Annotated in this window: 120 protein-coding genes and 2 tRNA genes (2 of these 122 only partly in view); 47 read left to right on the forward strand and 75 right to left on the reverse strand. The window is 32.4% G+C overall.

What is annotated here, in order from left to right:
* On the forward strand, nt 1-789 hold the 3' portion of the coding sequence (gene rny / locus HX049_RS02425; RefSeq protein ID WP_286413750.1) for a ribonuclease Y. The gene continues 774 nt to the left of window position 1, outside the view; only the last 789 of its 1,563 coding nucleotides appear in the window; the start codon falls outside the window, past its left edge; the stop codon is at nt 787-789.
* Between the two features lie 50 nt (nt 790-839).
* On the opposite strand, the gene xerD is transcribed toward rny, so the two are convergent.
* Entirely contained in the window at nt 840-1,754 is a 915-nt protein-coding gene (gene xerD / locus HX049_RS02430) for a site-specific tyrosine recombinase XerD (protein ID WP_286413751.1), read from the reverse strand.
* A gap of 87 nt (nt 1,755-1,841) precedes the next feature.
* Nucleotides 1,842-2,456: an outer membrane beta-barrel protein gene (locus tag HX049_RS02435; RefSeq protein WP_286413753.1), complete on the reverse strand. Its 615-nt coding sequence runs from the start codon at nt 2,454-2,456 to the stop codon at nt 1,842-1,844.
* Between the two features lie 416 nt (nt 2,457-2,872).
* Between HX049_RS02435 and aroQ the strand changes: the two genes are divergently transcribed.
* The gene (aroQ, locus tag HX049_RS02440) at nt 2,873-3,289 is read left to right on the forward strand and encodes a type II 3-dehydroquinate dehydratase (protein WP_286413754.1); all 417 of its coding nucleotides are present in this window, start codon (nt 2,873-2,875) and stop codon (nt 3,287-3,289) included.
* A gap of 41 nt (nt 3,290-3,330) precedes the next feature.
* Nucleotides 3,331-5,781 (forward strand): DUF5686 family protein, encoded by a 2,451-nt coding sequence (locus tag HX049_RS02445; RefSeq protein ID WP_286413756.1) that lies wholly within the window; start codon nt 3,331-3,333, stop codon nt 5,779-5,781.
* Between the two features lie 575 nt (nt 5,782-6,356).
* Here the strand turns inward: HX049_RS02445 and murA are convergent.
* The 3 genes from murA to HX049_RS02460 all read right to left on the reverse strand — a co-directional run bounded on the left by murA (nt 6,357) and on the right by HX049_RS02460 (nt 8,766).
* Nucleotides 6,357-7,670, reverse strand: coding sequence for a UDP-N-acetylglucosamine 1-carboxyvinyltransferase (gene murA / locus HX049_RS02450; RefSeq protein ID WP_286413758.1), 1,314 nt, complete (start codon nt 7,668-7,670; stop codon nt 6,357-6,359).
* Nucleotides 7,670-8,386, reverse strand: coding sequence for a DUF4290 domain-containing protein (locus HX049_RS02455; protein WP_286413760.1), 717 nt, complete (start codon nt 8,384-8,386; stop codon nt 7,670-7,672). Before HX049_RS02455 ends, murA begins: the two co-directional genes overlap by 1 nt.
* 95 nt (nt 8,387-8,481) lie before the next feature.
* Entirely contained in the window at nt 8,482-8,766 is a 285-nt protein-coding gene (locus HX049_RS02460; protein ID WP_006260705.1) for a DUF493 family protein, read from the reverse strand.
* 119 nt (nt 8,767-8,885) lie between these two features.
* On the opposite strand from HX049_RS02460, the gene HX049_RS02465 reads away from it, so the two are divergent.
* The 5 genes from HX049_RS02465 to HX049_RS02485 all read left to right on the forward strand — a co-directional run bounded on the left by HX049_RS02465 (nt 8,886) and on the right by HX049_RS02485 (nt 13,487).
* Nucleotides 8,886-9,419 (forward strand): AAA family ATPase, encoded by a 534-nt coding sequence (locus tag HX049_RS02465; RefSeq protein WP_006257043.1) that lies wholly within the window; start codon nt 8,886-8,888, stop codon nt 9,417-9,419.
* Nucleotides 9,420-9,529: 110 nt separating this feature from the next.
* The gene (locus HX049_RS02470) at nt 9,530-11,422 is read left to right on the forward strand and encodes a RecQ family ATP-dependent DNA helicase (RefSeq protein ID WP_286413761.1); all 1,893 of its coding nucleotides are present in this window, start codon (nt 9,530-9,532) and stop codon (nt 11,420-11,422) included.
* The gene (gene fmt, locus HX049_RS02475; RefSeq protein ID WP_286413764.1) at nt 11,419-12,363 is read left to right on the forward strand and encodes a methionyl-tRNA formyltransferase; all 945 of its coding nucleotides are present in this window, start codon (nt 11,419-11,421) and stop codon (nt 12,361-12,363) included. Before HX049_RS02470 ends, fmt begins: the two co-directional genes overlap by 4 nt.
* A gap of 166 nt (nt 12,364-12,529) precedes the next feature.
* A complete protein-coding gene (locus tag HX049_RS02480) occupies nt 12,530-12,814 on the forward strand; it encodes an HU family DNA-binding protein (protein ID WP_006257046.1) in 285 nt (94 codons plus the stop codon).
* A gap of 106 nt (nt 12,815-12,920) precedes the next feature.
* A complete protein-coding gene (locus HX049_RS02485) occupies nt 12,921-13,487 on the forward strand; it encodes a YqgE/AlgH family protein (protein ID WP_286413765.1) in 567 nt (188 codons plus the stop codon).
* 18 nt (nt 13,488-13,505) lie between these two features.
* On the opposite strand, the gene HX049_RS02490 is transcribed toward HX049_RS02485, so the two are convergent.
* Both HX049_RS02490 and HX049_RS02495 read right to left on the reverse strand, forming a co-directional pair.
* Nucleotides 13,506-14,348, reverse strand: a complete 843-nt coding sequence (locus HX049_RS02490) for an aminotransferase class IV (RefSeq protein WP_286413766.1) — start codon at nt 14,346-14,348, stop codon at nt 13,506-13,508.
* A 55-nt stretch (nt 14,349-14,403) separates the two neighbouring features.
* On the reverse strand, nt 14,404-14,790 hold the full coding sequence (locus HX049_RS02495) for an START-like domain-containing protein (RefSeq protein WP_006257049.1): 387 nt from the start codon (nt 14,788-14,790) through the stop codon (nt 14,404-14,406).
* A gap of 145 nt (nt 14,791-14,935) precedes the next feature.
* On the opposite strand from HX049_RS02495, the gene HX049_RS02500 reads away from it, so the two are divergent.
* From HX049_RS02500 to HX049_RS02510, 3 genes are all read left to right on the forward strand, one after another.
* Nucleotides 14,936-15,009, forward strand: a tRNA-Met gene (locus HX049_RS02500).
* A gap of 112 nt (nt 15,010-15,121) precedes the next feature.
* Nucleotides 15,122-16,333, forward strand: a complete 1,212-nt coding sequence (locus HX049_RS02505; RefSeq protein ID WP_286413767.1) for a tyrosine-type recombinase/integrase — start codon at nt 15,122-15,124, stop codon at nt 16,331-16,333.
* 67 nt (nt 16,334-16,400) lie between these two features.
* Complete coding sequence (locus HX049_RS02510; RefSeq protein ID WP_039329560.1) at nt 16,401-17,624, forward strand: IS256 family transposase; 1,224 nt, start codon at nt 16,401-16,403, stop codon at nt 17,622-17,624.
* Between the two features lie 161 nt (nt 17,625-17,785).
* Here HX049_RS02510 and HX049_RS02515 read toward each other — a convergent pair whose 3' ends face one another.
* The 44 genes from HX049_RS02515 to HX049_RS02730 form a co-directional block, all read right to left on the reverse strand.
* A complete protein-coding gene (locus tag HX049_RS02515) occupies nt 17,786-18,505 on the reverse strand; it encodes a hypothetical protein (RefSeq protein ID WP_286413768.1) in 720 nt (239 codons plus the stop codon).
* Between the two features lie 6 nt (nt 18,506-18,511).
* Nucleotides 18,512-18,802 carry a hypothetical protein gene (locus tag HX049_RS02520; protein ID WP_286413769.1) on the reverse strand — a complete coding sequence of 97 codons (291 nt, stop codon included), beginning with the start codon at nt 18,800-18,802 and terminating at the stop codon, nt 18,512-18,514.
* A 15-nt stretch (nt 18,803-18,817) separates the two neighbouring features.
* Nucleotides 18,818-19,264: a hypothetical protein gene (locus HX049_RS02525; protein ID WP_286413771.1), complete on the reverse strand. Its 447-nt coding sequence runs from the start codon at nt 19,262-19,264 to the stop codon at nt 18,818-18,820.
* Nucleotides 19,264-19,782 carry a glycoside hydrolase family 108 protein gene (locus HX049_RS02530; protein ID WP_286413773.1) on the reverse strand — a complete coding sequence of 173 codons (519 nt, stop codon included), beginning with the start codon at nt 19,780-19,782 and terminating at the stop codon, nt 19,264-19,266. The genes HX049_RS02525 and HX049_RS02530 overlap by 1 nt, the downstream gene beginning before the upstream one ends.
* A gap of 2 nt (nt 19,783-19,784) precedes the next feature.
* Nucleotides 19,785-20,228, reverse strand: a complete 444-nt coding sequence (locus HX049_RS02535) for a hypothetical protein (RefSeq protein ID WP_286413775.1) — start codon at nt 20,226-20,228, stop codon at nt 19,785-19,787.
* 21 nt (nt 20,229-20,249) lie between these two features.
* Nucleotides 20,250-22,715 (reverse strand): YncE family protein, encoded by a 2,466-nt coding sequence (locus HX049_RS02540; protein WP_286413777.1) that lies wholly within the window; start codon nt 22,713-22,715, stop codon nt 20,250-20,252.
* 94 nt (nt 22,716-22,809) lie between these two features.
* Nucleotides 22,810-23,421 carry a hypothetical protein gene (locus HX049_RS02545; protein WP_286413779.1) on the reverse strand — a complete coding sequence of 204 codons (612 nt, stop codon included), beginning with the start codon at nt 23,419-23,421 and terminating at the stop codon, nt 22,810-22,812.
* A 143-nt stretch (nt 23,422-23,564) separates the two neighbouring features.
* Nucleotides 23,565-24,623, reverse strand: coding sequence for a fibronectin type III domain-containing protein (locus tag HX049_RS02550; RefSeq protein ID WP_286413781.1), 1,059 nt, complete (start codon nt 24,621-24,623; stop codon nt 23,565-23,567).
* On the reverse strand, nt 24,623-26,377 hold the full coding sequence (locus tag HX049_RS02555) for a hypothetical protein (protein ID WP_286413783.1): 1,755 nt from the start codon (nt 26,375-26,377) through the stop codon (nt 24,623-24,625). Before HX049_RS02555 ends, HX049_RS02550 begins: the two co-directional genes overlap by 1 nt.
* Nucleotides 26,374-30,330: a hypothetical protein gene (locus HX049_RS02560; RefSeq protein ID WP_286413784.1), complete on the reverse strand. Its 3,957-nt coding sequence runs from the start codon at nt 30,328-30,330 to the stop codon at nt 26,374-26,376. The genes HX049_RS02555 and HX049_RS02560 overlap by 4 nt, the downstream gene beginning before the upstream one ends.
* Nucleotides 30,331-30,466: 136 nt before the next feature.
* A complete protein-coding gene (locus tag HX049_RS02565; protein WP_286413786.1) occupies nt 30,467-31,387 on the reverse strand; it encodes an RNA helicase in 921 nt (306 codons plus the stop codon).
* A gap of 34 nt (nt 31,388-31,421) precedes the next feature.
* Nucleotides 31,422-31,550: a hypothetical protein gene (locus HX049_RS02570; RefSeq protein ID WP_286413788.1), complete on the reverse strand. Its 129-nt coding sequence runs from the start codon at nt 31,548-31,550 to the stop codon at nt 31,422-31,424.
* Between the two features lie 74 nt (nt 31,551-31,624).
* Nucleotides 31,625-32,128 carry a hypothetical protein gene (locus HX049_RS02575; RefSeq protein WP_286413790.1) on the reverse strand — a complete coding sequence of 168 codons (504 nt, stop codon included), beginning with the start codon at nt 32,126-32,128 and terminating at the stop codon, nt 31,625-31,627.
* Nucleotides 32,100-32,417, reverse strand: a complete 318-nt coding sequence (locus HX049_RS02580) for a hypothetical protein (RefSeq protein WP_286413793.1) — start codon at nt 32,415-32,417, stop codon at nt 32,100-32,102. The genes HX049_RS02575 and HX049_RS02580 overlap by 29 nt, the downstream gene beginning before the upstream one ends.
* The gene (locus HX049_RS02585) at nt 32,411-33,028 is read right to left on the reverse strand and encodes a hypothetical protein (RefSeq protein WP_286413795.1); all 618 of its coding nucleotides are present in this window, start codon (nt 33,026-33,028) and stop codon (nt 32,411-32,413) included. Before HX049_RS02585 ends, HX049_RS02580 begins: the two co-directional genes overlap by 7 nt.
* On the reverse strand, nt 33,025-33,474 hold the full coding sequence (locus HX049_RS02590; RefSeq protein ID WP_286413797.1) for a hypothetical protein: 450 nt from the start codon (nt 33,472-33,474) through the stop codon (nt 33,025-33,027). Before HX049_RS02590 ends, HX049_RS02585 begins: the two co-directional genes overlap by 4 nt.
* Nucleotides 33,475-33,476: 2 nt before the next feature.
* Nucleotides 33,477-34,520 carry a hypothetical protein gene (locus HX049_RS02595; RefSeq protein WP_286413798.1) on the reverse strand — a complete coding sequence of 348 codons (1,044 nt, stop codon included), beginning with the start codon at nt 34,518-34,520 and terminating at the stop codon, nt 33,477-33,479.
* Nucleotides 34,521-34,586: 66 nt separating this feature from the next.
* Nucleotides 34,587-35,636, reverse strand: coding sequence for a hypothetical protein (locus HX049_RS02600; RefSeq protein ID WP_025126205.1), 1,050 nt, complete (start codon nt 35,634-35,636; stop codon nt 34,587-34,589).
* 32 nt (nt 35,637-35,668) lie between these two features.
* Nucleotides 35,669-36,541, reverse strand: coding sequence for a hypothetical protein (locus tag HX049_RS02605; protein WP_286413800.1), 873 nt, complete (start codon nt 36,539-36,541; stop codon nt 35,669-35,671).
* Nucleotides 36,542-36,549: 8 nt separating this feature from the next.
* A complete protein-coding gene (locus HX049_RS02610) occupies nt 36,550-36,720 on the reverse strand; it encodes a hypothetical protein (RefSeq protein WP_286413802.1) in 171 nt (56 codons plus the stop codon).
* Nucleotides 36,710-37,000, reverse strand: a complete 291-nt coding sequence (locus HX049_RS02615) for a hypothetical protein (RefSeq protein ID WP_286413804.1) — start codon at nt 36,998-37,000, stop codon at nt 36,710-36,712. Before HX049_RS02615 ends, HX049_RS02610 begins: the two co-directional genes overlap by 11 nt.
* A 113-nt stretch (nt 37,001-37,113) precedes the next feature.
* Nucleotides 37,114-37,926 (reverse strand): hypothetical protein, encoded by an 813-nt coding sequence (locus tag HX049_RS02620; RefSeq protein ID WP_286413805.1) that lies wholly within the window; start codon nt 37,924-37,926, stop codon nt 37,114-37,116.
* A 73-nt stretch (nt 37,927-37,999) separates the two neighbouring features.
* Nucleotides 38,000-39,790, reverse strand: a complete 1,791-nt coding sequence (locus HX049_RS02625; RefSeq protein WP_286413807.1) for a hypothetical protein — start codon at nt 39,788-39,790, stop codon at nt 38,000-38,002.
* A 64-nt stretch (nt 39,791-39,854) separates the two neighbouring features.
* Nucleotides 39,855-41,354, reverse strand: a complete 1,500-nt coding sequence (locus tag HX049_RS02630; RefSeq protein ID WP_286413809.1) for a hypothetical protein — start codon at nt 41,352-41,354, stop codon at nt 39,855-39,857.
* Between the two features lie 38 nt (nt 41,355-41,392).
* Nucleotides 41,393-41,611, reverse strand: coding sequence for a hypothetical protein (locus HX049_RS02635; RefSeq protein ID WP_286413811.1), 219 nt, complete (start codon nt 41,609-41,611; stop codon nt 41,393-41,395).
* The gene (locus HX049_RS02640) at nt 41,592-42,092 is read right to left on the reverse strand and encodes a transposase (RefSeq protein ID WP_286413813.1); all 501 of its coding nucleotides are present in this window, start codon (nt 42,090-42,092) and stop codon (nt 41,592-41,594) included. The genes HX049_RS02635 and HX049_RS02640 overlap by 20 nt, the downstream gene beginning before the upstream one ends.
* A gap of 63 nt (nt 42,093-42,155) precedes the next feature.
* Nucleotides 42,156-42,881 carry a hypothetical protein gene (locus tag HX049_RS02645; protein WP_286413814.1) on the reverse strand — a complete coding sequence of 242 codons (726 nt, stop codon included), beginning with the start codon at nt 42,879-42,881 and terminating at the stop codon, nt 42,156-42,158.
* Nucleotides 42,878-43,213 carry a RusA family crossover junction endodeoxyribonuclease gene (locus HX049_RS02650; RefSeq protein ID WP_286413816.1) on the reverse strand — a complete coding sequence of 112 codons (336 nt, stop codon included), beginning with the start codon at nt 43,211-43,213 and terminating at the stop codon, nt 42,878-42,880. The genes HX049_RS02645 and HX049_RS02650 overlap by 4 nt, the downstream gene beginning before the upstream one ends.
* A 4-nt stretch (nt 43,214-43,217) precedes the next feature.
* A complete protein-coding gene (locus HX049_RS02655) occupies nt 43,218-43,616 on the reverse strand; it encodes a hypothetical protein (protein ID WP_286413818.1) in 399 nt (132 codons plus the stop codon).
* 18 nt (nt 43,617-43,634) lie between these two features.
* Nucleotides 43,635-45,602, reverse strand: coding sequence for a BbrUII/HgiDII family restriction enzyme (locus tag HX049_RS02660; protein ID WP_286413820.1), 1,968 nt, complete (start codon nt 45,600-45,602; stop codon nt 43,635-43,637).
* Nucleotides 45,595-46,653, reverse strand: a complete 1,059-nt coding sequence (locus tag HX049_RS02665; protein ID WP_286413822.1) for a DNA cytosine methyltransferase — start codon at nt 46,651-46,653, stop codon at nt 45,595-45,597. The genes HX049_RS02660 and HX049_RS02665 overlap by 8 nt, the downstream gene beginning before the upstream one ends.
* A gap of 117 nt (nt 46,654-46,770) precedes the next feature.
* Nucleotides 46,771-48,471: a DNA cytosine methyltransferase gene (dcm, locus tag HX049_RS02670; RefSeq protein ID WP_286413824.1), complete on the reverse strand. Its 1,701-nt coding sequence runs from the start codon at nt 48,469-48,471 to the stop codon at nt 46,771-46,773.
* Nucleotides 48,472-48,534: 63 nt separating this feature from the next.
* Complete coding sequence (locus HX049_RS02675) at nt 48,535-49,518, reverse strand: phosphoadenosine phosphosulfate reductase family protein (protein WP_286413826.1); 984 nt, start codon at nt 49,516-49,518, stop codon at nt 48,535-48,537.
* A 66-nt stretch (nt 49,519-49,584) separates the two neighbouring features.
* Nucleotides 49,585-50,457, reverse strand: a complete 873-nt coding sequence (locus HX049_RS02680) for a hypothetical protein (protein WP_286413828.1) — start codon at nt 50,455-50,457, stop codon at nt 49,585-49,587.
* On the reverse strand, nt 50,393-51,271 hold the full coding sequence (locus HX049_RS02685) for a Lin1244/Lin1753 domain-containing protein (protein WP_286413830.1): 879 nt from the start codon (nt 51,269-51,271) through the stop codon (nt 50,393-50,395). Before HX049_RS02685 ends, HX049_RS02680 begins: the two co-directional genes overlap by 65 nt.
* Nucleotides 51,268-51,528 carry a helix-turn-helix domain-containing protein gene (locus HX049_RS02690; protein WP_025124399.1) on the reverse strand — a complete coding sequence of 87 codons (261 nt, stop codon included), beginning with the start codon at nt 51,526-51,528 and terminating at the stop codon, nt 51,268-51,270. The genes HX049_RS02685 and HX049_RS02690 overlap by 4 nt, the downstream gene beginning before the upstream one ends.
* 118 nt (nt 51,529-51,646) lie before the next feature.
* Nucleotides 51,647-51,877, reverse strand: coding sequence for a hypothetical protein (locus HX049_RS02695; protein ID WP_286413833.1), 231 nt, complete (start codon nt 51,875-51,877; stop codon nt 51,647-51,649).
* 1 nt (nt 51,878) lies between these two features.
* Entirely contained in the window at nt 51,879-52,943 is a 1,065-nt protein-coding gene (locus tag HX049_RS02700) for a nucleoid-associated protein (protein WP_286413835.1), read from the reverse strand.
* A gap of 81 nt (nt 52,944-53,024) precedes the next feature.
* Nucleotides 53,025-53,414: a hypothetical protein gene (locus HX049_RS02705; RefSeq protein ID WP_029988596.1), complete on the reverse strand. Its 390-nt coding sequence runs from the start codon at nt 53,412-53,414 to the stop codon at nt 53,025-53,027.
* A gap of 103 nt (nt 53,415-53,517) precedes the next feature.
* On the reverse strand, nt 53,518-54,252 hold the full coding sequence (locus HX049_RS02710) for an MBL fold metallo-hydrolase (protein WP_286413837.1): 735 nt from the start codon (nt 54,250-54,252) through the stop codon (nt 53,518-53,520).
* Entirely contained in the window at nt 54,252-55,136 is an 885-nt protein-coding gene (locus HX049_RS02715; protein WP_286413838.1) for a RecT family recombinase, read from the reverse strand. The genes HX049_RS02710 and HX049_RS02715 overlap by 1 nt, the downstream gene beginning before the upstream one ends.
* A gap of 216 nt (nt 55,137-55,352) precedes the next feature.
* A complete protein-coding gene (locus HX049_RS02720) occupies nt 55,353-57,362 on the reverse strand; it encodes a DUF2813 domain-containing protein (protein WP_286413839.1) in 2,010 nt (669 codons plus the stop codon).
* Between the two features lie 302 nt (nt 57,363-57,664).
* Entirely contained in the window at nt 57,665-57,976 is a 312-nt protein-coding gene (locus tag HX049_RS02725) for a hypothetical protein (protein WP_025124409.1), read from the reverse strand.
* Nucleotides 57,966-58,250 (reverse strand): hypothetical protein, encoded by a 285-nt coding sequence (locus HX049_RS02730; protein ID WP_286413842.1) that lies wholly within the window; start codon nt 58,248-58,250, stop codon nt 57,966-57,968. Before HX049_RS02730 ends, HX049_RS02725 begins: the two co-directional genes overlap by 11 nt.
* Before the next feature lie 307 nt (nt 58,251-58,557).
* On the opposite strand from HX049_RS02730, the gene HX049_RS02735 reads away from it, so the two are divergent.
* The 9 genes from HX049_RS02735 (at nt 58,558) to HX049_RS02775 (ending at nt 63,888) form a co-directional block, all read left to right on the forward strand.
* Nucleotides 58,558-59,220, forward strand: coding sequence for an XRE family transcriptional regulator (locus tag HX049_RS02735; RefSeq protein ID WP_286413845.1), 663 nt, complete (start codon nt 58,558-58,560; stop codon nt 59,218-59,220).
* Between the two features lie 12 nt (nt 59,221-59,232).
* Nucleotides 59,233-59,628 carry a hypothetical protein gene (locus HX049_RS02740; protein WP_286413848.1) on the forward strand — a complete coding sequence of 132 codons (396 nt, stop codon included), beginning with the start codon at nt 59,233-59,235 and terminating at the stop codon, nt 59,626-59,628.
* A gap of 8 nt (nt 59,629-59,636) precedes the next feature.
* Entirely contained in the window at nt 59,637-60,425 is a 789-nt protein-coding gene (locus HX049_RS02745; protein ID WP_286413851.1) for a hypothetical protein, read from the forward strand.
* Between the two features lie 4 nt (nt 60,426-60,429).
* The gene (locus HX049_RS02750; protein ID WP_286413854.1) at nt 60,430-61,077 is read left to right on the forward strand and encodes a hypothetical protein; all 648 of its coding nucleotides are present in this window, start codon (nt 60,430-60,432) and stop codon (nt 61,075-61,077) included.
* 12 nt (nt 61,078-61,089) lie between these two features.
* Nucleotides 61,090-61,371, forward strand: coding sequence for a helix-turn-helix transcriptional regulator (locus HX049_RS02755; protein WP_025124414.1), 282 nt, complete (start codon nt 61,090-61,092; stop codon nt 61,369-61,371).
* A 244-nt stretch (nt 61,372-61,615) separates the two neighbouring features.
* Complete coding sequence (locus HX049_RS02760; RefSeq protein WP_286413857.1) at nt 61,616-62,236, forward strand: NAD(P)H-dependent oxidoreductase; 621 nt, start codon at nt 61,616-61,618, stop codon at nt 62,234-62,236.
* A 127-nt stretch (nt 62,237-62,363) separates the two neighbouring features.
* Nucleotides 62,364-62,436, forward strand: a tRNA-Met gene (locus HX049_RS02765).
* A gap of 98 nt (nt 62,437-62,534) precedes the next feature.
* Nucleotides 62,535-63,230, forward strand: a complete 696-nt coding sequence (locus HX049_RS02770; protein ID WP_286413858.1) for a hypothetical protein — start codon at nt 62,535-62,537, stop codon at nt 63,228-63,230.
* 169 nt (nt 63,231-63,399) lie between these two features.
* Nucleotides 63,400-63,888 carry a hypothetical protein gene (locus tag HX049_RS02775; RefSeq protein ID WP_286413861.1) on the forward strand — a complete coding sequence of 163 codons (489 nt, stop codon included), beginning with the start codon at nt 63,400-63,402 and terminating at the stop codon, nt 63,886-63,888.
* Between the two features lie 34 nt (nt 63,889-63,922).
* Here HX049_RS02775 and HX049_RS02780 read toward each other — a convergent pair whose 3' ends face one another.
* The 8 genes from HX049_RS02780 to HX049_RS02815 form a co-directional block, all read right to left on the reverse strand.
* On the reverse strand, nt 63,923-64,573 hold the full coding sequence (locus tag HX049_RS02780) for a DEAD/DEAH box helicase (RefSeq protein WP_286413863.1): 651 nt from the start codon (nt 64,571-64,573) through the stop codon (nt 63,923-63,925).
* A gap of 3 nt (nt 64,574-64,576) precedes the next feature.
* Nucleotides 64,577-65,749 (reverse strand): sigma-54-dependent transcriptional regulator, encoded by a 1,173-nt coding sequence (locus HX049_RS02785; RefSeq protein ID WP_286413865.1) that lies wholly within the window; start codon nt 65,747-65,749, stop codon nt 64,577-64,579.
* 28 nt (nt 65,750-65,777) lie between these two features.
* Entirely contained in the window at nt 65,778-67,091 is a 1,314-nt protein-coding gene (locus tag HX049_RS02790) for an ABC transporter permease (protein ID WP_286413866.1), read from the reverse strand.
* 1 nt (nt 67,092) lies between these two features.
* Nucleotides 67,093-68,013: an ABC transporter ATP-binding protein gene (locus HX049_RS02795; protein ID WP_286413868.1), complete on the reverse strand. Its 921-nt coding sequence runs from the start codon at nt 68,011-68,013 to the stop codon at nt 67,093-67,095.
* 186 nt (nt 68,014-68,199) lie between these two features.
* On the reverse strand, nt 68,200-69,324 hold the full coding sequence (dnaJ, locus tag HX049_RS02800; protein ID WP_006257057.1) for a molecular chaperone DnaJ: 1,125 nt from the start codon (nt 69,322-69,324) through the stop codon (nt 68,200-68,202).
* A 33-nt stretch (nt 69,325-69,357) separates the two neighbouring features.
* Nucleotides 69,358-69,948: a nucleotide exchange factor GrpE gene (locus HX049_RS02805; protein WP_286413870.1), complete on the reverse strand. Its 591-nt coding sequence runs from the start codon at nt 69,946-69,948 to the stop codon at nt 69,358-69,360.
* 177 nt (nt 69,949-70,125) lie between these two features.
* Nucleotides 70,126-71,028 carry a TIGR01777 family oxidoreductase gene (locus tag HX049_RS02810; RefSeq protein ID WP_286413871.1) on the reverse strand — a complete coding sequence of 301 codons (903 nt, stop codon included), beginning with the start codon at nt 71,026-71,028 and terminating at the stop codon, nt 70,126-70,128.
* Nucleotides 71,028-71,489: a DUF4442 domain-containing protein gene (locus HX049_RS02815; protein WP_286413872.1), complete on the reverse strand. Its 462-nt coding sequence runs from the start codon at nt 71,487-71,489 to the stop codon at nt 71,028-71,030. The genes HX049_RS02810 and HX049_RS02815 overlap by 1 nt, the downstream gene beginning before the upstream one ends.
* Nucleotides 71,490-71,641: 152 nt before the next feature.
* Between HX049_RS02815 and HX049_RS02820 the strand changes: the two genes are divergently transcribed.
* On the forward strand, nt 71,642-71,983 hold the full coding sequence (locus tag HX049_RS02820; RefSeq protein ID WP_006257061.1) for a PadR family transcriptional regulator: 342 nt from the start codon (nt 71,642-71,644) through the stop codon (nt 71,981-71,983).
* Nucleotides 71,976-73,496 (forward strand): PspC domain-containing protein, encoded by a 1,521-nt coding sequence (locus HX049_RS02825; protein WP_286413875.1) that lies wholly within the window; start codon nt 71,976-71,978, stop codon nt 73,494-73,496. Before HX049_RS02820 ends, HX049_RS02825 begins: the two co-directional genes overlap by 8 nt.
* Before the next feature lie 78 nt (nt 73,497-73,574).
* Here HX049_RS02825 and HX049_RS02830 read toward each other — a convergent pair whose 3' ends face one another.
* Both HX049_RS02830 and HX049_RS02835 read right to left on the reverse strand, forming a co-directional pair.
* Complete coding sequence (locus HX049_RS02830) at nt 73,575-74,282, reverse strand: OmpA family protein (protein WP_041889457.1); 708 nt, start codon at nt 74,280-74,282, stop codon at nt 73,575-73,577.
* A 29-nt stretch (nt 74,283-74,311) separates the two neighbouring features.
* Nucleotides 74,312-74,770 (reverse strand): lipocalin family protein, encoded by a 459-nt coding sequence (locus tag HX049_RS02835; protein ID WP_286413877.1) that lies wholly within the window; start codon nt 74,768-74,770, stop codon nt 74,312-74,314.
* Nucleotides 74,771-74,943: 173 nt separating this feature from the next.
* Between HX049_RS02835 and htpG the strand changes: the two genes are divergently transcribed.
* Together htpG and HX049_RS02845 are read left to right on the forward strand one after the other, a co-directional pair.
* Entirely contained in the window at nt 74,944-76,800 is a 1,857-nt protein-coding gene (htpG, locus tag HX049_RS02840) for a molecular chaperone HtpG (protein ID WP_286413880.1), read from the forward strand.
* A gap of 489 nt (nt 76,801-77,289) precedes the next feature.
* Nucleotides 77,290-78,267 (forward strand): EamA family transporter, encoded by a 978-nt coding sequence (locus HX049_RS02845; protein WP_286413883.1) that lies wholly within the window; start codon nt 77,290-77,292, stop codon nt 78,265-78,267.
* 80 nt (nt 78,268-78,347) lie between these two features.
* Here the strand turns inward: HX049_RS02845 and HX049_RS02850 are convergent, their stop codons facing one another.
* The gene (locus HX049_RS02850) at nt 78,348-79,088 is read right to left on the reverse strand and encodes a YggS family pyridoxal phosphate-dependent enzyme (RefSeq protein WP_286413886.1); all 741 of its coding nucleotides are present in this window, start codon (nt 79,086-79,088) and stop codon (nt 78,348-78,350) included.
* Nucleotides 79,089-79,395: 307 nt separating this feature from the next.
* On the opposite strand from HX049_RS02850, the gene HX049_RS02855 reads away from it, so the two are divergent.
* The 5 genes from HX049_RS02855 (at nt 79,396) to HX049_RS02875 (ending at nt 84,497) form a co-directional block, all read left to right on the forward strand.
* Nucleotides 79,396-82,122 (forward strand): toxin-antitoxin system YwqK family antitoxin, encoded by a 2,727-nt coding sequence (locus HX049_RS02855; protein ID WP_286413887.1) that lies wholly within the window; start codon nt 79,396-79,398, stop codon nt 82,120-82,122.
* 162 nt (nt 82,123-82,284) lie between these two features.
* Nucleotides 82,285-82,569, forward strand: coding sequence for a DUF2089 family protein (locus tag HX049_RS02860; protein ID WP_286413889.1), 285 nt, complete (start codon nt 82,285-82,287; stop codon nt 82,567-82,569).
* A 20-nt stretch (nt 82,570-82,589) separates the two neighbouring features.
* Complete coding sequence (locus HX049_RS02865) at nt 82,590-83,177, forward strand: hypothetical protein (protein WP_286413891.1); 588 nt, start codon at nt 82,590-82,592, stop codon at nt 83,175-83,177.
* 23 nt (nt 83,178-83,200) lie between these two features.
* Nucleotides 83,201-84,112, forward strand: coding sequence for an alpha/beta hydrolase (locus HX049_RS02870; RefSeq protein ID WP_286413894.1), 912 nt, complete (start codon nt 83,201-83,203; stop codon nt 84,110-84,112).
* A 1-nt stretch (nt 84,113) separates the two neighbouring features.
* Nucleotides 84,114-84,497 (forward strand): DUF3784 domain-containing protein, encoded by a 384-nt coding sequence (locus HX049_RS02875; protein ID WP_286413896.1) that lies wholly within the window; start codon nt 84,114-84,116, stop codon nt 84,495-84,497.
* Nucleotides 84,498-84,575: 78 nt separating this feature from the next.
* On the opposite strand, the gene HX049_RS02880 is transcribed toward HX049_RS02875, so the two are convergent.
* The 3 genes from HX049_RS02880 to HX049_RS02890 form a co-directional block, all read right to left on the reverse strand.
* Nucleotides 84,576-86,774: a B12-binding domain-containing radical SAM protein gene (locus HX049_RS02880; RefSeq protein WP_286413897.1), complete on the reverse strand. Its 2,199-nt coding sequence runs from the start codon at nt 86,772-86,774 to the stop codon at nt 84,576-84,578.
* A 190-nt stretch (nt 86,775-86,964) separates the two neighbouring features.
* Nucleotides 86,965-87,348 carry a GNAT family N-acetyltransferase gene (locus HX049_RS02885; protein ID WP_286413899.1) on the reverse strand — a complete coding sequence of 128 codons (384 nt, stop codon included), beginning with the start codon at nt 87,346-87,348 and terminating at the stop codon, nt 86,965-86,967.
* A 35-nt stretch (nt 87,349-87,383) separates the two neighbouring features.
* On the reverse strand, nt 87,384-88,103 hold the full coding sequence (locus tag HX049_RS02890) for a class I SAM-dependent methyltransferase (RefSeq protein ID WP_286413902.1): 720 nt from the start codon (nt 88,101-88,103) through the stop codon (nt 87,384-87,386).
* 152 nt (nt 88,104-88,255) lie between these two features.
* Here HX049_RS02890 and HX049_RS02895 point away from each other — a divergent pair, with 152 nt between their 5' ends.
* The 4 genes from HX049_RS02895 (at nt 88,256) to HX049_RS02910 (ending at nt 92,236) form a co-directional block, all read left to right on the forward strand.
* Nucleotides 88,256-89,143, forward strand: a complete 888-nt coding sequence (locus tag HX049_RS02895; protein ID WP_286413904.1) for an AraC family transcriptional regulator — start codon at nt 88,256-88,258, stop codon at nt 89,141-89,143.
* A gap of 127 nt (nt 89,144-89,270) precedes the next feature.
* A complete protein-coding gene (locus tag HX049_RS02900) occupies nt 89,271-90,731 on the forward strand; it encodes a c-type cytochrome (protein ID WP_286413906.1) in 1,461 nt (486 codons plus the stop codon).
* Complete coding sequence (locus HX049_RS02905) at nt 90,724-92,061, forward strand: c-type cytochrome (RefSeq protein ID WP_286413907.1); 1,338 nt, start codon at nt 90,724-90,726, stop codon at nt 92,059-92,061. The genes HX049_RS02900 and HX049_RS02905 overlap by 8 nt, the downstream gene beginning before the upstream one ends.
* A gap of 7 nt (nt 92,062-92,068) precedes the next feature.
* On the forward strand, nt 92,069-92,236 hold the full coding sequence (locus tag HX049_RS02910; RefSeq protein WP_286413910.1) for a hypothetical protein: 168 nt from the start codon (nt 92,069-92,071) through the stop codon (nt 92,234-92,236).
* Nucleotides 92,237-92,446: 210 nt separating this feature from the next.
* On the opposite strand, the gene HX049_RS02915 is transcribed toward HX049_RS02910, so the two are convergent.
* Nucleotides 92,447-92,884 (reverse strand): hypothetical protein, encoded by a 438-nt coding sequence (locus HX049_RS02915; RefSeq protein WP_286413913.1) that lies wholly within the window; start codon nt 92,882-92,884, stop codon nt 92,447-92,449.
* A 622-nt stretch (nt 92,885-93,506) separates the two neighbouring features.
* Between HX049_RS02915 and HX049_RS02920 the strand changes: the two genes are divergently transcribed.
* The 10 genes from HX049_RS02920 (at nt 93,507) to HX049_RS02965 (ending at nt 101,943) form a co-directional block, all read left to right on the forward strand.
* Nucleotides 93,507-93,809 carry a hypothetical protein gene (locus HX049_RS02920; protein WP_286413916.1) on the forward strand — a complete coding sequence of 101 codons (303 nt, stop codon included), beginning with the start codon at nt 93,507-93,509 and terminating at the stop codon, nt 93,807-93,809.
* A 254-nt stretch (nt 93,810-94,063) separates the two neighbouring features.
* Entirely contained in the window at nt 94,064-94,378 is a 315-nt protein-coding gene (locus HX049_RS02925) for a hypothetical protein (RefSeq protein ID WP_286413919.1), read from the forward strand.
* A gap of 56 nt (nt 94,379-94,434) precedes the next feature.
* Complete coding sequence (locus HX049_RS02930; protein WP_286413921.1) at nt 94,435-94,722, forward strand: hypothetical protein; 288 nt, start codon at nt 94,435-94,437, stop codon at nt 94,720-94,722.
* 154 nt (nt 94,723-94,876) lie between these two features.
* Complete coding sequence (gene bshC / locus HX049_RS02935) at nt 94,877-96,466, forward strand: bacillithiol biosynthesis cysteine-adding enzyme BshC (protein WP_286413922.1); 1,590 nt, start codon at nt 94,877-94,879, stop codon at nt 96,464-96,466.
* A gap of 212 nt (nt 96,467-96,678) precedes the next feature.
* Nucleotides 96,679-97,443, forward strand: coding sequence for a ParA family protein (locus HX049_RS02940; protein ID WP_006257090.1), 765 nt, complete (start codon nt 96,679-96,681; stop codon nt 97,441-97,443).
* Between the two features lie 29 nt (nt 97,444-97,472).
* Nucleotides 97,473-98,378: a ParB/RepB/Spo0J family partition protein gene (locus HX049_RS02945; RefSeq protein WP_286413923.1), complete on the forward strand. Its 906-nt coding sequence runs from the start codon at nt 97,473-97,475 to the stop codon at nt 98,376-98,378.
* Nucleotides 98,378-98,965: a DUF5683 domain-containing protein gene (locus HX049_RS02950; protein WP_286413924.1), complete on the forward strand. Its 588-nt coding sequence runs from the start codon at nt 98,378-98,380 to the stop codon at nt 98,963-98,965. The genes HX049_RS02945 and HX049_RS02950 overlap by 1 nt, the downstream gene beginning before the upstream one ends.
* A gap of 12 nt (nt 98,966-98,977) precedes the next feature.
* The gene (gene dapB / locus HX049_RS02955) at nt 98,978-99,682 is read left to right on the forward strand and encodes a 4-hydroxy-tetrahydrodipicolinate reductase (RefSeq protein WP_286413925.1); all 705 of its coding nucleotides are present in this window, start codon (nt 98,978-98,980) and stop codon (nt 99,680-99,682) included.
* 36 nt (nt 99,683-99,718) lie between these two features.
* Nucleotides 99,719-101,311, forward strand: coding sequence for a signal peptidase I (lepB, locus tag HX049_RS02960; protein WP_286413928.1), 1,593 nt, complete (start codon nt 99,719-99,721; stop codon nt 101,309-101,311).
* Nucleotides 101,312-101,319: 8 nt separating this feature from the next.
* A complete protein-coding gene (locus HX049_RS02965) occupies nt 101,320-101,943 on the forward strand; it encodes a WbqC family protein (RefSeq protein WP_286413930.1) in 624 nt (207 codons plus the stop codon).
* Nucleotides 101,944-102,165: 222 nt separating this feature from the next.
* On the opposite strand, the gene HX049_RS02970 is transcribed toward HX049_RS02965, so the two are convergent.
* The 8 genes from HX049_RS02970 to HX049_RS03005 form a co-directional block, all read right to left on the reverse strand.
* Nucleotides 102,166-102,861, reverse strand: coding sequence for a sulfite exporter TauE/SafE family protein (locus HX049_RS02970; RefSeq protein ID WP_286413932.1), 696 nt, complete (start codon nt 102,859-102,861; stop codon nt 102,166-102,168).
* Between the two features lie 3 nt (nt 102,862-102,864).
* Entirely contained in the window at nt 102,865-103,323 is a 459-nt protein-coding gene (locus HX049_RS02975) for a FixH family protein (protein ID WP_286413934.1), read from the reverse strand.
* 18 nt (nt 103,324-103,341) lie between these two features.
* Complete coding sequence (gene ccoG / locus HX049_RS02980; RefSeq protein ID WP_286413936.1) at nt 103,342-104,775, reverse strand: cytochrome c oxidase accessory protein CcoG; 1,434 nt, start codon at nt 104,773-104,775, stop codon at nt 103,342-103,344.
* A 604-nt stretch (nt 104,776-105,379) separates the two neighbouring features.
* Nucleotides 105,380-106,357 (reverse strand): cbb3-type cytochrome c oxidase N-terminal domain-containing protein, encoded by a 978-nt coding sequence (locus tag HX049_RS02985; RefSeq protein WP_286413938.1) that lies wholly within the window; start codon nt 106,355-106,357, stop codon nt 105,380-105,382.
* On the reverse strand, nt 106,354-106,560 hold the full coding sequence (locus HX049_RS02990) for a CcoQ/FixQ family Cbb3-type cytochrome c oxidase assembly chaperone (protein WP_006257102.1): 207 nt from the start codon (nt 106,558-106,560) through the stop codon (nt 106,354-106,356). Before HX049_RS02990 ends, HX049_RS02985 begins: the two co-directional genes overlap by 4 nt.
* 19 nt (nt 106,561-106,579) lie before the next feature.
* On the reverse strand, nt 106,580-108,760 hold the full coding sequence (gene ccoN / locus HX049_RS02995) for a cytochrome-c oxidase, cbb3-type subunit I (protein ID WP_286413941.1): 2,181 nt from the start codon (nt 108,758-108,760) through the stop codon (nt 106,580-106,582).
* A gap of 6 nt (nt 108,761-108,766) precedes the next feature.
* Complete coding sequence (gene ccoS, locus HX049_RS03000) at nt 108,767-108,973, reverse strand: cbb3-type cytochrome oxidase assembly protein CcoS (protein ID WP_286413943.1); 207 nt, start codon at nt 108,971-108,973, stop codon at nt 108,767-108,769.
* Between the two features lie 76 nt (nt 108,974-109,049).
* Nucleotides 109,050-111,440, reverse strand: coding sequence for a heavy metal translocating P-type ATPase (locus HX049_RS03005; RefSeq protein ID WP_286413947.1), 2,391 nt, complete (start codon nt 111,438-111,440; stop codon nt 109,050-109,052).
* Between the two features lie 116 nt (nt 111,441-111,556).
* Between HX049_RS03005 and HX049_RS03010 the strand changes: the two genes are divergently transcribed.
* From HX049_RS03010 to HX049_RS03025, 4 genes are all read left to right on the forward strand, one after another.
* Complete coding sequence (locus tag HX049_RS03010) at nt 111,557-112,240, forward strand: Crp/Fnr family transcriptional regulator (RefSeq protein WP_041889350.1); 684 nt, start codon at nt 111,557-111,559, stop codon at nt 112,238-112,240.
* An 85-nt stretch (nt 112,241-112,325) separates the two neighbouring features.
* On the forward strand, nt 112,326-113,348 hold the full coding sequence (locus tag HX049_RS03015) for a DHH family phosphoesterase (RefSeq protein WP_286413950.1): 1,023 nt from the start codon (nt 112,326-112,328) through the stop codon (nt 113,346-113,348).
* Nucleotides 113,341-113,892, forward strand: a complete 552-nt coding sequence (gene gldI, locus HX049_RS03020; protein ID WP_286413952.1) for a gliding motility-associated peptidyl-prolyl isomerase GldI — start codon at nt 113,341-113,343, stop codon at nt 113,890-113,892. Before HX049_RS03015 ends, gldI begins: the two co-directional genes overlap by 8 nt.
* A 6-nt stretch (nt 113,893-113,898) precedes the next feature.
* Complete coding sequence (locus HX049_RS03025) at nt 113,899-114,978, forward strand: peptidylprolyl isomerase (RefSeq protein WP_286413955.1); 1,080 nt, start codon at nt 113,899-113,901, stop codon at nt 114,976-114,978.
* Nucleotides 114,979-115,182: 204 nt separating this feature from the next.
* On the opposite strand, the gene secA is transcribed toward HX049_RS03025, so the two are convergent.
* Nucleotides 115,183-115,343: the 3' portion of a preprotein translocase subunit SecA gene (secA, locus tag HX049_RS03030; protein WP_286413956.1), read on the reverse strand. It continues 2,941 nt past the right edge of the window; the window shows 161 of its 3,102 coding nt (coding positions 2,942-3,102); its start codon lies off the right edge, out of view — the gene reads right to left on this strand; its stop codon occupies nt 115,183-115,185.

Genomic DNA, 115,343 nt, shown 5'->3' on the forward strand with positions numbered 1-115,343 from the left:
GACCCTGTTAGAAGAGAGATTGCTCGTCTATCTCTACATAGATTAGTAACAGATGGTCGTATCCACCCTGCTCGTATCGAAGAAGTAGTGGCTAAAACAACTAAACAAATCGATGAAGAAATTATCGAAATAGGTAAGAGAACTGTTATTGATTTAGGTATTCATGGTCTACACCCTGAACTAATCAAAATAGTAGGTAGAATGAAATACCGTTCTTCTTACGGACAAAATTTACTACAACACTCTCGTGAAGTAGCTAAATTATGTGGATTGATGGCTGCAGAACTAGGTCTAAATGTTAAGCTAGCTAAACGTGCTGGATTACTTCACGATATCGGTAAAGTTCCTGAAACAGAAAGCGAATTACCTCACGCTATCTTAGGTATGCAGTGGGCAGAAAAATATGGAGAGAAGCCTGAAGTATGTAATGCAATAGGTGCTCACCACGATGAGATAGAAATGACTACATTAATCGCTCCGATTATACAAGTATGTGATGCTATCTCAGGTGCTAGACCAGGTGCTAGACGTCAAGTATTAGATTCATACATTCAACGTCTTAAAGATTTAGAAAGTATAGCTAATGAATTCGGAGGAGTTAAAAATGCTTATGCTATTCAAGCAGGACGTGAATTGCGTGTTATCGTAGAAAGCGAAAAAGTAACTGATGAAATGGCTGCTACTCTTTCTTTCGATATCTCTCAAAAAATCCAAACAGAAATGACTTATCCAGGTCAAGTGAAGATTACAGTAATTAGAGAAACTAGAGCAATCAATATTGCTAAATAATAAAGACTACAAGTCACAAAAAAGAGCTATTCGTTTGAATAGCTCTTTTTTTACATCTTACCAGCACGTGGATGAAACTCTTCTAATACTGACCTCAAACGCTCTGTACTAATATGTGTATAAATCTCTGTTGTGGTAATAGACTCATGCCCTAACATTAGTTGAATGGCTCTTATATCTGCTCCATTCTCTAATAAATGTGTAGCAAAGGAGTGTCTAAAGGTATGTGGACTAATATTCTTTTCTAAACCTACTTCCACAGCTAAACGCTTAATAATAGTAAATATCATAGCACGAGTTAACTGTCCTCCCCTTCTATTTAAAAACAAGATATCAGAACTATCTTTCTTGACTACCTGATGAGACCGTATAGAATCATTATACAATACGATTAGCTCCATACTATTATGATCAATAGGTACAAAGCGATGCTTACTCCCCTTACCTATAACTCTAATAAATCCTTCTTCAAAAAAGAGATCTGATAGCCGAAGCCCTACTAATTCACTTACACGCAAACCACAACTGTACAAGACTTCTAACATCACTTTATTTCTAAAGCCTTCTGGAGTAGATTGATCAATTGACCCTATAAGCATGTCTATTTCTTCTACACTTAACACATCTGGTAATTTACGTCCTGTCTTAGGAGTTTCTATCAACTCTACGGGAGAAACCTTTAGATACCCTTCTAAGATAAAGTAGTTAAAAAAGTTCTTTAATCCTGATATTATACGTGCTTGTGTAGTAGGAGCAACTATATCAGCAATACTATACAAAAACTCCTGTACCACACTAACATCTATAGTCTCTAATAAGACTTGCTCATCATACCCTTCTATATACCCGATAAACTTACGAATATCTAACTCGTAACTCTCTATCGAATTAAGTGAGAGCCCTCTCTCTAACTTTAAATAAGTCGTAAACATCTTAATAAATCCTTCCCAATACCCAGAAGCCATAATACATTCTTTTATATCTCAAATATACAAACAAAAAAAGAGCCTCTAAAAAGAGGCTCTCTATATTCAAATAAGATTTTATTCTAATTAGAATTTGTAAGTTAAACCGAATGTAGCTGTATCAAAGAAGTTATTGAATACATTTAAGTCAGTATTAAACTCGTTAACTGATTTTCCACCATCAGCTTTAGCTGAAGAATAAGAAATCACATCACCTAAGTTAAAGCTGATTGCGATACTTTCAGTAACGAAATAGTTTAATCCAAGATTTAAACCTGCTCTCATTCCTTTAGTTTTTACTCCATCCATACCTTCTTTAATTTGGTTGTATCCAACACCAACTTCAGCATAAGTTTTGAAACGTTGTCCTAATTCTAAGAAATAATAACGACCAAATACACCTCCGTAGAAGTTATTATTTTTATCAACTTTAGTTCCATCTTTCTTTTTGTTATCAGAACCTACTTCAAAAGATGCTCCTACAGCAAATTTGTCAGATAACATATATCCTACTTTAGGATTGAAATTGAATACGTTACTTTTTGTATCGTCATTTTTATCATTCTTAGAATTGAATCCAAAATTTCCTTCAACAAATACGTTAGTTTCTTGGAATCCGAAAGTTGGTTTTTCTGTTTCTTGTGCGTTAGCAGTGAACCCGAAAGCTGCAACTGCAACTAATGAAAGTACTAGTTTTTTCATGTTTTTAAGCTATTTTTAATTAACAATTCAAATGTAGCGACTATCACCAAGAGCGATGTAATTTTTAATATTAAAATAACAATTACATAACACAAAAAACAATAAAACAACACTAAAACACTAATAAACAAGATAATAGTAAATTAAAATAAATTCATAAAAAATAGTTAAAAAACATATTTTTAAACACAAAAAAACATTTATTATCTTATTCTACACCATAATTAGCATTTATAAAATGTTTTTTAACATAAATAACAATATAAAATACATATAAAAACAAAAAACAGTATTCTTAAAGTCGTAAGAAACTATTTATAAAAACACTATATAACATATAGTAAGAAGTATAAATCATTTTTTAAGCGACTGATTAAGTATTAAATAATATATTTGTCAGAAGTAAAATGACCTTCATGAAAATATTAATTATAAATGGACCTAATCTGAATCTTTTAGGGAAAAGAGAACCTGAAGTATATGGTAACACTTCTTTTGAAGATTACTTTCAAGTTCTTAAAGCTAATTACCCTGAAATAGAGCTAGAATATTATCAATCTAATATAGAAGGAGAGCTTATTAATAAGATACATGAAGTTGGCTTTAGCTACGATGCTATTATCTTAAATGCAGGAGCGTATACACATACCTCTATCGCTATAGCTGATGCCATCTCTGGTATAACAACACCTGTTATCGAAGTACATATCTCTAATACACATAAGAGAGAAGATTTTAGAAAACATTCTTATATATCACCAGTATCACATGGAGTAATATTAGGTTTCGGACTAAAAAGTTATGACCTAGCTATTGCTTCTTTTCAGTTATAATGAAACATTCTTTGTTTAAGTATATTACTTTTATATGCTTTGTGCTCCTATCTATATATAGTAGTTACGCACAAGACACAACTGTATATGGAAAAGTCGTAGACTTAGAGGGTAATCCTATAGAGAATGCTTTAGTATTTATAAAAAGAACAGACAAGCAAACTATCACTAATAAAAATGGAGAATTTCAAATACAAATAACCTCAGGGCAATATATCTATGCCCAAAAGGAAGATTACACAATCAAAAGAACAGAGTACTCTCCTAACAAAAGTACTTATGATAAGTTACAATTAGTACTAACACCATTAAAACAAACAGATATTTTTTATGACAACCCTCAAGATGAATACGCTGTTTTCATTATGGATCTAGCTAGTACACATAAGAAAACTAACAACTTAAAGAAGTACACTCTTGACTATTATTCTAAGGGAAATTTACAGCTTGCATCTGGAAGGGAAACGTTCTTAGGTCAAAAACGAAAAGATTTAGACCCCTCACTAGATATAACAGATGTAAATAACTATATCTATCTAGGAGAATTATCTTCTCAACAAACTGTACTCAATGAAGATTATGGCAAAGAAAGGGTTATTGCCTTTAATGAAATAGGTAAGGCAAAAGATCTTTTCTTCTTAACAGCAACAGATAGTGATATTAATTTATACGATAAAATCGTTTCTAATCAGATCAATGTAATCTCTCCTTTGATGTCCTATGCTAAAACATATTACTATTTTAAATTACTGAAAAAAGAGACAGATTCTTTAGGAAATGATATATATACGATAAGCTTTACTCCAAAAAGAGATAGAGAACCTATCATGGAAGGTAAAATAAAAATCACTAGCGATAAATGGCAAATTACAGAACTCTATGCCGCTATGAATGGAGAAAATGTAGGATTAAAGAATGTGAAACAAGTAGTAATCACTCAACAATATAAACACAACGCTGCATTAAATCTATACCTTAAAGAGAGCCAGAACTTATATTTAAAAGGAAAGTTCTTGGTCTTTGACTATGTTGGTTCATTTAAAGCACATTATACAAATTACCAAACAGACAACTCTATTAATAAATCGCAATTCAGTAATGAATTAATCCAATATTCAAATAACTTTTTACATCAGCCAGAAAGTTATTGGGAAAAGAACAGACCATATCCATTATCTAAAAAAGAGATGGCAACTTTCAATGAACAAGAAATAAAAATTCAGGAAGCCACTAAAGCTACATTAGATTCAATAGATAATAGAACTAATAACTTCACTCTTTTTAAGCTAGTCAAAGGATATCAACATTTAAATTCTTATAAAAACTCAGCTATTACCTATCGTGGATTACTTTCTACCTTTGCATTTAATGCTGTTCAGGGATTTAACGTTACCACGGGCTTAGATTATGTAAAAGTAAAAGATGACTACTCTCAAACTAAACTAGGTACAATCGTCAACTATGGTATCTCTGAAAATAAATATAGAGTATCAGGATATGCATCTCACATATTTAATCAAATAGACTATAATACTATCACTATCTCTGGTGGTAGTACCATCTTACAGTTTAATCAAGATGATCCTATTAAAACTCCTATTAACTCTTTTGCAAGTGCTTATTTTGGTAAAAACTATGCTAAATACTTTCAAAAAAGTTATCTTCAAATCAAGTATGAACAATATGCATTTAATAGATTTAAGTTTAGTGGGTTATTAGAATATGCTCATAGAAAATCATTAAGCAATAGTCTTAACAGCCCACCATTTGCTCCACAAAAAGACTTTACATCTAACAACCCTTTAGATCCTACAGATTTTGATAATGCACCATTTAAAGATAATTCTATCTTTAAATTTAACTTAGGATTAAACATAATCTTTGACCAAAAAATAATCACTTATCCTGATTACAAACAATACTTACCTACTTCTAAGTATCCTATTATATCACTTACTTTAGATAAGACATTGAATGCTACAACCAGTAATTACAACTATACCTTTGTATCATTTGCAACGCAATACAATGATAATATCGGTAAAATAGGGAACTTATACATAGGGTTAGCAGCTGGAAAATACTTAGAGCAAAACGACATAGCCTTCACAGACTATAAACACTTTAATGGTAATAGAACCTTTATAGGATCAACCGCTGTTTATAACAAACAGTTTAATCTACTACCATACTATGAGTACAGTACAAATAAATCTTATATTGAGTTCCATTTAGAACATGACTTTAGAGGGTATATAATGAATAAAATTCCTCTATTAAATAAAACTCGATATTCTATAGTAGTGGGATACCATATGCTGAATGTTCCTGATAAAGATGTGTATGGAGAATACAGTATAGGCTTAAACAACTTTGGTTTTGGAAAGTTTAGACCATTTAGAATAGACTTCTTTAAAACTGTTTCGAATGGCCCTTATAAAAATTTTGGTTTTGTATTTGGTATTAAAGTACTCGATTTAATCCAAAAGTAATAACGCTGTATTATCATTTGATATTCAATAAGAATAGAAGTCGTTCTTATTATAGACTCTTACTTTACAAGCTTAGTTTAAAAGAGTGCTTAGCTGTCTACAATTACACAACAGATAGAATAACCACGACTTCAAAAACCTGAATCTTGAAATATCAAAAACTACATTCATAAATAAGTATATAAGAACCGGCATTCTTCTCAGTGTATATTTAGTAGTTAATGAAGTTTATACTGTTATACTAGCACATTTCTCGCACATTTCTCGCACATTTCTCGCACATTTCTCGCACATTTCTTCGACAAAAACACCTTCTAGGCAGGAAAACCCCTATAAAGTGCAAGCCTTACGCTTATATCTTAATACCAAATATTGAAATCACACCCCCTGTACTAATTTAAGATATTAACTACTGTTTACGTTTTAATCATTTCACACCTATTGGTATTACTTAAACAATACTTTTATAAAGTCTTTTTAATCAGAATTAGGTATACAACAAAGAACTCTATCTACAGACATTATTTACAAAAAAAGGATTAAGCTTGACTTAATCCTTTTAATATATTCTAGTACTATTCTTCTATTCTTTCTATATGAGCTCCTAAAGCACGTAATCTATCATCTATAGCTTCGTATCCTCTATCTATTTGCTCTATATTTTGAATTTCGCTTACTCCTTTAGCTGATAAAGCAGCTATCAATAAAGATATACCAGCACGAATATCTGGAGAAGACATCTTCGTTGCTTTTAACTGCGACTTAAAGTCATGTCCTATAATAACAGCTCTATGTGGATCACATAAGATGATCTTAGCTCCCATATCAATTAGTTTATCGACAAAGAACAATCTACTTTCAAACATCTTTTGGTGGATTAATACCTCTCCTCTAGCTTGTGTAGCAACTACCAAAATAACACTTAATAAGTCTGGTGTTAGACCTGGCCATGGTGCATCTGCTATAGTAAGTATAGAACCATCTATAAAGTTTTGAATCTCATATCCATCCGTGTGAGCTGGAATATAAATATCATCTCCCCTCTTCTCTAAAGTAATTCCTAGTCTTCTAAATGTATTTGGTATCACTCCTAAGTGCTCCCAACCTACATTCTTAATTGTAATTTCACTTTGTGTCATTGCTGCTAATCCTATCCATGACCCAATTTCTATCATGTCAGGTAGCATCGTATGTTCACAACCTTTTAATGCTGTAACTCCTTCGATAGTTAATAAATTAGACCCTACACCTTGAATCTTAGCCCCCATAGAATTCAGCATTTTACACAATTGCTGAATATATGGTTCACAGGCAGCATTATAGATAGTAGTAACACCTTCTGCTAACACAGAAGCCATCAATATATTAGCAGTACCTGTTACAGATGCTTCATCTAACAACATATCAGTACCTACTAACTTCTCCGCCTCTACTCCATAGAAATATTCTTCTCTATTATATCTAAATGTGGCACCTAATTTTATGAATCCATCGAAATGTGTATCTAGTCTTCTACGTCCTATCTTATCTCCTCCTGGTTTTGGGATATATCCTTTTCCAAAACGAGCTAATAAAGGACCAACCATCATAATAGACCCTCTTAAGGCTTTGCCATCTGTCTTAAAATCATCTGAGATAAGATAATCTAAATCTAAATCATCCGCTTGAAATGACATTTTATTAGGACCTAACTTTTCAATCTTAACTCCTAATTTGCCTAATAACTCTATTAATTTATTTATATCAATGATATCCGGTATATTAGAGAGTACAATTCTTTCTGGCGTTAACAAGACAGCACATAAAATCTGTAATGCCTCATTTTTAGCACCTTGAGCATATACCTCTCCTTTTAGCTTAAAACCTCCTTCAATCTTAAATGTACTCATTACTTCTTACCTTTTGAATGATAGTTATTACTTTTATATTTCTTATTGTTGTTATTGTTATTGTTGTTGTTAGAATTACTCTTTTGGTTATTTGAGTGATTCGTTTTATTAGATTGCTTTTTATTTACCTGCATTAGATTAGCAGTAGTAGATAATTCTTCTTCTTTTTTAAATAAATTTATCTTTCCATTAGACAATTCACATAGATGTTCAAAGATTACTTCATCCTTTACTGTCTCTTTATTCCAACTTAGATAACTCTTCTTCATATGATTAGCAATCACAAGTATCAATGCATCCTTCATCTCGCCATCTTCCCATGCTATGGCCTTATTAATCATATAAGTAATATTATTACCATAAAATCTATACTTAGGGTGATTCTGAGGATAAGCTAATTTCTCAGGTTTTGTAAATATAGTTTCTTGTGTTGCAATAGGGAAAGGACTATCAACATCTAATTTAAATTCAGACATCATGAATAATTGATCCCATAACTTATGTTGAAAATCTGGTACGTCACGCAAGTGCGGATTCATACTTCCCATCACACTAATAGCATATCTAGCGCCATTATTTCGCTCTTCTCTATCTTCGATTTTACAGATATGGTCAATCAAACTATGTAGATGACGTCCATATTCAGGTATTATCAATGGTTTTCTTAAGGAATTGTAATCTAAATGAGTTACTGCTTCTTTGGAATCAAATTTCATATTATCAATGCTGTTATATTGGGATAATTACTTCTTAGTTCTCGTATCACCTAATACTTGAAAAGTAATTTATTTAAAAATAGGTAAAAAAAGGATTATAAAGAAACTATTCCTTCAATAGTTGAAACTGCAATATACTTATCAATGATTTCTTGTGCATTTTTCACTGTAAGTTTTACAGAAACACTTGCAAATTTTCCAGTACTTGAATTCTTAATTTGAATATCAGCATTACAACCGTCAAAAGCCTCTTCTACTCTCGCAATTTTCTCTGGTTCACCAGGCACTATAAATTTATAAAGATAAGGTCTTGGCCACGTTTTATCGTCTTCTAATTGCTCTTTTAATCTTTTATAAAATTCTATTGTCTTATCGTCCATATCGTTTTTATTAGGCAAATATAATCAAATTAACCACTATAATTTTCAAAAGATGTAGTTAAAACTCTTTTGCAGACCACATTTTATTGTACTTTTGCACCTTTGATATTTACAGCAAAATGGACACAAAAATAATCTTAATCATTGGAGGGCCCGGATCTGGTAAAACTACGTTGATTAACGAACTTACTAACAAAGGATATGTTTGCTATCCAGAAATATCTCGTGCGGTAACCAAAAAAGCCCAAGAAAAAGGTATTGATCAATTGTTCTTAACAGAACCTCTATTATTCAGCCAATTACTTTTAGAAGGAAGAATCGAACAACATAAAGATGCTGTTAAAGAATCAGCGAATATTGTTTTTATAGACAGAGGAATTCCAGATGTACTAGCTTATATGCATTACACAGGAGATAAATACCCTGAGAGTTTTGATATAGCATGTAAACAACATCTTTATCACCAAATCTTTTTGTTACCTCCTTGGGAATCGATATACCAAAGTGATGAACAACGATATGAGAATTTTGAGCAAGCTAGCCAAATACACGAACATCTTATCTCAACATATAAGAACTATGGCTACGATCTAATCGAAGTTCCAAGAGATACAGTTGAGAATAGAATTGATTTTATATTAAGCAGAATTTAAGAAATCATCATATTTTAGTTAAAAGGGTTATAGTATTCAAACTATAACCCTTTTATTTACAACATTTTTTGTAAATTCGTTATCATATTTTCATTTATTCCTGCTAGAACATGACTACACCAATTGAAATTCTTCAAAAGTACTGGAATTACGACAGTTTTCGAGAGCCTCAGAAAGACATTATAGATTCTGTCCTAGCAAAGAATGATACTTTTGCATTGCTCCCTACAGGAGGAGGAAAAAGTATCTGTTTTCAGATTCCTGCACTTTTATTACCAGGAACATGCCTTGTAGTTTCTCCACTGATAGCGCTAATAGAAGACCAAGTAAACAATCTTAATAAACTTAATATAAAGGCTACTTCTATTATAGGTGGTACGCCAATGCATGAGATAGATGCAATATTTGACAATTGCTTGTATGGAAACTATAAATTTCTATACATATCACCTGAGCGATTAAAACAGACGTGGATACTTGAACGAATAGAAAAGCTTAAAATCAATATTATCGCCATAGATGAAGCACACTGTATATCTCAATGGGGACACGATTTTAGGCCGGCATATCTAGAATTAAGCAAACTACGCGATATTTTTGCAGAAGTACCTATTATTGCACTAACAGCATCAGCTAATAAAAAAGTAGTAGAAGACATTTGTACAAATCTTAAACTTAATTCTCCTAAGCTATTTACGAAAAGTTTTTTTCGAGAAAACCTTATTTACGGTGTTTATAAAGTAGAAAACCAACTGAGTATGGTTCTGCGCATATTACAAAAAAATCCTGCGCCAACAATAATCTATGTTCGCAATAGAAAAGAAGCTTTTTTCTTCTCCAACCAATTAAATCAAATGAACTATAAAACTACTTTTTTTCACGGTGGTTTATCTATCATTGAAAAAAAGAAAAGAATGCAAGATTGGATAGAAGAAAAAACACCTATTATAGTTGCTACTAATGCTTTCGGAATGGGGATTGATAAAAAGAATGTAAAAAATGTAATCCATATACAAATACCCGAAAACATAGAAAATTATTATCAAGAAGCAGGACGAGCAGGACGAGACGGTAATAAAGCATTTGCAACCATGCTAGTAACAGCACAAGAAATCAAGTATAATAATGAGATGTTTGAAACAAATCTCTTTGACAAAGAGTTTCTTAAACGCATATATCGAAAACTCAATAACTTTTTAAGTATTGCTTATGGAGAGGGATATAATTGTACTTACAGTTTAAATTTCAACAAATTCTGTAATCATAATAACTTTCCTCATAGAAAGGCTTACAACGCTCTACAATTCTTAGATAGACAAGGTATTATTCGATTATTAGAAAACAGTAAAAACAAGACTAAATTACTCTTTACTGCTCCTAGTAGTAAAATATTGGATATAACGTATGACAATGAGAGTTACGAAAATATTATTCACTTTATATTACGTACTTATACAGGAATACATGAATATGAACAAGACATAGATTTACATCTAATAGAACAACATACTGGCGAAAGTCAAGAGAGTATTATAGCCTGTTTAAAGGATTGTCATGATCAAAACTTATGCAACTACATTCCTGAAGAAAATGACCTCACAGTCATATTTAATGAGGCCTGGGAAGAAGACAGAGCACTATATCGTACATTCCCTTATTTAAAACAACAAAATGAACAAAAGATAAATCAATATAAATCACTCTTATTTTATATTGAAAATGAAGATATTTGTAAAAACAAAATACTTCTAAAGTATTTTGATGAAAATAAGGCAACTGATTGTGGTACTTGCTCTACATGTATTTCTAATAAAAAGAAATGTAATACTAATAGTGCTATTATTGACAATATATTCGAAATTCTATTACATAGCCCTAGTACTATTCAACAGTTAGAAATAGAACATGGCATCGACAAAGAGGACATTATATACTCATTACAAGTATTACAAGAACAAAATAAAGTTAAAATAAACCTAGAAAATCAATATTTAGTAATATGAAAGACTTACGTATCGTATTCATGGGAACTCCAGACTTCGCAGTTGGAATTCTAGATGCTATATATACAAATAATTATAATGTGGTAGCCGTAATAACTGCACCTGATAGACCTGCAGGTCGAGGTCAAAAGATAAAATACTCTGCAGTTAAAGAGTATGCTTTAGAAAAAAAACTTCCAATACTACAACCGACAAACTTAAAAGATGAAGAGTTTTTAAGTGAATTAAAAAGTTTTAATGCCAATCTTAATGTAGTAGTTGCTTTTAGAATGTTACCAGAAGCAGTATGGAGAATGCCAGAATTAGGTACCTTTAACTTACACGCATCACTTTTACCTGATTATAGAGGAGCTGCCCCTATTAATTGGGCTATTATAAATGGAGAGACAACAACTGGAGTATCTACATTCTTTATAGACGAAAAAATAGATACAGGAGCTATCATTCTTAAAAAGGAACTAAATATTGGGACAAATGAAAATGCAGGTGAATTACATGATAGGCTAATGATTTTAGGAGCTTCTACAGTACTAGATACATTAGAGTTAATAAAGCTAGACAAAGTTACCACAGTAACACAACCAAAAGAAGAAACCAAAACTGCTTATAAATTAAATAAAGACAATACTAAAATTAACTTCACACAAGCGGGTCATCAAATACACAATCTTATTAGAGGCCTTAGTCCATATCCTACAGCATGGTGTTTTTTTAAAGATAAAAGCAACGAATGGTCAGTTAAAATATATGAAGCTAATTATGAAGAAGATAGCCACAACCATCCTATTGGCAAAGTAGTTTCTAGTAAAAAAGAGCTTAAAATTGCTGTTGAGAAAGGTTTTATCAATATTTTAAGACTTCAATTTCCAGGTAAAAAACCCATGAAAGCCAACGAATTACTCAATGGAGTGACTTTTAGTGAAGATGCAATAGCATTATAAACAACTATAAATCAACACTTAACAAATTTATAGTTTATTTTAGCTTTTAAATCACTTTGATTTATCAAATTTTTATTTTTTTTTATGCAAAAGACTTGCTTTATTACAGAATTACCCTAAATTTGTATAAGGACGTTAATAAAGTTAACCTTTAAAAAAAATTATTATGAACAAAACTGAATTAATTGATGCAATTGCTAAAGATGCAGAAATCAGCAAAGTGGCTGCTAAAAAAGCATTAGAATCATTCTTATCAAATGTTGAAACAACTTTAGGTAAAGGTGGAAAAATTTCTTTAGTTGGTTTTGGATCTTGGTCAGTATCTGAAAGAGCTGCTAGAGAAGGAAGAAACCCTCAAACTGGGAAAACAATCAAAATTGCTGCTAAAAATGTAGTGAAATTTAAAGCTGGTTCTGAATTAGAAAACGCTGTAAACAAGAAGAAAAAATAATATTAATAATAATATTAACACTTTTTCGAAAATATAAAGCCTCGCTAATTTTAGTGAGGTTTTTTTATTATATTAGAAGATGAAATCCATCTGATAGTTTACACATATGATTCATTCACTTTCTATACAAAGAGGAGATCAATTAATCTCACTACCTAGTGCTCATAACGCAGATCTTATTTTCTCAAGATCCGTTATTCTATTAACAGAACACAGTCAGGATGGTTCTGTTGGCTTTATACTAAATAAACCATTAGATCTAACTTTATCAGATCTTTTACCAAATATAGAGGCTTCATTCACTATTTACGATGGAGGTCCGGTTCAAAAAAACAGAATATTTTACATACATACTAAACCAGAGTTAATCCCTGACAGCATTCATATCGTAGATGATTTATATTGGGGAGTAGACTTTGAGGAGCTTAATAATATCCTATCCCTAGGTATACTTACTAAGAATGATATTCGCTTTTTTTTAGGCTATTCGGGTTGGGACTGTGACCAATTAAAAAATGAGATTCAAGATAGCTTTTGGATAGCTTCTAATAAACTAGATACGAAGAATATTTTTTCCCAATCTCCTACAGAGCTATGGAAAAGCTCATTAGCTAAATTGGGAAACAAATACTCTCTATGGCTAAATGCACCTGAAAACCCTAACTTCAATTAGGATAGTTAGATAACATTCTTACATCAGTCTAATTTTTGCATTTAACTTATTTATCAAATCAGCAGCTAAAACATTAGTATAATTTTTCTTACGGTACTTTGTCACAGGTTGAACTCCCATAATGACATTCGTAATGAATAATTCATCAGCCTTTTGTAATTCAAATGGTGAGATTACTGCTTCTTCAAATTTGTAGTCAGTATTCTTTTGTAATAACTCTATGATCTGTTTTCTCATAATCCCCTTCACACATCCATCAGACAATGGAGGAGTTTTCACCACATTATCTTTTACGATAAAAATATTTCCATTTAATGCCTCTACAATATTCTTAGCATCATTCAGCAATAAACAGTTTTGATAACCATTCTCTTCAGCGAAGATACTACCTGTTACATTTATCAGTCTATTGTTTGTTTTTAAAGTTGATAATAAGTGTGAAGTCACATAGAAATCTTTATACAATTCGATTTCATAATCCTTTGTATTCAGACTATATATTCCATTGTTCAAAACCTCAGCCGAAATAATATAGCCTATTTTTCGAGTTAAAGGAAGGTATTTGCCCTCAGCATCTCTATATACTGTAAAACGCACTCTAAATGCATTTGTAACTGATTCAAGGCTATTGATTGTTTTAAGTATTGCTTCCTGAAAATACTCCATTGTAAACTCCATAGGAATTTCCATACGCAGAATACGCATAGAAGACATTAATCTAAAGTAGTGGTCTTCTAAGAATAAAACCTTCCCATCTAAAACCCTAACTGTTTCAAAAACAGCATCTCCATATAAAAAACCTCTATTGTGTTCTACTGACACATTACTATTAGAAACAATTTTGCCGTTAACATTAATCATATTCTATTTTCTTCTGATTACTATTAACGGCAAATATAAGTTATATTTTATGGAATTATGCAGAACCTAATACTTGTTTTAAGTCCATGATTTGATTTTCCCATAATTGTTTTGATTCATTGATTTCATCTGGCTCTGCGAAGTCAGTAACGATTATTGTTACATCTTTAGTTAATTCATCTTTATTAATTTTTAACTCAAAGAAATAATCTGTCTCTTTATCATTTTCATCTAACCATCTATATCTAACTCTCTCATCTGCTTTACGAGTAACAACACGAGCTTTCTCTTCAGAATCTCCCCAAATAAAAGAATATATTTCGCCACGTGAATTTACATTATCAGCGAACCACTCGCTTAGCCCTGAGGGATCCGAAATATACTGATACAATAATTGCGGAGATGAATTAATTGAGAATTCTAGTTCGTATTTTTCTTTCATAGCCTTTTTTCAAATTTTATAATTTTTTCGAATATAATCATATTTTGTAAATAAAAAAATATTTTTTTTCTCATTCTCTATTTGCATTATAAACTTTTTATTCTATATTTGCACCCGCATTACAGAAGTAACGCAGGCCAATAATGGCGAGGTAGCTCAGTCGGTTAGAGCGCAGGATTCATAACCCTGAGGTCACGGGTTCAACTCCCGTCTTCGCTACAGAGCTCCTAAAACCACTCCCAACAAGGTTTTAGGAGCTTTTTTATTATTCACTTTCCTATGTGTTTTTAGGTTAACGACAATGTAAACGTCAACCCAAAAAAGCACAAATATGATTACCATCACAAAAAATCAATGCTATTTTACTGAACTTTGGGTATCTCCTAAAGGTTTTAAAAAAGCAAAAAAAGCATCGCTGACTAAACAGTGGTATGTACAATGTTATTTTTATGATCCTAAATTCAAGGATAAATATCCTAAAGGATTTCCATATCGTAAAAAGATTAATAAGTTTCAAACATTAAAAGAACGAATAGAAGCTGCTGAATACTTGCTTCTAGAAATACCTGCTTTATTTAAACAAGGTTACAATCCTATAACTAAATTGTACATGATAGATAAAGAAGACCAGGAACTAGATCCAACTCATATAAGTGAAGAGTCTTCTTTCTTACATGCTCTTAATTGGGCATACAATAATGTTGAAGTAGCAAAATCAACAAAGAATGATTTAAAAAGTATTCTTAAGTATGTTACTGAAGCTATAGTTAGATTAGCTTTTGAAGAATTAGAGATTAAAGCAGTGAAGAAAAAACACATTCGTTTTATACTTGATAACATTCAAAAAGAAACAGGGCAATTCTCAGCACACAAATTCAATAAGTACAGATCTTATATTTCTATTCTATTTAAAGAACTAGAAGAATATGAAATTATAGAAAACAACTTTGTAAAATCTATTCGTAAGAAGACAGAATTCAGAGAGCCTAGAGAGATACTAAGTAAAGAACAAAGAACCTTAGTTAATAATCATCTTAGAGATAATTATGTATCTTTTTGGAGGTTTACTAATATCTTCTTTCACTCTGGAGCACGTATTAGTGAACTACTAGATCTTAAAGCAAAGGATGTTAACCTAGAAAATGGAACATTTAGAATACTTGTAAAAAAAGGAAAACAATTTATTTATACTAATAAAGTAATAAAGGATATCGCTTTACCTTTTTGGGAACGAGCTATTACAGGAGCGGATGATGACCATTATGTTTTCTCTAATGGATTGCTACCAGGTGATAATAGAATACGCAGAGAACAGATTCAACGTAGATGGAAAACACATGTAAAGGATAAACTAGGTATCACAGCTGACTTTTATGCACTGAAACACCTCAACCTTGATGATATTGCTGAGATATATTCTATAGAAGATGCTGCTTCTGCTGCAGGACATACTTCTACTAGAATGGTAATTACTCATTATGCAGTAGGAGAAAAAGAAAGAAGAAATAACAAGATTCGAATTTTAAATAATACCTTTGGGTAAAATTTGAGGGTGTCCCGTGAACTGTGTCATTAAAATAATTGTATAATAAAATATGTACATTAGTAAAATGAGCACAGAAAAGAAAGAATTTGATTTCGAGAGTTTTAAAGAACAGGCAATGGCTGATATTTATCAAGGAAAGAAAATGGGAGGTCCAGATGGTGTTTTTGGTCCCCTTTTAAAACATTTCCTTGAGACTATGTTAGAAAGTGAACTAGAGAATCATTTGGAAGAAGAAAAGGCTAAAGGGATTGCAAATCGTCGCAACGGCAAGACAACTAAAACTGTTCGAAGTATGCAGTCGGGTTCTATTGAATTAGAATCTAATCGCGATCGCAATGGAACCTTTGAACCAAAGGTGTTACCTAAACGTCAACTTATTATCACAGATCAATTAGAGGATAATGTAATTAGCCTATATGCTAAAGGCAGTAGTACTCGTGATATTGCGGGTTATATCATGGAAATGTATGGTATGGATATTTCAGCCACAGAAATATCGCGTATAACTGATAAAGTCATACCTGCAATGAAAGAGTGGCGTGATCGCCCTTTAGAAGCTATATACCCCTTTGTTTTCTTAGATTGTATGTTTTATAAAGTAAAAGAACAAGGTAGTGTTACATCTAAAGCAGTGTATAATATATTAGGGGTTAATCAAGAAGGAAAGAAAGAATTAATAGGAGTTTATCTTGGAGATACTGAAGGATCTAAGTTTTGGCTTTCAGTATTAACTAATCTTAAGGCGCGTGGTGTCCAAGATATCATTGTAGCTTGTGTGGATGGTTTAAAAGGCTTTCCTGAAGCTATACAAGCTGTATTTCCTAAGACACAAGTACAACTTTGTATTGTTCATCAAATAAGAACCAGTCTGCGTTTTGTTCCTCATAAAGATAAGAAAGCAGTTGCTGCTGATCTTAAACCTATATATACTGCTGTAAGTGAAGAACAAGGCTATGAAAGGTTATTGCAGTTTGAAGAAAAATGGGCAAAGAATTATCCATTAGCCGCTAAAGGGTGGTTGGACAATTGGGAACATTTGTCAACTTATTTTGATTTTGACCCTCATATCAGAAAAGCAATATATACCACTAATGCTATTGAAGCTATGCATCGACAGGTAAGAAAAGTAACCAAGACTAAGGGAGCCTTTACTACTGAACAATCTCTTTTGAAATTAATGTTTTTAGCTATTACAGAGGTCTCTAAAAAATGGACTATGCCTATTCATAATTGGGGGTTGACAATGTCACAATTGTATATTAAATTTGGGGATAGATTACAACCGTAAAAAAAAACTCCATTTCCTAGCTTTTGGGCTTAAGCCCAAAAGCTAGGAAATGGAGACTGACACAGTTTGTGTTACACTCCCTAAAATTTCAACTTTTTCTCTTCAATATGTATACAATGTATAAGAAAATGGCTGTCATATAAAAATGACAGCCATTTTTTCTATTTGATATATTTAATTCTCTCTGGAGCTCCAGGTTCCTTTTTAACATACCAATAACCAGTATCTTCATCAAAAAACAATCTATGTCTAAAAATATCATATAAAACAAAAGTAGAATCAATTTTAGGTGAAAAAACGCTCATCGTGTAACTATTTTTGTTTTTAGTAATACTATAATCAACCTCATAGTATCCTTTTATTAATTTTAAAACTATATCTTTATTTTCAAGTTCTTTTCTCAGTTTAGAGTTAGTTAATTTCAATGTATCAATTGAGGCTGTTAAATCACTTTTTATAGAATCTCTTTGATCAATTAAATCACTATATGTAACAATATTACCCTTTCTAGTTTCATAAGAAATAACCTGATATCCTTTTTTAGTTATACTATCTATTTCATTAGATATAGGGAGTATTGTCCTTTTAATAGAATCAAATTTTGTCAATCCATAACCATCACTTATTTTATCTATTTTCTTATCAAAAGTGTACTGAAAATAAACTGAAGCTACAGTAAAAACAATAATAACTGCTATGATAAAATTAACTAATTGATTATACTTTCTTTGTAAATTACTAAAATCATTATTAACTACTTCAATCTTGTCTTGTAATTCACAGACACTTTCATCTTTAATAGAATAGTCTTCTTTTAAGATTTGCACTTTAGATTCAATATCTTTAAATACCTCTTTTATATTTATCTTTTGATTCTTCATATTCTTTTAAGCATCCTTGTTTTTCAAAATCTTGTAATCCATTTTAAACTCTCTCAACTCTTCCTTAAGTTGTTCTATTAACTCATCTTTCTTAGTATTTGATTCTTTTAACTCCTTATCAAATTCCATTTTTAATTCTAATTTTTCAATCTTAGATTGTTGATTTGAGATAAACATTCCCATTGAAAAACCAATCCCCAAAAGAGAGATGAAAGTCAATAAATTAGTAGCTGTTTTTGGTAAAGCCTGTAACCAATTTGCTACAGGATTAATGTTATTTTCTATATTATCTTCCAAAGCACATATTTATTACTATTCTTTTTTGTAAAAATAGTACATTATTACAATAGCACCTAATAACAATAAAATTTCTAAATAACTAAACTGCTTCCTATCAACTTTCTTACCTCCCTCTTTACTTTCAATTTTAGATTGTTCTGACTTTACTTTACTAGATTCTGTTTCTTTGATCTTTAGCTTATCAATATCAGTATTAGTCTCTTGTTTATTGTTTTCAATAATAGGATTATAAAGAGTAGTATTACCTTTAGCATCTGTCTTGATTGAATCAGCACGAATTGAAGTTGAAGTTACTAAATTAGTGTACTGCTCTCTCGTTAATTCAAGCTCTGTAACTTGTACTTGTTCAAATTCATTAGTTATTACATCCTCTATAATACTCTTCGAATATTTTTCTACTTTACGAGATCCACAGCCAATAGTTATCCAACACACTAATAATAAAAGTACTGTTCTCATTACTCAATGAATTTAAAATCTCTAAGTCTATTCATCCAGCCATTTATAAAACGTTTCTGTGAAGGATTGTTTTTAACGATATTGTTTAGGAACTTCTCGCGTTCTTGATATATCTTACCAAACAATTCTTTTTGATTAGCAGAGTTCACAGCATTCAATGTAGCAGGCCCTACTATACCATCCTCTTTTAATCCAAGAATCCTTTGAGAAATTATTACTCCCCATTTACCAGACCCCCAAACCCAATCTACAAGAATATTAGCGATACTTTGATTATTAATTTGATCAGCCTTCCACACATCCCAATACTTTCTAAGAACATACTTAAAGTCATCATGAGTCAGCAACTTAATATCTTTCTCATTAATCACTCCATCATTATTTTTGTCATACCCCACCTGTTTCCATGTAGCAATTGTTACTCCCATATTCGTAGCACCGCCCCTATCTTTAGGATCATTCACATAACCTCCCTCCCATTTTGCTATCTTAGGAGCTAGTTTTTCTATATCTGCCATCTTTACTTCTCTTTTAATTTTTTAAACTCCTCAATTAACTCCTTATTCTCCTGTACAAACTTGATTAACTCAGTAGGATTACGCTTTAAAGCATATCTAAACTTCTCATCACTCTTTTCACGAACTGACTTCCACTCTGTATAAATCAAAACGATTGCTCCAAATACAGAAAGCAATGGCAACGCAGCAATATCAAAGTACGCAAATGCTGGATTTAGAAAATCCAAAAACAACATAAAGAACATAAATGCCAAATACTCCACCACCTTCTCTGATGTCTTTCTAAGCCCATAACTATGCGTAAATATCCCCTCCTTCTTTGACTTCCTTATCCCGAAATACAAATCAATCCCTATACTAAACATAACCATAATCCAAGCTGTAAACACAAGGAATAACTGTAACAATATTGAATCAAAATCCTTCTCTAATAAATAATGTATCATAATCTTATAATTTTATATATATCATACTCTGTCATGATTCTTTTTAATTATAACTCTTACATATCTATTATTGTAATTTTTTTCAGGTAGAATATTTCCCCAATTTTCATAATATTTTATACCATTATAGTGCTTTTCTTCAACTTCAGGTTTGTCATTACTTGATTCAAATTGTAAAATATAATCTCCAAATTGATTAATTATATTATCAATTACAGGATATTCACAATCAATAATAACCCCATAGTACTCATCATCAATCATCAAAGTATTATCAACTAATCTACTATTCATCGTGCTATTACTTATAAGTAGAGGGTACTTTATATTTATTCCTTTAGTTTTAGCAAAGTCATAGAAAAATAATGCATTCCCATTTTTTGTACCACCATGCAGAAAACAATCTGCAGAAAAAACAACTGTGTCATCATCTAAAAAAATAACTCCTTCAATATTTTGAGTGTTATTTTCATTTGGAAATGTTTTAAAAGAATAATTATCTAATACATTAAAGTCTTTATCAAACATCCTTACATCTCCTAAATCTCCAGCAAGAATAATATTTCCATTTTTTTGATTTACACCCATTCCTTCAAACATTTGATTTGTTTGAACTGTTTTAATTACATTTTTTGTATCTCGATCAATTAAAAATAACTCATATCCATTATTAATGGATAGGTAAATGTTATTTGTAATAGGATCAATAGCTAACATACCATTTTGTGCTTCTTCTGGAATTCCTTTTATTTCTGTAAACTCTAATAAATCACCTTCATAATTAACTCTAATAATACATCTTTTCCCTCCTGTTCCCTGTCCATTTCCGAGTACAAAATAACTATCTGTTAATTGATCATAACAGTTGCCTTGTATAGAGTTTAAATACTTTCTTAAATCAATTTTATGGTATGGAAGAGGCATTAATTCTGATGTAGAATTATAAGGCAATAAATCTTCTTTTCTATACAAATTTAAATACCATTGATTAGCATAGGAATATTGGCACACAACAAAAAGCCTTCTTTTAGAATCAAAACCTAAACCAGTACATCCTGCTGTTTTCCCTTCTATTAAATCAGGTATAACAGTATAAATATCTGTCAATCTGTTTTCATCTAATACAGGGCTATTGGAATTATTATTAACTAATGTAATATCTATAACACCTCTTTTCTCAATTGGAGGCAGGACGTTATTCCTCATCTTAAAATTTAGAAAGATATTTTCTGAAAAACCACAAGAATTGTAATTGTTAGATGCACTAGACTTTAAAAATGAATAATCAATAAAAGCCTCAATTCGTACACCATTTTTTTCTCCTTCAACTTTATATATCTTATTCAAATCACTATATGTAGTACTTATACTTAATAATTCTACTTTATCTCGACCACTACCATCTCCAGTATCTAAATAAAATACTAATCTTTGTTTATTAGTAGTAATTTCTATTACATACAGAGATACTTTACTATTATAATCAAGTCCCTCAATTATTATTTTTTTTATAGCCTTTTTTATATAATAATTATATTGATAGTCTGTTTGCCAGGTCTTCAAAAAGTTAGCTTTCTGATGAAATACTGGATCTATAAAATTAATTTTGCCATTTTTAAATTCAACTAACTCAGACTCCATAGATGGTTCATCTTTTGTCCACGAAATACGTATATCTCTATAATCTTCAAGTTTTACCCCATTTGGGAAATTTTCTGATCTACAAACCCAAGCGTATAAATATCTAGTGTTTTCATCAATTAACAAAGCATTAAACCCTCCTGTTGTACTTGTAGTAAAAATTTCAATCTGACCATCATAGGTTTCTCGAAGATATCTATAAGTACTTGGTAAATGATTGCTAATAAATACTCTGTCACTTGTTTTTAAAATATTTTCAAAAGATAGTTTGAATAAGATATTATTCTTTTGTGGGAAAAATCCTTCAGCACTAATTCTTACATCTTTGATAATATCAAATGTTAGAATGTCATTGTAATATTTTGTTTTACTTTTAAGTGAGAAATAAACTTCATTACCATTCACCCCCCTCATATCCCCTTCACGTACTTCTCCATTATTAGTAATTGGAGTAACACTTTTAAAACAATAGATCCCATTATAAACTACATACACTAACCCTGTATCATAATCCTCTTGTGTAACAATAATAGGTTCACCTTTCTCATCTAAGAAATGTAAATATATACCAGGTTCCTGAGCTGTATACATACCATTATTCTTAGGACCTATAGAATTAGGAAAAGCTTCTCCCTGAATACCTACTGCCATAGTATTAATCTTAGTAGTAAGCTCGTCTCGTAACTTAGTATTTTCTTTATTGAACTCTGTTTGTAAACTTGCTGTTTCATCATTAGCATAATCCAATACAGCTTTGTGAACCTCTCTATGTCGGTTAGGTTTAATATTTGATTTATCAGCTAGATTAGTATCAATAAGTTTCTCAATGTCATTTTTCTTTGCCATGGTTAGAAGCGTAAATTAAAAAATAAGGCTCCAATTAAGGAGCCATTAAAACTCTGTGCTATAATGTTCCCCATCATAGTATAATGGGGAATAATCAGGGATTGGTGTCCGATGGTGTTGGGAATTTAGTCATACCTGCCAATGGCCATGTAGCACGTGGAGGATCAAACTTATCTTTCCAACGAAGTGAACCAGTATATTTCTCGATAGCTCCATCACCTCGCTCTTGAACTAATCTAGCCTTCATCTGTCCCTTAAGACCACAATTACCACCATAGATTAAACCAGCAATTGTGATATACCAAAATCGATAAGTACCTCCACAATTAGTACGTCTAACGAACTCATAGTTAACTTTGTTAGTTTCATCGATATCATAGTTAAGAGTATGAGTACCATCTGTAACCACTTCACGCTGTCCACTAATAACCATAGTAGCATCTTCAGCAGCAGGTTTATCTCCAGATACACGTAATACTCGTAAAGAATCAGTATCCTTTAATGGTAGTGCTAATCTAGTATTCCATTCTTCGATATCTTCAATATCCTTAAATGCTTTAGAATTTGACTTACCAACGACAACCCATTCAATCTCAGACTTGTTTGTTTCAGGACTACAATCATCAAAAAGAATTTCTGGTAACTGTTGCTCATCACAATTCTCAGGACATAATTTATCTATGTCATTACATTGAGTATATGCCATTATTTAATAAAATTAAGTTTATGAATAAGCTATTTGAGCGCAACCTCCTGTAGTAAATTAGAACCCGTCTGAGTGGGTGATTCTCCCGAAGTCATACACATGACAAATATAAAAAATTAAACATTATATTTAACTTTTTAATATTAAAAAGGTTTTGTTTTTAATGTTAAATGCTGATATACTGATTCATTATCCATTGTATCAACTGCTTTTACTCTTATCTCATATATTTGGTTCTTTGCTAATTCAGTAAAATCATATTCATACATATCATTATCCTTAATAGCCTCTAACCATTTATCACTCCACTGCTCTTCACTGTTCTTCTTAATTCCGATGAAATATCCTTTCATACCTAAAGCAGCTTTACTCTCATTGAATATTACTTGAATAGAGTTATCCTGTATATTATTAGAAAACACAAAAGGAGATTTCACAAGTACAGTTGTTACATCATCATTACAACCAGCTTCAATGTTTCTGTTTACTTCAAATGCAAACATCACAAGTGAATTAAATCCTAACTGATCACTTTCAAAACCAACCTCAACATTACTAGCTTGTATTACTTCATCATTAATATAAAATACTATACTCTCATGCATAGGTATAATACTCATTGCCTCAGCGATATGATTTGGCATAAAACAAGAGAATGTATATTTCTGAATTAGTTTCTTTTGGATAGCCTTCTCTTCTCCATATCCATCTTCTACTGTTTCTTGTTCCATATTAGACTCTCCTAATAAAATAACCACATCTGCAGGTATATTAACCTCATTGAAGCTTCCTTTTATATACACTAAGTCTCCTGCACTGCCTTTAGATGAGTAAACGATTTTATTTTGATGATCATATTTACTAATAAAACAAAAAGGATCTGATACTAAATAAAAATCATCACTACCTTTTACCTCAACATAACACAATCCTTTATAGAAAGCTTCATTCAGTAACTCTATTACTAAAAAAAGCTTTTCATTATGAGATACTACCTGGTGACTTGTTTGTAAAGAATCTATAATTACATTCTTATTATCATATACTTTGATATCAAACTGTAAGTTACCTGCAGGCACTTCTACCTGCAAGTAAATTTTATCAGTATTATATTTAAGAGTATTTGTCTTTGGCCAAGACTCCTTAGACTTGTGAAATCTAATAGGAGTCTTTGCAAAGTTGTGATTATATACAGCTGCCATTACTCGAATTTTAAACTTAATTTCATTGAATTTCTCAATAAGTCATACTCAGCTGACTTAACTATCCCCCATCCCAACTGGGTTCTCATTCTATCAAAAGGATTCCATTTTGAAAACTCTTCTGGAGTTAGAATAATTGGAAATTCGTCTTGTTCTTTTGTTGCTTCTATTGATATGAATTTCGTCAATTGATTATTCATATAACCGTCTTTCTGCTTACGTCTATGTTTCCATAACTTGTCATGTAAATAAGCTAAAGACAATACACTATTTGTTGTAACCTCATCTGAAAAGTAACTTTTAGCACTAAAAAGAGTTTTAAGTTTTTCTCTCTCTTCATCAATAGCAAATAAGATTAGCTTAGGCTCTTGGAAACTCTCACGATGTCTATTAACTACTATAGAAAAGAAATCAGTACACAATGTCTTAACTTCATATTTCACAGTAGAATCTTCTCTGTAGTTAGTACACAATCCTTTGTATTCAATAGGAAACCCCTCGAAGTCTTTACTATAGTTATTGTACTTCATTTTCCAAATCTCTTCTATAGGTAACTTTGAAGTATTATACTTATATGATGTACGTCCTCGCATTAAATCTTTGTGTTCTACATGAAGTAAATCAATACCATCTTCTTGTGTGAAATAAGAAACATGCTCTAATCGAAGAGAGTTATCTTCGATATACCATTTTAAATTAAACAGGTTACATAAATCTTCTAATAGCTCACGTAAACTAATCTCATGTACTGTATTCTTCTGATATCCAAAATAATCAATATAGAAATAGTTCACCACATTGTTAACTGAATCAACCTGTATATTGTTCCAAACGTTCTTTTCTTTAGTAACATAATTTATATCACTTACCACATCAGGATTCCATTGAAAGAAATCCGATTTTAATGTTAATCCCAATTTATCATTATTGATTAACAACTGAAGAACATCAGATAACTTTCTTCCTTCAGCTTTAGCGATACGGACTGATTTAAATTCAACTCCACCACTATCTAGCTCTGGAAATATAGGTTCATTATGAATATATTGTGAACCATAATTACCTGTATTTGCTCCATAGCCAATGCCATTTGTAGACTTGTCCAGAGTCCTAAAAAATTTCACTTTACCTTCTACCTGATAAGCATCTTTTATAGTATCAATATTCCAACCTTCTGTTGGAGGAATGTCTCCTGGTTCACAAAAACATATCTCTCTACCAAAAATAAACTTTGTTTTATTTTCTCTTTGAAACATTCCTCTATATCCTCTAAGATCTAATTCACTTGGTCTTAAATATTGGTTAGTTCTTAACTCCAAATAGTGATCAGGATTAGTAGATAAAATAGGATTGTCCCTATCTTCAACTACATCTATAAATACATTATATTTCTCATTATCATTGATAATTTCATAAAGCCTTGCTTTTGTATCTAGTTCATCAATCTGAAAAGTAACCATACACTTGTCCATATTCCACTTACCATCACTCATAGAAAATGGATTTTCAAACAGCACCTTCTCAGTTCCATCAGTGCTTACATCAACTATCTGAAGAATACACTGCTCACATCGTCTATCAGATAATTCTATTCTTCTAAAGAACTCGAAGTCCTTTCCAAGTAAAACAATGTCTGGATACTTCTTTTTGTACTCATAGTTATTCTTATCCTCTAGATCCCATTTAATATCTAGTCTGTTTGTGAAGTCTAAAAACTTCGGCCCATGTGGTGTAATCGCTCTAACTTTTATCATAATTTCTTGTACTTTTTAGTTATTTTACCTTGTTTTACAAAATAGAATTCTGGCGTTTCCCAAAACTCTACTCTCTCGCTTCTATCGCGTTCTTGAAGCCTAATCATTTCGCGTAATACAGATGCTGATTCATCTTTAGATTCTTTAGCTCTATTTTCTTTAGATTCCTTGGTTAATACATTTATACTATTTATTACTCTTATTCTATCTTTAGATCCTTCAGACATATCTTCTATTCCATACATACTATGTAATACATCATCTAATCTTCCTTTGCCTTGAGCATCATCAATAAGTGCTTTCATTATATGTCCATAGTTGCGTTTCTGCTCTCTATTTAATACATACACATCTTCTCCTCCTTCAAACTCAGCTACAGCTCTTCCTGTTCTTGAATTAACTACTTGGAATCCTCCATTCTCATGTGAAGGACCATTTAATTCTACAGCCCCTTTCTTTAAACCTGTACGATATTTTGAACCTGAAGTCATTTCAAATGATTTAGCTTTAGCTGCTGCAAATGTTGTCCACATAGCTGCAATAAGTGCTATACCTAGAGCTTGTCCTACAAATGGAATTCCAGAAGTCCATTCTAAGATATTAGCAGAAGCAGTAACTAATGAGGTAGCTTGATTAACTGTTTGAAGAGCCATTTCTACCTTAGCCATCGCTTCTTTCTTTGCCATTGCCCTTTCTAACTCTTCCTCTTCTTTTGCTTTCTGCTCTTGAAGTTGTTCTAACTCTTTCTGTCTAATATCATAGTTGTTTACTAGACCTTGCTCTTGAAGTTCCTTTTCTTCATCTACTTTCTTCTGTTGCTCATTAATGGACTCGTCTATTCTTCTAACTCTATCCTCATGCTCTTTTACTTGAGCATCAAATATTGTAGACATTGAACTCCAAATAGTATTGATTGCAGTTGAAATAGATTTGGCAAACTCATCTGCCTTTGCTCCTGTTAGATTAAGTGATTTGGCTAGTTCTTTAGAAAAAGAATCAAGGTTATTTGTCCATTTATCTAAATCACTCATTGAGCGTTTTAGTCCATCATTAACAGAAACTTCATTAATAGCATTATTAACTTCTTGTAGAGCTGCTACAGTTTTAAGAATCTCATTTGCCATTTCCTCTCCAAAAGCAGCTTTCATTTCTTTTGAAATACGAAGTACCTCACCAGGATCTGTGCTACTCATCATGCTATTTATCATACCATCAAATTGACCTTTATTATCTTCAGTCATTGACTGCCTAATAATCTCTAGTTTCTTTTGTTGATATTGACGTTCCATTTCTAGCAGCATAGACTGCCTGTAAGCTTCATCATCTATTATATACTTAGTGTTACTTTCGTAAATCTTAAGTACACTCTCAGCCATATGTCTCTCTACATCTAACCTATCCAAGTTAAATGCTGTAGTAAACTTTTGTATTTCTGTTGCTTCTGCTTTTTTAGATTCTGTTATTAACTTTTCTAATTCTGTTATTTTAGATACATCAGTGGTTAGTTTAATTTGATTTTGAAGTTCTTCTCGTATCTTCTCCCAGTCTTGTTTTATCTTAGATATTTGTGCCTCAGAGAAACGATTATAAGTAACATCTATAGCCTGTATAGCCTTAAGCCTAGTTTCTTCAATTTGTTTATCATACTTCTTATCTACCTCAGCAATGTCTTTACGCAATTGTTCATAGGCAGTACCATTCTCTGTACTGTAAATTTTATTGAATTGTTCTCTTAGTTTAGCTTTTTTAGACTCTGATATTTCTAGATTCTTAATCTCTAACTCGTAAGCCTTCTTGTCTTCCTCTAAAGTTTGTTGTAAAGATTCTATCTCTTTTTGGCGAGCATTTTCCAAAGCTCCAATTCTAGTAGCTTCTTCCTTTTTTACTAAGTCGTTCATCAACTTAGTATATTTTTCTAGTAAATTCTTTTGCTTGTTTAGATCCTTTTCATCAACTATTTTAATACCTAGTTCTTCCGCGGCCTTAGCAGCTTCATTAAACATTGCACCTGACTTATCATACTCCTTATTAATTTTAGATTGTTCCTTTCTAAATTCTTTAATACTCTGTTGATAAACAGAACTATATTTACTCAAAGCTTTGTCCAATTGTTTACCATCTGGCAATCCTAATAGATATTGAATTTCCTCATTAGTTATTTCATGTTTAGACTCACCTATATCCACTCCAACGAATCTCCAAAAACCTTCATAAGCCTTATCTGAAATATCTTGCAATTGCTCATACCACTTTAAGTCTCCAGTCTCTAACGCAGTTATTTGTTCAAGAAGTCTTTTCTGTTTTTCTAAAACAAGCTGATATGAAGCTTCAGCTTTTGCCTTCATCTGAAGATACTTTACATAATTAGGACCATTGTTAATTAATTTCTGTTCTAACTCTGTATACGATTTTACTGTACCTAATGTATTTCCAAACTCATCATTATATTTCTTTACAGTTTCTTTCTTCTGCTCAAATGTCTTACCTCCCTTTTCAACCTCTCTACTTAACAACTGAAGTTTTGCAATCTGCTCTCCATACGTTTCATTTGCCTTTTTAGCTATATTTTGATTACGCTCTGATTCAGCAGTTGCTAAACCGATAGCTTTCTTTACTTTATTCCAATTAGTAGCTAATAAAGCAACTAAACCAATTAGTAATCCTATACCAAGTAACTTAGTAGCAGCAGCTAAACGAGTGGTTGCCCTTGTTGTTCCATCTGTAGCAATTGTCCATTGGTTCTGAGTCCACACATAGGCTTTATTCAGTACAGAACCTTGTTTTGTTAATTCATTTTGCGTTGCCTGAAGACCATTTAATAAAGCAATAGCTCCATTAAGCTTCACCAATGATTTGGCTACATCCTCATTTTCATTTCCAAATAGTGCAGCAGCTCCTTGAGCAGCAGTTAATGCACCAACAATACCAGTTAAAGCACCTAACACCTGATCTAATCCTCTAGTAGATGAAATGCTTCTTCTTAATTCTGCATTTGCATTAGTTATTGCACTCTGATATTCTTCTGCTTTTTTACGTAAATCTTCATAGCGTTCAGAACCTCTCTTACCTTCTATCTCAAGAGCGACAAGTTCATTCTTTACATTGCGTAATTCTGTGGAATGAGACTTTTGAGAAGTATTAGCTTTTCCTAATTCTTTGTTTTGTTTCTCTAGTTCTTTGGTGTATTTCTCTATTTCTTTAGATGCTGAAGCTTGCATCTCTTTTAACTCAAAATAAGCTGATGCAGAACCATTAGTACTTCCAAAGTCTTCAATAGCCTTTCCTATGATCTCATAAACATCTTTAGCCTCATTTAATTTAGCTTCAGTAATAGCTATTTTAGAATTCAAATCATCAAAACTAGAAGTACTTGACTTTACTGAACTTTCTAATATTTCATTTTGATTTACTACCTCTTCGTAATAAGTTTTTAAGGCCTTGAATTCTGTTGATAGTGCCGTAACATTTTCTGTCTGATCTACACTTTCTAACTTAGTAATAAGAATATCAAACAATGAAATTAATACTTCAATGTCATCACTTGACTCTTCTATTGCTTTCTGAATCTTCATTAACTCCTTATCATCAAAAGATAAATTGATATCAGATAATTCATTAAGCTTATTCAAATACCCTTCAACATCATTTGCATATTTAGATATCTCATTACTTTTAAGAGACTTTGATGTTTCGTCAATAGATTTTTTGATTTGTTTTTGTGATGCATCTATAACCTTAGTCTGATTAGCAATAATAGCTACATTACTACCAATAGCTTCTTTGACAGCTTTACCATGCTGTACATAATTATCTACTATTTCTTTTAAAGCTTTGTTTGTTTTGTCTGCCTCAGCTTGAACCAGTTTAAACTCCTTTGAGAAGTCTTGAAAGTTGTCCTTTAATGGACCTATATCTAGTCCTAATTTAACAAGGATATCATTGTCGCTCTCCATCACGATTAATTTGAAGAATTAATTAAAATGTAAATAGCCTACTGAGTGGCGAGCTCCCGTATTAGCAAAGATAAAAATTAAACATGATGTTTAATTATGAAGAATAAAAAAAGGAGAACTATTTAAGTTCTCCTTTTTATAACAATACACTAATTAAATATGATATTATCTTATTTTCTGCCTCACTCATGCTTAACTTATTTGGAAACATTTTGGCTTTCTGCATATAATTCAAAGTTCTATTTGTTATATTGTTCACATCATCCAAAGTAGGTTCTTTATCCTTAAAATCTTCTATATTCTGATCGATAAATCTTTTTGCAGCGTCAGGTAAATCAAGTGTAATTCTATAGTTATATTTTTCAGAATCTTGTTCATTCTTACTTAATCTAAACCATTTTTCATTAATATTCTTATTCCTATCATCAACTAAAATACTAACTGTTTTCGAAATTTTATCCAATTTATCAATTACAAAATCATTCATAGAAACTTCTGTAGTGCCAATCTTTGCAGGAACAATTGTCCTCCCAAAACTCTTTAAAAAAGGACTAAAATCTGGTTCGTCTCTAAATTTATCTAAAGTACCTTTTATCTTTTCAGCTAATTTTTCTTTAAACTTAATAATTTCTGTAAACCTTAGAGATGAAGGATAAGAGAGGTGTTCTATCGGACTTGTATCAAATGAATATCCAGTCTTTTCATCTTTAATAATAATTGTTGGTTTATCAAATGCTAATCTCAATCCAAGTTCAAACATAACATTTGGGTTTTTTGAACTAACATCACAAACTACAATATCATCATTATATATATTTGTAACTATACGCTCATGTATAAGTCCAATAGAAATATCATCACTAACTATTCTTGATTCTAAACTCACAGAATCGATAGCTTGTTTTACAATACTCAACACTTCAACCCAATGTCCCTTAGGGTAATCAGGATGATCTGCAATAGGCATGATAATACCACACATTTTCTTTGAAGTCTCCTGTTCTACAGCTGATGCTTGTTGTGTATCTTCTTTTATATCTTGTTTTTTAGTTGTCATCTTTACAAAATTAGGTATTTCAAATATACAACAATTAAAATCTCAACTGTGGATGTTCAGCTTCAAACTTGATACGTTCCTCAAACTTCTTAAGTATTGAATAAAACTCAACCTCATCAACTCCCTTTAGCGTCTCATACTGTGTGATATCTCCTCTAGACATATCGTATAATAGCCCACTCCATTCTTTGTCTATTCTTATCTGTTCAGCTTCATAATATCGCTCCTGGTATTGTTTTACTTCTCTTGATTTTGACTTGAAGTATTTTGAATGTACTTTTTGAATTCTTCTTTCCCGCCTTTTACCAATGACAGGAGTAAGAGAAAAAAAGAGTTCATTTCAACCCCTCCTTCCTGCCAATCATTTATCTTTGATTGTATCATTTGATCATTAATAATGCGTCTATCTTCTTTTTCTTCATTAATGAACAAGGCACAATAACTCAGTACAGGATGTTGTTCTAAAGTAAAACCTTTCTCCATTTTCTGAACTATGTTATAAATCTTAATAGAAGCATCTGCGAACTTAACACACTTGTCTTTATTATTCCCATTAAGGTCATTATACGCACCAATTAAACTATTTTTTAAATTAGGTACATTCATATCAAATAACTCTAATTCAATCTTAGAAGCCTCTATTGCACGTGCAATAGATAACTTCTCTTCTATAATATATTTTTTGCCATTAACCTCAAATTGTTCTCCAATCTCAGGCTTGAAGCTTACTAAGTTTGTCATTTAAAATCAAATTAATAATTACACATACAGCTATAAAACCTATGTGATACACTAGATTATAACTATGAAAATAAAAATACAAGTATGTCCAAAATGCTAATTGTCCACTTGTACATGGTTTACATCCCCATATCGGTTTATAAATAAAATACTTCCAATTCTTTTCATCTTGTCCAAAAATGCGATATCCCCAAAAGAAGAAACTTGATAAAAGAAAATCCTTTAATACTCCATAGTACAACCACACAATACAAGCACATAAAAAAGTCAAAATAAAATACTCTAACATATATCTTCTTTTAAAATTAGCTCTGGTAAACAATTACTACTCATAGTATATTCAACAACCAAATCAATAGAAAAGGCTTCATAAGGATGCATTAAATACTTTATCACATCACGAGGATATGTATAACGTTTAAAAATCTCATAGTCATTTTCAATAATCCTTCCTGTTACAATAGACACCTTCTTAATAGATTGTTCTGGTATATTAAAAACATTCGGTTCTAGTTTACTCCTGATATAGGTAATAAGTCTATGTCTGATTGATTGACATTCCTTACCTTGTATTTTTTGGTTGTTTAACCAAACTACAAGTCTAAGAGTAGATTTATACATAAAATCGCTACCTCTACTACCTTGAGGAGTAGTTCCTAAATCTTCAAAATACAATACTCCTTTTAAATTAGAATTAGGCACCAAATCTGTAAAACACCCTTTGCGACCACAGTCATCAAAAGATACATCTACAGATGCTGGAAATTTAGATACTGCAAATGTATCTTCTACAATAGTCGGTTCTAGTCTTTCCATTGTCTGTACTAAACCAGCCTTCTTATCAATAAATTTCAAATCGATAAGCGTCCCTTTTATATGATTTGCTAACACTGATGTCATTGTGATAATACTTTTTTTAATATCTCCTGATACTTAGGTTTAAGATAGGTCTCAATAATTAAATCCTTTTCAAATTCATTCAACAAGTCAAACTCTGGATATCTCTTTTTGTTCTCAGTAAGTTTAAATGCCGTTGCATTATCTCCCCCTTTTACACCTGCTGTTAATATGTTTCCTACTCTTTTTGATTCGGGTACATTCCATCCTTGGAACATTAATCCTGTTAGTGAAAGATTCACAAATTCAACAGACCGTCCTAACCTTAATCGGTAATTTATATAAGGCTTAGAAGTATATTTTCTACCAAAACCCTCAGCTAATATCCTTCGTGTAACTAATGCTTTAGCTGCTAAAGCAGCAGACTCTAATACAGGAAGCATTTCAGTTGCTACTCGCTCAGTTGCTGTTTCTATATTTATCTGAAATTCACCAGGAGTTAAAGCCATAATTAGATTAATATTTTACCAACTGTCATTGTCTTTTCAGGATCACAAATAAAACACTCTGAGTTTTTAATATCCGAATTCTCAGCAAGCCAACTTACTAAACTCTTATATGAGTTCTTCAGAATAGCTTCATCCTTTGCCATTTGTTCTCTATTACTCATTATATTGAAATTGATATTAGAACTTGCTAAAGCTTTCCCTAACATCATCTCACCTATCTTATACCATAAAGCCATACCAGCTCTACGTTGAAATAACTCATCTTGCATTGCAGGGCAAATCATATCAAGAATACTACAACTAATAACAGTGTTTATTGAGATACCGAAAGCATCTGTACTATTAGAAGTACTATAAACATCATTACCATATACTCCTGATACATCCACAAAATTCTTTCTTACATGATCAATATTCCCACATGTACCACATGTAACCAAATTTTCTAACGGTTTCAAATCTTCATGTAAATGCGAATATCCAATAACATAAGTATTTTGCATTTCACTATCAAACAAAGGTAAGTTTAGAGGTTTATCAAGTTGGTACACAGTAGCTCCTAATCTTACAGTAATAGGATAAGATTCTATTTCTATATTATTTTTATACACTTTAAGTTCAATAGTAGCCTCTTTGTTAAAGAATAATGTTATACTATCAATAACTATAGAAGCTCCTTCTAATGGCTTTCCCTTAATCGAGATACCTTTGAAAGCAGACTTGTTATTACTTGGCGTTGAATAATTAAGCTTTCCTATAGAGCCACGATAAGGCTTATATTTCTGTTTATGATTTTCAGATATAGCTACTTGAAAATCACTTTCAAAGAAGTTAACTGCATTTGAGTACGTCTTCTTAAACTCTGATTCTATTTCTTCTCCACATCCTAAAACATCTTGAATAAGCTTTAAAGACAATGATTTATGCTCATCAATGTAAAGACTAAGTTTACTTTTTTTAACTAAAGAATCTACTTCTATACAATCACACTCAGTTCTAGTTACTCCAACTAATTCACGAAAACATTCTTTTATTTCTACATTCATAACTCATAAGATTTAAAAAAGGGACACTTATAAAATGTCCCTTTTCATGATCAAACCAAAAAACAATTACTCACCAGGACCAACTAGTGCTTTATCAACTTTTTTATAAGACAAGATTCCTGATACTTGTTTGCCTGTTTCTCCACAACCTACAGGATTTAATAAGAAATCATAATTAACTTCCATATAGTAGGTATGTTTGAAACGTTTTCCACTACAGTCATATTTGTAATAAACATCATATACAACTCCTGGTACATTGAACGATGGAATAGAATAACGTTGTTGCCAACCACTTGAAGGATTAACCTGTTTAGGAGTTGACTCATTGTAATTTCTATTCACAAACGCATAAGAACCTGGAGCGACTAAGAAAGACGTATCATCTACTCCTGCTACAGGGAAACCTGCAATATCAAAGTATGTCTTAAACAACTCTGAACGTTTGAAGTTTCCACTTTGTAGATCTTCTTTATCTAATCCAGCATTCATATACGGTTTCAATAAAGAACGGTTATCAATCAAGAAAGCATCTGCCATGTTGTTCACTTGGATATCAATTTTCATATCAACCAATAAGTCAATATTATATCTATCCTTAGGAACCTCCATAGAGTTTGCATTCCATGTAAACTCATCTTGATTCTTATTATAACCAGCATTTGCTGATAAGAATAACAATCCTTGTTTGTTCAAATACTCATCTAAAGCTTTTGTTTTAACTAATAATTGATTAGCAACAAATTCTTCTAAAGTATAACGAGAACGTCTTAAAGCGTTTTCATCTATACTGAATGAAGCTGACTTACATTTTGTCAATTTGAACTTTTTAGAGTTCATTGAAGCTTGACTTCCTGTGAAATTACAAACATCTTGACAATCATCATCAAGCTTTGTTTCACAGTTATCAATCCAAACAACAGTTACCTCATCATCATCCATTGAAGGATCCTCTAATGAGGTAATTACCTTGTTTCTTCCTACTTGCTCTGTTGTTAAAGCTGAGATTGTTGTAGCCTCAGCTTTATACATATCTTTTTGAGATTGGGAATTATTCCAATCCTCTTCAGCTTTCAATAAAATGTCGCATTGATTTGCGATTGAAATTTCTGCCATTATTTACTTTTTTAAGGAATTAATAGTACTAACTAAGAATTGCCTTTTTGAGCTTCATATTGCTCTTTAATCTTCAATCTATCCTCAAAAGAAATGTTTCTGTCTGTCATTAGAGCAGCATACTCATCATCATTCTTTGGAAGTTTTACACCACTTGCACCAAGATCACCTCCATCAGGAGTTTTTCTAGGTTCTGCTTGTTGAAAATCAAAAAACATAGATGCCTTTTCTTTTACCAATTCTTCAAAAGAGATACCATGTCCATGTTGATTTTCATGTCTTTTTCCATCTTTTAAAACAATTAGTTCTCCATTGTTATCTTGGAAATCATATTCCTTTAATTGATTTAATAAGATATTCTTTTGATTAGTTGCCTTATTTGAATCTGTAGATAATACAGGCTTTAAGCTGTCTAAAACATTTAATGCTTTCTTACTTACATTTTCAAATGTGCGTTCTTTTTGATACTGTTGTTCCTTTTGGCTGTACTCTAACTTAACCTCCTCTATTTGCTTCTTAAATGAAGTCTCTTTTTCGGCTAATAACTTTAATACCTCAGGATGTGTAGAAACGTTTTCTATTTTAGGTTCAGCACTAGATACTTTTTGAATAATATGTTCGATTAGGTCAACCCCTTTTAAGTCTTCCTCTACTTTGTGTTTACTCTTAAGCTCAGTTTCCAAACCATTTAAAACTTCAGACTTAGCCTTGCTATATCCTTGTTCAAATTTCTCTTTTCCATGTGATACTTTAGCAGCATCTTTTTCCAAAACAACATTTTTAAAAGTATCAGCTACAAATGCTGATTCTTCTACTGGTAAAATTTTAGACAATTCCTCCTCTTGCATATTGTATGTGGTTGCAAGCACTCCCACCAATGAATTTCTAAGTATTGTGTATGACATAAGAAATTTTATTTTTGTTTCTTTTTAACTTCTTTTTCCTTTTCAATTACCTCTTCAGGCAATTGAGTTTGTTTTTGTTCAATAAGAGCAAAACAAGATCTATTGTTACTGACAAATGCTTCAGGATTTGACATATAATATTCTTTTCCTGTCTTAAGATTTACAACATTATTCTTCATCTGCCTTTGCTTTAGACTTCTTAACCTTCACTTCTTTAACAGCTTCAGTATTTTGAATTTCCTTCTTTGTTTCATCTACTGTAGATTCATCAGTCTTCTCTTTCTCTTCATCTGCCTTTGCTTTAGACTCTAAAATTTCAGCTTCTTTAACAGCTACTTCTTCTGGTAAAGAATGAACCTCTGACCATCCATAGGTTGCTTTTTCCTTTTTCATATTTTGCCAAGCAGCTATTGTCACCTTGCGCTTTACTCCATCTCTCTGAATTTCTATGTATTTCATTATGATGCATAATTTTTAATTGAACAACTAACACTACAAATGTATATAAAATTAAACATAATATTTACTTTTTAAATAATTTATTAAATACTAAGTTTAATTTTAAACCAAAACTAAGTAGCTAAATCAGGACGTAAAGCGACCGCTATCTCATAAGGAATATAGTCAACTCCATGTCTACACCCATATCCTCCTCTATCTATTTTCCAATTGTAAGTTTCTCTATCGGTTATTGCTGTCAAATCAGGATCATTAACCCACTTATCAGCCTCTTCACTTGAAAACACCTTTCCATTACGCTCAATACAAAATTTACGAGAAGTCTTTATAATCCCACCGTTATAGATAAAGTACTTTAGATTTAGCTTACTAGCATATAAAGCTCCATTGAAAGCATTAACTGTTGCATAAGTATCATATGAGAATACCTTGTAGTACTTCTTGAAGTTTCCTACCTTGTGCTCCGTCCCTTCGATATAATTCTTAAGCGTTTTTTTTAATGCTTCATATCCAGTCCCTTTAGTTATCTCACTAAATACAGTTTTAAACATATCTGCTTTAAGCCCATCATTTTTAAACATCCCATTTAAAAAACCATCCTTGATTAAAGTACCATCAGCTTTAATCCCCATTCGTTTCAAAATAACTTTTTTTACTTCTGCTATTACTTCAGGAGCGACTGTAGTTACGCTTCTATAGTAGTTAGTATTACTGCTTATGATTGTATTTAAATCAATTGAAATGTTTTTAATCAACTGCTTAGTATAAGTCTCTGTGAATCTTGAATAAGCTATATTAAATAACAATACTGTTTTAGCATCTTGTACATCTGTAACAATACCGTTTTCATGCTTAAGCTTTAATATAAAATATCTATACATCGATTTAGTCAATTGACTAGAGGAAGACTGAATCTTGTCTTCCATAATATCAATTAATTTATCTAGTTCAACAGCTTTATCTCTGGACCTTTGTAATATTTGTTCCGTTCTCATTTCATTACTCAATAACAAATGAAGGCTTAGTAACATCTTGCAATTCCTCCATAAGTATATTCACTTTATCATCAATAATACTTCTTTGCTTACCTAAAGCCATATTGTAAAACTCTGGGATATCAAGTTCTATTGAGTCAAATATGTTATCGAAGTTAGCATATAGAACCTGCATACGTTTAGTTGTTAGGTTCTGAATTATAATATTTTGAATCTCTAAATCTGTTTTACCAGGGAATGGATAGAATCTATTCTTAGTTCTAAGCTTAGCTAATTCATCTTGATCATCAGCATAGATTATCTCACTGATATCATTATTTAATCCCTCTCTAATATAAGAAGGTGCTCCACTCTCATTAGCTAACTTAAGTTCTTGCAATAGTTGCCCCATAGTTTTAAGTTTAAAATCTGTAGGATATTTATGCCATATCAAGAATGAATCTACCTCATCAAATAATAACTCGCTAATAACTTTCACAATGAACATCCACATCTCACTATACTTTTGTGCAAATGGATTCAAAGTATCGTATATACTATCAACATCAACTTCGACTTCTGTGGCAGTAGAAAACCTAGTTTGCATTAAGCTCTCCGAATTAAATACCATTCTGATAATCTTCTTCTCAAGTTTATCTACATACTCATCAAGAAACTTCATTACATCATTTGGAAATGGTATATAAGCAGCTAGACGAGATGCATCAACTACATCACTAACATTCTTTGGCATTGGTAATTCAACTACATCTGCTGCGGTTGTATGCGTTCTTTTTACACCAGTACCTCCGCAATCATCACAGGTCTTACCTTCTGCAAGTCTACCACTATTACACCCTTTAGCTGTACATGGAGATACATAGGCTATCTGTTTAGGAAATGTATGTAAAGTGATTGATAACTGTAACTCTGAACTAACCTTGATAAATTGCCTTAATAAAGGCATAGCCTCATAGTGAAAAGGATTTACAAATGTCTCAGATTTCGTTTCTATATCTGGTCTATATCCTACACGTTGAAGAGGTAAAGTTTTTAGTTTGTGCTCATAGAAATAAACAGCATACTTCTTGTTCTTCTTTTTGTTTTCGTAAATATCATCCCAATCAATGAAAGGAGTTACAATATCTTTTGGGATCTCTTTATACTCCACATGATTATCACCAGAGAATATAATATATCTTATAGCCTCTTTAGTTTTATTATCCTTACATTGATACTTATAACTAAACTTAGCGACTAACCATTCTGCCTTTCCATTTACTATCTTAAAGTTTATTGCTTGCTTACTACTAATTTCTAATGGGTAAGCTTGAGGCTTTTCGAATCGATAATCAAATGGTTTAAAATTTACCCATATCCAAGCGTTTGGGTCTGTAAATGTCAGAATTTTAAAACGCTCATTTAGATACTTATCTACACCATTATCATGACTATCTCCATAAAACTTATCAATGCTTTGTTGTATTTCTTCTACCTTAGAATTGTCTTTGTGTTCTACTAACTTCTGAACTTTATTAGAACGTATCACCTTTTCAAAAGTTCTTATAATTTGAGCACAAATAGAAGGAGTATAGTGTTTCGTTATATTCTTTCTTTGTTCAAACAAATCATTATCTTCTCTTCTAACAAATTGACGTAAGTAGGTATTTAATTTTCGCTCTCCTTGCTCATTTTTCTCATCAGTGATAAATGCTTCATATTCTGATGCTAGATTGCATACATGATCATAATTAGCATGAGTTAAATTATTATTTATAATATTTTCTAAGGTACTCCTAAGTGCTTCGATATTCATAACAGCAGTATTAACTAAACAACATATTTATTAACAAAGGTAAAAATTAAATATAATGTTTAATTTAATCGTTTAAAAAATAATCATCCAATACCTCACACACTAAATATTCTACAGCATCTGAGGTATGTCCATACTTCTCATACATTTGATTCGTTTCAGGATCTTTTACCTTCTCTTTTAATTTCTTTCCATCCGCCCCTTGTTTTAACCATTGAAAGTCATCTGATATATGAGTACATTCTTTTTCAAACAATACCTCAACTAATAATTGTTCTCCTCCATAATCAATCCATAATTTGCCCTCAAATATCTTCTGCATAAAGGTTCGTCTATTCATTATCCCTTTGTTATAAGAAGGAACTCTATCAGAATAAATTGAAATGTAATCAGCAAGTACTTTCCTTACTGTGTCAAATTGAGTATGGTCACCATTACCTGCTTGTCTATAATCTCCAGATGCATCACCATAAAAATATACTTCTGGATTAAATTCTCCATAGTCATCCACAAACATCTCTGTAACACGTTCTGTCGTGTTATCTGGAGTCTCTCCACAATACTCGTCAAAGAAGCGTATAATGAACTTTTTATTTTTTGAATCTATAATTATCTGTGCACATAGAAGAGTCATGTAAGGTACTGCATTGAAGTCATAAGTAACATGAATAGGTAAATCTGTTCTGTATCCAAAATCTTGTACATGTTTTTTAGATGAGAATGAACTATAATAAGCTTTCCCTGATTTAGCAAAAGGATAACCAAAAACGAATTTTAAAGCTTCGTTTTCGCTTAATGACTTCAACCTATTATCAATATACCCCTTAGGTAAGTTCTTTTCATTCCAATATGTAGAAGCAATACAAACAGCCTTATTATCATCTTCTTTGTAAAAGAAATCATTAGGATCTGTAATCTTACGATATATGTCCTCTTCATACTCGCCAAGTTTAAACATATCATTAAGCCATTGTACAATACCAATACTAGGAGAAGTATTTATACAACAAGGATTAATGGCTTCATAATGTTCTATTGGTTCCTCTATATCGTCTATATAAACAATCTCTAAAGTTTGTTTATGATACAACATACCTGGTTGTGATAAACGTGCAAGTATAACAGCTTTTAAAGCTTCTTCTTTAGTATCCTTTGTCTCGTCTAACTCAGCCCAACCTATTTCCTTTCCATCATGGGCCATATAGTTATCTAAAGATGCTGTATAGATTATGGCTCCATTAATAAACGAAATAACACCATGGTAAGAATCGAACGTACTAAACTTAACAAAGTGATCAGGTGGTTTAACCCCAACCACGTAATGCCCTTTTGGATTTCCTTTCTTATCGAATTCAGAAAGGCCATAATCTTTAGCCCATACTTTCTTTACTGCAACCATGGTTGACTGTCTAAGCTGCATATAAGTATTAGCTGCTATCATTCCCTTTATCATAGGAAGATTAATAGCATATAGAGCAGATTTAGAGCCTATCAAATGGGACTTACCAAGCCTTTGTCCAGCCATAAATAACGTCAAAGGTTTTCGACTAGCGAAAACCTTCATTTGTGGTCGTGATAACTTAGCTGTCTTACAAGTCTCCATTAGTGTACTCCTAATTGCTTTTTAATATTCTTATCTGAGCTTAATTCATATTCATAAGCTCCTACTTCATGTCCCATACAAGAAACTAAATAGAGTATCAAAGGATTCTCCTTTGTGCCTCTAACCTTAAATCCTGTTACTATGTATTCAGATTGTTCTAAATCTGTTTTGAAATAAACAATCTCCTCTAATTCAAACTTACTTACAATCTTCATCATCTGTTCTAGTATCTTCTTGTATAATCATTTTAATTTTAGGCATTCCTAATGGCTTCTCATCATCTCCCTGCAGCACTTTAGTATCTCTCCACTCTTCAGGTTTTCTATTCTTTAACCAAAATATTTGAGCCGTTGTATCTGGTTGAACTTCTTTAACTACTCGTTTTGTCTCAACCATTTCATAACCTTCTAAGATACCTTTAGCATTATAGTTAGCTCTACGTTCTGTTGTTATTTCAGTGAATTTATACCCCAATGCTCTTTTAAGTAATGCATTCTCTACTTCTCTATCAACTATTTCCTTTCCCTTTTTTAGAGCCTCCGAAAACTCCCTATGCTTCTTCTTCCATTCATATAGTGTAGATGTTGCTATTCCCATATTATGAGCTATCTGTTCATCTGACAAACCATCTGTAGCCCAACCTTGGACAACAATAAGTCTGTCACGCCACTCTACTTCATATTTACTAGGTCTAGCCATTACAACCAATTATTAAACATTATGTTTACAAATTTAATTAAAAAAAGCGGTTATAAAAACCGCTTAAATTTCTTTATTAATAAATGTTTTTAAGTATTCTCTAGCTGTATCTTTAAATTCTTTTTTAATACCTTCTTCAATTTCTTTTATTCCAGGTAAAACAACTCTATGATGTTTTGTAAGTAATTTATCAAAATCTTCTTTTATAACTTTTTTTTGGTTTTTAATTTCTTCAGATTCTTTTGGATCATATTTCAAAAAATCGTTATCTCTTTTGAAACAAATCATATAGTCACTTATAATTGACTCAATTTTTATTTTAGAATCTAATAAAGAGAACAGAAATTTTTCACCAAAATCAATCAATTTATCATTATTACAAACTAATTCTAATTTAGAGTATTGGAATAAAACTTCATTAAAAAACTCTTGAATTGTATTTTCTTTTTCTAGTAACTTATCGATACTATTATATTGGCTGAAAGTGAAGCTTAAACCATTATATAAAAAATCACAACTCTTAGTATAAAACTCAATTATAGTAGTGCTTTCATTTAAGAACAATACTTTATCTTTTTCACTTAAACGATTTAAACCTGATTTCAAAACTTCTAATTCCTTAGAATTCTCTTGCTTTATATCTTCTACAATTAATGTAAGCTCCTCTATATCTTCTTTCTGTGCTAAATTATCCCCTTTCTTTTTTAAATACGATGTTACTAAAATAGAGCAAATAGATATAATAGCACCAACTATTATTGAAATCCATTCATTAAACGTACAACTCATAACCATAAATTCAAAACATTAAACGAAATATACTCTTGTCCTTTCGGAACTATTCTTTTTCTAAGGTGCAACTCATAGATATCCTTATCATTAATACCATACTTCTTCTGGAGAATATCTAGAAATGGTTTCACAGGATTATCGATATCTGCAGTCTTTGCTGAAAAGCCAAAATCTATATCTATTCGAAAAGGTGGTTTTACTTCCAATTTATTAGGAAGCTGCCAAAATACCACCTGTTCATATACCTTATACTTTTCAGTCTTATACCTTCTCCCTTGCCAGCATTCATTAACTGATAAAGGTTTACAGTCTATTTTACCACTTGACATTTATTTAATTCTCATAATCAATAATTCCTAATTCTAATAATCTCATTGCGAAAGGAAGTCCTTCCCCAGTAAGATGAGAACCATCTGCTCTTTCCATACCATTATAGCTAGACACTATAATAGGTTCTCCGTAAAACTCTTTAAAAAACTCAACTGCTGCAGTTCCTAGACCATTCCTCTTATAACCATCTTTTACATCCATATATCTAAGTTTATAACCTTCAAAAGTTGTCTTATATCCATACTCTCCAACCTCTATGAACTCAAACTCTCCAATAACCTCTGATGTTCCTAGATATGTAATATAAACAGCAATCTCATCCTCATCTATTCTAAATTCATACTTTTTATCATTGTCATCTGAATATATTCTAGTTGTATCATTTATTTCCTCAAAATCCATATTTTTCTCTTTTTTTATTTAATTATTTTTCTCAAATAGACCGTTAACAATTGTTGAAATTTTATCGATTTTTCCTACACTTTCAACATAAGATTCATAACCTACTAAAGAATCATTTATCAATTGATCATAACAAATAACCCTAGCATTTTTTACTTTTAAGTACTCATTAGCTTCATTCATATCATTAATAGCATTTTTACCAACAATACAAATTGATTCAATAAAAGGATTTTTTATTTCACTGGCTTCTAAACATTTTCTTAAAGCAGAACTATACTTACCAATTTGTCTAGCTAAATCATGCTCGTCAAATTTGTAACTTGCATTATATCTTTTTAACTCTATTATAATATGTTTATCTGATGAAGATCTATAACGAATATCAAATCTTCCTTTTTTTTCTTCCTCTGTCAATTTTACAGTAATTTCTTTAAAAGCTTTTTGGACATTTTGTTCAATGAATTCCGTTCCCTTAGTTGCTCGTTCCCAAGAAGGATTAAGTAACCATAAATTTTCAAACAGATGTTGTTGTAACACTTGCTCCTTTGCATTTTCATCAATTGCATCTCTCAGCTTTTTAATTATATCTACTCTTTGTCTTGCAATATCATAATACATAGTAGCTTCTATATCTTGTAATTCAGTAAAAAGTTTACCAAATTCAATGATATTTTCAATTTTAAGATGTTCTAATTCACTTAATTTTCGTTGATGTTTTAATTTTTCAAATGATAAAATACCGTATCTGTATAATTCTTTTTTCTTATCAATATCCACATCTTCTATACCTAAAGACTCTATAGTTTGAAATAACTTTTTCGCATACTTTTTTTCATCTCCTATCTGAGATTCAAACCATTCTTCTAAAATTGGCATTTGAATAATTGCTTTATCTGTAGCCTTTTCGTTCCTCAGATTTGTCCAAGTACTTTGTATTTTTTTTAAGAGTTTATTAACTTTAGTCGTTAAACTCTTAAATCTTTCATCATTTTGGTTAAGTTCTTGTCGATTTGAAGTAGCAATATCTTTTTCTTCATCAAGATCTAAAAAATCCGCATGAATTTCACCAATTAAATAACTCGCATAAATTCCTCCTTCATTAAAAGAACTTAAAATATCTTCTTGAGCTAATTTACCACGACACATTATACTAATCTTATTGTTATTTTCATTATTCTCTAATTTTAGTACACTTGGTGTTGTTACTGATGCAATCCAACCTTTTATTTCAATACCTCCTTCTATTATCCCATCTAAACTAGCTTGAGTAACTCCTGATGATTTAAAAGGTAATTCAAAATTTCCTATAGGCCATATAAACTCAAAATTTTTATAATAGTCTAGATCTTCCTTTTTTACAATTTCATCATTAATAAAAATATCAAATCCTCCTAATGGGTCTTTTAATGAAAATCTTCTAGCTAATCTTTTTCGTAAATAAGTTGCTGCTTTACTTATATTTTTGTCTATCTTAGAAATAATAATTTTTGTGCCTGAATCTTCAATACCTTCACTATCAAAATCTATTTCTATAGGATTGTATTCTCTTGTATTGTCTTTATCTCCAATTAGTTCTTGAATATCATCAAGATTCATTTTAAAAGCTTGTCCGTTTTCTCCTTGCTTTTTAGTGTGTATTTCAACAACTTTAGCAATTGAAAATAGAGATAACTTTCCTATTCCTTTTCTTCCCATAACTGGTCTATTAAAAACTTCTGATAGACCTTTATTTTTTTCCTTCCTTTTTTGGTATCCAACTTTTAAGAATCTTTCATTAATTTCCTCAATGCTCATTCCATTTCCATCATCAATAATAATGATTTGGTCTCCATCCTCATCGTCTGTAGTTATCCTTACAACCTTTGCATCTGCATCATAACTATTAGCTACTATCTCAGACAAAACAGAAGGGGTATTACTATAAAGACTTAAACCTAAATGATTTATTATGTTTAAGGATACTGTCATTTTAAATTTACTCATAATTTTTCAAATGATTAATTATACTAATTGCTATTACCTCGCCTAACTTTGGAGGAACAGCATTCCCTATATATCTAGATGCTTTTGTAATAGAAACATCAGTATTTCCTTTAAAAAAACGATAGCTTTTGGGGAAAGTTTGAAAAATTGCAGCCTCTCTTAAAGATATAGCTCTATCTTGTTCTGGATGCCCAAATCTACCATTTCCTAAACCTGTACATAATGTAGTCATTGTTGGAGCTGGTTCATCCCAATTCATCCTCCCATAAACACTACTAAATGTTTTACCACTTTCTTTTTTATGGCATTCTAATAACAATTCCTCAGGCCAATCTTTCCATCCTCCATTTTGAGGCGTAGCTTTAATTCTTTTTAAATTTAAATCTGATAATATCCTTGCTCTATGTAAAGGATCTTTTGTATCAACTTCCCCTGCTTCTAATTTTGGTAACTTTCCTATTACTTTTCTTACTGTATTATAATTCTTTTTACTATGAGTAGGGGCTATTAAACTAATTTCCCCAAATATAGAAGCAAGCAAAACTAACCTAGATCTTTTCTGAGGGATACCATAATCCGGACAAAACACCTTATTTACTTGAACAAAATATCCTTCATTTTCTAATAATGTCACAAAATCATTTAAAACAGGTTTCTCTTTAAATGAAAGTATTTGAGCAACATTTTCCATTGTAACAATATGTGGCTTAGATTCTTTTACTAATCTTCCAAACTCATAAAGTAAATCATATTTACTACTATCTTTCTCTTTTACTTTAAAAGCATATGATGAAAATGGTTGACAAGGGGCACAGCCTGCTAAAACTTTCACTTTCTTATCAGCAAAAATCTCATTAATTTGTTTACCACTTAGTTTACTAATATCAACATTATGAAATTTAGACTTATTATTAAATTCATATGCGTACTTACATGTATCATCTATATCAAAGCCTGATAATATATCAAACCCTTTTTTATACATTCCATGACTTAATCCTCCTATACCACAAAAAAGGTCTACTACCCCAATATCCATATTAACTTTCATATCAAAAAATATATTTACAAACTTATTAATCTACTTTCAAAACAACAATTTTATTTATCATTACTTTTCATAATTTACATCACTATAAATCAATAATTTAAAAGATACAATATACTATTACTTTATCTTTAATTTTGCAATTATAGCAGCCAATACTGCCACCACTATACTATTACCTGCTTGTTTATACGCTTGGCTATTTGATACACAACTAAAATCAAATGAATCAGGAAAGTCCATCAACCTAAAACATTCACGAGGTGTTAATTTCCTTATCTTATACTGTTCATAGTCGCCTGCCATCTCATAGTTACATCCTTCATCACAACTATCGCATAAATCACTATTTAAACAACTATCAAAACCATATTTACATTCGCACTCAATTGTTTTCTGTCTAATAAAGTTAATGTTTGAAGCCGATGTTCTAGTTGTTATTGTACCTGTAACATCAGTAAATCCTTTTTGATCATAAGTATTAATAAATTCATTATCAGCCTTAGGATCGTTACTTAATACATATTCATTTAATCTTCTATCATTATAAAGTGGGGGTTCATATTCTTTCTGAGTACTACATACTTCTAGTAGATTATTTTGCTCCCAAGCATTAGAAGTTACAGCCGGAGATATAAAATGCTTACCTCCTTTATTTTTACCTTGAGGTAATTGATGAATAACAACTTTAGGCTCTTGATTTCCCCCACCCATTGTGTGTAGAGTTGGTCCAATACCTTCTATATCATAAACTCTTCCTGATTGCTCATGAGTTTTTTCCCATTTATCACCTCTTAACTGAGCATACACTACAACATTATCTTTTTGAACCGTTGTTAATGCATTAGAAGTGCCATTCATATTCAGCTCTAACATTTGCTCTGTAGGCATTCCTGCTTTTCTTAGTTTTGGATTATCAGGGTTACGACCACGAATAGCCCCTATACTTACATATCCATTACTATAACCATGTGTACCTGCACTCAATGTCTGCCCTATACCTTTGTCTGAATAAACTTGCGATGCTTGTGTGTCTTGATTAATGAATCCTAAATTAATTATATCCCAATTATGCTTATCATCTAATGAAGCTGCACCACCACACCTTATAGCTCTAGATGCATCATTTACATCTATTCCTGTAAAACCCTCTACCATTTTCTCACTAAGAAAATATTTATCATCAACCTCGCTCTCTAACAAATCCTTTAACCTAGTTTTTAATTCTATACCTATAGGCCAAGTAAAATCATTATCCTGCTCATCTCGTATTCCAACTATAAACACTCTTTCTCTGTTCTGTGGTACTCCATAATGTTTAGCATTCAAAACAGTATGATAGATATGATATGGTACTGATTTCTCATGTGGAAAAATAATAGGGTTACCATTTACAGACTTACCCCCTAAAAATGTTAACCAATTTTGAAAGGTTTGACCATTATCCATACTCAATAACCCCTTAACATTTTCAAAAATGAAAAACCTAGGATTATTAACTTTTATAAATTCAAGAGAATTATAAAATAAAATCCCTCTTTTATCATTTTCTCCTTTTCGTTTTCCTGCCAGTGAGAATGCTTGACAAGGAGGAGAAGTCATATAAATATCAAGACTCTCTCCTGGTATTTCTCGATCATACACATTAGATGGATAATACTTAGGTTCTCCATAATTATGAATAAATGTTTTTCTAGCAAACTTATCCATATCACAAGCAAACACTTCATTGTACTCTATCTCTAAACGCATCAATGCCTGATTGAATGCACCTACACCACTAAAGTCACTACCTACATTTATTGTTGTTTCTGTTTTCATTTTAAACAATAGTTGAACTGTTCGGTATTCCCGAACTGTTGGTTAAACAATAAGTTTTATGTGTTATTCACAGATGTTATATACTGACTTACATTGAAATTGTGGTTCTTCTTCAAATAAATCTCCAGTTGCTCCTAAGTCATTTATATACTTAACAATATCATCTATAGTCGGGTAAGTTTTACCATTTGGTGCTACTTTACTATGATACCTTTTAGGAACTTTATCTGGTGGAAAGAAAGATGAATTAGCTTCTATTTCTGCTTTTCTTACTTTATCAATAGTTGTAGAATTAGGATCGTTTACAGCTATTTTTAATTCAGGTAATTTTTCCATTATACAAGGGTCACAACCGACTCTTGAGTATCCTTTGAAATATCGAGGATTAATAGCGTATCCTCTACTTAAACTAAAATTAATTACATCATTACCTGTAGAATGAAAGAAAGGTCTTATTAAACTATCATCATGTTCAGAACACCATTTTAAAACCTCTTTTTTACGATATGTGAAAAACTTTTCATCTTTTTTACCTTCTGCTAATCTATCAACAGCTATTTGTAACTCTGCTTTTTGCTTATGAGTGACTGGTGGTTTTTGTTCATATTTAGCTATTGTAATTTCATTGCTTTTATAGGGTTCAAAATAGTATTTGAAATATCTACAATCAGGTGATTTACTTGCTCTATTGGCTGACTCATCTGCTCTGATACCATCCACAAATAAGAGGCTTTGATTTTGCTCTAAAATCCAATCAATGACTGGTTTGACTTTTAATTCTTGTGTGCAAAATCTTGCTGTTGTACTTGGGAATCTTTGTTTTTTTATAGCGAGATCTACCATACCATCATATTTAGATGATTTTAAAGTGACATGATTTATTCCTAAATCATTAACGAAATAATCAATATGTGTATAGGTTTCTGGTGCTTCCCATCCAACATCACAAAATACTGTTGTGCAATTTTTTAAACCATATTTTTCAACAGCCCAAAGGACTGAAGCTTGGCTATCTTTACCGCCAGAAAATGTTATAATTACTTTCATTTTAAACAATAGATTATCTGTCCGAGTTATTTCGGATAGTGTTATACAATAAGTTTTCGTTGATTTTTATTTACGGAACGACTGTCCTTTAAACTCTATGATATTGAACATTTCAAATATTCTATCATATACTCGATCTCCATATTTTTCTCCAAACTCCTCTATCCCAAGTTTAAGATCATTGGGATGATTCTCTTTGTAGTTTGAAGTTACAAAGGTTCTAGACTGTCGTATATACCTTTCTTCTAATATTTCTTTAAAGATATTGACCTTACCATAGTTTGATGCTATACGTTCTGTCTTTAAGTCATCAAAGTAGCGTTGCCCTTTGTACATGATATCTTCAAATTCACTTCTATCAGAATCCTCTTTACATTTCTCAAACATAGTCACTACTTCATTGGCTGTATATCCTTTAAAGCTTTTGCCTTTTATTGGTCGCATAAGTTTCTCAAATACCTTCATACATGATGTTTTGCCATTTCCGTAGCCACCAATCACTAACAATCCCTTTTCAAAACTAGGTTTAGAGGCTCTAGATAGATTCTTACATTCAAAGAAACGTTCATCCTTGGAGAAGTAATAAATCAAAGGGCTTAGGTTATCAAGAGACTCTTCAGTTAATTCATACTTCTTACCATACATTTCATTGAATGTATTTTGAAAAGCATCATATAGTTCTTTAGCTGTGAAAGTAATTATCTTTTCAACTTTAGGCCTTCTAATCATCTCGAAGTATGCAGCCATTTTTTTAGCAGATTCAGCACTTAATTTACCTCTAGCCTCATAAACCTCTATTTGATGCAATTCAATGCCTGTAAGCTCTTCTTTTGGCTTAGATTTCAGTACTGCGTACTTATGTCGGCCGATAGCCTTACCAATTTGGCTCTGGTCTATTTGAACTGATGGCTCCTGATTGTTGCAACTGTTTTCCTTCATGATACTGTTGTTTTTTTAATTTATTAACCCAATCATCATTTTTCCATTCATAAATGAAATTTTGAAATCTATGTGTGCGTTCCCCTGTAATCTGCTTATAAGCCATATAGGCATTTGTTTGTTTAATGAATTCTTCTAAATCTCCAGCATCATCTAACCTCAACAAATCACCAAAAGCTCGCATTTGTAATACTTCGCTTGTTTGAGAAAAGAAAGTGCATAACTGTTTAAAAAAATCAGATGATTTCAATTCTTCAATTTCTTTTTCTTTTTTCGCGGAACTTTTTTCTTTTTTTTCTGTTTCAGGATTTTTAAAATCAGAACACAAATTTTCCTCGCACACGCCTTTTGTGTTTGTTTCCTTTACTTTACTTTCCTTTACTTTACTTTCCTTTGTTGGATTTTTAGTCAACGACCGTTCAACGGTCGTTGAAATACCTTGATTATCAACACTCTTTAAAGTTCTTTTTTCAGCTGATTTTTTACCTGCTGCTCTTCTTTGTTCTCTTAAATTATCTAATGGTTGCATACGTCTAATTAAGCTTTCGGAGTAGAAGTGCTTACCTTCTTCGGTAAAGACAAATAGCCCAAAGTCCTCAATTACTGACTTAATTACTGATGCACTCACACGAAGGTCAAAGGCTATAACATTATAATCTTTGACGCTCATGTATTTTGTGCTATCTAACAACCTTTCTAGAATCATAAAGTAAACACCATATCCTTCAGCTCCATGTCTCATCCGCACGGCGAGTATTTTCTCATCATTACGGGCGTTACTGTCGTGGCTGAAATAAAATGCTTCTTTACTCATAAATAATATTGTTTAAATCTTGTCCCAGGAACATAACTTGATAATACTGGGATTCCATAAATGTCTTTTAAGTCTTTCACACGTCTTCTTAAGTCACCTATATTGTACTTAAGTAAAGCTTCATGTGTGGTTAACTTCTCTCCTCTTTTTAATGCATCGTGAACAAGCTTACATTGTTTAGTAAACTCCTTTTCATGCTCCTCATAGTGAGCTTGGCTCTCTAGATTGTTTTCTGGATACCTTTTGTTTTTGCACATAATCTACTTTTTTATTCATGGTTAATATTTTAAGAAAGTAAAAAATTTATAATAGCGACTGCGAATGCAGTTACGATCAACATTAAAGTTTCTAATGTTGGGAACTTAGTCTTTTGTTTCATTTTTTGGATGTGTATTCTTCAACATACTTTTCTATCATCTCTAGCATATTAGAAACACCACATTCAGTACATGGTGTTTCTAATAAGAAGTCATCTTTATCTGTTGTATCATAATGATTACATGTTAGCCTAAAAAACTTGTTATTATGATTAATAAACAGAAAGAAGAAACCTTTAGATCCTAGAGTGTCAAGAAAGCTTTGTAATGCGTTTAAACTGTCTTGCATACTACTTATTTTGTTCTTTATTGAAATAACATAGGTAGTAGTACATCTGTTTTTCTTCATCCCAACCTTTCTCAATAAACTCATCAGCACTTTCAGGGTTAACAAAGTCAAGTTTTATTGTGATATTAGTATCTAGGTTGATTACATTCTTCAGTTTCTTTCTAGCATCTGTAACCGCATTGTTAACGATAGGGAAAGATGTTGTGTCTTCGATACTGTATTTCTCCCCTTTGTCAACTTTGTAGTTTTTGAACTCAGCTGCTAGATCTGGATTATCTATTACTTCATTTAAAAAATCTGATTCCTCAAAATCGTCATTCTTAGCAAAGTAGTTCACAGAACGGTTCATAAACATTACCTCTTCTTTTTTATCCTCTGCAGGAAGTACTACTTCTTTAGCGAAATCTTGACAGAACTTTAGATACTTCTTAGTCATATAGGCTTCATCTTGGAATATATCTACATTTAAAAAGTGCTCTAACCAATAACGTGCATCATACTTATTGCTATCAATAGTTAGGATTTTATAACCTTCTTCTTTTTTGTAGTTGAATATTAAGCATCCTTTATCTAGCTTGTTTAAGTTAATGCCTTGTTCTAACTTCATTTTAAGACTTGAACTATCAGTTTCAAACTGAATGAAATCAGTTTTAATTTCAGACTTGAAGATACCTATAGCATCTACTACATTATTGTCAATCGATACATTACTTAGATAAGTCACATATACTTCTCCATTTTTAATATGTGGATGATTAGATTGCTCATATAGGTGTCGTGTTATTTTTTGAGAAATGTTATGTACATTTTCAGTTGATGGAGTATTAAACAGCCCATTCACATAATTGTACATTTCGTTGAATTCTAAATCAACATCGTGAGCAAATTGATAATAATTCTCTTCCTTCTCACGGAAAGGCTTGAAGAAATACTCTTTTAATAAAGGAGCTATTTCATCATTTAATTTATATGGTTCTTCTGATAGAAAGAAAGCTTCATTTCTACTTTTATTTCCTACCTGGTGTATTGATAACGTTTCAATATTTACGTTGAATAAATTGATCATGGTTTTTGATTTTAAATTGTTGATAAAACAAGCGATGTAGTGGGGAATACAATCGCTTATTGTTGAAAAGAAAAGAGTTGTTTATTTACCGAAAGCTTGCATTTCTGCTTTAGCTTTTGATATTACAGTCCTACACCATTCTAACTGATGTACACATGTTCTATGAATCCTCTCAGCCCAGAGAAACAAATAATTTTCTTCTTTGGTTAAGGTTTCAATAAACTTTGTTGCTACACTTGGAGACAATGAAATTATCCTTGTAATTTCTGAAATCATTTCAGACTTCAATATTTCATCTTTATGATATTTTGCATCTGCTAAAAGCTTTGCTGTTCTAGAGATATAAGCAGATAATACATTACCTCTTTCATGTGCTTCTTGAGCATCCTCGCTCATTGTTATATCACAAAAATCTTGAATCTCTTGTAATTCAATTTCTATTTGCTCTTTAGGAGTAATGTTTAGTTGCATTTATCTTTATCTTTAAAAATTACTTTTAAAACTATCACTATAAAAAAGCCTATAGCAAGAAAAACAGCAGGTTTATCTTCCATTAATTGTATAAAATCTCTCATCAAAAAGGTGTTTTATTAAATTCGATATCCATCCCATTAGAAGCAACACTAACATTCTTTAAAGTAGCGTTTTCTACTTTGCGCTTAAACTCTAGTTCATTGGAATTAGAGTCTGACAAGTGAATTAGAACAATATTATTTACTTGAGATAAATCATTTGACCTTAATAGGTCAATACACTTCTGAATAGACAAGTGACTCTTAAGTATTCTATTCTTAAGGAATGTTTTATCTAGCTTAAGTTTCTCTTCTATGATATCCTCACAAAAATTAGCTTCTACTATAAGATTATTCAGTCCTTTAAATCGATAAGGAGAATAAAAAGTATCGGTTAAGAATAGTGTGATACCACAATCATTATGATGTATTAGAAAGCCTAAAGGTTCATTCACATCATGCTTTACATCAAATGGTATTATCGAGAACCCCCCTACTTTAAACATCTTTTTAGCTTTAACAATATGAACATTATGATGTTCTTGATGATTACTAGCAGAAAGAGTTCCTCTAGATGCATAAACTTGAATAGTTGATTTAAGTACCTCATCAATTGATTTATTATGATCACCGTGCTCATGTGTTACTATACATCCTACTACTTTAGAAATATCGAAGTTTAAAGCCTCCTTTATTTTTCTAAATGGTACACCGCATTCTATAAGGAGTGTTTCCTGCTCATTGTAGAGCAGGTAACAATTTCCTCTAGATCCTGTTCCAATAACATGTAATCTCATTAGAATCCTGGACCATCATTACTCTGGATTTGCTCTTCGTAATGTTGTTGATTATAATTCTCTTGAACTGGCTCTGTATTTTCATTTGGTAATTCTTCAAATGCTATTTCTTCAGCATTAGCATTCATCGTAATCTCGTGTTCTACTTCTGCCTTTACAATACTTGGTTGAACCTCTTCTTCCTCTTTATTAAATAGAACAGAATCATCAGAAGCACGTATTAGTAATTTAGTAGCCCTATTGATTACTGTTTTATTAGCCATTTGGTCTGGAAAGTTTTTATGAGCTGGAGAATTACCATTTGCTGCTCCTTGATTCCAAGCATCCTTTATCTGATTAATAGACATAATTTCTACATCTGTAGTATCATCTAAGAATGTCATAATAGCATAAGCCCCTTTGACGTTCTTACTTCCTAAAGACTCTAAAGTCTGTTTGTGTTTTAATATCTTCTTACGACCTGTAACAGCATCGATTTCAAACTCAAAGTCATCCCCTTCAAAAATAGTTATGGGTTTAATATCCTTTAATCCTCCATAACGTTTAGCTAATGCTATATTACCTGTATATTCAATAGAGCATTCAAGTTTATTACCATACATAATAAAGTCACATTGTTTTTTAAGTGGAGACAATCCCCAAACAACCATCTTTAATAATGCGTTTGCAATGCTTTCTTTCGTACAATGATCTAAAGCAAATTTGCCTTCTCTATTTTTTGTTTCTGACAAAATCAGATAAGCACTTTTAAGTGCATTCTCTGGAGAATAATCTTCTGGTATTCTTAATTCTCCAGCATTTTTAAATGCTTCTACTTTTTGTAGTACTTGAGTTGATATATCTTTCTTTACAACTTCTAGTTGCTGAGTATTTGTATTTGACATGGTATTTATTTTTTTAGATTATGTATCGATAAAAAAAAGAATGAGGTAGGATTCGAACCTACATGATGTATGAGATATAGTTTGTGTTCTTCCGATTTTACTCCATTACAGATACGTCTACTATCCATTGACTATTCTACCAATCTAAGTTTGACTAGTATTTAACTATAGCGTCTACCTTAATTCCGCCACTCACTCCTTTTAAAACCAACACAACTATTTACATGAAAATCTTAATTCTTTATCCTCTGGACTCACAAACAAATTAATCACTTGTGAAGTAGTGTCTATTAACTCACTAACAGACTCCCTATTATCTATAAAGATTGGAGCTGATACTGAATAGTATTCATTTAGTACATTAATAATATCAAGTCCAGCATTAATTTTAGATGCCGTGTTAGCATCAGAAAAAGGCACTCCATTAATCAGAGTTTGACAAGTTTCTGTCTCCCCTCCATTAATCTGAGACTCAAATAATTTAAATGATACATATTTGAACCTTCCATTGATACTATTCTCTAAAGACTCTATCTCAAGTTTGATAAAACGTTCTATTGTGAACTGTTGTTTTTCTAACTCATTTAAGGAGTTTGCTAAACTTTGTTCTTCTCTTTGAAGTTCATCAATACGTTCATTTGCTCTTTTAATTGTAGCCTCAGTTGATAGTTTCTCTTTGACGCCATCAATAAGTGTGATGATCTCGCTCTTACTATTTAACAAAGATTGATTATCAATATTTACCTCTTCACTTAATAACTGATTATATCGTTCAATATCAGATTTAAGAATATTAACCTCATTAGAAGCACTTACCTTTTCATTATATAAACAAGAAGGATTCTTAACATTAGTTTGTTTTCCTAGTTCAAGTTCTAATGTTGATTTTAGCATTCCTAATTCCTGTTCTTGTTTAGTAATTACAGATTGTCCATCTGCTATGCGATGAAATAATGTATCAACTTCTTTGTTTTTCGAAGTAATCTCGTCTTTAGTTCCTTTCCCCTGGCTACTAATATTTTCAAGAATTGACTTCTTGTTATTATTGAAATTTGTAATCATTTCTGATTTCTTACTCTCAATATCATTTGTTTCAAAAGGACGATTACAACAAGAACAAACAAACTCATTGTCATTAAAAACTAGCTCATTTGCATTTTCTTCATGCCACTTAGTTCTTAATGCTTCTGCTTTACTTTCAAGCTGCTTTATTTCTGTTTCTAGATTGCTCTTTTGTACTTCTAAAGAAGATATTCCGTTTCTATAAGACTGTAAGTTGTTTTCAGTTTCTTTTATCTTAAGTCGAAGATTATCAACTGTACTAGTATCTACCTTACATTCATTATCTGATTCACTCTTGAACTTATTTAATAAAGTACTTAACTCAGTTTCTACTTCAAACTTTTTATTCTGAATGTCTTTCTTCTTATCCAGTTCAGCTTGATATGCTTTAGAACTATCTAATAACTCAGAATCAACTTTATTTAATTTCTGCTCTAACTCATTAAGCTGCTTTCTACATCCGATATAATCAATCGGGATAGGTTTTGATTTCTGAACCTCATCTATTCGAGTAGGAATGAGATCTAAATCTGCCTTAATCTTTTTAACCTTACTACTATTCTCAGCCTTTATCTCCTGAATAGTTTTCTTCTCTGTTAACTGCAATAAGACTTCTAGATCTCTATCTCCTTTTATCAAATTTTGATAGTCAGTATTGTCGGCAATACTTGTTAAAACATTTCGTATATCCTGCCATTTTAAAGAATTAAATGCTAATGGATTAGAAATCAATTTAAAAATACTTTCATCCAAAATATCAGCTATTTTAGATGTGTATTCTTTTTGATTCATTGGAACTTCATTCCAATAATAAATGGTTTCATTTCCTGTGAATGATGGTTCAAACGCTCCTCTTTGTTTTACCCATTTTTCTCGGAATACACGTCTTAAGATTACCTCCTCATTATTTACTACAAGAGTAGCTTCAACTTCATGATCTATTTTTGGGATAACCTGATTATTTGAATCAAGTGTTTTAATCTCAAAATCCTTTCTATCTGTACTATCTTTTCCAAATAGTAACCAGGTAAATGCATCAAATAACGTTGTCTTACCTGATGCATTAGCTCCATAAATATCAGTTTTGTTTGTAAAGTCAACTGATAGACTTTTAATGCCCTTGAAGTTTTCAAGAGACATTTTCTTTAATTCAATTTTTTTCATGTTGAAATTGTTGATGGTTTGATGTACTTTTGTGTCGATGGTAATTAAAAAATCATCTCTATTGTTTTTTTTAATTCGATTCTCAGTAGAGATACTTTTTTGGCTCACTTTCCCAAGTGGGCTTTTTTTATACCCGTAACTGTCTTTGTAGCTTTTCTTTTTGCTCTTGTGATAGTACTACTGTTTTCTTGCCCCTTTTCGCTCCCAAACGAAAAAGAGCAAGTCTTGCCTCACTTTCCATGCGTTCTGCGGCTAACAGTTGTCCTCTGAACATTCGTATTAACTCATGTGCAGTATTTAATTTATCCGTTTGAAATGCAATTATTTCCTCTTTTGTCATCGTTTAAAAGGTAATCTAGTTGCTTCTTAACTTTCTTTGCTCTCTCAATCTTATGAGTGCAATTATGAACCGCCTTACGAGCTAAATCGATAATCCCAATAGAATTACTTTTAGTCAAACTTCTTTCCCTTCTCATAACAGCTTCAAGAAGTGACTTTGATATATTATGCTCTTCAGCAATATCAATTCTATCATGCATCGTGGTCCATTCCTTCAAATAATCTGAAAGCTGACTTGAAATCAACTTTCCATAGTGTTCTTCATCAAATAGCATTTGCTCTCCTATTTTTAGTTAGTGTAATATTCTTTATCATAGAAGATGTAAGTACTTTTTGTTTCTCAGCTTCAATCTGTAGATCCTCAAAAAGTTTATAGCGTTTATTAGCTAATTCAGACATCTTATTATGTAATGCATCAAGCTCTATTTCCTTTAATGATTCATCCTTAACAAATGGATATAAAGGTGAGTTCTCTACACATTCAATTGAAAGTTTTGTTTCCTCTATTAGAAAATTAACTTTACCTAATTCGCGTATTATATTATTCATAAGCTTTTAGTTGATTAGCTCTCCAAATGATCTACGAAATCAAAACCTTATAATAAGGTGTGTTACTACACTGGAGAGTTTATAAAAAATAAAAAAATGATTAAAAGCCTAAACCCAGTATTTATCAGTATGTCAATGAACTTATTAAACCTTTTTCACACGAGTCAGATGTACAAATAATTATATAACCATTTAATTATTTAATTATGTGTGTATCTTTGCCGTGTTATTATCTACCACAAATATACAACGTTTGTTTGACTTCAAAACACAATCGTTTGATTTGTGTAGTTAATTTTTTGTTAATATGAATGAAGTAAATCAAAGAATAAGTCAAATAGCTGATTACTATAACATTAAAAGTTATGCTGATTTTGCACAAAGAACAGGACTAAACCATCAAACAGTATCTAATTACTTAAAAGGCAAGCAAAAACCTGACATAGATAAGCTATCTCAAATAAAACAGTCATTTGAAGAAATAGATGCTAATTGGTTATTAACTGGAAATGGAAATATGATAAAATCAAACGATGGTTTGATTAAAGATAATTCGAAAGGTGTTCCTTACTATGAAGGTATAGAAGCAACAGGATCTATTTTAACCTCTTTTAATGACATTAAAGAGAATCCTTCATTCTATATTAGTTATCCTCATTTTGACGATTGTACAGCCTATCTTCCTATGGCAGGAGATAGCATGTATCCTAAATACTGTTCAGGAGAAATAATAGCTGTTAAACAGATTTATAACTTTGACATTATACAATGGGGAGAAGCTTATATGATAGTGACAGATTCTGAAGCAAATGATCTCCGTACTATTAAATTACTATTCCCACATAAGGAAGAAGATAAAATAATTCTAAGGGCAAGTAACCCAAGTTTTGCAGGAGATACAATTATACCAAAGAAAAACATCGTATCCTTATTCCTAGTAAAAGGAAAAATAACTCGCAATCAATTATAATAAAAATAAGCTATGAAAAGATTAATTTACTTAATACTACCTATACTAGTACTTATAGGGTGTAGTTCGGATGATAACAGTCATGATAGATCTAAAGTCTATATAGTATCTCAAAAAGTAGAGGCCAAGAAAATAAATGAAACTACATACGAATCAACTATAACTTATGTTGTAAAGAATGATTATAAGCCAGTTTCTGTCGTATATTACTACATAGAGTCTGAAATAGAAAACTATGGTAAACGTAGAACATATGGAGATTATAAAAGGTCATCTAATAAAGTAACTATAATAAATCCAGATGAAGCAAAAATAGTTGTAAAAGGTGATAAACCTGTGATAGAAAGTGATATTAAAAATAGCACTATAGTTATTACTGAAATAGTAGACGATCCTGTTGCTAATTAATTAAAGTAATGGAAAAGTTTATTTCTAATAATAGATTATTTGAAGTTTACGAAGATTCTCATAATAGAATACATGCACGCCTTAAAATAAATCTATTTGGTAAAGAAGAGTACTTAGAAAGTGACTTTACATTAGCTGAACTTGAACTATTTAAGCAAAATAAATCTAATCCTAACTCTTGTGAATCAGAGACAAATAGTAGTGAAATAAAACTACTTACAGAAAGTTTCTTTCTTGAATATGTACCTATAATTCATGTTAATAAAGTTTCACTTAATTTAATAGAATTATACACAAGAGCAGTTAATCTTGGATTTAATTTTTTCAATGTTCCTAGAGCTGATTATGACGCAGTAATAGATATTATAAACAAAGAAAATGAAGAATCAGAATTATTAAAACTTAACGATATTAATTACTCAAAAGCAAATGTTTTTTATAAAGCCAAATGTTATAATGAGTCTATACAATATTTGCAAAAAATAATAGATACTTTCAAAAAAAACGATACCCTTATTTATCTTGGAGCTTATAATAAACTAATCCTAGTTTACAGGAAGTTATTCAATAAAGAAGCTGAGATTAAATTAATTGAATTAACTATAAAAAGATTAAATACTATAAATAGAAATAAGTTCGAAAAGGCAATTATAAAATACCCGGACTACTATTCTGAACTAGAAAATGGGCTAAATCAAAACATAATAGTTAAAGACAAAAATGATAATATTCTATTTATGCCTTATGAAATAAAGAAACTTATTATTCGTAAGCATAATCTAAAAATGAAAAAATGAAAAAATGAAAAAACTACTACTACTGACTATACTTGGTTTACTTTCTTTATCATGTGGAGAAAGCATTGAACAGATAATTGAAAAACAAGTAAAAGAAAAAATAAAATCAGCTGGAAATAATGCTGATGATTATAAACTTATAGAGTTAACACATCTAAGTGATATAACCCAAAAAGACATAATAGATGATTTGCTTATAGATACAAATAATGATATTGTTTTTAAAGGAGTATCAATACGATTAAAAGAGAAGAAAATTCATAAACAAGATTCTGTTCAAAAAGTTGTACTTAAACAGTATGAGACAGGTATGAAACAAAATGCAGAATTCAGAAAGAGAATAGAAAAACTCATAGCTGAAGATAATGAAGATATGTCTAAGACTAAAAGTGAAATAGTCGCTATAAAAGATAGTATTGCAATCAATAAAAATCTTATTACCATAATGGAGCAAAACAAAAATGATAATACTGTTTTATATAAGATTTATAAACAAAAAGCACAAATAAAACCAGATAAGTATACTGAAGCACAGAAAGTGAATATGTATACTATAGTAAATAAAAACAATATTTTAATAGACCTTACTCCTACATCTGAAAAATCTAAAGAAGTAGTAAATCGTGATTATTTAAAACAAATACAAAAATAGTATTCAACAGCAATGAACGGAGAAAAGATAAACGTATTAATTGATGCATTACAAGCTAAAGGCTCTATAAGGTTTAAGAAAGACTTTTGTGAGACAATTGGTATCAATAGTCAACAACTAGTTAATATGGTTGCAGAGAAGCGTACATTGACTATTGACGAACTAAAAAAATTAGTTGAGACTTATGATGTAAATCCTTATTGGGTAATGGGATTACAAGACAATATTTTTATCAAACGCCGACAACCTAAGCCGACAATACAAATTAAAAAATATCCACTTTATGTGGAATAAATCAAAAAACAATAATTGATTTACAGATAGTTACAACTTAAAATATATAGGAGTGGGGATTCATAACCCTGAGGTCACGGGTTCAACTCCCGTCTTCGCTACAACATAAAAGGACATCTTACATTAGGTGTCCTTTTTTCATTTATATTCCTTCCATATATACTACCGAAATACCATATAAATATACCTACTACTGTCTAAAAAACACCAGTAAGTTTGTCGTCTTAAAAATCATTAATACGATATGACAAAAAAAATCTTAGTAATCAATGGACATCCAGATCCTGAAAGTTATAATCAATCGCTTGCTACTGCTTATATAGAAGCACTTAAAGATAATCATAAAATAGAAGTAAAATATTTAGCCCTTCACAGTTTAGACTTCAATCCTAATCTTGAATTCGGATATAGAAAACGCACAGTACTAGAACCTGATTTAATAAAAGCCTTAGATGATATTAAATGGAGCAATCATATGGTATGGTTACATCCTATTTGGTGGGTAGGTCTACCAGCTATTATGAAGGGCTTTTTTGATAGAGCCTTCTTACCTGGCATCACATTTAACCATATCTCTACAACAGAAACAATAGGTCTCTTAAAAGGACGTACAGCTAGAATAATCACAACTGGTGGTGACCTTAGTCAAGATGTTTACACTACTGTTTTTAATGATAGCGCCCTTGTTCAACTCAAAACAGGTATTTTAGAATACTGTGGTGTAGAAGTGACAGATAGTACTTTCATCGGTTTACTGAATAATTCATCATTAGAAGATCGACAAAACTGGTTAAAGGAAGTTCAAAACTATGCAATAATAGACTCTAAACCTCATAATATCGATATATACCCAAACACATTATAAAAACAACAACCTTAAAAACAACAACCTTAATAACAACACATTAACCAAAAAACTAAAATATTTTTTAAAATAAAAGCTTCTATCCCTTGCATGGTTACTATTTAGTAGTATATTTGCACCACAATATCGCGGGATAGAGCAGTAGGCAGCTCGTCGGGCTCATAACCCGAAGGTCACAGGTTCGAGTCCTGTTCCCGCTACTACAAAGGAGACTTATTTAGGTCTCCTTTTTTTACTTCTTCTTTTCTAAATCAACTTCCCAATAATTTTATATTTTTACATATTGATAAAAGATAAAATGAAATACACTTCAGATGCTTTCCCAGAATTAACCACTCTTACAAATCCCAAATTAACTTTGTTCGTTCGTATCGTATTTCTACTTTTTATCTCATTTTTCTTATTATTACTATATCTTATTCCTTTTGCTTTAATAAACGAATATACAAACAATACAGGAGCTTATATACTAATAGTTTTATATACTTTACTACTTACTTATGGAGTGTATAAATTCATTACAGAGTATAAAAAGAAAAGTCCCCATTTCATACAAAAAATTGTAGTCAATGAACTTGGAATACACTACCACAAAATCAATGGAGAAATAGAACATCTATTATACAAAGATCTCAACAAATCTAAACAACCTTATTCTAAAGATATATTTACAAAAACAATAGGTGTCAATGTAAGTAGTAAAACGGTATTAAAAGTATTTTACAATCATCAGGAACGTACTGTATCTTTTCAGAATACTGATATTTTTTACACATACCTTTCTACTAATTCTAGAGAACTTAGACAGCACTTCTTACAAGGAGTTACGTTATACAGACCGGACTTAAAAATAGCCGATAGTGTATTTGCTGATTTTTTTATACAGCCAAATACCTTTGAATTTGATAAAAAAGAACAAAAAAAAACAATGATTATCGCACTCATTATATTTCTAGCAATACTAGCTATTGTCTTTTTATCAATCAATCTTTAACCATGTATTAACCATATATAAAAATATGAACAAAACTCTATTAGCCTTAGTATTTCTTTGTATTAGCTTTAATTCGATTGCTCAAGTAAACTAAAGATTAAAACCTAAAGACCAAAAGTTTAAAGATATAATTGAGGAACTAGGTAATCCACTAGAAGGAACACCTAAAATGATTATCAATTACATAGGAGATAAAACGGGGAGTTATTTATGGTTTTTCAATGAGCGAAAAGCAATCAAACCTAGCTATTTATCTAGTAAACCTACAGATATATTATCTGGTATCTATATAGAAGATCATGGAGGAATATTAGAAAAAATGAAATTCAAAGACTACGCTGAAGGCTTAGCACAACCAGAGTTTCTATATGATTACTGTATCATCACAGACATAGACAAAGATGGTAAACCAGAATTTTACCTAACCTATTTTATGAATTCTGACGGTCTAGATGCTAAGCCTTTAAAAGTAATTGTATACACTGCTAAAGCAAATAGTTATGAACTTTATAAATCTAAGGTTACAGCTTATATTCCTTATCAAGAAGAAGATAAATATCAGATAGAAGAAGACAGTAACTTCAAACAACTTCCTGCTGTTATAAAGAAAAAAGCTTTAAGCATCTTAGCTGAAGTCAAAAACAAAAACATATTATAAAAGAAAAGGCTGCCCATCTAGACAGCCTATATTTTTATTCATTATCCTCTTCCTCTTCGTCATCATCATAAAAGTCAAACCACTCAGCATCTTCACTAAGAGACTTATCAGCGAACATATCTAATTGTTCAACAAATTCTTTAGCTAAATAAAGACGCTGTGTTTTCCCGATACTTTCTGACAATCTGTGTAAACGTGGTTCCAAGCGATTTCTAAGCTGAATATCTATATCATCTATAATATACATCTTCAACTGATTTACATCAAATCCTGCACTTGCAAACATCTCATTCAATCGATTAGCAGTACCTATCAAGATATCATTACCTAATGAAAGTAGATTCTTATCTTCGTCTAAATCTGTGTAATCGTGCACTCCATAGATTCTCAAATCAGTATATCTACTATATGCTTCGAAGACTTCCATTAATCTCTCTACCTCAAACTTATCTTTAACAACAATTAATACTCTAGTAGCGATTTCTCCTTCTACAGGCTTTTCTGTACGCTGTAGAGCTGCGATAATCATAGCTGTAGTTTTCCCTTGTTCTTTAGGTCCAAAAATAACTACATCTCTTCCACTTTTAATTGTTCCAAAAGTTTTCTTTTGAAGAGTTGTTGGTTCTAAAAGACCGTTCTTACTTAAGTTCTCTTGTAAAGTACTATTTATCTTTTTTAATTTCATATTCTATTTATTTGCAAACATCTCGACATCTTGTTTCGAAACTTCCTTGCCTCCTAATATTATTAATCTTTCTATTACGTTTCTCAACTCACGAATATTACCAGTCCAATCATACTGTTGTAACAATTCGATAGCTTCACTACTAAATACCTTTGGAGCTGTTCCTTGCTCTTTTGCTATTTGATTGACAAAATGATCCGTTAATAAAGGAATGTCATCCCTACGATCATTCAATGCAGGCACTTTAATTAGAATAACAGCTAAGCGATGATATAAATCCTCTCTGAAGCGCCCTTCCTCTATTTCTTTCCTAAGATCTTTATTTGTAGCTGCAATAACACGTACATCTACTCTCAAATCTTTTTCTGCTCCCACACGTGTGATTACATTTTCTTGTAATGCTCGAAGTACCTTTGCTTGGGCAGACAGGCTCATATCCCCTATTTCATCTAGAAATATAGTTCCGTGATTAGCTTGTTCGAACTTACCTGGTCTATCTTTTACAGCAGAAGTAAAAGCCCCTTTTACATGACCAAATAATTCACTCTCTATTAACTCTGAAGGAATAGCTGCACAGTTCACTTCTACCAGCATATTTTGAGCGCGATTACTTTGCAAATGTATCTGATGAGCTACTAATTCTTTTCCTGTCCCATTAGGTCCGGTTATCAATACTCTTGCTTCTGTAGGAGCTACTTTTTCGATAATATCCTTTATCTGACTGATAGGTTCACTATTTCCTATCATTTCGTATTTCTTCCCTACTTTTTTCTTTAATATCGTATTCTCTACTACTAGCTTACTAGTATCTAAAGCATTTCTAACTGTAGTAAGTAACCTATTCAGATCAGGTGGTTTTGAGATATAGTCAAAAGCACCTAAACGCATTGTGTTTACAGCAGTCTCTAAATCTCCATGCCCAGATATCATTACAAATACTGTATCTGGCTTTATCTTTTTAGCTGCTACTAACAGTTCCTCTCCATCCATTTTAGGCATCTTGATATCTGAGATTACTAAATCATAATCTTCAACCGTTATCTTTTGTAGTGCCTCCTCTCCATTCTCAGCAGCATCTACTACATATTCTGAAGACTCTTCTTCTAGAATCTTTACTAACACTCTACGAATAGCAGCTTCATCTTCTACTATTAATATTTTAGATGTTTTTCCCATATATTATAATTCAAAGCAATTTATAACACTAGTATTTAAGCCACTTATAAAGTTCTTTCCATGAAGGTCTCTTTCCATACATTAACACTCCAATACGGTATATCTTAGCCGCTATCCATACTACTAGTATAAATGTAAGGAATAGAATAATAATAGACACTATAACTTCCCACAAAGGTACACCAAAAGGTATTCTCATCAACATAACAATTGGAGAGGTAAATGGAATCATTGAAAATACAGTAGCAACTGTCCCATGTGGATCTTTCATTACTGTAAAGAAACCAATATACACACCTAACATTAAAGGAAGCAAAATAGGCAATAAAAACTGTTGAGTATCTGTTTCGTTATCTACAGCAGCTCCTATAGCTGCATATAATGAACTATATAAGAAATATCCTCCGATAAAGAAAATAATGAAATAGATAAACAGAGAAATCAATGGTAAACTTAATATTTCACTCACATAATTCTGCACATCGAACATTATTTCATTCGAAATCATTCCATTAGCAGCTTGCATAGCTTCAGCACTTCCTGTTCCTGGCATAGCATTGATACCTAATACACTACTTGCTACACCTAATAAAATGGCTCCTACTACTCCCCAAATAAGGAATTGTAGCAACCCTGCCATAGACGTTCCTACTATTTTTCCCATCATCAATTGAAAAGGTTTTACAGATGAGATAATGATTTCTATAATACGGTTTGTCTTTTCTTCTATCACAGAGCGCATCACCATGTTTCCATAAATAATAATAAACATCATGATAAAGTATCCAAATAACCCACCTATAATAATCTTAATTTCATTAAGACCTTTTACAGTAGCTTCTCCATCTGCTTTCACTAGCTTTAAGTTTACATCAGCCTTAGCTTTATCTATTACAGAAATATCGATTCCACTTTGTTCTAAATTGACATGTGTTATCTTATCTCCTAACAATAACTCTACTTTACTAACAAAACTAAGACTAGGACTTTCATTAGAAATATAAGTTACACTCTCTTGATAATCTCCAATATTATCAGACTTTGGAACATACACTACCCCTTCGTACTTTTCCTCTTTCACTCCCTCTTTAAGAATATCTAAATCAACTGCTGATAAATCTTGATATTCAAAAGCTTCATTGCTTTCAAATTGAGTAACAAATAATCCACTTTCATCGTGGATAGCTATTTTTTTTACTTCCCCTTTCATACTGCTCAAATAAGCAATAAATACAGTTAGTAAAACAAAAAATATAGGGCTTACGAAAGTCATTACGATAAATGACTTATTGCGTACTTTAGCAATGAACTCCCTCTTTATTATTAATGGTAGTATATTCATATTACTTGCTTACAGATTGAATAAAGATATCATTTACAGTTGGTAATTTTTCTACGAAGTGAGTTACCTGTCCGTTAACAGATAATATACTTAATAATTCATTAGGCATTTTTGTACCTAAGTCCACTTCTAACTGTACTTCATTATTAAGAGATTTAAAACTAGTATTTTGGAACTTGAATTTATCACTCAATTCTAAAAATAAACGTTCTATATTATCACTTAAAACTCCGACTTGATACAAGTTCGTTCTGTGTTCTCTTTTTACATCTACTAGTTTTCCTTCTATTAGTTTATTTGATTTATTAATTAATGCAATATAATCACACATTTCTTCTACACTTTCCATACGGTGAGTAGAAAATATAACAGTAGTACCTTTTTCCTTTAACTCTAGGATTTCATCTTTTATGATATTTGCATTAACTGGGTCAAACCCTGAGAATGGTTCATCTAAGATTAATAATTTTGGTTCGTGTAATACAGTTACTACAAACTGTATTTTCTGAGCCATTCCTTTTGATAGTTCTTGTATTTTTTTATTCCACCACCCCTTGATATCAAGTTTATCAAACCAATAATCTAATTGACGTTTAGCTTCAGCTTTAGAAAGTCCTTTTAATTGAGCCAAATACATAGCCTGCTCTCCTACTTTCATAGTTTTATACAGACCTCTTTCTTCAGGCATATAGCCTATATCTTGAATATGTCTTGGACTTAGAGGTTCTCCATCTAGTAAGATTTGTCCTGAGTCTGGATAAGTGATTTGATTTATTATACGGATTAAAGAAGTTTTACCTGCACCATTAGGTCCTAAAAGACCATAGATTGTACCCTTAGGCACAGTGAGAGATACTTTATTTAATGCTGTTTTATCAGAATATGTCTTTACCACATCCTTTACTTCTAATATAGATTGCATCGGTGAATTCAATTAATTTCTGTAAAAATAAGTAAATATTTGAAAACGGGAGAATGAGGACAGTTATTTTCGATATGGCATAAAAAAACCCAACCTTATTTGGATAAATAAGGTTGGGAAAAATTGCTATGAAAAAGAAAATCCACTGTTTAATAAGTGTCCTACAAATGTATAACTTATTTTCAATCAAGAAAACATTTCTTTCACTTTTTCAAAAAAAGATTTGTCATTTTTAGTCGGACTCGGCTTAAAGTTTTGATCCTCAAGCATTTGCTCAAAGAATTCTTTTTGCTCTTTGTTCAACTTTTTAGGTGTCCATACGTTAATATGTACTAATAAATCACCATTTCCGTAACTATTTAAGCTTGGTAATCCCTTGCCTTTTAGGCGTAAAATCTTACCAGACTGAATTCCTTCTTCTAATTTGATACGTACACGTCCTGTTACCGAATCAATTTCTTTACTTCCTCCAAGAGCTGCTTCTGCGAAACTTATGTATAAATCATAATGAAGATTATCTCCTTCACGTTGTAATGTATCGTGTTCTAATTCTTCTATAACTACTAATAAGTCTCCTGGTATACTATTCTTTCCTGGTGCTTCATTTCCTTTTCCAGATACTTTCAGTTGCATACCATCTGCTACACCTGCAGGTATTTTGATTGATACGGTCTCATCACTTACGATCATACCATCATTATCAGCACCAGCAGGTTTGTGATCCATTACTTGACCACTTCCTTGACAGCTATTACAAGGAGAAGCTGTTTGCATACGTCCAAACACAGTATTAGCTACTCTCATTACTTGCCCAGTACCATTACAGGTAGGACATGTTTTGTAAGTAACTCCATCCGCTTGAACTTTGCGTTTTACTTTTATTTTTTTCTCTACTCCATTAGCGATATCTTCTAAAGTCAACTTCACTTTTATACGTAAGCTAGTTCCTTTCACTCTGCGCTGACCGCCACCACCTCCGCCGAAGCCACCAAAGCCTCCGCCTCCGAATGCACTACCAAAAATGTCTCCGAACTGACTGAATATATCATCCATATTCATGTGACCACCTCCGCCGAAGCCACCTCCGCCTTCGAATGCAGCATGACCATATTGATCATATCTCGCTTTCTTATCCGCATCACTTAATACTTCATAAGCCTCAGCTGCTTCTTTGAACTTCTCTTCTGCTTCTTTATCTCCAGGATTTTTATCAGGGTGAAACTCAATTGCTTTCTTACGGTATGCTTTTTTGATAGCTGCAGCATCTGCACCTTTATCAATACCTAATATTTCGTAATAATCTTTTTTCATCTTTACTGTCTTTTACTTCCTATTTTAGAAAGATTACTGTCCTATAACTACTTTAGGGAAACGAATAACTTTTTCTCCTAATTTATATCCTCTTTCTATAACATCTACCACTTTACCTTTCATATCATCTCCTGCAGGAATTTGTGTCACAGCTTCTGACAAATCGGCATTAAAGTCATCTCCTGCCTTAATCTCCACCTCTACTAAACCTTTGCTAGATAATGTATCTGTAAATTTAGTAGCAATTAGTTTAATTCCTGTAAGATGATCACTCTCTCCATGCTTCTCTAATTCTAGAATAGCACGATTAAAATCATCTAACACAGGTAATAAAGATAACATCACACCTTCACTTGCAGTGCTTAAAAGCTCTAAACGCTCTTTAGCAGTACGCTTTCTAAAGTTTTCAAATTCAGCAAACAAGCGTAAATTCTTATCTTTTTCACTTGCTAATTGTTCTGCAAGTAATTCTTCTGCACTCTTTACTTCTTGTTCTACGTTCTCTTGCGTTTCAGCAGTATCTTGTACTACTTCTTGTTGAATTTCTTCTTGTTCTTTATTTATATCTTTATTTTCAGTACTCATGATTGTGTATTTATTATTCTTATTAACTGCTAACTTCATAGCAAATCCTTTGCCAACTTAGTCAATCTGTCATTATGACATTTTCATTATTAAGCTATATTCGTGTTAATTACCTCACTTAATCTCTTTAAACAAAATTCCTATTTCACTTCATAAAAAAAGGAAACTCTAGCATCCTAAAGTTTCCTTCTATCATTATCTATTGTACTTTTTTCTTTACCTTTTAAAAAAGTCCCTTAAAGCCATTTTTAAAGTCTTGAATTTAAATTCAAATCCTGAACTGATAATCTTTTCACTACTTACTTTTTGTCCTTCTGTTACTAAGATTGCTTTTTCTCCTAGAGCTACTCTAATAACGCTTTCTGGTATTGCAGGTAACCAAATAGGCTTCCCCATTGCTTCACCTAATCTATTTGTAAACTCTCTATTAGTCAAAGGTTCTGGAGCCACACCATTATAAATTCCCTCTAGCCTACGTTCTAAGACATAGACAAACAAGTTTACTAAATCATCAATATGAATCCATGAATAATACTGCTGCCCTGTACCAATAGGTGCACCTAACCATAGCCTAACAGGTTTTATCATAGTAGCTAATGCACACTCATGCAAATCTAATACTAAACCTATACGCACAAGACTCACCTTAATTCCTAATTCTTTAAACGCTAGATTACCTCTTTCCCATTGCTCTACTACATTACCTAAAAAGTTAGTAGCCTTTTGATAATGCTCTTCATCTTGTACCTCAGCTATATTACTATAAATACCTATAGCAGATGCGCCAATAAGATGCTTCACCTCATGCGTATTTTCTTTCAACACTTGATAAAGAAAAGCAGTAGGTATAATACGGCTATCCAATATTAACTTCTTACCAGCCTTAGACCAAGAATCGGCTATACTAGACCCAGCAAGATGAATAATAGCTTCTACTCCTTCTAGACAAGAGATATCGATCTCGCCCTTATAAGGATCCCATACAAATCCTTTTGCACTACTTACGTCATTCTTACCTAAAGAGCGTGTAAGATAATGCACTTCATGACCTTGACTGATCAAAGATTGAGTTACTCTACTCCCGATAAAACCTGTAGCACCTGTTATCAGTACCTTCATTATTTTTTACTTCTTATTTTTAAAGTCCATTCAAAGTTCATGACAGACACCTGATCACCATCTGCATTTCTTCCAATGCTCTTCATCCATACAGTCACTCCCTCACCCGTTTCTATTGTTTTCTTTATAGCTTCATCTAATAAGGCTCCATCTACACATTCAAAAAAAATACGTCCCGTTGCCTTCTTTGTAAAACTACTATTATTATTGGCTACTAGCATAGATATTTTCTCTCCACTCTCTGCTATCTTACGCATAACTAATGCCCCTGTAGATAATTCTGCTGCCATAGCTTGTACAGCAAAGTACATAGAATTAAATGGATTCTGATTTTTCCAACCATGCTTAACAGTTGTAACTGCCCTTACATCAGATATTTCTTTCATACGCACACCTGTCCAATAAGCAGATGGCAATTTAAAAAACAAAAACTTATTAATATTCGATACGTTAAACTTCATAAAACTTAGATTTTTACTAAATATACAAAAAATGTTTATCCCTAACATAAATTTAACAAAAGTTAATTCTGTGTTAAAAAACAGTACTATGTAATACAAAGTACCTTCCTTTAGATATATCTTTGCTATAGAAAATAAGAAACACTATTACCATGAATATAGAAAACACAAAAGCGCAAATGCGAAAAGGTATTTTAGAGTTTTGCATTCTTTCTATTCTTAAAGAGAGAGATTGTTATACCTCAGAAATACTAGACGAACTAAAAAGCGTCAAGTTGGTAGTGGTAGAAGGTACAGTATATCCTTTACTAACTAGATTAAAAAATGATGATTACCTAGCTTATAGATGGGAAGAGTCTAGTTCTGGACCTCCACGTAAATACTACAAGCTAACCGAAAAAGGAGAATTATTTTTAGACGAATTAGCGAAAACATGGTATGAACTAGCTAATGCAGTAAAAGAAATAACTACTAAAAAAATGAACGATGAATAAAACACTTACAATCAATATAGCAGGATCAGTTTTTCACATAGATGAAAATGCTTATCTAAAACTAGATCAATATCTAAAGGCAATAAAACGTTCGTTTCCTAAAGAAGAACAGGACGAAATCATTCACGATATTGAAATCAGAATAGCAGAACTATTCTCTGAGAATATTACAGACTCTAATCAAGTTATCACAATAGCTGATGTAGATAGAGTAATCTCTATTATGGGAAGTCCAGAAGACTACATAATAGATGAAGAACCAGCTGCAAAAACTGAGACTAAATACGTCTACACTGGTACGAAAAAACTATACCGAGATGGTGAGAACGCTATGGTAGGTGGAGTATTAGCAGGTCTAGGTCACTACTTTAAGATAGATACTGTATGGATGAGAATTATCTTTATGATATTAGTATTATTCTACGGAACAGGAGTTTTATTATACCTCATCTTATGGATTATCGTACCAGAAGCGAAGACTACTTCTCAGATCTTAGAAATGAAAAGAGAACCTATAAATATCTCTACTATTGAGAAAAAGGTAATGGAGAATGTTAATTATGTAACGAGCAAGATCAATGATGTAGACTACGAACATATCAAAAATCAAACGAAAAGAGCGGGTGAACGCAGTGGTAAAATCATCCTAAATATTATCGGTATCTTCTTTATCGTCATAAGTGTATTATCAATATTTTCAAGCATAATCGGTATTTCAGCAGCTTTGATTAATAAAGAAATTATCTTAGAAGAAATAGGTTCTGAATTTCCTTTACTTTCTGCAGGAGTATATCCATTTTGGGTAAGTATCTTGTTGCTAACTTCATTAGTTACCCTTCCTTTCATCGGATTGTTAATTATAGGGTTACGCATGATCTATACTAACATTAAGTATGTAGCTCTAATCATAATTGGGTTATTACTACTGTGGTTTATTTCTTTAGGTTTGTTCTCTATACCATTCTTAAATGCTAAAAACTATGAAGCAAGACACATCTATAGAACTGAATATACAGAGTCAGCTAAAGTGACTTCAGAATTCAACTTTGATGATACTATTGATGACATTAAAATCACATTAGTAACAGAAGATTATTTTAAATCAGATAAGTCAAAAACGGAAGGGTTTGAAGTAAAAGAAATCAACTCTCTTTTGCCTATAGAAATAGAGATTTTACCAACATTTCAAAACGAGATATACGGTACTTCTGAGGTTAAAGACTTTGCTATCAATAAAAAGAAAAACAAGTTAATTGAGATAGACCTAAACTTAATTAACTTCAATCAAGAAGGAAATCAATTAATCCTTTCTAACAATCTATTTCCAGAAAGTACAACAAATACAGATACTAAAAATGCTAAAATAGTATACACTATTTACATCCCAAAAGGTAAAAAAGTATACATCAGTGAACCAGTAAAAGCATTAATAAAATCAAACGAGACACTTACAGCCGGAGCGCATTGGTATGAGATGCAAGAGGACTCTACCCTTAAATGCTCTGACTGCTAGTAATATTAATTTTGTTTCAATTATTACCAATAAAAAAGGTTCCTTAAAGGAACCTTTTTTTGTATTATATCCATCTGATTAGTAAGAACCAGACTCGTTATAAGCGTCTCTGATCATTTTATCATTTGCTTTAATCGCAAACTCTACACGTCTATTCTTAGCTTGTCCTTCTTTTGTATCGTTAGAAGCGATAGGATCAGCTACTCCGAAACCATCTGTCTTCATACGATTAGCAGCTACTCCTTTAGATGCTAAATACTGTCTTACAGATGCTGCACGTTTTTTAGATAAGCTTAAGTTATATTCTTCTCTACCAGTATTATCCGTATATCCATATATCTCGATATCTGTATCTTGATTCTCAGGATCTTTAAATACTGTAATTAACTTATCTAAATTATCTTTTGCTCTTTGTGTCAATGTTGAAGAGTTTAAATCAAAGTTTACAGAATTCTCTCCTAACACTAATTTAATTCCTTCCCCTACACGTTCTACTTGAGCACCAGGTACAGTGTTTTCGATTTGACGTGCTTGCTTATCCATCTTGTTTCCGATCACTCCTCCAGCAGCACCACCGATTACACCTCCAAGTACTGCACCTAAAGCACCATTTCCACCTTTGCCGATATTGTTACCTAAGATCCCTCCGATAATAGCTCCACCTGCAGCACCGATAGCAGCACCGCGTTGTGTTTTATTAGAGTTTTTAGCAGCTTCACATCCTGTTAAAGATACTGAAGAGATTAATAATGTTCCTGCTAATATAAATGTGGCTGTTTTTTTCATCTTTTTTATTGTTTTGTTATAAAAGGTAATTAGTTCTTAGTAAAGCGATATGTCACATCATACGATTGTCCACCTGCATAGAATTTATCAACTAATTCAAATGTATTAGCTGTTTGATTCTTTACACGTAGAGAATATCCTGTTGTCACATTTTTAGCTTTGACACCCTCATCGACGAATTTGAATTCGAAGTTACCATTCGGAGTAATAGTCCATTTAAAGTCACTTGCAAAACTAGGACAGTCTCCTCCTTTTGTCAATTCTACTATACCTGTATTATTGTTAGAAACAAACTTCCATTGGCTCCCAATAAAACATTGTGAATCAGCAATATTAAATGAACTCACTTTTACGAACTCACCCCCGATGTGCTTGATATCCGTTAAAGTCCAATTCCCTTTTATCCCTACCTGAGATTTGGTATCCATAGTAGGTTTACACGATGCTACTGCAAGAGCCAGTGCACCAAATAATACTAATTTTTTCATAGATCTTTTATTATTGTTACATTTTTTTTGAACGATACTAATCTCAAAGTTACAAAGAAATAAGTTAACCTTAAGTTTTCTGACAAAGTGACACTCTTTTTGCTTTGGTATCTTTTTTGTCCTAACATCACTGTAAAAATATTAAAAATTCAAATAACATTAAACATACAACTATGACATCTGGAAAAATTAACGTTACAGTGGAGAACATCTTCCCACTTATTAAAAAGTTCCTTTACAGTGATCACGAAATTTTTTTAAGAGAGTTAGTATCTAATGCTACCGATGCAACATTAAAACTAAAACATTTAACTAGTATAGGAGAAGCTAATGTAGAGTACGGAAATCCTATTATCGAAGTTAAAATAGACAAAGAAAATAAAAAACTTCACATCATAGACCAAGGTCTAGGGATGACTAAAGAAGAAGTAGAAAAATACATTAATCAAGTAGCTTTCTCTGGAGCTGAAGAGTTCTTAGAGAAATATAAAGACTCGGCTAAAGACACAGGTATCATCGGACACTTTGGTCTAGGGTTCTACTCTGCTTTTATGGTAGCGGATAAAGTAGAAATCTTCACTAAATCATTTAAAGATGAGCCTGCTGCACATTGGACATGTGATGGTAGCCCAGAGTACACTTTAGAGGCATGCGACAAAACAACTAGAGGTACTGAGATTGTATTACACATTGCGGAGGATTCACTAGACTTCTTAGAAGACTATAAAATCCGTGAATTATTAGTAAAATACAATAAATTCATGCCTGTGCCTATTAAGTTCGGTACACATGAAGAAGGTGAAGGAGAGGATAAAGTAGAAGTAGATACTATTATCAATAACCCTAACCCAGCATGGACAAAACAACCAGCTGATTTAAATGATGAAGATTATAAGAACTTCTATAAAGAGCTATACCCTACTCAATTTGAAGATCCTTTATTCAATATCCACTTAAATGTAGATTATCCATTTAACCTTACAGGTATCTTATACTTCCCTAAGTTAAATGCTGATCTTCAAATGCAAAAAGACAAAATCCAATTATACCAAAACCAAGTATTCGTAACGGATAATGTAGAAGGTATCGTTCCTGACTTTTTGACAATGTTAAAAGGGGTAATCGACTCTCCAGACATCCCATTGAACGTATCTCGTTCTTACCTTCAGGCAGATGGTAATGTGAAGAAGATCTCTAACTATATCACTCGTAAAGTAGCGGATAAGTTAAAATCGTTATTTAACGAAAACAGAGAAGACTTCGAAAGTAAGTGGAATGATATCAAAATCGTACTAGAATACGGTATGTTATCTGAAGAGAAGTTCTACGAAAAAGCTGGAGCATTCATGCTTTACCCTACTGTAGATAATAAATTCTATACATTAGAAGAATTAAAAGAAGCGACTAAAGATAACCAAACTGACAAAGATGGTAATCTAGTAATCTTATATGCTTCTAATAAAGATGCTCAACACAGCTATATCGCAGCTGCACAAGAGAAAGGATACCAAGTATTATTACTAGACTCTCCTATCGTATCTCACTTGATCCAAAAGTTAGAAAGTGATAATGAGAAAACAACTTTCGTACGTGTAGACTCTGACCATATCAATAACTTGATTAAGAAAGAGGATTCTGAAATCTCTAGATTATCTGAAGATGAACAAAAATCATTACAAGAGATCGTAGAGAATATCGTACCTAAGGATAAATATACTGTGAAGCTAGAAGCTATGGACAGCACAGCAGAGCCATTCATCATTACACAGCCTGAGTTTATGCGTCGTATGAAAGAGATGAGCCAGTCAGGTGGTGGAGGTATGTTCGGTATGGGTAACTTCCCTGAGATGTATAACCTAGTGGTGAACACAAACTCTCCTCTAGCATCTAACATCATTAGTAACACTGATGAAACAACTAGAACAGAAAGTATCAAACAAGCAATGGACCTTGCAAAACTATCTCAAGGTTTATTAAAAGGTGAAGAACTTACTGCTTTTGTAAAAAGAAATTTCAACAATCTGAAATAAGATTATAGCACTTCCAGAGAAGCCCATAACATCGCTGTTATGGGCTTTTTTTATTTAATATTAAGGATTACAGTTTTACAATACTCATTTTACATTATCCTCTGCACCTCTTTTTCAACTGTGCTTCTGTTGCTTTTACTTAATTTTAAATGGTTTAGCCCAGACTACATTTCTCCCTTTCCACAGTACAGCCACTACGGTTCTTAATCACTAATCTTTCTATCTCGTTTTATTATACTAGCACATTGCTAGGGGTATTCTTGCACATTCCTTCGATAAAACGGCCTTCTAGGCAAGTAAACTCCAAGGATTCTCCTAGCAAACCCCTAGAAAGTGCAAGCCAAACGAGGTGTAGACAACTTAGAGAAGCCTTAAAACAAGCATTTCTAAATCTACATTTTTAATTCCTAACAGAAGCATCTCGCTAGACATTTGTCCTAGACTGCTGAGAAAAATATGACTACCTTTGCCACGCAAAAAGTAATAAAAATGAAAGAACAAAATACAGCAAAAGGTGTTTTCTTAGTTGCTATCGGAGCGTCTAGTTTCGGTATGTTAGCTTCGTTCGTAAAACTGGCTTATGCACAGGGATATACAACTGCAGAAGTAACATTGTCTCAAGTACTTATTGGATTGATCTGTGTGACCTTAATCAATATGCTTCGCAAGAAGTCTAGTGATGAGCAAAAGGCGACTTCTAAAGATATTAGACAATTAATCTTAGCGGGTACTTCTATGGGATTCACTTCTGTACTATACTATATGGCTGTGAGCTATATCGATGCTTCTATCGCAGTAGTTCTCTTAATGCAGTCTGTGTGGATCGGTATCATATTAGACAGTATTGCGACTAAGACTTTTCCTAATCTACTAAAAATAGTTTCTGTTATCTTAATCTTATCAGGGACAGTACTAGCGACTAATGTATTGTTTAGTGAAATCAAGTTAGATATTAGAGGAGTGATATTTGGTTTTATGGCAGCGTGCTCTTTTGCTACTACGTTATTTGCTTCAGGGCGTATCGCTAATCACTTAGCTGCTCCTAAGCGCAGTATGTTTATGCTATGCGGTGCAGCGACTATCGTATCTATCTTTGTGATCATTACACAGATAGGACCTAATAACTCTGATGCGATGATGAGCTTCTATACGATGTTCTCTGACAATACTTCTGGTATCCGTGATTTTGACTGGAGTATCTTCTATGGATGGGGACTTGTATTAGCCTTATTTGGTACTGTACTGCCTCCGATATTCTTGAATATGGGATTCCCATTGACAGGAGTTGGCCTAGGTAGTATTATCTCTTCATTAGAACTACCTGCGTCAGTAACAGTAGCTTTCTTTGTTCTAAAAGAAGAAGTTATCTTCATTCAATGGATGGGAATATTAATGATACTAGGAGCTATCGTATTGATGAATAGCAACCTATTATTTAAAAAGAAAAAAATTGAGGTAGTGGAATAACCTCCTCATTGTAGTTTTTATATATAATTTTAAAAAGCCTTCTCTTGCTGATCAAGAGAAGGCTTTTTTATTGGATTGAGTTACTTTATACTTTTCTCTTCGTTCCAGTAGTAGCTATCTGGGTAGATACGTTCGCCGAAGATGGCAGTACCTACTCTCACGATGGTAGCCCCCTCTTCTATCGCTATCTCTAGATCATGGCTCATTCCCATAGAGAGTTCTTTCATTTCTACATTAGGCAGTTGTAGTGCTATAGTCTCTTGTTGTACTTTCTTTAATATTTTAAAACAAGGTCGTACTAAACTCTCCTCTGCGCTGAATAACCCGATTGTCATTAGCCCCTTTATATGTAATCGATCATACGTAGCTACTTCTTTTATAAAATCAATAGCTGCTTCTGGTGCTACCCCAAACTTACTGTCTTCATCAGAAGTATTCACTTGGATTAATACATCTATAGTTCTATCATCTCTTTCTAGGAGTTGTTGTAACTTCTCTACTACACTGATGCGGTCTATAGACTCTATGCAAGTCACACCATACTTCAGGATATCTTTAATCTTGTTGGTCTGTAGATGTCCTATAAAATGTCTAGTACAGTTATCTGTACCTATACCTTCATACTTATCCCTTAGTTCTTGTACTTTATTCTCTCCTATCAGAGGATATCCCTCCTCTATAGCCATCTTTATTCTATCTGCATCTACCGTCTTAGTAGCGAGTAGTAGCTGCACCTCATCTCTAGAACGACCACTGTGTACGCATGCTGCTGTAATACGCTTTTCTATACTTGCTAAATTATCCTTTATTCTAGTTTTCATACTTCTCGATTTAAAAAAGGATATCCCAAAGATTGATACTAAGGGATATCATGAACTAAACAACAGTTAGATTTCACTTTAGACTATTATCCATTACTGTTAGTACAAATGTAATATTCCTTTTGATCAAATAGATAACACAGATTTAATAATATAAGCTAGTCCAGATGTTCACTAAGCGACTCGCTGAAAATAGTGATTTTGCGAAACAGAACATAAAATATTGCCAATATGTGAAAATAATAAAAGAGACTTCTTTACTTTTACCATCTATAAAACACAAACAAAACCATTTAAAAAAGAACCTATGATTAAAAAGATTTTCTCATTAGCCATTTTATTCTCTACACCGATGTTCAGTCAGGTAGCACGAGATACTATCTGGGTAGATAGCTATGACTATGTAACAGCTAAAAAGAATGCTGAATCTTTTAAAATTGCAAAAGATATCAAAGGCGAACCTACATTAAAATCAATAGAAGTGTATAATGCGGCTTCTAAAAAAATAGAAAGTAAAGGAAACGGAACTCTTCAAGAAGGAGGACATATTCTATATACAGGAGCTGTAAACTATTATAACAAAGAAGGAAAAATAGACGCTACTTATACTTATGATCAAGATAATATGATCACTAAGGCAGAGACTATAGATCCGCGTAATGGCAATAAATATATATGTACTTATAGCGATAATATGATCCAAGATGGTCAGGCTATCTATAACTGGCAAGGAACGTATATCTATGTAGAAGCTGAGGGAGGTATATATACTCGTTATGAGATTATAAACCCTAAGAATGAAAAGAACTATGTCGCTTATATCTTCGATGAGAATAATTATATCACAGAAGAGAAATACTTCGATGTAAATGGAGAGCTAAAGCAGCAAGCTAATTATAGTGGAGGGACACCTTATGCAGGGTATGTGACTACCTTAGACTACAACAACTTCACGGTACAGTCTATCAGCGAATATAGTGATGGTGTTCTAGTCTCTACTGTAGCTTACTATACAACAGGAAAAGTGAAGAGTAAATCTACAACTGTGGCTAATGTAACAACAGATGTGTACTATGATCAGTCTGGTAAAGAACTAGGTACCTTTACGAGTAAATTAGAAGACGATGGATATTCTACTTATCAGGAAGGAACTAACTACATATTCAATACATATGATAGTCATCCTGATGAAATCTACTCTATCTATACCTATAAACAAAATGTACCTGTAAAGGTAAAAGAATACTATACATTCCCTAAAAAGAATGTAGTGAAGTCTATTACGTATAGCAATGAAGAGAGTTATATCCAGAAAGTAGAATACTTCAATGAAGATGGTAGTTCTAAAGGACAAATCACTTATAACGAGGATGGATATACTCCTAAAGAAGGGACTATGATAGCAGATAATGTAGTCTCTATTTATAAGAATAGCAAATTAGTAGAAAGAACAGAAACGTATGAAAATGGCAAGGTATTCGAGGTTACAAAAAACAATACTTCTGTATACTATGATCAAAAGGGAAAAGAGATAGGTCGTATTGACTTTAAACTAGATCCTATCTATGGTTCGATGTCATATATTACTGGTACTAGATATGTATTATCTAATGATTTAATTTCTACTATTGCTAAGTATGAAAAAGAATTATTAGTATATCAAGCTGATTATGATACAAATACTGATAAAGCAATATTATCAACAGAGTCATACTATTCTAACAATGCGTTAATCAAAGAAGTAGAGTATCATGACAATGGTAAAAAGGCAAAGGTATCTATTTATTCGCCTAACTCATACTCTTATTCTCCTGTAAAAGAAACACATTTCGACAAAGCAGGAAAAGAAATAGGTACGTATGACTATATCTCTCAGACAGGTACTCGTATAGAATTATCTTATGACAAACAAATAACTTCTATAGAGAAATTACAAGGTGGGAACCTTCTTTCTAAAAAGGGATATGCATTAAAAACAGGTAGTAACTCATACGCTACTAACTCTTATTTCTTACAAGCTGATATCGACTATAATAAGCAAGGAAAATTCTATAATGAAAAAGGAGAAGTAATCTCTACAGCTACTTATAAAGATGGTGTTCCTTATGAAGGAACAGTGACTATCATAGACTCGTATTACAAAACAGAAACTGTTTATAAAAACGGACATAAAATAGGCAAAGAGACTATTCAATATTCTAGTGGAGATGAGGTTATCAATATCAACTACTATGATGATAAAGGTGATCTTACTAAAATAGAGTCTTATGAGAACAGTACTCTTAAATCATCTAGTGAGTATAAAGACAATGTGATACACGGTGTCTCTACATACTATGATAGTGAAGGAGAGGTATTATCTACGCTGACTTACAATGAAGGAGTTCCTTATGAAGGAGTATTAACTGAAGCTTCGTATATAAACTACACCACGAAAGGTTTTGAGAATGGAGCGTTAACTTATGTAAAAGTTTACAACGTGGATGATGCTTATTCACCTACGAACTTACTGATGGAAGAGAATTATAGAGCTTCTACTTCATTCGAAAGAACTATCTATAATCCAGAAACAGAAGCTATCGTGTATAAATACAATCTTACAGATAGTGAGCTAGATGGAGCATACCAATACTATGAAAATGGTAAAGTGAAATATCAAGCTACTTTTAAAGAAGGAACATTAGTAGATGGTTCTGTAGGTATAGTAGACTTTAATTATGAGCCATACAACTATTATTCTTCATACGAAGCTTCTCAAGATACTTCTAAGTACACTGTATTAAATAATAAGAAAGGTACTTATACGATCAGTATTCTGAATACTGATGATAATAAAGAAGTATTTAAAATGGAAGCGAAAGTTAAAAAAGGAGATCATAGTTTAAACCCATTGGCTAGTAAAAAAATAAAACTAGAAAACTTATACCCAAACAATGAGTATAATGTAATGTCATACTACAGTAGTCCTTATGACTATGCAGTAGATGCAGCTGCTACTGCTGTAGCAGCGGAGGTGCCTGTACCTGCATACTAAGAGACCTATAATTTCTATAAACAAAAAAAATCCCAAGTATTATACTTGGGATTTTTTTTGTTTATAGAAGTATCATCCCTCTTTATTTTAATCAACTATTTTGATATAAATATTAATTTTATTAAATTAGACTTCAATAAAATGAAACAAACAATTCACATTATGTCAATTAAACCCAAACTACCTATACATTGTCCCAGTTGTGAAAGTGAACTAAAGGTCACTCAGCTATCTTGTGAGCACTGTCAGACTATCGTCAATGGTAACTTCTCTTTGCCCCTACTCTTACAGCTGAGTAAAGAGGAACAGGAGTTTATCTTAGCTTTCTTTTTAAACAGTGGTAGTCTAAAACAAATGGCTTTACAGATGAACATCAGTTACCCTACTGTCCGAAATAAGCTAGATGATATGATAGAACATATCCAACACTTACAGAAAAAAGAATAACTCACTATAAACAAAACCTTATGACACTCAAAAACTACATTCTTAAACCATTTGAAACAATTCAGGAAAAAACACTATTATGGATTGGAATAAGCACAATCTTAATCAGTTCACTATTTGCTTACTTAACTCATGCTCGTTTTGATGGAGTAATAGATATGCATGTTGGAAGTAAAGTATTATGGTATCAACCTTTACTTGACAACATTGTCAATACCTTGTGCTTAACTTTATTTCTTTATCTGCTCTCATTATTACAACCTACGAAAACACGGATTATAGATCTACTAAATGTTAGTTTAATAGCGCGTATTCCCATTTACTTTACTTTGATTACAAATATTGGAGGTGTTAATCAAGAAACTGGCGAATATATCATTGCTAACATCGACAATCCAGCTGCAATTTCAAATTTGCCTATGATTAATTTAATTGTACTTGGTGTAGGATCGCTTTTGTTTTTTGGGGCACTTATCTTTATTGGAATCTTAATTTACAAAGGCTATAAAACTGCTACGAATACTAAAAAGATCTCCCATCTAATTCTTCTAATTCCTGCCGTACTAATTGCAGAAATAGTATCTAAACTGATAGTATACAAATATTAGTCATTAACCAACACAACAACACTATGAAAAAACTATTAACTGCACTTATCGTATGCTTTGCTACGTCATTTAGCTTTGCACAAACAGCTGTTCAGATAGACAGTGAAATTGATGGTGACTTATACCTAGCTAATAAAGACAGTAAACAACTTGCCATTATAATAGCAGGCTCTGGTCCAACTAATAAGAACGGGAACAGCCCTGCAGGGGTAAATGCGAACTCGTATAAGTATCTTGCTCAAGGGCTAAAAGAGAATGGTATCAACACCTTCACGTATAACAAAAGGATGTTTGCTCAAATGAAGAACCAGACGATAAATGAGGCAGATATTAAGTTTGAAGACAATGTGAATGACTTAAATATAGTTATTGATTATTTCAAAAAAGAATATCCTAGTATTATCTTGATCGGACACAGTGAAGGAGCCATGGTAGCAACATTGGCTAGTCAAGACAATAGTACTGTATCTAAGCTTATCTCACTACAAGGGCCAGGAGAGACAATAGATAAAACACTGTATAAACAGATAACAGCGCAAGCACCTTTCTTTGCGAAATCAATAGAAGACATTCATTCTAAACTTAGAAAAGGCGAAATAGTAGATAGCATCCCTCCTATGCTACAAAGCTTATATCGCACTTCTGTTCAGCCTTACCTTATCTCTTGGATGAAGTACGATCCTACTGTAGAACTTAAAAAAGTAAAACAACCGATCTTAATCTTACAAGGGGATAAGGACTTACAGGTCAAGACAGATCAGGGAGACAACTTAAAACAAGCTGTACCTGCTGCAACTCTTGTGACAATAAAAGGAATGAATCATGTACTAAAAACAGTTGTAAAAGAGGATGAGAACTTAGCATTATACAAGAAGCCTGATGTGCCTCTTCACACTGAACTAGTACCTACTATTGTTAACTTTATAAAGAAATAATATGACCGTATATTTTGTTATCGCTATTATGTATATAGGAATTAGTTTTCTTCTAACACATACTAATGCTGACAGTATATTAGCAGGTTACAATACATTATCAGAAGAGCGCAAAAAGCTTTATGACATCACCTCTACTGTTAATATAATTAACCGCACAGTCCGCTGTACGGGTATAGTATTAGCTCTTTTAGGAATAGTCTTCTATTTTATTGATGTATCAGAGTTTATACATTTTATCATACTTATTTTCAGTGTACTCCCATTATTGATTTCAAATATTTATGCGAGATTAAAGTATTCTACAGATCCTATGCGCTGGTATGAATGGCTACTATACTTCATTACTTTATTTGTCTGTGTTATTTTACCTTTTATTAGTTAAAAAAATAAAGGCTTGTTTAATAATACATTCTAAACAACTATAACTAAAAAAGCCTCGCAAATGCGAGGCTTTCTATATCTAAAGCACTAGTAGTGCCATATCTTTTAATGCTTGTGCTGGTTTAGAATACCAGAATGGTTCAAAGTCTTCATTCGTAAACTCCTCAAAGCTCTTTTTCATTTCTTGATAAGTCATCGTCTGAGAAGCTTTCTCCTTCAAAGTCTCCACAAAATGTACAAACCAATCTCCTACCACTCTATCTACATCTACACCTATCGTCTCTTTTTTAGTATAGAAAACCAATTGTGCCATTTCAAACACTCTGTTCTTTTTCTTCTTTTCGAAGTACTCAATATAAGGGAATGTCCCTAACCATACGACTTTCTGATTCGGTTTACACACTGTTAGTGGTTCGTCATTAAGACAAGTAAAAATATAATCAGGCGATATACTTGTACGAGGTACTTTAAAATCAAACCATTCATGTAATGGCATATCAAAGCACATCCCATGCATAAAGTTAAACAGTGACTTCTTCAGTCCAAAAGAGAACTTATCATGTATCGCTCCATTCATTTCTACGTGCGGTACATCGTTATTGGCGAATGTCCCCATCTCTGCATGTACACGTTCTACCTTGTATTCCTCTGGGTTCATACCTACTGGTGAATGAGCAGTCATCGCAAACTGATGCCAAAAGCCCGATTGCATTACTCCTGCTTCAAACAACTGACGCACCATCTCAAGGCTGTCTATTGTCTCTTGTGCCGTTTGTGTTGGGAAACCATACATCAGATAAGCATGCACTAAGATACCAGCCTCCGTAAAGTTTCTATTCACACGGGCTACTTGCTCTACCGTAACTCCCTTATCTATTAATTTTAATAATCGATCTGAGGCTACCTCTAATCCTCCTGATACTGCCACACATCCTGAAGCTTTTAATAATAAGCACAAGTCTTTCGTAAAGCTCTTCTCAAAGCGGATGTTCGTCCACCAAGATACTGTTAGCTTACGTCTGATGATTTCTAACGCTACCTCACGCATTAGTGCTGGCGGTGCTGCCTCATCGACAAAGTGAAAGCCTGTCTCTCCCGTCTGCTCAATTAACGTCTGCATACGGTCTACAATCTGCTTAGCCGCTATTGGTTCATATACCTTGATATAGTCTAAACTAATATCACAGAAAGTACACTTACCCCAATAACATCCATGCGCCATCGTTAGTTTGTTCCATCGTCCATCACTCCACATACGATGCATTGGATTCACAACTTCAATCACAGAGATGTACTCTGTCAGCAGTAAGTCTGAATAATCAGGAGTACCTACCTCAGCTTGTTTATAGTCACGCTTCAGCGGATTATTGACATACACTACCTCACCATCTTTAGCAATGAGTGTACGCTTTAACTCCTCTTGTGCTATCTTTCCTTCTACATAGAGAATCAAGTTCTCCAGTGGAGCCTCTCCATCATCTAAAGTGATAAAATCAAAGAACTCAAATACACGTACATCTTTTAAAGAGCGCAACTCAGTATTAGGAAACCCTCCTCCCATCGTGATTTTGATATGAGGATAGTTCTTCTTAATGTATTGAGCACATCTAAAACTACTGTATAAATTACCTGGAAAGGGTACAGAGAATCCCATTATTTTAGGATTAGTCTTATCTATTAGCTGTTGTAATAAATCAAGGGTAATCTCATCGATATAAGTCAAAGGTTGATGTAGCGCATCATACATCTCATCAAACGTATGAGCAGAACGACCTAATCGCTCCGCATATCTACTAAACCCAAAGTTGGTATCTACTGTTTCAACAATGAGATCAGACAAGTCCTCTAAATACAGTGTAGATAGGTGTTTCGCCTTATCTTGTATTCCCATTGTACCGAATGCCCATTCTAATTCTTCTAGTTGTTCAAAGCGAGATGCCCTAGGAAGATAATCCTCTTGTACGATAGCATGTGCTAATGTAGAGTTCTTTCCTTGTAAGAAAGCAATAACAGCATCGATAGTAGAGATATAATCCTCCTCTAAAGCAAGAATACGATGTATATTAGGAGATACTTCTTCTATGTGTTCATGTACATAATCAAACAAGTCTATCAATCCTTGTTTACTAAACAATTTCAATATAACCTCTATTCCCAAATCAGCCTGATAACTGTCAATATTCAAAGTATTCAAGAATCCCTTGATGTAAGCAGTTGCTGGATAAGGTGTGTTTAACTGGGTAAACGGTGGAGTTATAAAAGCAATTGTTGTATTCACTATATCTAATTTTGGAGTGCAAAGATACTACTATTCAACCGAGTAAAAAACTGTATATGATATGCATTACTTCTTATTTAATCAACATTTAACAAACTATAAAACAACACATTACACAGTACTAAAAGTTCTTACCTCTTTTTCAGAGAACACTACATCAACACCTTACGCAGATATATCTTAGAATACCCTAACGGATAATCCTTCTCTTCTGCGAAAATCTCATATCCCAAAGATTGATAAAAGTCAGAAGCTTGAAACGAAAAAGTATTAAGTGATTATACTTACAGTTGCGTTCTATAGCTACCTGCTCTGCTGCTAACATGAGTTTCTTACCAAGGCCTTGTCCTCTATGACTCTCTTTCACCGCAAGGTTCTGTATCTCTAACGTTCCCCATAAAGAACGCCCCAATAACCCGCCTATCACCTCTCCTTCTTCCACTAAAGTAATCTCTAATGCCTCATTGATACAAGCCACTAAATGTTCCGTATGACTTACATTATAAGAAGATAAGATCTCCTTAATCGCCATCGCATTATGATCATCTACCTCTGTAGTTATCTTTATTTCCATAACTTATTACTTCTAAAATCCACTTGCTATTCCCGCTATTCTAATTTCTTATATCCACTAAATCCTGTTGCACAACCAAAGAAATAAGAATGCTTTTTAACATGTAGCCCTACTGACTCAAAATATTGTGCACTCTTACTCGCATCTTTAAACTTATTCGTATATCTCCACAGCATCTTATATTCATTAATACCTCCCAACAATAAAGCCCCTAATACAGGAACAATACCCCCTAAATAAAAACCAAATAACAACTTGAGTATACGATTTTTAGGCTCGGAAACTTCTATAAAAGCAAACTGCCCATTAGGTTTGAGTATTCTTTCTACTTCCTTAGCTAATACCTGTATTTGCTCTTCATTAAATGTCTTTAACCCAAAAGCACAAGTAACATAGTCATAGTGTTCTGAAGGCAAGCTACTCACTAATACATTCTGATGAAGTAGATCGACACCTCCCATATACTCAGTCTCATTTTTCTGCTCTGCTCTTTTAATCATCTCATCGCTATAGTCTAAGGCAGATAGTTTAGCCTGTGGAAACTTTCTCTTTATAACACCCCACATTTCCCCTATACCTGTCATAAGGTCTATTACTTCTACTTTTTCGGGTGTAGGTTTTAACTCTTTGATCAACTGCTTTCGCCAACGAATAGAGAATCCAAATGAAGTAATATAATTTATCCGTTCATAAGAACCACTCATCTGATTGAACATACTTTTTATATATTCTGGATTATAATTATTCTGACTCATTTGACATGGATTATAGACTTTAAATATGTTTATACATAAACGACAATATCACTCCTAAAGTACTAAATCTAAATCACATCATAACTTATTTCTATTCAATTACCATTTAAAGAATTTAACATATTCCTATCTTTGCCTAAAATATTAGAAATATGGAGAACAATAGTATTCCAATTTACAACATCTGTAACCTACTTGACAATAACAATATATCCCAAGACTGTGTGGTATATCGCTTAGAAGAGTATATTTCTAATAGACCGAATATGGTGTCTGCTCCTCATAGACATGCATTCTATCAAATTCTATTTGTAGCAGAAGGGAAGGGAATACACTCTATTGATTTTGAGAAATTCTCTATTGAGGAGAAATGTTTATTTTATCTCAACCCTTCACAAGTACACAAATGGGAATTCGAACCTGGTACAAAAGGGTTTCTTATCAATTTCAATGATAACTTTCTACGTACATTCTTAGTTAACCCGAATTATCTAAAGGAGTTTACCTTCTTCGGAGGGAATGCTCTGTACTCTAAGTTCTCTTGTGAGAAGTGCTATGAGACACTACACACTAAGTTCGAAAAGATGTATTATGCCTCCTTAGAGAACCAACCCTTACAGAAAGACTATATCAAAGTATTAATGTTAGAACTGTTCTTAGAGACACAACTATTCTTAGTCAAGAAAGTATTTGAGCCTGAAGAACCTAATGAGACTAAGGGTGCGCACTTCATTATCAAGAATTTTGAAAAGCTCGTAGAAGATCATTTTATAGAAAAAAGATTACCTGGAGAATATGCCGATATGCTTCACATCACTCCTAATCACCTCAACTCTTTATGCAAAAAAGTAGTAGGAATAACAGCAGGTGAAGTTATCCGTAATAGAGTGATCTTAGAATGTAAACGATTATTGGTCAATGCCGATTTATCGATTACAGAAATCTCTTATGAACTCGACTTTAAGAACAATGCTTACTTCTCTCGTTTCTTTAAAAAGAACACAGGGCTATCCCCTGAAGAATTCAGAAAACAGAACTAAGAATTGATTACTTAAATACAATTCGCTTTTATCACACTATTCTAAATTGATTAGTGTAAATATCACCACGTTTAGTGTAATATATTTCAGTAGGTAGGGTTCTAACTTTGCTGAAAAATAATACATTATGGATTTCCCTCTATTTCATTTAGACTGGTTGAACGATCGTTTCCTCATTGCGATGATAGCGATTATTCACGTATTTATAAACCATGGGCTAGCCGTTGGGTTCTTGCCCTATATTACATTATTAGAACAACAAGGAGTAGTCAAAAGTGGACCAGAAGACATTACTGATCTTGCCTGGGATAAGATGGTACACCGTATGATGATGGTCGGCTTTGTGATCACAACCACGATGGGAGCGATGACAGGAGTCGGTATATGGTTCTCAGCAGCACTAATTAGTCCTAATTCTATCGGTAGTTTAATCCGCGTTTTCTACTGGGGATGGTTTACAGAATGGATTGTATTCGTATTAGAAGTAGTTTTTATCATGATTTATTTCTTAACCTGGAAGAACTCTAATAAATCTCTACGTGCTAAACAACGCCATATCCGATTCGGTTGGTTCCTTTCTGGATTCTCATGGCTGACTATGGCTATTATCGTAGCGATATTAGGATTTATGATGGATCCTGGTAACTGGATACAAGAACAATCTTTAGTAAGTGCATTAACTAACCCTATTTACTTACCTCAGCTATTATTTAGAACACCAACTGCTATGGTCGTAGCAGGAGCATTTGGTTTCTTACTGATTATGTTATTTACTAAGAAGTCTAGTGCGATCAGACCTACAGCTCTTAAGACTACAGCTATATGGGTATTACTATGGTTACCGCTATCTATTCTAGCTTCTATTTATTACTATAACGTGATACCTGATGCGATGACTGCTAATATGAGTACAGCGGTAGGTACTATGGACTTTGCTAAATACTATGATTTATTAAAATACATTATACTTATAGCGACAAGTTCATTAGCATTATTAGCAATCTGGACATTGTGGAAACCTAAGAAAGTCAATCTTATCATTGTGATTATTCCTTTTGTACTATCGCTTGGTTTCTTAGGAATATTTGAACGTGTACGAGAATTTATCCGTAAGCCTTATGTCATTGGTAACTATATGTACTCTAACCTGATCAGAGAAGAAGACTATCCTCTGCTACAGCGAGACGGTATACTGAAGCACTCTACTTATACCTCTATCACAGAGATTACAGAAGAGAATAAACTAGAAGCTGGTAAAGATGTGTTTATGATAGCGTGTTCTAGATGTCATACTAGTCAGGGAATTAACTCTATCATATTCGTCTTCGAAAAAATGTATGGAATAGGAAAGCCTTTAGATATCAACTCTATGAAAGCGTATATACCTAATATGCACAACGGTAGAACCTATATGCCTCCTTATCCAGGTAACGAAGAAGAGCTTGATGCCTTAGCACATTATATTTTCTATTTACAACAGAGTGGTGCGACACTAGAGGGGGCACAGAGTGCTGGAGCACATCTCAACCCTACTCACTCTGTAGAACACTTTATAGAACAAAAATTAAACAATAACAAAGATGAATAATACTCCATTACCTAAAGATATACCCTTAGACTTACCATTACCAGAGTGGCTACTAGTTATTCTATTAGTAGTTTCATTCTTAGCACATATTGTGTTTGTAAACTTAATGGTAGGAGGTTCTATAGCTACGCTATGGGCAGAAATAAAAGGACTTAAAAACAAAGAATACGATGTACTGGCACAAGAAATAGCTGCGACAATAACAGTAAACAAATCATTAGCTGTAGTACTTGGGGTAGCTCCCCTACTGAGTATTAATGCTCTGTACACGATCTATTTTTACACAGCTAACTCCTTGACAGGGATTATGTGGATATTGATTATCCCTATGGTAGCGATTGTTTTCCTATTGACCTACTTACACAAGTACACTTGGGAAGCCATGGCAAATATGAAATTGTTACACATATCTATCAATGCCTTGGCAGTGATTATGTTCTTATTCATTCCCTTAATCTTCTTAGTGAATATTAATCTGATGTTATTCCCTGAAAAATGGATGAGCGTAAGAGGATTCTTATCCGCTTTAGCACTGCCAAATGTATTCCCGAGATACTTCCATTTTATCTGTGCATCACTAGCCCTGACAGGTCTATTTATCACTTGGTATATGGGACGTAAGAACTATCCTTTTGAAGATTACTTTAAAGTATTCACCAGAGCGAAGGTTAAACGCCTTGGATATCAGTTAGCGTTAGGAGCATCTGTAGCTCAGTTCTTATTTGGTCCTATCGTGATGGCTACTTTACCTGCCAAAGGATTTAGTTGGGCCATGATGGGAGTGATCTTATCTGGTGTAGCAGTCGCAGTATATGCTGTGTACTATATGATCAAAACACTAAGAGGTACAGATGACCAACTAGACAGATACTTCAGAAGAATAGTGATCTCTATGGGGATTGTAGTCGTATTCATGGGAAGTGGCCGTCATGTCTATAGAGCCAATGCCATTAATCCACACCGAGAACTGATGGCTCAAAAGACAGCCGAATTTGAACAAGCATCCAAAGAAGCAAGAGAACAAGCTGCTAATGCACAAGAAGAAGAAAAACAAGCGATAGCAACTGCCGAAGCTTCTGGTGATAATACAGCTAAGGGTAAAGCAGTATTTAATAGCTACTGTGCTGCCTGTCATAAAGAGAAGACACCACTAGTAGGACCTCCTGTGACAGAAATGCAAGAAATATATGCAGACAATAAAACGGATCTAATCAAGTGGATTAAGTCTCCAGGTAAGAAACGCCCTGATGCACCACAGATGCCTCCATTCCCTCAGATCAATGATACGGATATGGAAGATCTGACTCAATATATCTTAAACATTAAATAAGAAGATTATGATTATTACGATATCACTATTTCTCATCTTAGCCATCCTGATCGTCTCAGGTGTTATCATTTCTAAGGTGATTAAAATCTACCTCTACTCTTCTAAGAATAAGGAGATGTGGAAAAAAGAAATTAAAGAAGAAAAAGACTATCAGTTTATAAAAGGTCTTTACTAACTCAGTGTTCTCCCCAGCACTTCGCACATTGTATCCCTCATTAGTAGATAAGTATTGTATTTCCTGTAAGGTGATCTATTATTGTCATATCAAGAGAATGCTCCCAAAACTCTCTTTTTTATAGATTACTTACATCACTGTTCCCAATACCTTATCTATTCTAATGGGGGATATTTTTATTCCCTCCACTTCAGGTTACAACTCTGTTATTTACTTCTCAGACCATTTTATCAATTCCTCTTTGGCATCATATACAGACTGTGCATACCATGCGTAGATATTCATAATCATATATCTTTCTATGCTTCCATCTGTATTCTTCATAGATACCATGATAAGGTGAATACGTCCAAGATTATACTTTTTGACGTTGACTAACTGCTTAGCTGTATAGTGTTTCTCACTTCTAAAATACTTTTTGAGTACCAGCTTATCTTCCCTTACATAAGCAGTACAGAGGTATATAACTTGACTCACTGTTATACATGTAACTAACACCGTAATTACATACTTTATAATCACAAACCAATAATCTCCAACATCATGACTGATTGTAGCAATACTACAAAACAGAATGGTCAACAATATATTTAGTATCAGATGTCCTAATGAATACTGATAGGACAATCTCTTTTCTTGTGCAATCATCTAGTTAAAGAGTTTAATTATTTCAAAGAAAAGATTTTAACCTCTATAAATAAAATTTTCTAGCCGTATACTAGATCAAATAACTATAAACTTGGCATAATTAGCTATAATCGGGGATAAGAAAACACCTACTCTATCGCCAAAAATTATGTTCAAATAAGATATCGTCCATTAACAAAATCATTTAAATACAATCTCTCAATATCCATAAACTTCCACCTCCAACTATTCTGTTATTAAAAAGATTATTACGATAGTAATATTATGGGCAAGTGATACCATAGTGGTCGCATTAAAATTGGCTAAAATTATGCGACCACTATCCCATCACTATGCGACCACTATGCGATCAGTCAAATTAGGATTTGTCTCATCCTACTATAACTGTACACTTGTTGTTCATAACCCTGATTTTAACTGTAGACTTGTTTATGCTTTTTATTCTTAAAAAAATAAAGTACTTTTTTAACTAATATAATTCTTTTAAAATAAAGTACTTTTAACCAGGGTAATTCAATTACTAAAATGAATTTTATAACACCATATCAACCTTTATAATAGGCCTCTTACAAAATCGAGTTCAATAACAAGCAATATGTTCAACAACAAATACATCTTCTAAATGATAAAGTTACTTATAGAAAAACATAAAGGTATCATCACGTATGACTCCTTATCTCATTTAAATTTTAATGATTCTCCTGCTGAGGTAATAGATGAGTTAAAAGAAGATTTGCTTCAAGCAGAGTTTGGTAACCAGATCACACTTGATATTGGCTGGTATCCAGAGTTTGATATCCATGGACATTTTAGCGTACAAGTTATTGCTAACTACAACTGGGAAGCACCCCTGTATAAAGAGAACTGTAAGTCCTTTGCCTGTTTAGAAGAGAGCGTGCTCCATGCCCTTCAATACTGTCTATAAGTGTACACTATGCAACAACAAGATATACTATTAGCCACGATACCTGCTTTCTTTTTGCCTTCATATTAGATATCATTTTAATAGAATTGAGTCTATTACTACTTATAGCCCCACTTTTTTAAATATACTTATAAATACTTCCCTCTTCATTTCTAGACAAACTTTTGCTAATTCCTTTTTCCTTTGCCTCAGAAATAGACTATCTTTATTTCTTCTAGTAAATACCTGAACATAGAAGAGATAAACTGAATCTAATGAATAATAAAGAGAGTGGTTGGCTAAATGATCTATTTCTACAGCTATTAATTATTTTGCCAGAACTACCTGGTTTACTAATAATAGGAATTGGACTATTGCTACGCTATTGGGCAAAGAAAGGAGATGCATGGATGTATGAAACAGGAGGACCCGGTGTATTTAGTAATATCACTTGGATATACAACACTTTCGGTGAGAAAGCTGCAAAAGCACAGAATCTACTAATAGCATGGGCACTAATCTTTGTGGGTTTTCTCTTTGTCTTAATTGGATTTTTTCTGCGCTTTGCTATGCATGGAGGCCTTGATTAATCTGAGCTATAGACTACAAAATTTAAAACACCTAAAAACACCTAAAGTACAATATCATGAAACAACAAGATATACTATTAGCCATGATACCCGCTTTCTTGGGTGTCATAGACCATCATATCAGAGCTATCGCTTATGACTATACAGAAGATACAATCTCTCTATATATTTACACAAGTACTGCCCCTACAGAAGAGAATTATGAGGCTATAGATATCGCTGTCACAGAGATAATGGCTTCTCTGCCTCAGCTCCTATATCAGCATATAGAGATTGTACAGCACACAGCTCCTATTAGAGAACTTAACTGTTATAAAGGATGGTCCTTTGTAAGGAAAGAATAACGTTCTATACCTTATTCTCGATTCATTTATTGATAGATTAGTCTTAATAGTCTTCTACTCTGTTTCCTTTTTTAAATTAAACTTTAATCTTTAAACAACGTTAAACCTTCATTTAAAAACTGATTATTGTTTAAATTAGCAAAAAATAAACACTATGCCTTTAGACAAAATTACGTTTCAGAACGCGGGCTATTTTTCAAAACTAATGGTAGATTACCTTAATCAAGAGGCTAATCTAAAACACTTATATAATCACTTTCCTACTATAGAAAACTTTAAACAACAGTTAGACGAGAAGCGTGCTAACTATCCGATAGAACACAGAAGTGTACTCTGTCAGGCGTTGTTAAGTCAATATAAAAACACAAAGACTTCTGAGAAGACTTTAGAACATATAAATGCATTAGCGAAAGAAAACACATTTACAGTTACGACTGGACACCAGTTAAACTTATTTACGGGTCCGTTATACTTCTTGTACAAGATTATATCGGTTATTAATTTAGCCAAAGAACTGAAAACTAAGTATCCCAACGAAAACTTTGTCCCAGTATACTGGATGGCAACAGAAGATCACGACTTCGAAGAAATTAATCACTTCGTATTTGAAGAAAAAGTGATTTGCTGGAACAAAGAGAGCAAAGGACCAGTAGGGCGGTTAAGTACTGAAGGACTGGATAAAGTATATGAAGTATTCCAATCTCATATAGGAGTAGGTAGTAATGCTACCTATATAAAAGAACTATTTGAAAATGCTTATCTCAAACATGACAATCTAACAGATGCTACACGTTACTTAGCAAATGAACTATTCGCAGAGTATGGACTGGTAATTATAGATGGTGATGACGCAGAATTAAAAAAATTATTTGCTCCTCATATTAAAGAAGAATTACTTCATCAGAGTGCTATCAAAGAAGTTGAAAAAAGCTATGATACACTATCAGAATACTTCATACAAGTGAATCCTCGTGATATCAACTTATTCTATATACAGGATAATCTTAGAGAAAGAATTATCTATGAAGATGAGGTATATAAGGTAAATAATACGTCGATCATCTTCACTAAAGAAGCAATATTAACAGAACTAGAGAATCACCCTGAATGCTTTAGTCCTAATGTGATACTGAGACCGTTATATCAAGAAGTAATATTGCCTAACCTATGCTATACTGGAGGTGGAGGAGAATTAGCATATTGGTTAGAGCTGAAGAAAGTGTTTGATTTACACAATATCACTTTCCCTATGCTATTACTGAGAAATTCAGTATTATTAGCAACTTCTAAACAAGTAGAGAAAATGGATAAACTAGAGCTCTCTTGGAAAGATATGTTCATGAAACAAAGTCTCTTAATCAATGCGAAAACGAAAGAATTCTCTTCTATTCAATTTGATTTTGAACAGCAACGTCGATTCTTAGAAGAGCAGTTTAAAACATTAAAAGAAATAGCTTTACAAACAGATAAATCGTTTATCGGAGCGGTGAATGCTCAGAAAGTTAAACAACTAAAAGGGTTAGACAATTTAGAGAAAAGACTGCGTATCGCTGAGAAAAGAAATCACGCTGACAAGCTAGAGCGCATTACATTATTACAGAATGAATTATTCCCTAATAATAGTCTACAAGAGCGCATCACAAACTTCTCTGTATATTACAAAGAATATGGTGATCATCTGATCAAAACTCTATTAACACAACTAGAGCCGTTAAATCATGAATTTGACATCGTCATTTTATAATACAAAGCAAAAACTAGTATATTAACTATTACATAGACATATTTAGATTAAAACAAACATATTAGTGAATAAATGCCATTTATAACACAGATGGCATTTATTTTTATAAGATATTGAATTTTAATGTTTTTAGGGAAATGTTGATAAATAAGATTTCGTAGAGTCGCAAATAATCGTATTTTTACCAATTATAAAAACATTCTTTTGGTAAAATGGGTAAAATCATTGCTATTGCTAATCAAAAAGGTGGTGTAGGAAAAACTACAACATCAGTTAATCTTGCTGCTTCATTAGGAGCACTAGAGAAAAAAGTACTTATCATAGACGCAGATCCTCAGGCCAATGCTTCCTCAGGATTAGGAATCGATGTAGACTCAGTAGAGATCGGTACTTATGAAATATTAGAGCACAGTAATACGCCAGAAGAAGCGATTGTGGAATGTACAGCTCCGAATGTATATCTAATCCCCGCCCACATTGACTTAGTGGCTATTGAAATTGAGTTGGTGGATAAACCAAACCGAGAATACATGCTTAAAGAAGCGCTTAAATCTGTCAAAGATAAGTTTGATTATATAATCATCGACTGTGCTCCTTCTTTAGGTCTACTTACATTAAATGCGTTGACAGCTGCAGATTCTGTAGCAATACCAATTCAATGTGAGTACTTTGCATTAGAAGGTCTTGGTAAATTATTAAACACAATTAAAAGTGTTCAAAAAATACACAATCCAAATTTAGATATTGAAGGGTTGTTATTGACTATGTACGACTCTCGCTTACGCTTGTCTAATCAAGTGGTAGAGGAAGTACAGAAACATTTTAACGATATGGTATTCGATACTATTATCCAACGAAATGTAAAATTAAGTGAAGCACCTAGCTTTGGTGAGAGTATCATTAACTATGATGCTACAAGTAAAGGAGCTACAAATTACATCAATCTAGCAGAAGAGATTATTCGAAAAAATAGTTAGATTTCTCTAGAATTATTATTTAGAATATTATGGCAAAGGCAATTAAGAAACAAGCTTTAGGAAGAGGACTATCGGCTCTATTAAAAGATCCGGATAACGATATTAGATCAATTGAAGATAATAATGCAGATAAAGTAATCGGCAATATTATAGAGCTAGACATAGACTCTATTGAGATAAATCCATTCCAACCTAGAACGAACTTTAACGAAGAGTCTTTACAAGAATTAGCTACGAGTATTCGAGAATTAGGTGTAATACAACCTATTACAGTTAGAAAAATTGAATTCAATAAATACCAATTAATCTCTGGTGAACGTCGTTTAAGAGCTTCTAAAATAGTAGGTCTAGACTCTGTGCCTGCTTACATCCGTATAGCGAATGACAATGAGTCTCTAACGATGGCTTTAGTAGAGAATATTCAACGTCATGATTTAGATCCTATCGAGATAGCGCTATCCTATCAACGTCTAATGGAAGAAATAAATCTAACACAAGAACAAGTAAGTGATCGCGTAGGAAAGAAACGTTCTACTATCGCTAATTACTTGCGTCTATTGCGTCTAGATCCTATCATCCAGACAGGAATAAGAGACGGATTTATCACTATGGGACATGGTCGTGCGATTATTAATATAGAAGACTTAGATGTACAGACAGATATCTATCACAAAATCATCACAGAAAACTTATCTGTGAGAGAAACTGAGGCTATCGTAAAAAAATATCAAGAACAACTAAGAGGTATAGTATCACCTGCTCTACCTAAGAAAAATACAGAATTTAATGTTCCTGAAAGTTATTCGAAATCATTCGGACAATTCTTTGGAACAAAAGTAGATATTAAAGTTTCTAATAATGGAAAAGGGAAGATATCTATTCCTTTCCACTCTGAAGAAGACTTAAATCGTATTATCAAACTATTAGAAAATTAGTGAAACACAAGTTATTAATCCTATTATTCTTCATAGGAGCAGTCTGTCACCCCACCTATGCGCAGTCTGTAAGTGAAGAAGATGTACCTACTACGAAAAAAGAGTCAGCAGAATATAAACCTTTAGATCCTGTAGCTCCTTCTCGTGCGGCATTTTATGCCTCTGTTATTCCTGGAGTAGGTCAAATCTATAATAAGAAATATTGGAAAGTACCGTTAGTATACGCAGGTATAGGAATACCTACATACTTCTGGATGGATAACCAAAAACAGTATAATAGATATAGAGACGAATATAAAAAACGTCTACAAGGTGTTAACGATCCTAACGACCCTACTTTTGGAGGATTAGACAATGATCGTATATTAGAAGCTCAAAAGTTCTATAGACGTAATAGAGATTTATCTGTAGTAATCACAGTTGGTTTTTATGTTCTAAGTATCATAGACGCTAACGTAGATGCTCACTTGATGCAGTTCAACGTTAATGAGAACTTGACTATTAAGCCTGCCTTTGAGATAGACAGAATGAATCTTCAGAATCAAAATCAGTTCCAATACGCGATAAATGTAGAATATCGCTTTTAAAATATTTATCCAATGAAAATTGCTTTATTAGGATATGGCAAAATGGGTCAAATCATTGAGAGAATTGCCATAGAAAGAGGTCATGAAATAGTACTTCGCAAAAGAAGTTCTGATACTTACGAAGGGCTAAAAGATGCAGATGTAGCTATAGACTTCAGTGTACCTTCTGCTGCTGTACAGAATATTACAACTTGTTTTGAACTAAATATCCCTATTATATCGGGTACCACAGGTTGGTTAGAAGAATATGATAAGATGGTAGATCTATGTACAAAAAGCAATGGTGCTTTTTTATATGGATCTAATTTTAGTTTAGGAGTAAACCTATTCTTTGAGCTAAATAGCTATTTAGCTAAGATGATGAATAATCTTAATGATTATAAAGTATCTATGGAAGAAATACACCATACCCAAAAGTTAGATGCTCCTAGTGGAACAGCTATTTCTTTGGCTAATGGCATTATTGAGAATACAAACTATACAGCATGGACACTAGATACCCCAGACGCTAATGAGATACATATCGACGCAAAACGCATAGATAGCGTACCTGGTACACATAGTGTATTCTATGACTCTCCTATCGATCAAATAGAGATAAAGCACACAGCTCATAATAGAGAAGGCTTTGCTCTAGGAGCAGTAGTAGCTGCTGAATGGATACAAAATAAAAAAGGAATATTCTCTATGAAAGATGTTCTGAATTTAAAAAAATAATTATCTTCACTAATAATCATTAAACAATACTAAACTATGACAATGTCTCAATGGTTTTTGTTTTTTCTTTTAGTACAAGTTATACACTTTCTTGGAACTTGGAAATTATACGTAAAAGCTGGAAAGAAAAGCTGGCAAGCTATCGTGCCTGTATATAATGCTGTGGTCTTAATGCAAATCATTAACCGTCCTAGATGGTGGGTTATCTTATTGTTTGTACCTATTGTGAATTTAATCATGTTTCCAGTAGTTTGGGTAGAGACACTGAGAAGCTTTGGAAAAAACAAAACAGTAGACACTATACTAGGAGTAGTAACACTAGGCCTTTATATCTATTATATCAACTATGCTGTCGATGTAAAATATGTAGATAATAGAAGTACAAAAGCAGCTACAAGCTCAGGCGAAACTGTTAGCTCTATTCTATTTGCAGTTGTAGTGGCTACAGTGATTCACACTTATGTAATCCAACCTTATACAATACCAACATCTTCTTTAGAAAAGACCTTATTAGTAGGAGACTTCTTATTCGTAAGTAAGTTTCATTATGGAGCAAGAACTCCTATAACTACAGTAGCGTTACCAATGGTACATGATACTTTACCATTTACAAAGAAAAATTCTTACTTAAAGAAACCACATTTACCATACTTTAGATTACCTGGTTTTCAAAAGATACAACACAACGATATCGTCGTGTTCAACTGGCCAACTGATACTGTTTATCAGTTCAACGACCCACTTAGAAGACCTGCTGTTGATAAACCAATCGACAAGAAAACAAACTATGTTAAACGAGCTGTAGGTTTACCAGGAGAAAACATTTCGTTAGTTAATGGTGATGTTTACATCAATAATGAGAAACTAAAACTAAATGATCGTGCTAGATTACAGAACACCTATACTGTAAAAACAGACGGTACACCTTTAGATCTTAATGCTTTAGTAAAACGACTAGATACAAGAGAGGGTATTGAATACTTTAACAATGATCCGAAAACTCTAATCTTCGCTGCTTTAACAGATGATAATGTTGAAGTTTTAAAGTCTATGTCTCAAATAGTAAGTGTTACAAAAGGATATCCAGAAGAAGCTAAAGCGTATATTCAAGCAGCGTATGCTAATGTAATATTCCCTCATAACTCTAAAACTTGGACAAATGATGACTTAGGTCCTCTACATATCCCTGCTAAAGGAGAGACAGTTACTTTAAATGCTGATAACTTCCCAATGTATCAAAGAGTTATTCAAGTATATGAAGGTAATAAATTAGAAGTTAAAGATAATAAAATCTATATCAACGACGTAGCTACAGATAAATACACTTTCCAACAAGATTATTACTTCATGATGGGAGACAATAGAAACAGATCTGAAGATAGTAGATATTGGGGATTTGTACCTGAAGACCACATCGTCGGAAAACCCGTTTTTGTATGGTTAAGCTTAGATCAATACGTTCCATGGTCAAAAGCATTAGATAAGATTCGTTGGGATAGAATGTTTACCACAGTAAATGGTAATGGTAAACAGATTTCTTACTTCCCTTACTTCTTAGTAGCCGTGATAGGTTTAGTAGGTTATAATACTTACAAAAAGAGAAAAGAAAAAAAGAATTCAAAATATTAAAATAAAACATGAATAACATACTTATTCATCCTAGTTACTTCCCTTCTATCAGTCACTTTGTAGCTATGCTACAAGCAGACAAAATAACATTTGAGATGGAAGATAACTTTCAAAAACAAACCAATAGAAATAGAGCATTCATCTATAGTGCTAATGGAAAGCAAATACTTAATATTCCGATCAAGCACTCAGAAGAACCTAAACAAAAATATAAGGATGTAAGAATAGAGCATGCTTTTGGCTGGCAAAAACAGCATTTTAAAAGCCTAGAAGCAGCTTATAGAACTTCTCCTTACTTCGAGTACTTTGAAGATGAGATTCGTCCTATTTTTGAAGGAAAACCAAAGTTTATGTTAGATCTTAACCTTCAAATACATGAAGTGTTATGTTCTTGCTTAGGGATAGACCTCCCTTATGAACAAACTAAAGACTACCATAAAGAGGTAAGCAATGACATTACTGATTTGAGAACTTTAATAAATGGTAAAAAAGATACTAATATCTACACACCATACATCCAAGTTTTTGATGAAAAACATGGCTACCTAAACAATCTAAGTATTCTGGACTTATTATTCAATGAAGGAAGACATGCTATCGATTATCTTAAAAAGCAGTCACTAAGCATATAAAAAAAGCTGACCAGAGGTCAGCTTTTTTTCTTTCATAGCGCAATTTTATACTTTTATTTTAAGTACTATAACGATAAATTATAAGTAACAAACAATCAACATATCTTTTCCTTTTCATAGCATTAAAAATCGTTGATGACTTTATCGTTATACACTTAAGACAATAATTCTGAAAAAAGTCACATCATTTTATACAATTTATTTAAAATAAATTGTATTCAACTAACAATCAGCCTCTCCTCTCACAAAAAGATTTAAATTATCTGGAGATAGAAAAGGAATATCCAGTCCTAATCCACGAATAATAAACAACATCCCAAAGACTACAATAACATAAGGGTAATACTTCATAATACCGTTTCTTACTTTAGGAGAAAACATATCTCTAACATAAATAATAGAACTCATCAAAGGAATAGTTCCTACTCCAAATAGAGCCATATATAGCATCCCCATAGATACACTCTGTGTAGCTAATGCACCAAACAATGCGACATAAACCATACCGCATGGTAAAAAGCCATTAAAAAAACCAATAAAGTACAATGTCCCTTTATTCTGTTTTTTAAACTGACCTCCTAGTTTAGTTTTAATCTTACTCACTACAAAGTAAAAAGGTTTTAAAAAGCCAAAGTTACCAAGCTTGTTTTGTGGTATTAATATAAAGACAATCATTAAGATTCCAACTACTATAGACATCTGCTGTTGCAACCCTGCTAAGTAAAGCCCCTTACCAAACATCCCAAAAACAAGTCCTAAAATAGAATATGCAGATATTCTTCCTAAATGATAGGTGAATATCTGCATAGCTTTTTTAGTACCGTTACTCTTAGAAACTGGCAACATCATAGCTATAGGGCCGCACATACCAATGCAATGCAAACTACTAATCAGTCCAAAAATAAGAGCTGTAATCACTAATTAATCTTTTTTTACAGTTAAACTTTGTTTATTTCTGTAATCTGCTCCATTATAAGACCATTCTACCGCAATATCCCAACGACCGTCTACCAAAGCATTGTTAGGTATGAGCAAATTGGAAGAAGACAGAGATATTGGCATATCAAAGTCTAATTTCTGGTTAGACGGTCTGTATAGGAATATTTTACCTGTAATATTTTTTGCGTCAAAATCTGAAGGAAATACAATAGATATATCTCCAGCTTTAGTAGACTCAATAGACACTGGAGTCGCAAGCTTCAATGCTGCTACTTCCCTATCGTGTTTACCATCTACTTCTATTTCTTGTTGATAATAATTTTCAGTAACTAATTCATTATCATATTTACTATCAATCTGTACTCTTATAACATATTGCAGAATGAAGACCATAAAAATCCCCATAGCAATAACAATACCTGTTCCAAAATTAAACTTCATACCTAACAAATTTTAATATTAATCCAATGTTCTAGGGCCTAAGAAGTTTGTTGATGTTGTTTGAATCAACTTATCTCCTTCATATACCTCTATTTTAACTTTTGTACGATGACTTTCTAACAAGAATTGCGGAACATCGATAAACATAGTTCCTTCTGCATACCCTTCTTTATCCACTTTTATAATTGGATTCCCTACTAAAGTAATAACTCCCGTTTCTGGTGAAGACAACTTAAAAGTTACATTCTCGAAATCCTTCATCGTTTTATTTACTACCTTAAAGGTATAAATGTTTCTAATATTCTCTTTATCATCTATAGTGACGTGTGTATAAGTTTGACCTGCAACACGAAGCACAGTAGCTTCAATATCTGTTCTTAAGAACAATAACCCTACCAAAATAGTCATTAGGATACAAAGAACAGCTACATAACCTTTCTGACGTAGACTAAACTTAAACTTAGTACCTTCTGATATCTCAGATTCAGATGCATAGCGTATTAAACCAGTAGGTAAACCAACACTCTCCATCATATGATCACACTCATCAATACAAGCCGTACAGTTCACACACTCTAACTGAGTACCGTTACGTATATCAATACCTGTAGGACATACATTTACACATTGTTTACAATCAATACAATCTCCAATACCCTCGGCTACTCTATCAACTCCTTTTTTAAACTTAGCTCTTCCGTTTGTTGCTTCACCACGTACGTGATCATAAGCTACAATTATAGATTTGTTGTCTAATAATACTCCTTGTAATCTACCATAGGGACAAGCAATAACACATACTTGCTCTCTAAACCATGTAAATACAAAGTAAAAAGCTCCAGTAAATATGATCAATCCCATAAAGCGTCCCATATGATCTGCTGGTCCGTCTTTCATCATCTGAAGAACGACATCACTTCCAATAATATAAGCTAAGAAAACATTAGCAATCAAAAAGGAAATAACAAAGAATATAAACCATTTTAAGACTCTCTTTCTAATCTTCTCAGAAGTCCAAGGTTGTTTATCTAAACGCATTTGAGCCCCTCTGTCTCCATCAATCCAATATTCAATACGTCTAAAAACCATTTCCATAAAAATCGTTTGAGGACAGATCCAACCACAAAATATACGACCAAATGAAACTGTAAATAGAGTAACAAAAACTACCCCTATAATCATAGATATTACTACAAGATAAAAATCCTGTGGCCAGAAAGGAAAACCAAAAATATTAAACTTTCTATCTATTACGTTAAACAATAAAAACTGGTTCCCATTTATCTTAATAAATGGCGCAGCAAAAAGAAACAATATAAGAGCGTAACTTACGATCTTACGTTTATTATAAAAAGGGCCCGAAGGTTTTTTAGGATAGATCCAAGCTCTTTTACCATCTTTGTCAATTGTACCTATGGAGTCACGGAAACTCTCATCATGTATTGTAGCCATAGTAAAATGTTTTTCAATGAGTAATAAAGCAATAAACTACTTATACTCTATTCTTATTATGTTAGTTTATAATAGTGCCTAAGCACAAGTTCTTGACAGATAATCTGTCAGAAATCTTTTAATTATTGTCGCCTAAAAGATTCCATATTCTCTTAATCTGAAATATATCTAACTGTTCCGCTTTCCCTAACCAAAGTAAAAAACACAAACAATCCTATTCGCTTATTAAAAAGATAAGATTTACTTCTCATCCTACTGTTAAATCAACATCTATATTTATCAAGCTCCAAAAAGCATAATCACTTCTAAATACCTACTCCTTTAAACAGTTTAACTCTACCAAGTCTTCATTTAACAACTAAATAGAACCTTGACAGACATAAACTTTTCTATACTAGAAAGGTACGAAAAAAGCTCTCAATATGCATTGTTTTTATGATAATAATACTACATATAACACCTTTATTAACAACAATAAGCTAAATAAGTCAACACCCCTTAATTAATAGAAAATAATTGGTATAAAAGAGGGCTAAATTGTCAACCTTAGCCCTCTATTCTTTTTACCAGTCTATACTAATAAGTTAGCATAGACTATATTATTTTAATTCTTTACTTCAACAGTTTCTGCGTCTACAGCAACCTCTTCAGAAGTTTCTTCTTTCACACCTTCTTCTGATGCATCTCCTTTTGTCAATTCTGCTTTAGACCATACGATATCTCCTTCCGGAGCTTTAGCCTCTGCTGGAACTGTACCATTAAGAGAAATAACATAAGAAGCTAACTTTTCAATTTCAGATGGTTTGAAATTTGACTTCCAAGGCACCATTCCTTTTCCAGGACGTCCACCTTCAGAAATTGTATTGAAGACATTTTTCATACCTCCTCCTAATATCCAATGGTCGTCAGTTAAGTTAGGTCCGATAGCTCCACCACCATCATTCTTATGACACACAGCACAGTTAGTATCAAAAAGTGCTTTACCAGCAGCTAATACAGTTGGATCGTCAGAGAATACTGCTTGATCCGCTGTTAACATGTCAGGAGCATTTTTCTTGTACTCCTCAACTTGTTCTTTAGCAGCTATCATTTCTTTTTCAAACTCGGCAACTTGATTATCTGCATCAAATACGTGATATCTCAACATATAGATTACAGCAAAAATTGCAGTTACATAGAAAAGTCCAACCCACCATGGTGGTAAATCATTATCTAACTCTTTAATTCCATCATAATCATGATCCATCATGATATCGCCTTCTTGCTCAATTGTTTTAGTGTTAGTCAATTTTTGCATTAAGCGTTTTACCCAAGGGGCATCTCTTAATGGACGACTAGCTTCTTTTTGTTTTAGAGCTCTCTCTTCAGGAGTCATTAAGCGATCCAAAATCTTGTTTGTTGCAGATGCTACAATTTCAACAGCAATCAATGCGAACAAGAATAAACCTAATAATATTAGAACAACGGGATGTTCTACAAAAGCCGGTTTATCACTATCCCCCCCTACTAACCATTCTATCGCTAAAAAGAAAATAGCAAATAGAAGAGGAACTCTTACATATACTGGAAAAAACTTTTTCATAATTTTCGTGAATTACTATCAACATTGTGCTCTTCATCATCCATGAATGGCATATTGCTCAATTCTTCTATTGTGTCTTTCTTATAAGTAGCAACCCACACGAAAAGTCCAACAAAGAATGTAAAGAAAATAATAAGTGATATAATAGGGAATATCTCCACTCCACCTATTGTTTCCATATTATGTTTAATGAATTTTAGCATATTGATTCATTTTAAAATATTATTCTTCTACCTTTTTAATGTCGGTACCTAAACGTTGTAGATAAGCAATCACTGCTACGATCTCACGATCACTCATAGGTATAAACTCTTCACCTTTTGCTTGTGCACGTTTTTTACTATCCTCGTATGACTTAACATAGTCAGGATCTCCTTCTAAATTCTTAGCAATCTCTTCAGATTGTGCTTTTATAGAAGCTTTTGCGTTAGCAATATCCTCATCTGTATATGGAACTCCTAAAGTTCTCATCACACTCATTTTAGTTTCTATGTTTGAATAGTCTGCATTTTTATTAGCAAATAACCATTTATATCCAGGCATGATTGAATTTGGAGATGTTGACTGAGGGTCATACATGTGGTTATAATGCCAACTATCAGAATATTTACCTCCTACTCTAAATAAATCTGGACCTGTTCTCTTAGAACCCCATAAGAATGGGTGATCGTAAACATATTCACCTGATTTTGAGTACTCACCATATCTTTCAACTTCTGAACGGAAAGGACGAATCATTTGTGAGTGACATCCCACACAACCTTCTCTAATATATAGGTCACGACCTTCTAATTCTAGAGGAGTATATGGTTTAACACTTGTAATTGTAGGAATATTTGACTTAACAAATATCGTAGGAACAATCTGTACCAATCCTCCAATTAAGATAGCTACTGTAGTTAAAATAGTAAACTGAATAGGTCTTCTCTCTAAATGAGTATGCCATCCTTCTCCTTTTAATCTACCAGCAGAAATTCTTTGTAATGCCGGTGCTTCAGCTAATTCATCTTGAACTGGTTGACCAGCTTTTACAGTTTTATAGATATTATAAATCAATACTAATACCCCTGCTAAATATAATGTACCTCCAATAGCACGCATTGCATACATTGGCATAATAGCTGTAACTGTCTCTAAGAAGTTACCATATTTTAAAGTTCCATCAGGGTTAAAGTCTTTCCACATTAAGTGTTGAGAGAAACCTGCCACATATAATGGAATAGTATATAAGATAATACCTAATGTACCAATCCAGAAGTGGAAGTTAGCAGCTGCTTTAGAATAAAGCTCTGTTTTAACCATTCTAGGAATTAACCAGTACACCATACCAAATGTCATGAATCCGTTCCAAGCTAACGCTCCAACGTGTACGTGAGCTACGATCCAGTCAGTATAGTGAGCAATAGCGTTTACGTTTTTAAGAGATAACATTGGTCCTTCAAAAGTAGCCATACCGTATCCTGTAATACCTACTACGAAGAATTTTAATACTGGATCAACTCTTACTTTATCCCAAACTCCACGAAGAGTTAAAAGACCGTTGATCATACCTCCCCAAGATGGTGCAATTAACATTACTGAGAACACAACTCCTAAGTTTTGAGCCCATTCTGGTAATGCTGAATACAATAAGTGGTGAGGACCTGCCCAGATGTATAAGAAAATTAAAGACCAGAAGTGAATAATAGATAGTCTATAAGAATAAACTGGTCTATTCGCTGCTTTTGGCAAATAATAATACATTAACCCTAAGAAAGGTGTAGTTAAAAAGAATGCTACCGCATTATGTCCATACCACCACTGTACTAATGCATCTTGCACCCCTGCATACACAGAGTAAGATTTAAATGCACTTACAGGTAACTCTAATGAGTTAAAGATATGTAATACTGCTACGGTAACAAAAGTCGCTAAGTAGAACCATATTGCAACATAAATATGACGCTCTCTTCTTTTGATAATCGTCATAATCATATTAACACCGAATGTTACCCAAATCACTGCAATCGCAATATCAATAGGCCACTCTAATTCAGCATACTCTTTCGATGTTGTAAAACCTAATGGTAAGGTAATTACAGCACCAATTAAAATTAATTGCCATCCGTAAAAGTGAAGATTACTTAAAAAGTCACTGTACATTCTGGCTTTACATAACCTTTGTAAAGAATAGTATATTCCTCCGAAAATTGCGTTACCAACGAACGCAAAAATCACAGCATTAGTATGCAATGGACGCAATCTCCCGAAACTCAACCAAGATATTCCATCTGTTAAGTTAGGAAATATAAACATCACTGCTAAAACTAATCCTACAAGCATTCCGACAGCTCCAAAAAATATTGAAGCATAAAGAAATTTCTTTACAATTTTGTTGTCATAATAAAATTGTTGCACTTCCATAGTTGTTTATATTTGATTTTCTTTTTGTTTATTATCTGTTTTTTTTTCTTTCTTCTCTTTTGAAGTGATTTTCACTTCGTCATCAAAAAGCATACGCACTGAAGGTGTATACGCGTCATCAAATTGACCGCTTTTTACTGACCGTATAAATAAGTATAGAAATATACCAGCTACTACTACACTGATACTAATTAAGAAATATATAACACTCATACCTAATATTTACTTGTCAAAATTAACATTATCTAATACCTTAAAACATGATAACTATCATATTTGGCTTTTTATCTTAATCTTTCTTTATAATTCTCCTTGCAAAATAATTACTCATAATTGTTACAAAGCTTATTATAGAAACAGTGCTTATTGGCATTAATATAGCCGCTACTAATGGAGACATTTTGTTCATTATAGACACTGTAATACCAATCACATTATAGCTCAAAGCTAAGATATAACTTAATTTGATAATTTTAACAGATTTCTTTGAATAATTTAAGAACGATTTTAAATATTTAAACATTTTCGCATCTAGAATAGCATCACTTGCAGGAGTAAAAACATTAACATTCTCAGAAACAGATACTCCTACATTACTTTGAGCTAATGCACCTGCATCATTTAAACCATCCCCTACCATCATTACATTTCCTCCTTCTTCTTGTATTTTTTTGATATATTCCAATTTCTCTTCTGGTTTCTGATTAAAAACCAACGAAGTAGAGCTAGGAAGAAGTTTTTCCAACACCTTTCTCTCACCATCATTATCCCCCGATAGAATAACTAATTTATATCCTATATTTGTTAAATTTTCAAACAATTCTGTAATACCTTCTCTATAGTGATTAGCAAATACAAACTTCCCTTTGTACTCCCCATTAATTTGTATATGAACTGCTGTTTCATTTAATACTTGCTCACTTTGAATTCCTAATAAACCAGGAGATCCTATTAGATAACTATTCTTATTTATTGTACCTAACAGTCCTTTTCCTGGTATTTCTTCAAACATCTCTGGTTTAACAACCACCTTTGTAGACAAAAAATTATACAGTTTCCTGCTCAAGGGATGATTAGATGCTCTAATAATATTTCGAATATCACCTTGTTCTTCTTTAGACAGCTCTTCTCCCACATACTGTATAGTTGAACTTGCATTGGTAGTAATCGTACCCGTTTTATCAAACACAATGGTATTTACCTTTGCCATTTGTTCTACGACAGTAACATTTTTTAAATAGAACTTATTTCTACCATAAATACGAATAGCATTTCCTAAAGTAAATGGAGCTGTCAAAGCTAGCGCACAAGGACAGGCTACGATTAGAATTGCTGTAAACACATTAAAAGCAGCATTGATATCCACAAAAGCCCAGCCTATAAAAGCAGATATAGAAATCAGCAACAATACAGGGGTAAAATAATGACTAATCGTATCTGTTATAGTTTTATACTTAATATCTACTTTTTTCTGGAAGACGTCATTACTCCATAACTGAGTTAGATAACTTTGAGAAACCGTATTCACTGCCTCTATCTCAATAACGTCTCCTACTTGTTTTCCTCCTGCAAAAACTTTATCTCCTGATTTCTTTTCTACAGGAACAGCTTCACCTGTTACAAAACTATAGTCAATAAACGCTGATTCTGAAATTAATATTGAATCTACAGGTACTAGTTCTTGGTTACGAATCAGAAGACGATCCCCTTTTACAACTTCATAGACTTGAATAGGTTCTTCTACTCCATCCTCTCCAATCTTAGTAATTGCAATAGGAAAATAGGATTTATAATCTCTTTCAAAAGACAAGAAGTTATAAGTGCGTTGTTGAAACAGTTTCCCTAATAACATAAAGAAAACTAACATAGTCATACTATCAAAAAAACCAGGACCTAAATCAAATATAATATCTATGGTACTACGGATAAACATAACTATAATCCCTAAAGACATAGGAATATCAATAGTATAGTTTTTTGTTTTAATACCTTTCCAAGCAGCTAAGTGGTAAGGAGAAGCTGAATAAAAAAAGACAGGTAAAGAAATAAGTAATATAAGCCATCTAAAAAAATCCTTATATTCTCTCATCCAGATATCATCAATATTAAAATATTCTGGAAAAGAAAGCATCATAACATTCCCAAAACTAAAGAATGCTATTCCTATTTTATAAATTAAGCTTCTATCTATAGCCTGAGGTTTATCTTCATAGTTCTTCAAACTTATATAAGGCTCATAACCAATCTTAGTTAACAATAGCACCAGTTCTTTTAAAGATACCTTTTCCGAATTAAATGTAATAGTCGCTTTCTTTTCAGGAAAATTAACCAATACCCTAATCACTCCTTCATTTAGCCTATGCAGATTCTCTAATATCCAAATACAAGAACTACAGTGGATATGTGGAATATATAAAGAAACAATATTAGTTGTCCCCTCATTAAACTCAAGAAGCTTGTTAATAATTTCTGTTTTTTCTAAAAAATCATACTTCCCATTTGCTTCTTCTGGAGTAGCACCTGGAGTAGTCTCCATGTCATAATAACAGCTTAAATCATTCTCGCTAAAAATCTCATAAACTGTCTTACACCCATTACAACAAAACTCTTTATCATCGAAGTCAATGCGGTTAAAAGTAGTCACCTCATTACCACAGTGATAACACTTATTCTTATCCATAAATTATTGCTCATTTTACCTATACCAAAGGTCTACGTTTAATAATGGAGAATATATGACATTTATCATAAAAAATCACTATATTTGTAGAGTTATTTTAACAAAACTACTTGGTCATGGGCAGATGTGAACAGTGTATTATTAGAGAATTTAGTTCTCTAAAAGCATTAACTAGAGAAGAGCTTTTAACAATATCTGAAACTAAAACGCACTTTATCGTAAAAAAAGGAGAAACCATCTTTACTGAAGGCGATAACCTAAATGGCGTATTTTGTATCAAAGACGGTTTTTGTAAATTGACAAAACTGAACTCTAATGGTAAAGACACAATTGTTAAGCTTGCTAAAAATGGTGACCTTTTAGGACAACGCTCTATCATTAATGAAGAGACATCAAATCTTACTGCAACAGCAATTGAAGACATGCAAATCTGTTTTATTCCTAAAAAAGAAATGATGGAATACTTCACAGATAACAATAAGTTCTCTCTACTTGTCACCAGAGATATCTGTAACCACTTAAAAGATGCAGATAAAGGCTTAGCTGACCACACACACAAAACAGTTAAAGAACGACTTGCTATCATACTTCTAAAACTAGAAGAAGTTGGAGGGATTAATCCTGAAAATAATGCCCTGAATATTCAACTATCTAGAGAAGATCTTGCTAATATGGTAGGTACTGCTACAGAAAGTTGTATTCGCTTATTATCAGAACTTAAAAAAGATGGTATAATAGAATTATCTGGTAAAAAGATCATTCTAAAAGACAAAAACGAACTAAAAGCATTAGCTCAATAATATCATTCATTCTTTAACGTAACTTTTTATCATTTAAACTTAGATATCATTATTTAATATTCTTAAAATAATGTATTTTCGCAACATGATGAATGAAAAATATATAGAGCAGCTTCAATCTATTTTAAGCTCGCCAAAAAAGATAAGTATTATCCCTCATAGAAACCCTGATGGTGATGCCATTGGTTCTACCTTAGGATTATATCATGTTTTAAAAGCTTTAGGACACGAAGCATATATTATATCTCCTAATGACTTTCCTCACTTCCTTGCTTGGATGCCAGCCAGTGAAGACATTATAATCTTTGATAAGAAAAAAGAACTAGCTAATCAGATTCTTTCTTCTAGTGATTACATATTCACATTAGATTTTAATATTCTATTAAGAACAGGGGAAGAAATGGAAAAAGTTCTTGAAAAAATGACCGCTCCATTTGTAATGATAGATCATCACCAAATGCCTGGTGACTATGCTGCATTAACCTTCTCTAACCCTGAATTTGGATCTACATGCGAACTACTATATACTATTATACAAGGATTAAAACTAACTCATTTAGTTGATAAAGATGCTGCTACTTGTATATATACAGGCATTGTAACTGATTCTGGATCATTTAGATTTCCTAAAACAAACGCTAACACCCATCGTGTTATAGCAGAACTTATAGATAAAGGAATAGACAACCCTGCTATACACAATGCTTTATTCGACAATAGTAATTATAACAGATTACAGTTGTTAGGTAAAGCGTTACAAAACATGGTTATTTTACCAGAATATAACACATCATATATATTCCTAACTGATAAAGAACTTAATGAATTCCAACATCAAAAAGGAGATACAGAAGGTTTTGTTAACTATGGTTTATCGATAAAAGGAATTGATTTAACCTTTTTCTTTATTGAAAGAAAAGATGAAGGAATTGTAAAAATATCACTAAGATCACAAGGTAATATGGATGTGAACCAACTAGCTCGTAAATATTTCGAAGGTGGAGGACATGTAAATGCAGCGGGTGGTAAATCAACCTTATCTTTAGAAGATACCATAACAAGATTTACAGACATCATTAAAAAGCATAAAAAAGAATTCTATGTATAAATCTATTCAGTTTCTAAGTTTAGCATTATTTGCTGTTTTTGCTACTAGTTGTAATCAAGATAAAGAAGCAAGAAAACCGATATCGAAGTCAAAAGAAAGTATTATACAAAGCTCTGCTTTGAAAAATATGGATATGGTTAAAAGTGAAGAAGAACTCATAAGCCAATACATAGAAACAGATAAAGAAAACACATATATAAATTCTAAAAACGGTTTTTGGTACAGTTATAAAGAAAGAAAAATACATGACTCTATCAGACCGTCAGAAGGTAATACTATCATGTACACTTACGAAGTTAGTACATTAAAAGATAGTTTATTATATTCTACTAATGATATAGGGGTACTATCTTATGTAGTAGATAAAGAAGACATCCTTCCTATATTAAGACACTCTATAAAACTCATGAAAAAAAATGAGTCTATAAAAGTACTTAGTCCTTCTATCTTAGCGTATAGTTATCTAGGAGACAGAAACAAAATAGGTAAAAACCAACCATTAATATTCACTATAGATCTAAAATCAATAGAAAAAAGTAACTAAAATAATATGAAAAAAATGACAAGTTTAATTCTAAGTATTGTAGCATTAGCTGCTTCTTGTACTTCAGCGAAAACAGATTTACCAGATGGTTTATATGCTGATATCAAAACATCAAAAGGCAATATCGTTGTAGAACTAGAATATGAAAAAGCACCAGTAACAGTTGCTAATTTCGTTTCATTAGCAGAAGGTAATAACCCTTTTGTTGATAAACAATATAAAGACAAACCTTATTTTGACGGTATTACTTTCCATAGAGTAGAACCTAATTTTGTTATACAAGGTGGAGATCCTACAGGTACAGGTTCTGGTGGACCTGGATATGTATTTAAAGACGAGTTTGACCCAAGTTTAAAACATGATAAAGCAGGTACTTTATCTATGGCTAACAGTGGTCCTTTTACGAACGGAAGTCAATTCTTTATTACACATAAAGCTACTCCACATTTAGATGGAATGCATTCAGTTTTTGGATATACTGTAAAAGGTCTTGACATTGTTAACGCTATCACTCAAGGAGACAAGATGGAGTCTGTAAAAATCATTAGAGTAGGAAAAGAAGCTAAAAAATTCAACGCAGTTAAAGTGTTTAAAAAATACTTTGAAGACGCTGACAAAGCTAAAAAGGATCAAGCAGACAAAGTAGAAGGTGCCCAAAAAGAATACGCTTCTAAATTCGCAGAATTAAAAGCAAAAGCTACTAAAACACACTCTGGTCTATCTTATGTTATCATTAACGAAGGAGAAGGGAAAAAGCCTAATATCGGACAAGACGTTATGATTGATTACGCAGGATTCTTTGAAAATGGACTTATGTTTGATTCAAGCAACGAGGAATTATCTAAGCTTTTCGGTACTTTTGATCAAAGAAGAGCTAACGCTAATCAATATATTCCAATTCCTTTTAAATATGGTACTAAAACAGGTTTAATACCTGGTTTCATTGAAGGAATAGAACAAATGAAAATAGGAGACAAAGCAATTATCTTTATCCCTGCTCATTTAGCTTACGGAGAACGTGGAGTTGGTCCTATCCCTCCTAACACTGATTTAGTTTTCCAATTAGAAATGACTACTGAAAAGTAATATTCCAATATATTTAAAATTACAAAAAGGATTGACGTATGTCAATCCTTTTTTATTTGCACATACCATAGCATTCCGTATTCATGCATTTAGTACTGTATAAAACCATTTAACATTCCTAACTACAAATCTATAGAAACGAAAAAAGACGTGCTTAAAACACGTCTTTTTTATTTCACATCATTTATAATGACATATTTATTTTTAAGCTTCAGATACCTCTTCTGCTGGTTGTTCTTGTTGTGGTAAATCTGCTCTAGTCAAGAATGTCATTACCTCAGAATCAACCTCGAAAATAGTTTTTCTAAATAATTCAAATGCTTCGAATTTATAGATTAACAATGGATCTTTTTGCTCATGCACAG

Source organism: Myroides odoratimimus (assembly GCF_030326305.1).
GTDB lineage: Bacteria > Bacteroidota > Bacteroidia > Flavobacteriales > Flavobacteriaceae > Flavobacterium > Flavobacterium odoratimimum_A.

Excerpts from the sequence above, each read along its gene's own strand:
- HX049_RS02965 (WP_286413930.1), top strand. The coding sequence starts at position 101,320 with ATGAATAACATACTTATTCATCCTAGTTACTTCCCTTCTATCAGTCAC.
- HX049_RS02455 (WP_286413760.1), bottom strand. The coding sequence starts at position 8,386 with ATGAAATTTGATTCCAAAGAAGCAGTAACTCATTTAGATTACAATTCC.
- htpG (WP_286413880.1), top strand. The coding sequence starts at position 74,944 with ATGACATCTGGAAAAATTAACGTTACAGTGGAGAACATCTTCCCACTT.
- HX049_RS02595 (WP_286413798.1), bottom strand. The coding sequence starts at position 34,520 with ATGAATGTAGAAATAAAAGAATGTTTTCGTGAATTAGTTGGAGTAACT.
- HX049_RS02750 (WP_286413854.1), top strand. The coding sequence starts at position 60,430 with ATGAAAAAACTACTACTACTGACTATACTTGGTTTACTTTCTTTATCA.
- HX049_RS02600 (WP_025126205.1), bottom strand. The coding sequence starts at position 35,636 with ATGGCAGAAATTTCAATCGCAAATCAATGCGACATTTTATTGAAAGCT.
- HX049_RS02915 (WP_286413913.1), bottom strand. The coding sequence starts at position 92,884 with ATGATTGCACAAGAAAAGAGATTGTCCTATCAGTATTCATTAGGACAT.
- lepB (WP_286413928.1), top strand. The coding sequence starts at position 99,719 with ATGACAATGTCTCAATGGTTTTTGTTTTTTCTTTTAGTACAAGTTATA.
- HX049_RS02465 (WP_006257043.1), top strand. The coding sequence starts at position 8,886 with ATGGACACAAAAATAATCTTAATCATTGGAGGGCCCGGATCTGGTAAA.
- HX049_RS02480 (WP_006257046.1), top strand. The coding sequence starts at position 12,530 with ATGAACAAAACTGAATTAATTGATGCAATTGCTAAAGATGCAGAAATC.
- HX049_RS02805 (WP_286413870.1), bottom strand. The coding sequence starts at position 69,948 with ATGAAGTTAGCAGTTAATAAGAATAATAAATACACAATCATGAGTACT.
- HX049_RS02795 (WP_286413868.1), bottom strand. The coding sequence starts at position 68,013 with ATGCAATCTATATTAGAAGTAAAGGATGTGGTAAAGACATATTCTGAT.
- HX049_RS02615 (WP_286413804.1), bottom strand. The coding sequence starts at position 37,000 with ATGAAATACATAGAAATTCAGAGAGATGGAGTAAAGCGCAAGGTGACA.
- ccoN (WP_286413941.1), bottom strand. The coding sequence starts at position 108,760 with ATGGAAGTGCAACAATTTTATTATGACAACAAAATTGTAAAGAAATTT.
- HX049_RS02930 (WP_286413921.1), top strand. The coding sequence starts at position 94,435 with ATGAAACAACAAGATATACTATTAGCCATGATACCCGCTTTCTTGGGT.
- HX049_RS02985 (WP_286413938.1), bottom strand. The coding sequence starts at position 106,357 with ATGAAAAAGTTTTTTCCAGTATATGTAAGAGTTCCTCTTCTATTTGCT.
- HX049_RS02780 (WP_286413863.1), bottom strand. The coding sequence starts at position 64,573 with ATGAAATTAAAAAAGATAAATAGTACTTTACAAGAGAACTTAAGTAAG.
- HX049_RS02905 (WP_286413907.1), top strand. The coding sequence starts at position 90,724 with ATGAATAATACTCCATTACCTAAAGATATACCCTTAGACTTACCATTA.
- HX049_RS02785 (WP_286413865.1), bottom strand. The coding sequence starts at position 65,749 with ATGGGAAAAACATCTAAAATATTAATAGTAGAAGATGAAGCTGCTATT.
- HX049_RS02885 (WP_286413899.1), bottom strand. The coding sequence starts at position 87,348 with ATGGAAATAAAGATAACTACAGAGGTAGATGATCATAATGCGATGGCG.
- HX049_RS02755 (WP_025124414.1), top strand. The coding sequence starts at position 61,090 with ATGAACGGAGAAAAGATAAACGTATTAATTGATGCATTACAAGCTAAA.
- HX049_RS02580 (WP_286413793.1), bottom strand. The coding sequence starts at position 32,417 with ATGTTAGAGTATTTTATTTTGACTTTTTTATGTGCTTGTATTGTGTGG.
- HX049_RS02875 (WP_286413896.1), top strand. The coding sequence starts at position 84,114 with ATGACCGTATATTTTGTTATCGCTATTATGTATATAGGAATTAGTTTT.
- HX049_RS02730 (WP_286413842.1), bottom strand. The coding sequence starts at position 58,250 with ATGAATAATATAATACGCGAATTAGGTAAAGTTAATTTTCTAATAGAG.
- HX049_RS02710 (WP_286413837.1), bottom strand. The coding sequence starts at position 54,252 with ATGAGATTACATGTTATTGGAACAGGATCTAGAGGAAATTGTTACCTG.
- HX049_RS02725 (WP_025124409.1), bottom strand. The coding sequence starts at position 57,976 with ATGCTATTTGATGAAGAACACTATGGAAAGTTGATTTCAAGTCAGCTT.
- HX049_RS02570 (WP_286413788.1), bottom strand. The coding sequence starts at position 31,550 with ATGTCTAGAGGAGATATCACACAGTATGAGACGCTAAAGGGAGTTGAT.
- ccoG (WP_286413936.1), bottom strand. The coding sequence starts at position 104,775 with ATGGCTACAATACATGATGAGAGTTTCCGTGACTCCATAGGTACAATT.
- HX049_RS02665 (WP_286413822.1), bottom strand. The coding sequence starts at position 46,653 with ATGAAAGTTAATATGGATATTGGGGTAGTAGACCTTTTTTGTGGTATA.
- HX049_RS02770 (WP_286413858.1), top strand. The coding sequence starts at position 62,535 with ATGAAATACACTTCAGATGCTTTCCCAGAATTAACCACTCTTACAAAT.
- HX049_RS02940 (WP_006257090.1), top strand. The coding sequence starts at position 96,679 with ATGGGTAAAATCATTGCTATTGCTAATCAAAAAGGTGGTGTAGGAAAA.
- HX049_RS02585 (WP_286413795.1), bottom strand. The coding sequence starts at position 33,028 with ATGACATCAGTGTTAGCAAATCATATAAAAGGGACGCTTATCGATTTG.
- HX049_RS02545 (WP_286413779.1), bottom strand. The coding sequence starts at position 23,421 with ATGGCATATACTCAATGTAATGACATAGATAAATTATGTCCTGAGAAT.
- HX049_RS02835 (WP_286413877.1), bottom strand. The coding sequence starts at position 74,770 with ATGAAAAAATTAGTATTATTTGGTGCACTGGCTCTTGCAGTAGCATCG.
- HX049_RS02505 (WP_286413767.1), top strand. The coding sequence starts at position 15,122 with ATGATTACCATCACAAAAAATCAATGCTATTTTACTGAACTTTGGGTA.
- HX049_RS02815 (WP_286413872.1), bottom strand. The coding sequence starts at position 71,489 with ATGAAGTTTAACGTATCGAATATTAATAAGTTTTTGTTTTTTAAATTG.
- HX049_RS02695 (WP_286413833.1), bottom strand. The coding sequence starts at position 51,877 with ATGCAAGACAGTTTAAACGCATTACAAAGCTTTCTTGACACTCTAGGA.
- HX049_RS02775 (WP_286413861.1), top strand. The coding sequence starts at position 63,400 with ATGATTATCAATTACATAGGAGATAAAACGGGGAGTTATTTATGGTTT.
- HX049_RS02605 (WP_286413800.1), bottom strand. The coding sequence starts at position 36,541 with ATGTCATACACAATACTTAGAAATTCATTGGTGGGAGTGCTTGCAACC.
- HX049_RS02470 (WP_286413761.1), top strand. The coding sequence starts at position 9,530 with ATGACTACACCAATTGAAATTCTTCAAAAGTACTGGAATTACGACAGT.
- HX049_RS02490 (WP_286413766.1), bottom strand. The coding sequence starts at position 14,348 with ATGATTAATGTTAACGGCAAAATTGTTTCTAATAGTAATGTGTCAGTA.
- HX049_RS02690 (WP_025124399.1), bottom strand. The coding sequence starts at position 51,528 with ATGTGCAAAAACAAAAGGTATCCAGAAAACAATCTAGAGAGCCAAGCT.
- HX049_RS02895 (WP_286413904.1), top strand. The coding sequence starts at position 88,256 with ATGGAGAACAATAGTATTCCAATTTACAACATCTGTAACCTACTTGAC.
- HX049_RS02610 (WP_286413802.1), bottom strand. The coding sequence starts at position 36,720 with ATGAAGAATAATGTTGTAAATCTTAAGACAGGAAAAGAATATTATATG.
- HX049_RS02495 (WP_006257049.1), bottom strand. The coding sequence starts at position 14,790 with ATGAAAGAAAAATACGAACTAGAATTCTCAATTAATTCATCTCCGCAA.
- HX049_RS02890 (WP_286413902.1), bottom strand. The coding sequence starts at position 88,103 with ATGAGTCAGAATAATTATAATCCAGAATATATAAAAAGTATGTTCAAT.
- HX049_RS02660 (WP_286413820.1), bottom strand. The coding sequence starts at position 45,602 with ATGAGTAAATTTAAAATGACAGTATCCTTAAACATAATAAATCATTTA.
- HX049_RS02675 (WP_286413826.1), bottom strand. The coding sequence starts at position 49,518 with ATGAAAGTAATTATAACATTTTCTGGCGGTAAAGATAGCCAAGCTTCA.
- gldI (WP_286413952.1), top strand. The coding sequence starts at position 113,341 with ATGTATAAATCTATTCAGTTTCTAAGTTTAGCATTATTTGCTGTTTTT.
- HX049_RS02925 (WP_286413919.1), top strand. The coding sequence starts at position 94,064 with ATGAATAATAAAGAGAGTGGTTGGCTAAATGATCTATTTCTACAGCTA.
- HX049_RS03025 (WP_286413955.1), top strand. The coding sequence starts at position 113,899 with ATGAAAAAAATGACAAGTTTAATTCTAAGTATTGTAGCATTAGCTGCT.
- HX049_RS02655 (WP_286413818.1), bottom strand. The coding sequence starts at position 43,616 with ATGGATTTTGAGGAAATAAATGATACAACTAGAATATATTCAGATGAC.
- HX049_RS02790 (WP_286413866.1), bottom strand. The coding sequence starts at position 67,091 with ATGAATATACTACCATTAATAATAAAGAGGGAGTTCATTGCTAAAGTA.
- HX049_RS02685 (WP_286413830.1), bottom strand. The coding sequence starts at position 51,271 with ATGAGTAAAGAAGCATTTTATTTCAGCCACGACAGTAACGCCCGTAAT.
- HX049_RS03005 (WP_286413947.1), bottom strand. The coding sequence starts at position 111,440 with ATGGATAAGAATAAGTGTTATCACTGTGGTAATGAGGTGACTACTTTT.
- HX049_RS02630 (WP_286413809.1), bottom strand. The coding sequence starts at position 41,354 with ATGAAGGTTTTCGCTAGTCGAAAACCTTTGACGTTATTTATGGCTGGA.
- HX049_RS02565 (WP_286413786.1), bottom strand. The coding sequence starts at position 31,387 with ATGACAACTAAAAAACAAGATATAAAAGAAGATACACAACAAGCATCA.
- aroQ (WP_286413754.1), top strand. The coding sequence starts at position 2,873 with ATGAAAATATTAATTATAAATGGACCTAATCTGAATCTTTTAGGGAAA.
- HX049_RS02830 (WP_041889457.1), bottom strand. The coding sequence starts at position 74,282 with ATGAAAAAAACAGCCACATTTATATTAGCAGGAACATTATTAATCTCT.
- dcm (WP_286413824.1), bottom strand. The coding sequence starts at position 48,471 with ATGAAAACAGAAACAACAATAAATGTAGGTAGTGACTTTAGTGGTGTA.
- HX049_RS02510 (WP_039329560.1), top strand. The coding sequence starts at position 16,401 with ATGAGCACAGAAAAGAAAGAATTTGATTTCGAGAGTTTTAAAGAACAG.
- HX049_RS02460 (WP_006260705.1), bottom strand. The coding sequence starts at position 8,766 with ATGGACGATAAGACAATAGAATTTTATAAAAGATTAAAAGAGCAATTA.
- HX049_RS02715 (WP_286413838.1), bottom strand. The coding sequence starts at position 55,136 with ATGTCAAATACAAATACTCAGCAACTAGAAGTTGTAAAGAAAGATATA.
- HX049_RS02555 (WP_286413783.1), bottom strand. The coding sequence starts at position 26,377 with ATGATAAAAGTTAGAGCGATTACACCACATGGGCCGAAGTTTTTAGAC.
- HX049_RS02540 (WP_286413777.1), bottom strand. The coding sequence starts at position 22,715 with ATGGCAAAGAAAAATGACATTGAGAAACTTATTGATACTAATCTAGCT.
- HX049_RS02560 (WP_286413784.1), bottom strand. The coding sequence starts at position 30,330 with ATGGAGAGCGACAATGATATCCTTGTTAAATTAGGACTAGATATAGGT.
- HX049_RS02525 (WP_286413771.1), bottom strand. The coding sequence starts at position 19,264 with ATGAGAACAGTACTTTTATTATTAGTGTGTTGGATAACTATTGGCTGT.
- dnaJ (WP_006257057.1), bottom strand. The coding sequence starts at position 69,324 with ATGAAAAAAGATTATTACGAAATATTAGGTATTGATAAAGGTGCAGAT.
- HX049_RS02530 (WP_286413773.1), bottom strand. The coding sequence starts at position 19,782 with ATGGCAGATATAGAAAAACTAGCTCCTAAGATAGCAAAATGGGAGGGA.
- HX049_RS02865 (WP_286413891.1), top strand. The coding sequence starts at position 82,590 with ATGACACTCAAAAACTACATTCTTAAACCATTTGAAACAATTCAGGAA.
- ccoS (WP_286413943.1), bottom strand. The coding sequence starts at position 108,973 with ATGAGTGTTATATATTTCTTAATTAGTATCAGTGTAGTAGTAGCTGGT.
- HX049_RS02635 (WP_286413811.1), bottom strand. The coding sequence starts at position 41,611 with ATGATGAAGATTGTAAGTAAGTTTGAATTAGAGGAGATTGTTTATTTC.
- HX049_RS02620 (WP_286413805.1), bottom strand. The coding sequence starts at position 37,926 with ATGGAAGACAAGATTCAGTCTTCCTCTAGTCAATTGACTAAATCGATG.
- HX049_RS02700 (WP_286413835.1), bottom strand. The coding sequence starts at position 52,943 with ATGATCAATTTATTCAACGTAAATATTGAAACGTTATCAATACACCAG.
- HX049_RS02485 (WP_286413765.1), top strand. The coding sequence starts at position 12,921 with ATGATTCATTCACTTTCTATACAAAGAGGAGATCAATTAATCTCACTA.
- HX049_RS02625 (WP_286413807.1), bottom strand. The coding sequence starts at position 39,790 with ATGAATATCGAAGCACTTAGGAGTACCTTAGAAAATATTATAAATAAT.
- HX049_RS02680 (WP_286413828.1), bottom strand. The coding sequence starts at position 50,457 with ATGAAGGAAAACAGTTGCAACAATCAGGAGCCATCAGTTCAAATAGAC.
- HX049_RS02820 (WP_006257061.1), top strand. The coding sequence starts at position 71,642 with ATGAATATAGAAAACACAAAAGCGCAAATGCGAAAAGGTATTTTAGAG.
- HX049_RS02990 (WP_006257102.1), bottom strand. The coding sequence starts at position 106,560 with ATGCTAAAATTCATTAAACATAATATGGAAACAATAGGTGGAGTGGAG.
- HX049_RS02760 (WP_286413857.1), top strand. The coding sequence starts at position 61,616 with ATGACAAAAAAAATCTTAGTAATCAATGGACATCCAGATCCTGAAAGT.
- HX049_RS02810 (WP_286413871.1), bottom strand. The coding sequence starts at position 71,028 with ATGAAGGTACTGATAACAGGTGCTACAGGTTTTATCGGGAGTAGAGTA.
- HX049_RS02855 (WP_286413887.1), top strand. The coding sequence starts at position 79,396 with ATGATTAAAAAGATTTTCTCATTAGCCATTTTATTCTCTACACCGATG.
- HX049_RS02435 (WP_286413753.1), bottom strand. The coding sequence starts at position 2,456 with ATGAAAAAACTAGTACTTTCATTAGTTGCAGTTGCAGCTTTCGGGTTC.
- HX049_RS02640 (WP_286413813.1), bottom strand. The coding sequence starts at position 42,092 with ATGGCTAGACCTAGTAAATATGAAGTAGAGTGGCGTGACAGACTTATT.
- HX049_RS02845 (WP_286413883.1), top strand. The coding sequence starts at position 77,290 with ATGAAAGAACAAAATACAGCAAAAGGTGTTTTCTTAGTTGCTATCGGA.
- HX049_RS02740 (WP_286413848.1), top strand. The coding sequence starts at position 59,233 with ATGAAAAGATTAATTTACTTAATACTACCTATACTAGTACTTATAGGG.
- fmt (WP_286413764.1), top strand. The coding sequence starts at position 11,419 with ATGAAAGACTTACGTATCGTATTCATGGGAACTCCAGACTTCGCAGTT.
- murA (WP_286413758.1), bottom strand. The coding sequence starts at position 7,670 with ATGAGTACATTTAAGATTGAAGGAGGTTTTAAGCTAAAAGGAGAGGTA.
- HX049_RS02515 (WP_286413768.1), bottom strand. The coding sequence starts at position 18,505 with ATGAAGAATCAAAAGATAAATATAAAAGAGGTATTTAAAGATATTGAA.
- HX049_RS02575 (WP_286413790.1), bottom strand. The coding sequence starts at position 32,128 with ATGACAAACTTAGTAAGCTTCAAGCCTGAGATTGGAGAACAATTTGAG.
- HX049_RS02735 (WP_286413845.1), top strand. The coding sequence starts at position 58,558 with ATGAATGAAGTAAATCAAAGAATAAGTCAAATAGCTGATTACTATAAC.
- HX049_RS02650 (WP_286413816.1), bottom strand. The coding sequence starts at position 43,213 with ATGTCAAGTGGTAAAATAGACTGTAAACCTTTATCAGTTAATGAATGC.
- HX049_RS02745 (WP_286413851.1), top strand. The coding sequence starts at position 59,637 with ATGGAAAAGTTTATTTCTAATAATAGATTATTTGAAGTTTACGAAGAT.
- HX049_RS02590 (WP_286413797.1), bottom strand. The coding sequence starts at position 33,474 with ATGGCTTTAACTCCTGGTGAATTTCAGATAAATATAGAAACAGCAACT.
- HX049_RS02645 (WP_286413814.1), bottom strand. The coding sequence starts at position 42,881 with ATGAGTTGTACGTTTAATGAATGGATTTCAATAATAGTTGGTGCTATT.
- HX049_RS02705 (WP_029988596.1), bottom strand. The coding sequence starts at position 53,414 with ATGCAACTAAACATTACTCCTAAAGAGCAAATAGAAATTGAATTACAA.
- HX049_RS02535 (WP_286413775.1), bottom strand. The coding sequence starts at position 20,228 with ATGATACATTATTTATTAGAGAAGGATTTTGATTCAATATTGTTACAG.
- bshC (WP_286413922.1), top strand. The coding sequence starts at position 94,877 with ATGCCTTTAGACAAAATTACGTTTCAGAACGCGGGCTATTTTTCAAAA.
- HX049_RS02945 (WP_286413923.1), top strand. The coding sequence starts at position 97,473 with ATGGCAAAGGCAATTAAGAAACAAGCTTTAGGAAGAGGACTATCGGCT.
- HX049_RS02850 (WP_286413886.1), bottom strand. The coding sequence starts at position 79,088 with ATGAAAACTAGAATAAAGGATAATTTAGCAAGTATAGAAAAGCGTATT.
- HX049_RS03010 (WP_041889350.1), top strand. The coding sequence starts at position 111,557 with ATGGGCAGATGTGAACAGTGTATTATTAGAGAATTTAGTTCTCTAAAA.
- HX049_RS03015 (WP_286413950.1), top strand. The coding sequence starts at position 112,326 with ATGATGAATGAAAAATATATAGAGCAGCTTCAATCTATTTTAAGCTCG.
- HX049_RS02910 (WP_286413910.1), top strand. The coding sequence starts at position 92,069 with ATGATTATTACGATATCACTATTTCTCATCTTAGCCATCCTGATCGTC.
- HX049_RS02720 (WP_286413839.1), bottom strand. The coding sequence starts at position 57,362 with ATGAAAAAAATTGAATTAAAGAAAATGTCTCTTGAAAACTTCAAGGGC.
- HX049_RS02900 (WP_286413906.1), top strand. The coding sequence starts at position 89,271 with ATGGATTTCCCTCTATTTCATTTAGACTGGTTGAACGATCGTTTCCTC.
- HX049_RS02870 (WP_286413894.1), top strand. The coding sequence starts at position 83,201 with ATGAAAAAACTATTAACTGCACTTATCGTATGCTTTGCTACGTCATTT.
- HX049_RS02975 (WP_286413934.1), bottom strand. The coding sequence starts at position 103,323 with ATGAAGTTTAATTTTGGAACAGGTATTGTTATTGCTATGGGGATTTTT.
- xerD (WP_286413751.1), bottom strand. The coding sequence starts at position 1,754 with ATGGCTTCTGGGTATTGGGAAGGATTTATTAAGATGTTTACGACTTAT.
- HX049_RS02920 (WP_286413916.1), top strand. The coding sequence starts at position 93,507 with ATGATAAAGTTACTTATAGAAAAACATAAAGGTATCATCACGTATGAC.
- HX049_RS02825 (WP_286413875.1), top strand. The coding sequence starts at position 71,976 with ATGAATAAAACACTTACAATCAATATAGCAGGATCAGTTTTTCACATA.
- dapB (WP_286413925.1), top strand. The coding sequence starts at position 98,978 with ATGAAAATTGCTTTATTAGGATATGGCAAAATGGGTCAAATCATTGAG.
- HX049_RS02860 (WP_286413889.1), top strand. The coding sequence starts at position 82,285 with ATGTCAATTAAACCCAAACTACCTATACATTGTCCCAGTTGTGAAAGT.
- HX049_RS02550 (WP_286413781.1), bottom strand. The coding sequence starts at position 24,623 with ATGGCAGCTGTATATAATCACAACTTTGCAAAGACTCCTATTAGATTT.